Genomic DNA, 115343 nt, shown 5'->3' with positions numbered 1-115343 from the left:
AGAGCAAGCAGATCGAGGAAGACATCGGCCCGCGGCTGGTCAGCCTGGTGCGCAACGTGGAGGGGGCCATCGGGGTGTCAGGCTGACGTTCCGGCGCCCCGCCAGGCGGGGTGACTTGTCTTGGCCCCGGGCGGGCTGGCGACTATCCTGAGTCACAAACAAGGACGTCGGGAACCCGTCGCAGCCAGCCTCCTGGGGGTGTGCCATGCAGCAGATACGCCTGGCGGCAATCGTCGCCGTGCTGGTACTCGTCGCCGGCGTGGTGTCGCGCTCGCTGGCGCATGCGTCGACCGAGGCCGTGCCGGTCTGGCTCGGCAGCGGCGTCACGTTTGCCGCGCTGCTGGTCTGTGCGCGCTGGTCATGGCCAGCGGTGCTGGCCGGGGCCGGGCTGGCGCTGGCAGGGTGGGGCATGGCCACGCACGGCCTGCCGCTGCGCGGGGCGGTCGCCTTCGGCCTGATCGAGGTCATCAGCCTGGGCACCGCCGGCTGGATCGCCACCTATGGCCGGCGCGATCCGCAAAGCCCGCCGGGAGCCACGCTGCTGATCGCGGGGGCGCTGGTCGGCTCGGCGCTGGGCGCTTCGCTGGCGGTCGAGCTGTGGCGCTGGCAGCGGCCCGGTCTGGACCTGCCGGTCGAATGGCGCGCCTGGGCCTTTTCCACCGCGGCCGGGCTGCTGCTGGTGGGGCCGCTGGCGGTGGCGTTCCGCGGCTTCCGCGTGCGGCGCTCGGGCGGCATGCCGATGCAGCAGTTCGCGGCCGGCGGGCTGGCCTTCGTGGTCTTTATCGTGGCGGTGCTGGCGGTGTTCTCGGACAACGCCGCGCAGCGCTTCGGCGGCCTTGCGCCCACGCTGGCCTACGTGCCGATGCCGCTGCTGCTTGCCACCGCGCTGCTGTGGGGACCGCGCGGCGGTGCCATTGCCACGCTGCTGGGCTGCCTGCTGATCATCCACCGCACCGCGGCCGGCGCCGGCCCGTTCAACGTCATCGAAGGCTTTCCGGGCGAAGCGGTGGTCGAGGTGCAAGGCTTTGTCATTGTCTGGGCGCTGGTGATGCTGCTCGGCCGCGCATTGTCCGAGGGCCGCCGCACCGCGCTGGAGGAAGCGCGTGCCTGGCGCCTGCGCTATGCGCGCACGCTGCAGGCGGTGGGCGTGGCCAGCGTCGAGTATGACGCGGTCACCGGCCGCGCTACATGGAGCGAGGGCGCGGCGGCGTTGCTCGGCGACACGATCCGCGACGTCAACAGCGTCGACGAATGGCTGGACCATATCGACGCCACCGACCGCGGGCTGGTGCAGGCCACCTGGTCCGCCGTGGCGCGCGGCGATGCGCCCGACAGCGTGCAGGAATACGCCGTGACGCTGCCGGGCAGCGGCCGCCTGCGCGTGCACGAGCGGCTGGCCGGCATCCGCGGCGCGGACGGCAAGGTAGAGCAGGTGGCGGCACTGCTGCGCCGTGCCGGCGCGGAGCCCGCGCATGTCTGACCCGGGCGTGTTCCTGATCCACGGCCTGGGCGGCACGCAGTATGACCTGGGCTCGATGCACAAGCGCCTCAAGCGCGCCGGCTTTGTCACGCACTCCCTGACGCTGCCGGGACACGGCACGCAACCCGAAGACCTGTGCGGCGTGCGCGCCGAGGACTGGCTCGAGGCGGTGCGCGCCAAATACCGCGAGATCATCGACCAGCATGAAACGCTGCACGTGATGGGCATGTGCATGGGCGCGCTGCTGGCGGTGGAAACGGTCAAGCGCGAGCAGCACACCAGGGGCCGGCTGGTGGCGCTGGCGCCGCCGGTCTATATCGACGGCTGGGCCACGCCATGGTATCGCAGCCTGCGCCCGCTGCTGTACCGGATTCCAGGCGTTCCCAACCGGATGAAGGTGGAAGAGGAAGAGCCGTTCGGCATCAAGAACGAACAGCTGCGCGAGATCGTCAAGGCCAAGTTCGCGCGCGGCGAGAACTTCCACTACCAGTGGGTGCCGCTGGCGTGCATCCGCGAAGTCGATCGCTTGCGCGGCTACGTGCGCAAGGGGCTGCAGCGCATTGCCTGCCCCACGCTGGTGGTCCACGCGCGGCTGGACGAGCTGACCAGCCTGCGCTCCGCCAACTTCCTGGTCGAGCAGATCGGGCAGGGCAAGCGTGCCGGGCAGGCGCGCATGCTGGTGCTGGAAGACAGCTACCACATGGTCTGCGTCGACAATGACCGCGAGCTGGTGGCGCGCAACGTGCTGGAATTCTTCGAGGCCAGCGTGGGCACGTCGCTTGGCATGGCGGGTGCGGAGCGCGACGATGCGCGCATGACGCCGGACCAGATGACCGGGCTGCTGGCGGCGGCGCGCGCGGACCTGGAGCAGGGCGACCTGGCCGCGCTGTATGCGCGCGGCAAGGGCGATTTTGCGTGGTTCCAGCCGGGCGCCAACCGGACCAGCGGGGTCTATCGTGGCGATCGTGGCCTGGCGCGGCTGCGCGAGTGGGCGGATGCGGGGCTGGCGTTCACCGCGTTCGGCGCGCCGGTGCTCAACACCGGCATGGCCGTGGTGGCTGCGACCTTGCGCAGCGGCACGCTGGCCTCGCAGGGCGTGCTGGCGTTTGCGCTGCGCGACGGCAAGCTGCTGGAGGGACGGTGGTTCCCGGACGAAGTGGTGCTGGAAGATGCGTACTTCGGCGGCACGCCGGCGCTGCAAGGGCCAAGCCCGGCCGAAAAGGCCTTCGAGGCTGCCGCCGCGTTGTCGAAGACGCTGCGCCAGGCGCCCGACAACGACACCCTGCTGTCGCTCTATGCGCTCTACAAGCAGGGCAGCGTCGGCGACGTCAGCGGCGACCGCCCGGGCATGATGGACATGGTCGGGCGCGCCAAGTACGACGCCTGGGCCGCCCGGCGCGGCTTGCAGCGCGAGCAGGCCATGCGCGACTATGTGGCGCTGGTCAACCAGCTCAAGGCGGCGGAAACGCAATCCGCCTGAAGCCGGGTTGCGTAGCTGCCGCGATCAGTTTCCGCTGAACACCGGCGTGCGCTTGTCCAGGAAAGCCTGCACCGCCTCGCGGTGGTCCGCAGTCTGGTGCGACAGGGCCTGGAAGCCGGCCGACAATTCCAGCAGCGTGTCGAGGCGGGTGTGCATGGCCTCGCGCATCAGCCGCTTGGCCAGCCGCACCGCGTGCGGCGGGTTGGCAGCGATGCGGCCGGCCAGCTCGTATGCGGTCGGCAGCAGCGCCTCGGGCGCCACCACGCGCGACACCAGGTTCCATTCCAGCGCGGTCTGCGCGTCGATCGCCTGCCCGGTAAAGGTCATCTCGGCGGCACGCGACAGCCCGATCACGCGCGGCAGCAGCCAGGCGCCGCCATCGCCGGGGATGATGCCCAGCTTGACGAAGGATTCGGCGAACTGCGCGCGCTCCGAAGCGATGCGGATATCGCACATGCAGGTCAGGTCCAGGCCCGCGCCCATGGCGGCGCCGTTGACGGCGGCGATCACCGGCACTTCCAGGTTGAACAGCGCCAGCGGCAGGCGCTGGATGCCGCAGCGGTAGTCCTGCCGGATCTCCATGCCCGGCACCTGGCCCGAGGCCTGGCGTTCCATGTCCTTGATGTTGCCGCCCGACGAGAACGCCGTGCCGGCGCCGGTGATGACCACGGCGCGCACGCTGCGGTCGGCATGGATGCGCTCGATCGCGGCCAGGAACTCAGCCACCGCGGTGTTGCCGGTCAGCGGGTTGCGGCGCTCGGGCTCGTTCATCGTCAGCGTGACGATGTGGCCGTCCTGTGCGTAGAGGAGGAAGTTGCTCATGGTGGGTGTCTCCGGGGGGGCATCGGGTTCAGTTGCTGCCGCCAAGGCTAAGTCAGCCGGGGCGGCCGCGTCCAATATTCATTTGTTGGCGGGCGATAGCGGGCATGTATCGATTGCCGGGGCGATTCTCGGGACTTCAGTATGTTATGCAGGGCGATGAATTCTTTCGTGCAGCCGGTAGCAGGCCACGCATGACTTGCGCAATACCCCCAGAATCCGGAAAGTAGGGGGCAGCCTGCCCGCTGCCTTGTTAATCCTGGATCCCTGCCCATGACAGTCGTCGTACTCGCGATGGACGGATCGCCCGACAGCGTTGCCGCCGCCCGCCGCCTGGCCAGCCGCCCGCTGCTGGCCGGGCCCTTGTCCGTGCATGTTGCCCATGTCTCGCCGGTGCCGGGCAGCCCCGGCCTGTCCCGGGCCGCGCAGGCGCGCGCGCCGGCCCGGGCCTGAGGCGGCGCCCATGGAACTGCCGCTGCTGCTCGCGCTGCCGCTGCTGGCCGCCGGACTGACCTGGGTGATCGGCATGCGCGCACCGCGGCTGGTGGCGCCCGTCATCGTCGGCCTGCCGCTGGTCGCGCTGGTACTGCTGCTGCAGCTGCGCGGCGCGGTCTTCGACCAGCCAGAGGACGGCCTTGCCTGGCGCGTGGGCTGGCTGCCCGCGCTGGGACTCGACCTGTCGCTGCGCCTGGACGGCCTGGCCTACCTGTTTGCGCTGCTGGTGGTCGGCGTGGGCCTGCTGGTGATCCTGTACGCGCGCTACTATCTGGCGCGCAATGAATCGGCGGTGCGCTTCTTCTGCCTGCTGCTGCTGTTCATGGCGGCCATGCTGGGCGTGGTGCTGGCCGGCAACCTGCTGTTGCTGGTGGTGTTCTGGGAGCTGACCAGCATCCTGTCGTTCCTGCTGATCGGCTTCTGGTCGTGGCGCGGCGATGCCCGCCAGGGCGCCCGCATGGCGCTGGCCGTCACCGGCGGCGGCGGGCTGGCGCTGCTGGCCGCGGTGCTGCTGCTGGGCCATATCTGCGGCAGCTTCGAACTGTCGGTGGTGCTGGCGCAGGCCGGCAACGTGCAGCGCCACCCGCTCTACATGCCGATGCTGGTGCTGATCCTGCTGGCGGTCTTTACCAAGTCGGCGCAGTTCCCGTTCAGCTTCTGGCTGCCGCAGGCGATGGCCGCGCCCACGCCGGTATCCGCGTACCTGCACTCCGCCACCATGGTCAAGGCCGGCGTGTTCCTGCTGGCGCGGCTGTACCCGGTGCTGGACGGGACCAACGGCTGGTTCTACCTGGTCAGCATGACGGGGCTGGCCACACTGATCTTCGGCGCGGCGATGGCGCTGCTGCAGCGCGACCTCAAGGGGCTGCTGGCGTATTCCACCATCAGCCACCTGGGACTGATCACGCTGCTGTTCGGGCTCGATACCCAGCTGAGCACGGTGGCGGCGATCTTCCACATCATCAACCACGCGGTGTTCAAGGCGTCGCTGTTCATGGCCGCCGGCATCATCGACCACGAGACCGGCACGCGCGACCTGGAACGGCTGCACGGGCTGGCGCGCTACATGCCGCATACGGCGGTGCTGGCGATCGTGGCGTCGCTGTCAATGGCGGGCGTGCCGCTGTTCAACGGCTTCCTCAGCAAGGAAATGTTCTTTGGCGAGACGCTGGCGCAGGGCCTGCTGGGCGAATTCAACTGGGTCATCCCGGCGGCGGCGACCATGGCCGGCGCGCTGACGATGGCGTATTCGCTGCGCTTTATCTACGGCGTGTTCTTTGGCGGCAGGCAGCCCGACGTTCCCAACTATCCGCCGCACGAGCCGCCGCGCTTCATGAAGGTGCCGGTGGAGTTCCTGGTCGTGATCTGCCTGGTGGTGGGACTGGTGCCGGCCTACACGGTAGGCACCCTGCTGGCGGCGGCGTCGCTGGCCACGCTGCGCGCGCCGCTGCCGCCGTACAGCCTGAACCTGTGGCATGGCGTCAACCTGCCGCTGCTGATGAGCCTGCTGTCCATGACCGGCGGCGCGGCGCTGTTCTTCCTGCGCCGCGATGCGCTGCGCCGCTGGCAGCAGTCGCTCGAGCACCTGAACGCGCGCCGCTCGTTCGAGAGCGGCATGCGCGCGCTGGAGCGCATTGCCACCGCGATCACGCGCGCGCTGGAGAGCGGCTCGTTGCCGGGCTATATCGCCTGGATGCTGCTGGCGCTGCTGGCGATTCCGGCGTGGTTCCTGGCCGATCTCGACACGCTCGCCGGCACCGTCCCGGCCGGCGCGCTCGACCCGATGGGCGCCGCGGCGCTGGCGATACTGGCGGTGCTGGCGCTTGCCGTGGTGGCCGCGCGCGGGCAGCGGCTGGCGGCGCTGGTGCTGCTCAGCGGCTGCGGGCTGATGGTGTCGCTGGTGTTCCTGCGCTTCTCGGCGCCGGACCTGGCGCTGACGCAGCTGTCGGTGGAAGTGGTGACGGTCTTGCTGCTGGTGCTGGCGTTGTTCTATCTGCCGCGCGAGACGGCCGAGCAGGGCGGCCCTGCGCGCCGCATCCGCGACGTGATGCTGGCACTGGGCGGCGGCACGCTGCTGGCGGTGGCAGCCTACGCGGTGATGACGCGCCCGTTCGACCCGGTATCGGCCTTCTATGTCGAGCAGGCGGTGCCGGGCGGCGGCGGCCACAACGTGGTCAACGTGCTGCTGGTGGACTTCCGCGGCTTCGATACCATGGGCGAGATCTGCGTGCTGCTGATTGCCGGCCTGGCGGTGCAGGCGCTGCTCAAGGGCATGCGCCTGCCGACGCCGTCGGCCGCGCCGGACGGGCTGCCGTGGACCAGCCAGGCGCATCCGCTGCTGCTCGCCATGCTGGCGCGGCTGATGCTGCCGCTGACGCTGCTGGTGGCGGTCTTTATCCTGCTGCGCGGGCACAACCTGCCCGGCGGCGGCTTTATCGCGGCGCTGGCCACGTCGGTGGCGCTGCTGCTGCAATACGTGGCCAACGGCGTGCGCTGGACCGAAGCGCGCATCGCGCCGGACTACCGCGCCATTGCCGGCGCCGGCATCGTGCTGGCGGGGCTGACCGGCCTCGGCAGCCTGGCCTTCGGCTACCCGTTCCTGACGACGGCGTTCGGGCATTTCCACCTGCCGGGCATCGGCGAAATCGAACTGGCTACGGCCATGATCTTTGACCTTGGGGTGTTCTGCACCGTGACCGGGACCACGCTGGTCATCGTCTCGCACCTTGGGGTGCGCAACCTGCCGCCCGCGCGCGCTACGGAGGACGACTGATGGCCGCCCTCTATGCCGTGACGATCGGCATCCTGGCTGCCTGTGGCATCTACCTGCTGCTGCGCGAGCGCGTCTTCACCGTGGTGCTGGGCCTGACGCTGCTGTCGTATGCGGTCAGCCTGTTCCTGCTCGGCATGGGCCGGCTGTCCATCGGCCGTCCGCCGGTGATCGTGCCCGGCGCCAGCTACGCCGATCCGCTGCCGCAGGCGCTGGTGCTGACCGCCATCGTGATCGCGTTCGGCATGACGGCGTTTGCCGTGGTGCTGGCACTGCGTTCGCTGGGACTGACCGGCAGCGACCATGTCGATGCCGCCGGCGAGCCGGAAGGCGCCCCGGTGCACGACCCGGACGGCGACGATCAAACGCGGGGGCCACGCCCATGAACCACGCCGTGCTGCTCCCCATCCTGTTGCCGATGTTCGCCGGCGCGCTGCTGACGGCGATGCCGGCGCAGGCGCTGCGCGCGCAGCGCGCCGTGTGCGCGGTAGCGACACTGTTGCTGCTGCCGGTGGCCATCATGCTGATGCAGCACGCGGCAGGCGGCGCCATCGAGGTCTATGCGATGGGCAACTGGGCCGCGCCGTTCGGCATCGTGCTGCAGCTGGACCGCACCGGCGCCATGATGCTGGCGCTGACCGCGGTGCTGGCCGTCGCGGCGCTGGCCGCGGCAGGCGACGGCACCGCGCGCCAGGGCCGGCATTTCCACGCGCTGTTCCAGTTCCAGCTGATGGGCCTCAACGGCGCCTTCCTGACTGGCGACCTGTTCAACCTGTTCGTCTTCTTCGAGATCCTGCTGATCGCCTCCTACGCGCTGCTGGTGCACGGCGCCGGGCGCGCGCGCATCGGCGCCGGGTTCCATTACGTGATCCTGAACCTGGTGGCGTCGTCGTTCTTCCTGGTGGCGATCGGCGTGCTGTACGGGCTCGGCGGCACGCTCAACATGGCGCACCTGGGCTTGCGGCTGGCCGGCCTGCCGGCGCAGGACCTGCCGCTCGCGGTAGCCGCCGGCGTCATGCTGATGCTCGTGTTCGCGCTCAAGGCGGCGCTGTTCCCGCTGTACTTCTGGCTGCCGCGCGCCTACGCCAGCGCCACCGGCCCGGTCGCCGCGCTGTTCGCCATCATGACCAAGGTGGGCATCTACGCCATGCTGCGCTGTGCCGCGCTGCTGTTCGGCGGCGCGCAGGGCTTGCTGGGGCCATTCCTGGATGACTGGGTGTTTCCGCTGGCGCTGGTGACGCTGGCGATCGGCGGCATCGGCGCGGTGGCCGCCCGCACGCTGCGCGCGATGACGAGCTACCTGGTGGTAGCGTCGGTGGGCTTGCTGTCGGCGTGCGTGGCGATGCAGACGCAAGCCGGCTGGGCCGCCGCGCTGTACTACCTGCCCAGCACCACGCTGTGCACGGCGGGGCTGTTCCTGCTGGCCGATGCGCTGGAGCCGGATCCCGCGCACGACGGCGCGCCGCCGGTGGCCTCGCGGCTGGCCGGGGTGCTGTACCTGGTCGGCGTGCTCGCGGCGGTGGGCCTGCCGCCGCTGTCGGGTTTCCTGGGCAAGGCCATGATCCTGCGCGCGACCCCGGCGCCGTGGATGCCGGTGCTGTGGCCGGTGGTGCTGCTGTCGAGCCTGCTGCTGCTGATCGCGGTGTCGCGCACCGGCACGCGGCTGCTGTGGCGCCTGCCGCATGAGGCGGCGCAGGTGCCGGAAGGCGCCGAGCATCTCGACGAGGACCATCCCAGCGCCGCGCGCGCTCGCGTGCGGCCGGACCCGCGCAAGCTGGCCTGCTGCGCACTGCTGCTGGCGGGCAACGTCGCGCTGACCGTGTACGCGCGGCCGGCCACCGAATATATGGCGGACGCCGCCGCGCAGCTGCTGGACCGCGCGGCCTACATGCGGGCCGTGCTGCCCGCGCAGAAGGAGTAGGCCATGCTGCACCGCCTGCTGCCGCATCCCTGGCTCAGCCTGATCCTGCTGCTGATGTGGCTGATGCTGGCCAACAGCATCGCCCCCGGGCATTGGCTGCTGGGCGCGCTGCTCGGCTGGGCCATCGGCCGGCTGGCCGACCGCTGGCTGGTGCTAAGCGCGTTCCGGCTGTCGCGTCCCGACCTGATCCTGCGCCTGAGCATCCATGTGCTGATCGACATCGTCATGGCCAATATCGAAGTGGCGATCCTGGTGCTGGGCCGCACCGCGCGGTTGCGGCCGGCCTTTATCGTGGTGCCGCTGGACGTGGAGCACGAACTGGCCACCACCGCGCTGATCAGCATCGTCTCGCTGAGCCCCGGCACGCTGTGCGCCGAACTGAGCGACGACCGGCGCGCGCTGCTGGTCCATGTGCTCGACCTGGAAGAAGAAGCGGCGCTGGTCGAACGCATCAAGTCGCGCTATGAAGTCCCGCTGAAGGAGATCTTCCAATGCTTGCCATCGTGATACCGGTGTGCCTGGTCATCCTCGGGCTGGCCTTCCTGCTGACCTTTGCGCGGCTGCTGCGCGGGCCCAGCCTGCCGGACCGCATCGTGGCGCTCGATACGCTCAATATCAATGCCATCGCGCTGATCGTGCTGCTGGGCATCAGGCTCGATTCGGCGATGTTCTTCGAGGCGGCGCTGCTGATCGCGGTGATGGGCTTCGTCGGCACGGTGGCGCTGGCCAAGTACCTGCAGCGCGGCGACATCATCGAATACTGAGGAGCCATGCCCATGCTGCATCCCGTTGCGGAGTTCGTTGTCTGCGCGCTGCTTGTGACCGGCAGCGTATTCATGCTGGTGGGGGCGATCGGGCTGTTCCGCCTGCCGGATTTCTTCATGCGGCTGCACGGGCCCACCAAGTCGACCACGCTGGGCGTGGGCGGGGTGGTGCTGGCGTCGGTGGCGTATTTCAGCTTCCGCGGCAATGCCAGCCTGCATGAGCTGCTGGTGACCGCATTTCTGTTCCTGACCGCGCCGATCAGTGCGCACATGCTGTCCAAGGCCGCGCTGCAGCGCCAGCTGCCGGTGGACCCGCGCACGCGCGGCAGCGGCTGGATGCCGCGCATCCGCGACTGAGGGCCTTCAGGCGTTCTGCAGCAGGCGCATCAGGCGCTGCGCGTCGAACGGCGCCTTGACCTTCTTGTCATTGTCGAAATAGCAATAGACGTCGCGGTGCGCCGCCTTGCGCGGGCGCCTGGGCGAGATCCGCTGCGCATCGGCCGGTTCATGGCCGCTGGCCCATTTTTCCAGCCGCGCGGCCCAGCGGTGCAGCGCCTTGTCGGAGTAGCTGCCACCGTACAGCGTCTGGCTGCCGTGCAGCCGCAGGTAGAGGAAATTGCTGGTGATGTCTTCGGCGTAGGGCCAGTCGGCGACGGCGTCGGAGATCACCAGCGCCACGCGGTGGCGTCGCAGCAGCGCCGGGAATTCGGGCGTGCAGAAGCTGTCGTGCCGGATCTCCACCGCGTGCCGGATCCGGCGACGGCGCCGCGTCTCGCACCAGGGTTGTTTGACCCGGCTGTCATGCTCGCGCGCCAGTTCGCGCGCGCTTTGGGTGTCATGCGGCAGCAGGGCAAGGAAGCGCTCCATCCGCTCGGGATCGAAGGCAAAGCTGGGCGGAAACTGCCACAGCATCGGGCCCAGCTTTTCCTCCAGCGCCAGCACGCCGGACGCCAGAAAGTTGGCCATGGCCGGGCGCGCCTTGTCGTCGCGGACGCGCAGCATGTGCGTCAGGTAGCGCGATCCCTTGACGCTGAAGACAAAATCGTCGGGCGTGGCGTCGTACCACGCGCGATAGCTGCGCAACGTCTGCAGCGCGTAGTGCGAGCCGTTGATCTCGATGGAATCGACCGCGCGCGAGGCGAACTCCAGCTCGCGCCGTTGCGCCAGCCCCTTGGGATAGAACACGCCGCGCCACCCGTCGTAGCGCCAGCCCGAGATGCCGATCCGGATCATTGCCTTGCCTGCGAGTGCCCTGTATTTTTTCCAATATGCACGCCACGCACGGCGCGCAGGCCTTGCCAACGCCTACAGGAGGAAAGGTTCCATGACTGCCACGCAAGTTTCGCGCCTTGATGCCTGCGCCTACCTGCTGCACCTGCTGCTGCAGCGCGCCGAGGCCAGCCAGCCCGGCTTCCTGGAAGACCTGATCCGGGGCGTTGCCGCCGACCGCGCCGCCATGCCCGAGGTGCCGGACCGGGAACACGCGCTGCCGGTATTCGACGAAGTACTGCGCATGCTCGAATTCGCCAACGCACAGATGAAGGAAGCGCAGGCACTGGGACGGCCCTGACGACGTTGCGCCACGGCAGGCAGCGCCGTCTGGTTTACTTTCGCGGCCAGGTGTCCTACACACACTGAGGCGATCCCGGGCTTCCAGCGCGCCGGGCAAGGGGACTTCCAATGGCTTTGCCGAATGCCGACCACCCGGATTTCGACCACATTTTTGCGGGTGCGATCCCCGACGTATACGCGTCGATGATGGTGCCGATGATCTTTGCGCCCTATGCCGCCGACCTGGCCGAACGCATCGCCGCGCTGCAACCGCGCCGGGTGCTGGAACTGGCTGCCGGCACCGGCGTGCTCACGCGCGAACTGGCGCGCCGGCTCGCGCCCGACGCCATCATCGTCGCCACCGACCTCAATGCGCCGATGCTGGCGCGGGCCCAGGCCGAGGGCACGGAGCGCCCCGTGACCTGGCGGGAGGCCGATGCGATGGCGCTGCCGTTCGGCGATGCCAGCTTCGACCTGGTGGCTTGCCAGTTCGGCGTGATGTTCTTCCCGGACAAGGCCAAGGCCTTCGCCGAGGCGCGCCGCGTGCTGGTGCCGGGCGGGACGCTGGCGTTCAACGTTTGGGACCGGATCGAATTCAACGCCTTTGCCCGCGATGTCACGGCGGCGCTGGCGCGCCTGTTCCCCGAATCGCCGCCGGATTTCATGGTGCGCACGCCACACGGCTATCACAGCCAGGTGGCGATCGAGCAGGACTTGCGCCAGGGCGGCTTTACCGCGCCGCCGCTGTTCGAGACCGTCACCGCCACCAGCCGCGCCGATGACGCCCGCATCCCCGCGGTGGCGTACTGCCAGGGCACGCCGCTGCGCGCGGACCTGGAGCGGCGCGGTCCCGACGCGCTGGCGCGGGCGACCGAGGCGTGCGCACGGGCGTTGGTGGCGGCATATGGGGACGGTCCGGTCTCCGGCCCGATGCAGGCGCACGTGGTGATGGCCGGCGCCGGCGCGTGACGGATGTCCGGGCATGGCGCCTGCGGCAAGCGCGCCATCGGTCCGCCCGTCAGGCCACGCGCCAGGCCACGCGCCGGGCTGCCGGAAAACGGCTTATTCCCTACACTGGATTGATACGGATCACCGCCCGCAGCACGGAGCCTGGCACACCCGCATGGCGCGCCAGGGAGGGAGCCTCGGATGCAGCCGGACCAGCCAGACCACAAACCCGTGTCGCTTGCCCTGCAGGGCGGCGGCATGCACGGCGCCTTCACCTGGGGCGTGCTCGACCGCCTGCTGGAGGACGGCAGGCTGGTGATCGAAGGCGTCAGCGCCACCAGCGCCGGCGCCATGAACGGCGCGGTGCTGGCCTATGGGCTGCTGCAAGGCGGCAGCGCCGGCGCGCGCGAGGCCTTGCACTCGTTCTGGCTGGCGATCTCGAACTCGGCCCAGCGCTACAGCCCGTTCCGCTGGATGCCCTGGTTCAAGACCGGCCATACGCTGGGGCTGAACCATTCGCCCCTGTACGCCATGGCCGACATTGCGCTGCGCCTGCTATCGCCGTACCAGTTCAATCCCAACAACCTGAACCCGCTGCGCGAAGTGCTCGGCACACAGGTGGACTTCGCCGCGCTGCGCGAGCATTGCCCGATCCAGCTCTACCTGTGCGCGACCAATATCGAGACCGGCCGCATACGCATCTTCCCGCCGGAGGAACTGAGCATCGATGCCGTGCTGGCGTCGGCCTGCGTTCCCACGCTGTTCCAGGCGGTGTGCATCGATGGCCAGTACTACTGGGACGGCGGCTATGTCGGCAACCCGGCGATCTTTCCGCTGATCTACCACTGCCAGACCCGCGACGTGGTCATCGTCCATATCAACCCCATCGTGCGCCGCGGCGTGCCGACCTCGGCGGCGGATATCCTCAACCGCGTCAATGAACTCAGCTTCAACTCATCGCTGATGCGCGAGATGCGCGCCATTGCCTTTGTCACGTCGCTGATCCAGCAGGGCAAGGTGGACGGGCGCGAGATGAAGGAGATGTGGATCCACTCGATCCGCTCCGACGAAACCATGGCGGCGCTCGGCGTGTCGACCAAGTACAACGCCGACTGGGGCTTCCTGTGCGCACTGCGCGACCAGGGCAGGGCGCAGGCCACGGCCTGGCTGGCGCAGCACTACGACAGCGTCGGCCGGCGCTCCAGCATCGACATCAGCGGCGAATTCCTGTGACGCCGGGAGGGCCCGGCTGCGCCAGCCGCCACGCCAGGTTGCCGCGCGCGCGCGCCTCGCAGCGCGCGTGGAACAGCTCGGTGTGGAAGATGCGCGGGCTGTCCAGCAGCGCGCGCAGGAAGGCACGCTCGGCGGCGTCGTAGGCCTGGTCGTCGAGGTCGGTGCGCTCGGCGCGCAGGCAGGCGCCGTTATGGCGGAAGCGCCTCCGGCCGCAGCCCAGCGCGGCCAGGTCGATATCCGCGGTAAAGCGGCCCGCCGTGCTGGCAGGAATGCCGTCGTGGACGGTTTCCAGCACCAGTGCGGCGATCCGGCCGGCCGTGGCCATGCCGGTCCCCCATTGCCGGATCCAGCCGGCGCTGCGCGCCTCGTTGTCGGTCGCACCGGGCACATAGATCACGTCATGGCACCACAGCGCCAGTTCCACCGCATCGGCATCGGCCGTGTCGATGGTGCTGCGTGCCCAGTCCAGGTCGCGCAGGCAGCGGCGGATGTGGTCGAGGGTGTGGTAATGGCGGCCCGGCTCGCCATAGCGGCCGGCAAGGTCGGCATAGGCGTCGCGCGCATGCGCGCCGCCCGCGCGCGTCCACACGGCATGGAAGCGGTCCTCGAGCTGGCGGGCCTGGAGCGGAGTCATTGGCGCACAGGGGTTGTGGTGTCGCTGGCAGTGCCGGATACTTCGCCTTCCAGCTGCGCCAGCAACGCTGCGGCCTCCTGCTGGTCGGCGGTGTCGGCGCCTTCGGTCAGCGGGGCCAGGTACCGGGCCAGCGTCTCGCGCGCCATTTCGGCCTTGCCTTGCGCGCGCCACAGCCTGGCCAGGCTGCGCGCGGCGCGCAGCGCCAGCAGCCGGGCGCCTTGCTCGCCGGCGATGCCGAGCGCCCGGTGGAAGCAGGCTTCCGCTTCCTCGAGTCCGGGCGGCTGCATCCGGCACAGCATGTCGCCGCGCAGCCGCCACAGCGTGGCTTCGTCCAGCCGCTCGCCGGTCTTTTCCGCCAGCGCCAGCCCGCGCGCTATCGCTTCCTGCGCGGCTTCCGGCTGTCCGGCCTTGCAACAGGCATCGGCCAGCAGCGACAGCAGGTTGGGCGTGCCGAGCACGGCGCCGGTGCCCTCGTAGGAAGCCAGGCCATGGCGGATCCGGGCGATCCCCGCCTCGGCCTCGCCAAGTTCGGCCATCGCCCAGCCTTGCACGACGGTTCCCCACGCGAGGTAGATCGGGAAACCCTGTTCGCCCGAAATCGCGATTGCTGCCTCCGCATACTCGCGTGCCAGCTTCGCTTCGCGCCGGCACTGGTGCACTTCCGCGGCGAAGACCAGGCACAGCGCCAGGTTGTAGGCATCGGGCCGCGCGCGCGCCATCACCAGTGCTTCCTGGCACAGCGCGCGGGCATGGTCGGGACAGCCGAGGTACCACAGGATCCAGCCCAGCGTGCTGGTCGCGTGCACGGCCGGATCGCGCCCGTAGCCCATCAGGAAGTCGTAAGCCTGCGAATCGGGGTGGGGCAGGCCGATCACCGTCTCCATATGCGAGCGCGCGGCGTCGAGCTTGCCCAGCCGGAACAGCGTGGCGCCCAGCACGCGATGGCCTTCGGCCAGTTGCTTGGGCCGCTGCGACTGCAGCGCCAGGCCGAGCAGCCGCTTGCCCAGCGGCAGCGCCACCTGGTATTGCGCGCGCAGCTGGTAGAAGGCCCACAGGCCGAGCTGCGCGGAAAAGACGTAAGGGGTCTGACGGCCCTGTTCGCACAGCGCCAGCGCGCGCCGGTAGTTGGCCTCGACTTCCTGCGACGCCTGCCCGCGCGCGGCCATCAGCGCCGGCCCCAGCGTCAGCAGCAGCGTCAGTTCCTGGCGCGCGCGCTCGGCGGTATCGGGCTGGCGCTTGAGCAGCTCGATGGCGGCGCTCAGGTGCCGGATCGCCTCGGCCTGCGCCGAGCGCTGCAGCGCCTGCTGGCCGGCGCAGTGCAGGTATTCGACCGCCTTGGGCACATTGCCGCTGAGGCTGTAGTGGTGCGCCAGCTCGCTGCAATAGTCCTTGAGCCGGCCCTGGAACAAGTCTTCGATCGCGCGCGCCGTGGCTTCATGCAAGGCGCTGCGGCGTTCCGTCAGCAGCGAGTTGCCCGCGACTTCCTGGGTCAGCGCGTGCTTGAAGACGTACTCGACCTCCGGGAATGCCGGGCGTTCATGGATGAAGTCCGCGGCCTGCAGGTCGGCCAGCAGCGGATGCAGCCTGTCGTCCTCGAGCCCCGCCACGCGCAGCACCAGGCTTTGCGGGAATTCCTTGCCGATCACCGCCAGCGTCTGCAGCAGTTCTTTCTGCGCCAGCGGCAGCCGGTCGATACGCGCGGCCAGCACGCCCTGGACCGTGGTCGGGATATGGAGCAGCGCCGGCGCCTGCTCGATGCGGTAGCAGCCGGGCTGGCCCAGCAGCGCGCCTTCCTCGGACAGGGTCTGGACCACTTCCTCCATGAAGAACGGGTTGCCTTCGGTCTTGTCGAGGATCAGCCGCTTCAGCGGCACCAGGCTCTGGTCGTCGCCCAGCAAAGCGGTCAGCAGGCCCTGCGCCTCGGCCGGGCCCAGCGGCTGCAGCCGCAGCTGCGAGTAATGCGGCCCCGCGTCCCAGCGATGGGTGTATTCGGGCCGGTAGTTGACCAGCAGCACCATGCGCGCGGCGGGCACATGGTCGACCATCATGTTGAGGAAGGCTTCGGTCTCGCCATCGAGCCATTGCAGGTCTTCGAAGATCAGCATCAGCGGCTGGTTGACGCTCTCGCGCACCAGCAGCCGGGCGATCGCGTCAAAGGTGCGCTGGCGCCGGATCGACGGATCCATGGTCGGCAGCGGCGAACCCGGTTCGGTGGTGCCGAGCAGGTAGAGCAGGTAGGGCAGGTTATCTTCCAGCGAACGGTCGAGCGTCAGCAGCCGGCCCGTCACCTTCTCGCGGCAGGCGCGGTCGCCGTCCTGCGCGGTGATCTGGAAGTAGTTCTTCAGCAGTTCGATCAGCGGCAGGTAGGCAAAGGCCTTGCCGTGCGAGACCGAGAACGTCTCCAGCGCCAGGCAGCCCTGTTGCGAGCGGGTCTTGAACTCATGGAACAACCGCGACTTGCCGACGCCCGCTTCGCCGACCACGGCGACAATGCGCCCGCTGCCCGCCTTGGCGTGCTCCAGCGCCTCATTCAGATGCTCCAGTTCCTGCTGGCGCCCGACGAAGCGCGCCAGCCCGCGGTGCGCCGCCACCTGCAGCCGCGTGCGCAACGCGCCCAGGCCCACCACCTCGTACACCGCCAGCGGCTCGCGCACGCCCTTGACATGGGTGGTGCCCAGCGCCGTGAACTCGAAATAGCCCTCGGCGAGCTTGTGTGTGGATTCGCTGACCAGGATCGATGCCGGGGTGGCAATCCCTTCCATGCGCGAGGCAATGTGGATAGTGTGGCCGACCGGATCGTAATCGGTATGCAGGTCGTCCTTGCGGATCGATCGCACCACCACCTCGCCGGTATGGATGCCGATGCGGATCTGGAGCGGGATGCCTTGCTCCAGCCGGACCCGGTCGCTGTGGCGATGCATCGCGCCCTGCATCCGCAGCGCGGCGTACAACGCGCGCAGGGCATGGTCCTCGTGCGCGATCGGCGCGCCGAACAGCGCCAGGATGCCGTCGCCGAGGAACTTGGCGACATAGCCTTCGTAGTGGTGGACCGCCTCCATCATCAGCGTCACGACCGGGTCGATCAGGCGGCGCGAGTCTTCCGGGTCCATGTCCTGCGTCAGCGCGGTCGAGCCGGCCATGTCAGCGAACAGGGCGGTGATGGTCTTGCGCTCGCCGGCGGCCTCGCCGCGGGCTTCCATCGCGGCCTGTTCGGCCAGGATGCGCTCGGCGAGGTGGGGCGGGGTGTAGTGCACGGGGGCGGTCGCCGGCGGCCGGGGCGGCTGGGGCGGCTGGGGCGCGGGTTGGGGCGCAGGTCGCGGCGCGGCTGTATCGCCGAGGGAAACACCGCAGGCGCGGCAGAACTTGGCCGCTGGCGTGGCTTCAGCGCCACACTGTGGGCAAATGCGGGCAAGCCTTGCCCCGCACTCCTCGCAGAAGTTGGCGCCCGCAAGGTTCGCGAAGCCGCAATGCGTGCAGCGCATTTCGCCTCCTGACCGGACCGGGTCATGCCGACCCGCCTGTTCAGACTATTAGAGGCAGATTTGGGCGGCGTGGCAAGGTGAGGGCGGTGGTGGCGCGGTGGTGGCGATACAGGGCCGGCTTCGGCACAATGCAGGGCCAGCCATGTGCCGCGGGCACGGTATCCGCTTGAGGAGAACCGCCATGAAAAAGAGCGAAGCGCAGGACAGCAGCCAGGACAGCATTCCGGCTTCCGAGCTGATCGATGCCAGGATCCGCGAGCTCGGCGACTGGCGCGGCCAGATGCTCGGCCGGCTGCGCGCGCTGGTCAGGGAAGCCGACCCCGAAGTCGTCGAGGAATGGAAATGGCGCGGCGTCCCGGTCTGGTCGCACGACGGCATCATTTGCACCGGCGAGACCTACAAGAACGTTGTCAAGATGACCTTCGCCAAGGGTGCGGCGCTGGACGATCCTGCCGGCCTGTTCAACGCCAGCCTGGAGGGCAACACCCGGCGCGCCATCGATTTCCAGGAAGGCGACAAGATCGACGAGAAAGCGCTGAAGACACTGGTCCGCGCCGCCGTGGCGCTGAACCAGTCCACGCGCAGGCGCTAGCCTCAGGCAGCAAGGCGCCGCTGCTGCCGGCGCATGCCGTCGAAGATCGCATCGGCCAGGTCCAGGGGGAATTCCGGCGGCAGCGCGGAAGCGGCGGCGTCGATGGCCCGGCCGGTCTGCGACACGACCTCGTCGAGCATCGACCCGACGTCGTCGGGCGAGAAGCCGATGCGCTGTCCCTGGGCAAACCAGTGTCGCCGCTGGATCTCCTGGATGGCGTAGTGCGAATTCTTGCCGTGCAACGCCATCGCCAGCCGGGCCCGTTGCGGCGCCACCTGGTTCTTGCCCCTGCCGATGATCGGATGCGCCGACAGGATGTCGTACAGCGGCGTTGCTTCATAGCGGCTGCCCGGCAGATGGCTGATGCTGAAGTTCTTGCCATGGCCATCAGTGGCGGCAAGCAGCCAGAACACGATCTGCGCGAGGAAGAAGTTGCGGCGATCGGACAGCGCCGAGCGCGAGCCGGAGAGGATGTCGGCGATCTGCTGGATGCCGGGCCCGCCGTCCGACTCGTACTTCTGCAATGCCGACGTCCCGGTGGCCTGGCACATGTCTTCCTGCGGCAGGCGCAGCAGCCAGGAACCGTCGGCCGAAGGCTTGCGGTCGAAGCGTTCGACCACCAGTGCCTTGACATCCCCGAAGCGCGCGATCTCGCAGGCAGCGACCGGCAGGCCAAAGGCGGCGACGATCCTGGCGCAGAGCCATTCGTTTTCCACCGAGGTCCGCATGTCGGCGCGCATATTGCCCACCAGTCCCATCGGCAGCTTGAAGATATGCGTGGTAGGCGTACTGCCTTGCGGCAACAGCCAGTGCCCGCCCCAGCGCAGCAGCGCGGTCTTCTCCTGCGCGCCGGCGATGGACAGGCGCAGGTCATCGATGGGCTCGCGCAGCCCGAGCACGGGCTCGGCCGTGGCCTCATGCAGCAGGGTGGCGATCTCGGTCTCCGACAGCGGGCGGCCCTGGACGCGCTTCAACGCCGTCGGTGCCTCCTGCGGCGGCAGCATCTGGAGGGCGCCGGCACAGTCGCGGCCGAGCTTGGCCAGCAGCGCGAAGGCGTCGGTCCCGCCGGTCCGGTACCGGGCCGCGATGCGCCGCCTGATGGCATCGCTGTCGGGCAGCAGGTTGTCGAAATAGTTGGCGACGACGGGCCCGCGGTGGGGCTGGTTGCCCGGCGTAAAGGGTAATGACAGGGACAGCGGCCGGCCTTGCGGGTCGGCAATCCAGTCCTCGCGATAGGCCAGCCGGTCGCCGGCGGGCGTGGTTTCCCAGTGACCCACCGGCAACCCGTTCATCCACAGATCGAGACGCCTCGCCTGCGTGCCGCGCGCCATGGCTACCAATCCTCCCGCTGTGGCCTGGTGCTCTTGCGGGCGGCGCGGCTTGCCTTGCCGCCAGCGGGCTTTTTCGGCTGTTCCGTTGTTGCCTTGCGGGCAGCCTTGCTTGCCGGCAGGGAGGCGGGACTTGTCTCTTGCACAGGTTCCGGCTGCACCTGGGGCACCTGGGACACCTGGGTATCCGGGGCAGGGGACAGCACCATCTCCACGCCGAGCACGCGCAGTGCCTTGAACAGCCGCTCGACGCTGGCCGCGGCGGGGTTGGCTTCCAGCTCGGCGTAGGTCTGCTGCCGGACGCCCAGGTAAGCCGCCATCCTGGCCTGCGTCAGGCCCCTGGACTTCCTGAAGCCCTGCAGGATCGGCCGCAGCTGGGTGAGGGTATGGATGGGATATTGCATGGCGCCGCCTGCCGTCCCGGATGGCAGGCCATGAGTTGCTGATGATGTACAGGATATAGCCTGTTTTGATGTTTTACAAGCTGTAGCCTGTATCTTGAAAATACAGGATTTGACCTGTGTATTGTGAAAACAGGGAATCGCCTGTATGGCCCCAGGGGTAGAACCCACGTACGGCGTTATCGCCGGACAAAAAAAACGCCAACCCGTTATGGGTTGGCGTTTTGCCCGGGGTATGACTGGTATCAGAACTGGTTCATGGTGTTGTCTTTACCCGCCGCTTTCAGGGCCGCTTCGCCGCTGAAATACTCCTTGTGGTCGTCACCGATGTCCGAGCCGGACATGTTCTGGTGCTTGACGCAGGCGATGCCCTGACGGATTTCCTTGCGCTGCACGCCAGCCACATAACCCAGCATGCCCTGGTCGCCGAAGTATTCCTTGGCCAGGTTGTCGGTCGACAGTGCGGCGGTGTGGTAGGTCGGCAGCGTGATGAGGTGGTGGAAAATGCCGGCTTCGCGCGACGCGTCTGCCTGGAAGGTGCGGATCTTTTCGTCGGCGAGCTTCGCCAGTTCGCTGTCATCGTATTCCACGCTCATCAGCTGGCTGCGATCGTAGGCCGACACATCCTTGCCCGCGGCCTTCATCGCGTCATACGCCTGCTGGCGGAAGTTCAGGGTCCAGTTGAACGACGGGCTGTTGTTGTAAACCAGCTTGGCGTTCGGGATGACCTTGCGAATCTCGCTGACCATGCCGCCGATCTGGGCGATATGCGGCTTTTCGGTTTCGATCCACAGCAGGTCGGCGCCGTTCTGCAGGGCGGTGACGCAATCCAGCACGCAGCGCGCTTCGCCCGTGCCGGCGCGGAACTGGAACAGGTTGCTCGGCAGGCGCTTGGGGCGCAGCAGCTTGCCGTCGCGCTTGATGATGACATCACCGTTGCCCAGTTGGTCGGCCGACAGTTCGTCGCAATCGAGGAAGGAGTTGTATTGGTCGCCCAGGTCGCCCGGCGTGTGGGTCACGGCGATCTGCTTGGTCAGGCCGGCACCCAGCGAGTCGGTACGGGCCACGATGATGCCGTCGTCCACGCCCAGTTCCAGGAAGGCGTAGCGGATGGCGCGGATCTTGGCCAGGAAGTCTTCGTGCGGCACGGTGACTTTGCCATCCTGGTGGCCGCATTGCTTCTCGTCGGACACCTGGTTCTCGATCTGGATGCAGCATGCACCCGCTTCGATGAACTGCTTGGCCAGCAGGTAAGTGGCTTCGGCGTTGCCGAAACCCGCGTCGATGTCGGCGATGATGGGCACGACGTGGGTGACGTGATTGTCGATTTTCGCCTGGATGGCGGCCTTGGCAGCGCCTTGGGCAGCATCCAGCTCGCGGAACAGGCCGCCCAGTTCACGCGCGTCGGCCTGGCGCAGGAAGGTGTACAGCTCGCGGATCAGCGCGCTGACGGAGGTTTTTTCGTGCATCGACTGGTCCGGCAGCGGGCCGAACTCGGAGCGCAGCGCGGCCACCATCCAGCCGGACAGGTACAGGTAGCGGCGCTCGGTGCTGTTGAAGTGCTTCTTGATGGAGATCATCTTCTGCTGGCCGATGAAGCCGTGCCAGCAGCCCAGCGACTGGGTGTACTTGGACGAGTCAGCATCGTAGGCGGCCATGTCGGCGCGCATGATCTTGGCGGTGTACTTGGCGATGTCCAGGCCCGTCTTGAACTTGTTCTGGGCACGCATGCGGGCGGCATACTCGGGATTGATGGCATTCCACGCGCTGCCGTGGTTCTCTTTCAAAGCAGCAACTGCCTTGATGTCGTCTTGATACTGGGCCATGTGAATTTCCTAGGGGTAGGGAGCGTTTGAAAAAATGGTCGAGTGTGCCGCTACGGATGTCGAAGCAAGCAGCGTGGACTTATTGTAGGGCGTACTTGATGCGTTGCGGCAAGGTCTTATATAAGACATAAGAGTTAGTTTTTCTTTATTTTTCAATGAGATAGGAAGTAAATTTTGCGATGTGGAACGGGTTTTCAAGCAACGAAAAGCAATGCTGTGAAAAACTGGCGTGGATTCCATAATGTGAAATCAGCTTTCAGTTCACGCATTCGGGCAACAGTGGCACGCCGCCCAAGTGCGATCTCGCTAGGTCCAAGGTCCCGCCTGTACTTGATGGCATCGGAAAGCAGGTTGAGGAGGAGTTGCGATGTGCAGGAGCCCGGCCAAGGCCGGGTCGAGCGAATGAACGCCACGCTGCAGAACCGGCTGGTCAAGGTTTGCATCGCAGCAGCCCAGCATCGCCATCGGATGCCCGTTTCAGGCGATATTCGATTTCGTACCGCCCATGCAGAGTAGATGGCCGGAAGACATTGCTTAAAGCGCTTCTGCCAACGTTATCGTAACGATGCCACGCGCTTTATACGGCCCGCTCGATCCTCTCCCAACTCATCGCCCAGCCATACAACGCAATGCATCCGAACACCAGCATCGTTGGCCCGAATACAAACGACAGGAGCGGCATCATCAGCAGCGAACAGGTCACCATCAGATAGACGTGTAGCGCTAGCTGCATCGGCACTGCGATCACCACGAACAAAAGCGTGAGTAGCGTCAGGAATATCTTCTTCGGCCAGGAGAAGTCAAAGATGTAGTAGACCAGCGCATGCCCCCATGGCAACAGGAACAGGAAGCTCGCGCAGGTCTTGACGCCGTTGTCCACATACCTGCTGGCAGTGTACGGAAAACTCTGTGGCGCCACCGCGAAAAACAACAGTGCTGTGGCCTGGATGAACACAGCGAACAGCAGGAAGTACCGCAGTGGCAGGTACTTGTCGCGTATCCGGAGCGCCATCAGGCAGACAACCAGCGTGGCGACCAGCGATACACACCAGGTCAGCACGTCCGGCGCAGGGGCCACGACATCGGTGTAGGGCAGGTTGAAGTCGAACCACGCTACCCGCGTCAGTTGTTCGATGACGCTGCCTTCGATCCCGAGCTTGTCAACCCAGAAGCGCAGCACGGCAGCCCAGAGCCCGCTGATACGGTCGCGCAGCAGCCATTCGCCCAAATTGAATGCCACCGGCACCAGCAGGATAGCCGCAAGGGAGGTGACGGACAGCGTCAGATGGTCCAGCGAGCGATGCCTGGCCAGACAGAGAATGCTCAGGCCGAGGGCGTCGCTTTGGTCGTGTGTGGCTGCAGTGTGGCCGGTAGGTTGTGCCATGGCTAGAACTCCGCGAAGACACCGATTTCCGCTTGCTTGCGCGTGTAGGACGGGTTGTCGTAGTAAATGGCTCGAAGGTTGATGCCGTAGCGCTTGGTGAACCATTTGCGCCACGTCAGCGACACTTCATGACTGTTGAAGTCACTCAGCAGGGCCTGCTCGCCGGTGAGCTGGTAGGCTTCACTACCGCCGTCGTATTTCAGGGTGATGAACTGGTCCTTGTCGCGTCCGTAAGTTACCGCGACGATGCCGCGATTCGAGCGGACATTGCCAGGATCGCTGCGATTGAGCCGTGCGTTAAGCTGGATGATCCACGGCGCGTCAAAATAGTAGATCAGGCCGAGCAGCAAGGTCTTGTCGGTATAGACTTCCTTGGCGCGGTAGTAGGTAAAACCGGCGTTGACCACCAGGTTCTTCTTCTCGAGCAGCTTGCGGAAGATAAGGCCATCGACCCGAACCTCGGGCAGGAAGAAGCCGCCCGCGCTGGTGCCGGCGCTCAGGAAGCCGTACCAGTCCTCGTTGAAGGTGCGGGTATAGCCCAGACCGAAGAATGTACCCTGGTCGCCAAAGTGGCTCTGGTGGCTGATTTCGCCAGTCACGTAATCCTTCGGGGTCAGGTTGACTCCGCCTCGCAGGTACTGGTCGTTCCAGCTGGCATTGTCGCCAGTGAGGTTGGCGTGCCCAAGACCACCTTCGATGAAACCCGTGAGCAAGGGCACGAAGGTCCGGGGAGGGGTGGCTTCAGCCTGCGCGCGAACATCGGTGGTGGCAAGCAGTGCGAGCATGCCCATCAAGGGCAGGGCTTGGGCGCCGTGAATTCTTGTATCCGGGGGTTTCGCCATGGGAATCCTGTGGATTTTCTGATCGATGTCGCCCGGAGGGGCCTGACAGGACCCTCCGGCCCGCAAGCTGCAGACACACCATACACCGCCTCGCGGCGATCGGTCGATAAAGTCCGGCTCATTTTGTCGCCTTCTTGCATGTCTGGTCCGGGGTGAGTCATCGACACCGCAGGCCCGGGGCAGGCGGAGCGATCGCCTGCTCAGGGGTCAGGCGCGATTCGAATGCCAGGTATAGCGCCTCTTCCAACACATTCCAGTGCTTGCCATGGCGGAACTGGATGGAACGCAGGCGCCAGCAAGTGATGGCATCCTTGTCTCCCATCCGGTCAGCTACCAGGGCCACCAGTCCCCAGGGGAAATCAACCTCTGACATCTGCAACCAGGCCCAGCGGTTCTCTTTCATCCACGACTGGTAAGCGACGACATGGGATCGGCCGGCGGGATGGATATCGCCCAGGATGGGGAAGATCTGCGCGACGGCGTCGGGATAGAACTCGAACTGTTCGCGCGGCTGGGTGCTGACGAGGTAGCGGCTAGCGCGCCAGAACACGCGCAGGATGTCCTTGTCCAGCTGCTCGGCCTTGCGCTGCCAGGCAGCGGCGCCCACGGCGTCTCCATGGCGCTGCCGATAGAGGCTGGCCGCCTTGAAGGCGCTTGAGACTTCGACGTTGTCCATCAGCAGGGCCACCGGAAGCCTGGCGGAGATGTGGTAGACGCCGGAGCCCGGGTCGCGCAGCCTGTCCAGGTAGCGGCTGGCCTTGTCGAAGCTGGCCTGCCACGCCGGCGGCATGCCCTTGGGCGGCGCGCTGCGGACCAGCAGTTCCATCCAGGCGGCCATCAGCGCATCGTCGGCGTCGGCCTCCTGGCAGGAGACGAAGCGTTGGCCCCGCTCGCAATAGCGGTCGAAGCGGCCATCGGCTTGCTGGCGCGGCAATAGCCATGCAATCCAGCGGGTCGCAGCAATTCGGGTGGTCATGCCGGCGTCCTGCGCGGCCAGCAGTGCCTTGGCCGCGAAGTAGGGATCGACCGAGTCGCCGGCGAAATAGGTGGTGATCGCCCCGTCGGGACGCTGGTAGTCTGTCAGCGTGAGCTCGACCGCGTCCGCCGGCCGGTGGACGTATGTGGCAAGGGCCAGGAGCAGGACAAGGAGGGTTTTCATGGCAGGTGGGGAGGTTTCATGGGGTGGCCACATCGGCCAGGACTCGTCCTTTCTCCGGGGCGCATGCCGCCCCATAGACCACCGTACCGACCCGTACGCGGAGCACCGGCGCCACCACGGTGGTGCGCTTGTTCGCCGCCCCGATAACGCTGCGCGCCCCCACTTCAATCTCGCGCTCGGCAGCCACCGGCCCGGCGATGGCACACTCGCGGGCAATGGAAATGGCGCCCCCGGCAATCAGTGCGCCGTCAATGCGCACCCGCGGGCCTAGCCAGATGCGGCCGTTTGCCTTGACGCTGCCGATCACGCGCGCGCCGGAGCCGATCCACAAGTCGCCTTGCACGATAAGGTCACCGCGATACAAGGTGCCGGCGGGAAATGTCATATCGTGCGTTACCAGCCAGCGGCCGTCCGAGGGCTCGGAGGGGGGATTCAGCACTTCATGCGCCCAGTCTCCGCCGGGTGGGGCGGTGGCGTCCATGTCGGGCGGCGCGGCCAGGTGACGGCCGCCGAAACCGATTTCCGCCGCGCTGACAGACGTGAATTCGCAGTCCTCTTCGAGCCGCATGGCGTAGAGGGCGGAGAGCGGTCCGAGCAAGCGGCAGCGTGGCTCGACATGGACAGTGCGGGCGTGCGCCCAGCGTTGCACCTCGCTATCGCTGCGCACCAGGATCTCGCCTTCGGACAGCAGGACCTGCATGCGATTCCTTCGGCCCGTGGAGATGCCACGCCGGCCGTAGATGTCCCTTGAAAACGTATAGCCGTCAGGAAGCACCAGTGAGCCGCTGGTGACAATGGTTCGCGCACAAGTGCCGATGAGCGCCTCCGCCGCCGTGGGCATGAAGGTGCCTGTCACCTGCACCAGGGGCCGCAATGCGTTGGCTGAGTAAAGTCGGCCACGCAAGCCTTGCCTTGCCCCCCCCCGCCCGACCATCGCACGAAAGTCCGCGGCGACGGCCGCGACATCCAGCGTGTGTTCGCTATCGATTGCCAGCGGCCGTACATCGAGCCGGCGTCGCCATTCAAGCACTGCGGGTATCAGCGGCAATCCGAAGAGCAGCATGGTGAGGATGCCAAGCAGCAGGGCCCACATGTTCAGCTCCTTGGGCGATAACGCGTGGTCTTGTCCCACCGCAACTCGCGGCGGAGCACATAGTCGAAGGCGAGCTGACCAAGAATGGCGCGCGACACGGTCAGCATGCTGACGAGGAAGCCGAAGTAGTTCATCGGCAGCAGGCGGATGCGCTCGCGGCTGCCGTCCAGATACACGGCGGCGGCGATTTCGAAGAAGGCGGCAAAGTTGCCCAGCGTCCCGTACGACATCAACGCAAACAGGATTACCGCTTCACCGAACAGCGGCAGGCCACCAGCGTAGTACAGCAGGATGGCCAGCAGCCAGCCGAACAACATCAGCGGCGCCATCATGTAGATGCCAAGCAGCGCCACACCGTCGATCTTCTCGAACAAACCGTGGTTGCGGCAGACGGCCATCTTCCAGCCGTGCCGATAGAGCGCCTGGTTGTGGCCCTTGGTCCAGCGCATGATCTGGCGCACCCGCACTGGCCAGGTCTCGGGCACTTCTTCATAGCACTCCGACCAGTTCTGGTAGACAGTCTTCCAGTTGGCCAGCAGCAGCCGGTAAGTCAGGTCGGTGTCTTCGGCCAGTACATCGTCGTGCCAGCCGCCGACGCTGCGTAACGCCCGCATCCTGACGCCGCCGACGGTGCCACCATACTGGGGGACGAGGCTCAGGTTCATGCGGGCCTGCTGGTCGACCTGATAGCCGCCGGAGCGCTCCAGATCGAGCAGCCGCGTCAGCAGGTTGCTACCGAGGTTCAACGGTACGACGCGGCCCATGGTCGCGCCGACTTCGGGGTCGAAGAACGGCGCCACCAGTTGCTTGAGCATGCTTACCGGCGGAAGGTAGTCGGCGTCGAACACGACGATGATGTCGCTGGCCACGGCGTCGCTGGCATCCTTGAGCGCGGCTGCCTTGCCGGGCTTGCCGTCGGCACGGTGAAACGGTGTGATGCGTCCCGGGTACTGCTTCACGAGGTCATCGATGATTTCGCGCGTACAGTCGCTGGATCGGTCGTTGACGGGCATGATGGTAAGCCGGTCGGCCGGATAGTCCGCGTGCAAGAGGCATAGCAGCGAGCCGGCGATCACTGCCTCTTCGTTATGCGCGGCGACCAGCACGGTGAGGCTGGGCCAGTGCGCGACGTCGATGTCCAGGTAAGGATGGCGTTGCCTGCCGAACAAGCGGTTTAGCGTGAACATGTAGTGGCGCACGGCATAGAAGATCACCAGGCCGACGATCAGCAGGAGCATGGCCGTCAGCGGCGGCACGATGGCCTGCACGTCCGCGCGTTCCGGCGGCGGCTCGATCGACGTTGGCTTGGTCAGGGCCGGCGGGCGCAGTGCCGGCGCCGTACCGGCGCGCTCTTCCAACGTGTCGGGCGACGTCATTGCCAGGTCCACCGCTGCGCCGGACGGTGCGACTGCATCGTGCGCAACGAGCCTGGGCAGCGGTTTGGTGGCATCTTCCGGGGTTCCTGGACCCCGGGAGAAAATCTTCCCGTGCTTGGGAACTTCCGTGGCTGCTGCTGCCATGGCGGGCGTCGCAAAAAAGAGCAGCCCGCTCAGTGAAATCACTACGCGATACGTCGCACACATGTCGACGACCTCCTCCGTTGCCTTCTCATCGCAGGGTGTTTATGCCGCGCGCCCGTCCCGGGGGGCAGGCGCGGTGAGTCCCTGTGCCTTTACTGCTTGCCGGCGACAAAGGCCAGCGAGGTCCCTCCCAAGGAAGTGACAATCCAGTTGTTGGTGTCCCATGTCACCAGCGCTAGCCCCTGCGTCACGACAGGTTGTGTGTATGCCGAACGCGGCAGCACCCAGGCCATGTCGGTCATGTCCGTCGGGTGCGTCGCCTGGAAAGCCCATGAATTGCCGTTATCGGTGGCTTGCCAGGCGGTCTGCTGGCGCCGCTGCGCGAACTGCGCCAGCGTATCCATCGTGTACCAGCTGAACTTGCCGTTTGCCTTCACGTTGTCCGCCTTGTTGAAGATGACGTTGAGCGTCCTCGGGTACTGGATGGCGCCCGCCGGATGCATGTAGATCAGCCGGCTGGTGCGATTCTTCGCCACGAAATCGATGAGCTGCCGGTACCAGGTGTTGACGTCGGTCACAGGCACGTTGAATTCCTGGAACTCCTCGAACGTCGCGTTCGGCCCGAACGGCATCACCGGAAAGGCGCGGATCGTGTTGTTCGACAGTACGCCATCGCGATAACTGCGCGTCGGCGCCATCCCGGTGTGACCCAGAAAGTAGTAGCCGGTGTTGCCGTTGGCTTCGATCCAGTTGACCGACCACTGGGGCGTATTCCCTTGCGGCGCGGAGTACTCGACCGCGGCGCGTCCGGCCACGCTTTCCACGCTCTGCTTGTTCAGCATCAGGTACTGCTCGAAGGAGGACTGGTTGGACTCGCTCGCATTGGCACCCCAGTAGTCATGGATCCATCCGCCATGGCTGCCGATCTTGTGCCCCTTCGATTGCAGCGACAGCAATAGATTCTTTGCCGAAGTGTTCTGCGACAGGTTGACGCCCTTGCCGTCGCCGAAGTCGATGTGGTCAGGACCCGCAGTCACGGAAATGGAGAACGGGCTATTGCTATTGTCGAAGGTGCCCCAGGTATTCATTTCCACCGCGGGTGCGATCTGGTCGCCGGCGCAGAGGTGCCAGTTCAGCACAAGCCCGCCAAGCGCCTTGGGCTGCGCGGACAGCCGCGGCATCTTCATCAGGTTGGTGCCGAAATAGCGCAGGAAGCCGTGCATCAGCATGCCGTCGGTCTGGCCCTTAAGGTAAGAGAGCGGCGTGTTGACGAACAGCACCCGCCCCGAGCCGAAATCGCGCAGGCCCGCCACCAGTCCAAAGTTGGGCGACGTGATCAGGGCAGAGCCCGGATAGGTTCCCTGCGTCACGAAGCTCGGATAAATCAGGAAGCCATAGACATAGCCCGAGACGCCTTCAACCGGGTCCGTCGCGCCTGCGTCCCACAGCATCGACTTGCCCGGCGGCACCTGCAGGGTCCGCAGCGTGCTGCCCAAACCGGTGATCGGCCCCACGCCGATCATGTTGCCGAGCAACTGGTCATAGAGGACGTAGTCGACCCCTGCGAGATTGCTGAGCCGGCTTTTCGGGACGGCATAGAAACCTGTGGTGGTGAGCGCGCCGAAGTCGTACACCAGCATCAGGCTGCCGCCCTGCGTGGTGTAGGTTTCGAGGGCGGCGATCAGCGCATCGCTGGCGTTGACGTGCACCTGGTCTGGCAGGATCACGCCGGAAAATTGTGCTGGGGTCGTGCCCTGCTGGAACTGGGTGTCGTTGATAACGGTGATCTTGAGGCCTTCCTCCTGCGCGGCGTCTAGCCATGCCGACACGCGCGGATCGGGAAGGGCAAAGCCATCGGGCACCAGCAGCGCGATCTGGTTGGTCGCGGCGTGCGTCATGGCCGGCACGGTAAGCGCCAGCGCGAATACCATCAGCAGGGCCCGGAGCGCCAGGCAACTGCTTCGCCGCAGAAGCGAATTGGATTTGTTGAACACGGTCTTCTCCCAGCGCGATGTATGTTGATTTGCCTCGCCGTGCATTGCGGCCACCGTGGGGAAAGCCCTTCCGGGCGACCGTTCTGGAGCCGATATGTCGTCAGGCATCATGTGCATGCGTGCGTCAATCCGGCTCGGCACCCGGGGCCGGCGCAAGCGTGTACGTGCCCGACTTCACCTTCGGCCCGGACACGGCCTTCTTTGGCTTGATCGCCTTCAGCTTGTCCTTTTGCTCCTTGTTCTTGCCTTTCCCTTGCGCTTCGTAGGCAAAGTCAATCTGGAAGCTATGGTTGTAGCCCTTCAACCCACCCGGATCCGCCGGACTCGCCGGCAGGTAGAGCGGGGCCTTGGCCGCGGTCGCTGCCGCTTCTTCGGTCAACGCGGCATGCGCAGGCGTCCATGCCAGGGCGACGGCGGCTACCACAACGATGGCTGTAGCGGACGTGCCCGCCGCTGCGACAGTCGTTGCGGTATTCGTTGCAGTACGTAAGCGCTTCATTTGCCTTGCTCCTCCTGCTTGCGGTGGCCATTCGGCTTCGGGGGCGTGGCGCCCGGCCGCCGGCTTCGTTGATGCTTCGCTTGACTACTGGGTGGCGACGTTGACGTTGACCGCTTCATCACCACCTTGCCGGTACGGCTCAGGTGACGCCGCCTGCAGCGCACCGACGATGCGTTCGCTGGCGCGGCCGTCGCCGAACGGGTTGTGCGCGCGCGCCATGCAGGCGTACTCCGTCGGGTCGTTCAGCAAGTGCTCCGCGGCCGCGATGATGCGAGCAGGGTCGGTACCGACCAGCCGAGCGGTACCGGCGGCCACGGCTTCCGGCCGCTCGGTGGTTTCCCGCGTTACCAGCACCGGCTTGCCCAAGGCCGGCGCCTCTTCCTGGATGCCGCCGGAGTCGGTGACGATCAGATAGGCGCGCGACATCAGGAACACAAAGGGCAGGTAGTCCTGCGGATCGATCAGGTGGATGCTGGGGTGCCCGCTCAGGATCGCCTGCACCGGACCCTGCACGCGCGGGTTCAGATGCACCGGATAGACGATCTGGATATCCGGATTGCGGTCCGCCAGCATGCGCAGCGCGCTGAACAGCCGCTCGAATGGTGTACCGAAGTTTTCGCGCCGGTGTCCGGTCACCAGCACCATTCGGCGCGTCTCATCCAGGAATGGGTACCGGCTCGCCAGCCGGCCGCGCATTTCGGCATCGGCGTCCAACCTGGCCTTGACCTGCAGCAGCGCGTCGATGCCGGTGTTGCCGGTCAGGCTGATGCGCGCCGGGTCGACGCCTTCGCGCAGCAAGGCTTCCTGCGCCTGTTGCGTCGGCGCGAAATGCCAGGACGCCATCACGTCGGTCACGCGCCGATTCATTTCTTCCGGCCAAGGAGCGCTGAGATTGCCAGTGCGCAGTCCCGCTTCGACGTGGCCGATCGCGACGTTTCGATAGAAGGCTGCAAGCGTGGCGGCCAGCGTGGTGGTGGTGTCGCCGTGGACAAGCAGGGCCTCAGGCAGGAAACGGTCCAGGACCATGTGCACGCCTGACAGTACGCGTGTCGTGATGTCGGACAGGCTTTGCCCGTGGCTGATGACGTTGAGGTCATAGTCCGGCACGATTTCGAAGAGGCGAAGTACCTGGTCCAGCATCAGACGGTGCTGGCCCGTGACGCAGACCCGCAACTCGAAATGGCTGGATTCCCGAAGCCGGTGAATCAACGGCGCCATCTTGATGGCCTCGGGTCGAGTTCCGAATACAGCAAGGACCTTCATCGGCATGTGATGTCTCTGGGTTACTTCGCCGGTCGGTTGGCGGACGATTTGCCTGGTCAGTCGTCCCGCCCGGCGTTGAACGCAAGGCTGAGCCGCGATGCGTAGACCTGAATCACTTTTTTGTTATGTCGGGATATGCATGCCGCGACATAACCGAGCGATGGTTGTGCCAGTCATTCGTAGCCTGATGAATTCATTACGAATTCTTGGGAGCAACAAACCGTGCCGACGACCGGAGCCGTCTGCATGGTTGCATTTTTGTTACAAGGGAATATCTGGATAGGAATCTAAGACGTTTGCATTGCTGCACGGCAGAGCGGGGCCAAACGTCAAGAGGTGATATCAACGGCGCGAGCTTGCCGCGCATGCCATCACTCACGGGGCATGTCGGGTGTGGGTACCACTACCCAATGTGCCTCAGAATTGTTTCAGAATTCGACCTTTGCAAATCCCAAAGCAGGTCCGCATGGCGTGCCCAAAGGCTGAAAAAACAATGCATGAGCACTCAGGCTAAGGCAAAGCGTGAATAGCTAATGCTACTCGCGTGTGCAGGGATGTCCGCAATCATATCTTTGCGGAGCACAAATCGAGCCCGACGCGGGACGGTCAAGTAGTTTCAAGAATGAAATTTTATGCAAGTTAGTTTTAAAACCTATTAATAACGGACACCGCCCCGTGGATTGGTTGACGCACGCCGAGCAGTCGAAGAGTCTCGCCAGCGCGTTCGCGTACAGATCACACATATCCGACATACTTAGGCAGAGCGTGGCAGCCTAGATACCGCAGAGAGGGTGCTTTATGCGAGGCCCTCCGCCTAAGTGCCCTACCGTACTCTTGAAATCTGACTTACTGCTTCTATTTCCGGCTCAAGCAGTCGCGACGTCGCGCTGCGTTTCTGTTTGTTTCGGCCGGCAAGGCAGGCGAACGGGAGCGCGCAAGCCCCTTCGCCTCCTTGCGGTTTGAAGGAGATAAGACCATGAGTCACGTAGTTTTCGGTGCCGATCTCTTCAGTGAACTCGACCGCCTGCAAAGGCAGATGGCGGACGTGTTTGGCGGCTTCCCCTCCAGTATCCGCTCCGGGCGCTTCGGCGCTTTCCCGCCGGTGAATATCGGGTCGACGGACGACACCATCGAGATCGTTGCGTTCGCGCCCGGGCTGAAACGGGAAAACCTTGAGGTCTCTATCGACAAGGGGCTACTGACGATCAGTGGGGAGCGCGGTCCTTCCTGTACGGACGACTCGCCGGATAGCAAGCGCTATGCGCGTGAGCGCTTCGTTGGCTCATTCAGGCGCGTCATCGAGCTGCCGCAAAGCGCCGACCCTGACAAGGTTCAGGCCCGCTACGCGAACGGCTGCCTGTCGATTAGCGTGGGCAAGAGGGAAGCGTCCAAGGCGCGCGCGATTACCGTCCAGTGAACCGGGGAGAATGCCATGTCAGAGGTGAAACAAGTCGTTGCACAGCCTCAAGGTGCTGTCGCACAAGCCCAGGATGAAAAGGCGGCACCTGCCGTCACGTTGCTCCCGCCGGTCGATATCGTCGAGGATGCGGGCGGCGTTACCTTGTGGGCGGACCTGCCTGGTGTGACCCGCGACCAGCTGGAAGTCAGCGTCCATGACGGGAACCTTCATATCGAGGCGCAGGCAATCGTATCGATGCCCTCGGGCCTGCGGGTACAACACGCTGAAATCCGGCAGCCGCGTTTCGCGAGAGCGTTCTCGCTGAGCCCCGATCTCGATTCGACGAAGATCGAGGCGAATCTGCAGGACGGCGTGCTGAGGCTGACGATTCCACGCCGTGAGGCCGCGCGTCCGCGACGCATCGACGTCAGTGTTTCCTGAGTCCGGGCCGAGATAAGCCAGGGAGAACGCGCCATGCCGCGTAGCGGCTGGAACTAGCCGCCAGCGGCTTGAACTAGACCCGCACTTCTCCTAAGCTTTGGCGCCTGAAGCCGATGCAACGGTCCTCCGCTTGCCATCTTTGGCCCGAGACGGGCCAAGGGTTTTCCAGAGACCGATGCGAGGGATAGCCGAGACGACTTCCAGAAGGTGGTCGAAGCCCAGTACGAAACGAGCAAGCACAGTTTGCAGGAGATTTTCGACAGGCTCATGCAAAGTGCGCCGGCCGGCTCGAAAGGCGCGCTGGACGCATGGCAGGCGGCCATGCTTTCCGGCGCCACCTTCTGCGAATCCTTGCGGCAATCCACGCGGCAAGCCGTCGAACTGGCGGAAAACCAGGTGGCCAGTGCCGCCGCTGTTGCTGCCAAGGCCGCGCACAAGCCAAACATCCCATCTGCCCGCGCTGCCGCGAAGCGTTAAAGTCTGGTGGGCTTTGCGCCATCGTGACGGATGGGAGAAACATGCCAACGACCACCGATCGCTCGGAAGATGACGACATGCAAGATTGGCATCTTCTCCCTTAGTGTTGCGTTGCGATGACCAAGCCAGTCTCATCTCTGGTGGCGCAGCCACTCCGGCAGACGGTCGGCAACCAGACGAGAGCAAGACCGCGAACCAGGAGAAGGGTGGTGAAGGCGACAGTGATGCCGCGAGCCAGTAGCCATTGCACCGGCCGGCTGGTGCGCGTCGTTCCCTGCGGCGGCCGCTAGACGAGCGATGGTCGATGCCACGCAAGCTGCCGCATGGCCTGATGCGCGTCCTGCGGGACCGTTTTAGCGTGAGCAGGCTGAGGGCGGGGCAGGGGGAAGTCATCGACAGCATGCGGCGCCACCTGGCACACTGGGCGCTCTTGGCCCCGCCGCCTCCCATCCAAGACCTGCTGTGCTGGTCTGTGCGCCACTGGCAGGGCATCACGCCGTCATGCTCCGCGAGGTCGTCGAAACCTTATTGGCAGAGCATATCGTCTATGTGACGGACTGGATCGATGCGCGCTGTGTGCCCGTGGTGGACGGGCCGTTTCACCTGGATGACTATGTCACCGAACTGCAGGCTTTTATCCGTCAGATTGGCACGGAGGACCCGCTGCACGTGATTGCCATCTGCCAGGCTACCGTACCGGCCCTGGCAGCTGTTTCGCTGTTGGCCAGCGCGGACGAGCCGGCTCCCCGCAGCCTCGTCCTAATGGGCGGGCCGATCGATGCGCGTCGCAGCCCTACCGCGGTGGGAAGGTTCGCCGCAGACCACTCCCTCATGTGGTTCCAACGGAATTTGATCTATACCGTGCCCGGTCGCTATGCCGGTGCCGGTCGCAAGGTGTACCCGAACTTCCTGCAGCTTGCCGGTTTGATGGCGGCACAGCCAGGTTTGTTGGCGGCGTCGCATTGGGACTATTATTTGGAACGCGCCGCAGGTGACTACGAGCGTGCCGAGGCCCTCCGGCGCGTTTGCGATGGCTACCACGCGGTGCTCGACATGGCGGCAGAGTTCTACCTGGATACCATCCAGATCGTGTTCCAGGAATTCCGTCTGGCGCGCGACAATTGGTTCGTGCAAGGACAGCTCGTGCGTCCGCAGGACATCCGCGCCACCAGGCTCTTGACCATAGAAGGCGAACACGACGCCATTTCCGGCTGCGGACAGACGCACGTGGCGCATGCTCTGTGTCGCGGCATTGCGGCACGCGACAAGCGGCATATGACGGCGCGCCACTGCGGCCACTATGATCTTTTCTCAGGCACCCGCTGGCGCTCAGAAATCTACCCTGGTATCCGCGCGGTGACTCGACAAGATACCTAGCCGCGATGCCCGCCGACGATGCGGCGAGGCGGGTATGTGGTCTCTGCCCGGCGGGCGGCCGAACAAAGACGAGTGAAAGGGGCAGGGCTGCCACGTTGCGCTCCTTCAAGCCCGTACGTGGCGTAAGATTCTAGTGCGCGGAAGTGCTTTTGACCTCCCTCGGTCCAAGGAGCGGGCATGCGTCTAGCTGACTTTATCTTGCGGGATATGAAGCAGATTCTGGCAGAGTGGGAGGCATTTTCTGCGACCCAGCTACCTGCTGCAAGGAGCCGGGATTCTCTGGCCCTGCGCGACCACGCGCCGCAGATCCTGCAAGCCATCGCTAAGGATTTGTCGACCCCGCAAACGAGCGAGGCGCAACGCGAAAAATCGTTGGGGCGAGCGCCCAAGGTGCCTGGCGCGCCGGAGACTGCGGCACAAATACACGCCGTCATTCGGGCACGCGGGGGATTCAATATCAATCAGTTGGTCGCTGAGTACCGGGCCCTGCGCGCCAGCGTGCTGCGTTTGTGGACGGGCGAATTTGAGTTGATCGCCGCGGATCTGGATGATGTGATGCGATTCAACGAGGCGATCGATCAAGCGGTCGCCGAATCAGTGGAGTTTTTCAATGCGGAGGTAGAGCAGTCTCGCAATCTGTTGCTGGGGATGCTTGGGCACGATTTGCGCAGTCCCCTGCAGACCATCCAGATGACTGCCTCATATCTGGCCGCGCTGAACGCCGGGGAGAAGGTGTCGGAAGCAGCAGGCCGACTAATTCGGAGCGGTGCCAGCATGAATTCTCTTCTGGATGATCTGTGCGATTTCAACCGAACGAAACTTGGCTTGGGTATTGACGTCGCGCCCAATGACGTCGATCTGGCTAACGTGGTTGGCGATACCGTGGACCAGTTGCGCGCAGCGCATCCGGACCGTTGCATCGATGTTGAGTTGAAGGGGAGCGTACAGGGTGTTTGGGACGGTTTGCGCCTGCAGCAACTGCTTTCTAACCTCGTCCTGAATGCGATCAGGTACGGCGCGCCGAACAGTCCGGTCCGCATTGTAGTAACCGGTGATGAGGCGGAAGTCCATCTCGAGGTTGTGAACAGCGGCCCCGCCATTGACCAGTTGACGCTGGAGCGGATCTTCGACCCGCTGAGCCGAGGCCCAGACCAGGAATACAAACACGCGGACGGCCTCGGGCTCGGGTTGTATATCGCGAGCGAAATTGCCAAAGCCCATCACGGGTCAATCGACGCCCGGTCCGACCAGGCAGAGACAGCGTTTGAGGTGCGTCTGCCGCGTCGCGCATAGTGGACGTCGGCATCATCCGCCAGCGTGGCCGCGGTGCTGAAGGTAGCGAGCGAATGCGGCTGCTCATATCGGGTGCCCCTGGGCACTGCGGCGATTTTGGCGCGGTTGGTGTTGTTTCGGCGGTCACAACGAAGCCTCTCACGGTCACGGTTATGAAAAGCGTGACATAAGAAGGGAAAAATGGGGCTTACGGAATACCCGCCTTTGTTTCGGCTTGCCGTGGCGCTCGACATAGGCGCGCGTGGCCGTGAAATAGGCTTGCGTGGATTCCGATCTATTTGGCTCTGACACGCAATGTCCAGCGGGTTTTGAAAGGTCGTCGCTTCCGCTAAATTCAAATGTCGGTGCGGGCGTGCTTTTTGTGCGGGGTTGGAGGCTTTTGCGGGGTGGTGGTGGGGCGGTGGCGCTGGCCTGAAGTGACTGAGTTCAGCTCAGGGTTGAGCGGTGGATTCACCATGGGCAAAGTTAAAAGGTCCGCGTTCCGCTGCAGCGGGGCTGCCGCCAGCGCGCGCTCCAGATCGAGCCGGTTGATCAGCCGCTGGCGCTTGGTGCTCGGCGATGGCCGCTGGCGGCGCGGTGGCTCGCCCACCAGCGTGCGCGACGGTCCCGCCTGCTGGCGGCTGTCGCGCTGCGCCTGCACCTGCGCCGTGACGGCCAGCACGTGCCCCAGCCGCTTGTGCTCGACGATCGCGCCCTGGTCGATCTCGCCGAGCCGGTCGTAGGTGGTGTAGGGCAGGGCAGCGCCGTCGGCCCACAACTCGATGCGCCCGTCCGGGTACTCGGCGACCTCGACATAGCGGTGGATCAGGCGCCGGTGCTCGGGCCGGTCCTCGAGCAGGTACATCACCTTGTCGTACTGCAGTGTGAGGCTCCGGGACACCTTGCGCCACTCGCGCCAGCTGAAGATCCGCGCCAGGTCCTCGTCGCCGCGCAACGGCCGGTGCGCATCGAAGTCGCGCTTGGGCACCTTGGCAAAGCGCGCGTTGAAGTCGGCCATGAAATGCGGCGCAAAGGCGTTGGCGGCGTCCATGCTGGAGATCCCGCGCAGCCGCAGCTCCTTGACCAGCCGGTCCTGCAGCGTGCCGTTCATCCGCTCGACCCGGCCCTTGGCCGGGCTCGAATTGGCGCACAGGATGTCGATGTTGAGTTCGAACAGCGCGCGCCCGAACTGGGTGTAGCCGCGGCCTTCGGCGCTGTCTTTGGCGTTGACGCGGAAGATGCCGGCCTTGTCGCTGTAGAACGCCATCGGCTTGCCGTGACGCTCGACATAGGCGCGCGTGCCGGTGAAATACGCTTGCGTCGATTCCGTTGGCACGAACCGCAGTTGCATCAGCCGCCCGGTGGCGTCGTCGACATAGACCAGCAACGTGCACGCCGGCGCCCGGTCCTCGAACCAGGCGTGGTCGCTGCCGTCGATCTGGACCAGCTCGCCCAGGCACGCGCGGCGATTGCGCGGCTGGTGCACCTTGGGCGGGCGCAGCTTCCTCGGCACCCAGAAACCGGCGTCGATCATGATCCGGCGCACGCATGCCGGCGAGATCTCGATGCCATGGCGCTCGCGCAGCTTCTCGCACGCCAGGGTCGGGCCGAAGTCGGCGTAGCTGTCGCGGATCAGGCCGCGGGCACGGGATTCGAGGCCGGGCGGCAACTGATTGTGGCCTGGCTGTCCCCATTTACGGGAGACGAGGCCCTGGGGACCGTCCTGCCGGTACTGGTGCATCAGCCGCTCGACCTGGCGCTTCGAAATGCCGAGCCTCTCCGCGGCGCGCCAGACCATCAGACCGTCTTCGACGACGGCCTGGATGACCCTGCAGCGGTCCAGTTCCCGCATGCTCATGGTAATCGTGTCGGGTCGTCCCATGATCGCGCTCCAGGCTAGACGGCAAAGCCGCCAGCTTGGCACGCTCCGGGACGGGGTACGACATTTCTATTTGGCTCAACTACGACATTACTATTTGGGTCTAACAACACAAAAACGCATAATAATCGTTATGTTAAATCATAGTTGCGGTCCATCCCGGCACGAAGGTCGTCAGGGTTCGGACTGCCGGCCGGCAAGGTGGCAAACCGCCCTCACCATCACAATATAGCTGCCGGGGCGGCCTAACCGCGCCCTGCCGCCAGCCGTTTCAGCGCGGCATCGATGGCCTCCACGGACGCGTGCAGGCCGGCCGCATGTGCTTCATCCCTGAGCTGGCGCAGGTTTTCGCGAAGCGCCGGGGTGCCGCTACCTTCTTTTTCCTGTCCGGCGCTGACCAGCGCGCGGCCCCTGCGGATCAGGAAGTCGCCCCACGGAAACGGCTCGGGCCGCATGTAATCCTGTAGCGCCGCGAGGTAGCGATCCGCTTCCTGCCAGTGCCGCAACGACACGGAAACGTCGATCGCGGCTTCCAGCAGGTCGACGTGGCAATGGCTCACGCAGCCCTGCGCCAGGATCGCCTCGGCCTGCCGCAAGGCGTGGAGCTGCCGGCCGGGATCGCGCGTGGTGCGTGCCAGGAACCCCAGCACGGTAGGGCCGGAGTAGCGCAGCCCGCTGGCGTGGCTCAGTTGCAGCGCCTCGTCGAGCAATGCCTCGGCTTCCTGCATCTGGCCAAGCGCGCCGAGCGCCAGGCCAAGCCGCGCCAACACCTCGGCCTCGAAGCGCCGCGCGCCCAGCCGGCGCGTCAGCGCCAGGGCCAGCCGCGCGTGCGCTTCGGCGTGCGGCCAGTCGCCGGCCAGCTGCGCGGTCGAGGTCATCACGTCGTAGGCCAGCATCTCGCTGCGCGCATCGCCGATGCGCTGCGCCAGGCGCAGCCCTTCCTCGCAATGGGCCCGCGCCGCATCGAGCTGGTTGAGGAACAGCTCCACCGCGCCCACCATCGGCAGGTTGGCACATTCGATGCGGACAAAGCCGTGCGTTCGCGCCAGCTCGACGCAACGGACAAAATGCGGATGGGCGGTAATCATGCGGCCTTGCTGGTAGTAGGCATCGCCGAGGCCGCCCAGCGCACGCGCTTCGCCCAGCACCGATCCGGCCGCGCGCGCATGGCCGAGGGCGCGCTGGTGGGCGGCCAGGCACCGGTCCATGTCTCCCATCGGGAAATACAGGTTGCCGCGCAGCGATTCGATCTCGGCCAGCCGCTCCGACTGGCCCAGCTTGGCGGCGGCCTGTTCGGCCTCGCGCAGCGCTGACAGGGCCTCTTCATGGCGGTCGAGCAGGCGCAAGGCAGCCGCCGTGCCCTGCCATGCCCGGGCCTGCTGCGCCGGCACGCTGGCAAGTGGCTGGGCCTGCCGGAACGCCTGCAGGGATTGCGCGGCCAGACCCAGGTCCAGCGCCAGCTCGCCGTGCAGGCAGGCAAGCGCCTGCCTGCAGTCATCGTCGCTGGGCAGCCGCTGCGCGCGCTCGACCAGGCGCAGCGCGCGCTCGCCGCGGAAGTGCGCCGCCTCATGCCGTGCCGCGGCGGCATAGGCCTCGGGCGCGCCGGGATCGCCCGCGGCATCCAGGTGCTCGGCCATCAGTGCGGGGTCCCTGCCCTCGTACCAGGCGGCCGCGCGCCGGTGCAGGTTCTGGCGGCGCGACTTGAGCAGCGATGCGTAGACTGCCTCATGGATCAGCGCGTGCATGAACAGGTAGTCCTCGCCTTCCGGCCGTGTCATGGCGGCCATGACCAGGCGCTCGCACGCATAGGCGGGATCCTGGAGCAGGTGCCGCAGCGCGGCGGGGCTGAAGCGCTGGCCCAGCACGGCAGCGGCCTGCAGCGCCTGCCGGTCGGCGCTGGAGAATCGGTCCAGCCGCGCCAGCACGATGCTCTGCAGCGTCCCGGGCAGCTCTTCCGTGCCAGCTTCCGCGCCCGCCTCGACGCCGCGCAGCAGTTGGTCGAGGAACAGCGGATTCCCTTCGGCCCGGCGGATGCAGGAAGCGGCGACTGCCGGATCGACCTGCCGGTAGCAGGCGGCCAGTTCGTGCGCTTCGGCATCGTCGAGCGGGCCGAGGTCGATGGTGGTCAGCGGCGCGCCCTGGCTGGTCGCGCGCCAGGCCGCATCGATCGGGTCGTGCTCGGGGCGCACGGTCAGCACCAGGACCAGCGCATGGCCGCGCGTTGCGGCCGCCAGCTGCGCCAGGCAATCGAGCACCGTGCGCTCGGCCCAGTGCACGTCTTCGACCACGATCAGCAGCGCTCGCGCGGCGCTGCGGCGGGTGGCCAGCGTCACCATCAGCCGCTGCGCGCCGCGCTGCCTGCTGGCGGGATCCATCGCGGCCAGCGCGGCGGCGTGCTCGGGGGACTGCGGCAGCTCCAGCATGTCGCGCACGAACATCAGCTCTTGCTCGGCAAGTTGCCAGGCGGCGAGCGTGCCTTCGATGGCAGCCACGTTACTGCCTTTCACGTCGGGACCCGGCGCGGCGCCCGTCAGTCTGTGCGCGAGCATGCGCATGGGATCGCCGCCGCTGCCCGCGCCGAAGTCGAGCACCAGGATCCGGTGCGCCTCCAGGCCGCGTTCGCGCGCCAGCGCGACAAAGCGCCCGGCCAGCCGGCTCTTGCCGATGCCGGCCTCGCCGCGGATCAGTACGACGCGGCCATGGCCCGAGCGCAGGCAGCTGTCGGCCACCCCGGCCAGCTGCGCCAGTTCCGCGTGCCTGCCGACGAAGGCATGCTCGGCCGGCGCCTGCTCCACGCCAAGGAAACGCCGCACGCACCACAGCGGGATCGGCTCGGCTACGCCGGGCAGCACGGCGCGGGCCACGCAATCGGCTACCAGGCGCCCGGGCAGCGCCTGGTAGACCCGGTTGGACACCATCGTGCCGCCAGCCTCGGCGGCCTCCATTGCCTGCAGGGCCACGCCGACCGGGCCGCCGGTCAGCGTCATGTCGCTGTCGCCATAGGCCGCCAGCACCTGCCCGCTTGCCAGGCCGACGCGGGCCTGCAGCCGCGATTCGGCGGCCCCGGCCACCCCGGCAACTCGCGCCAACGCTGCATGCAGCGCCCCGGCGGTGTGCAGCGCGCGCTCGGCGTCGTTGCCGTGCGCCACCGGGACCCCGAACACGATGGTCAGCCGGGTGCCGATCTCATCGGTAATGTGTCCGCCACAGGCGCCCGCCAGGGCGCGGGCCTGCTGGCGCCAGCAGCTCAGCGCCTGGTGCAGTTGCTCGGGCTCCAGCGGGCCGCCGGCGCCCTCCTGCAGGCTTGCCACCAGTACCACCGCGTGGCGCAGTTGCGGCTCGGGTGTCAGCGTGGCCGCGGGTGAAATCGCATCCGGTCCCGCAATTTGCCCGCCGCCGTCGTCACCGCCCAGGCTGCCTGGCGCCGGCTCGCGCCGCGCGCGCAGGATGGCCTGGTACAGCGCATCGGTCTCGGGCTCCGGCGACACACCGAGCTCGCGTTGCAACGCTGCCCGGCACAGCCGGTATTGCTTGAGTGCCAGGGCCTGCCTGCCCTGCCGTTCATAGAGCCGGATCAGCGCCCGGTGCACGCCTTCCTGCAGCGGGTCGAGCGCGAGCAGGCGCGTGGCACTGGCAATCGCAAGGTCTGTCGCGCCGGCCTGTTCGTGGTGCCCAAGCAACTTCGCCAGGGCGCCCAGCGCCACGCCGCGCAGGCGCTCGCGCTCGATCGCCAGCCAGTGGTCGAAGGCCGGCGCCGCGGCATGAAAGCCTTCCAGCAAGTCGCCACGGTACAGGTCCGCCGCCCGTGCCAGAGAGGACGGCGTGGCTTCACGGGCACACTGCTCGAACTCGCACACGTCGACCGAAATCTCGCCCAGCATCACGCAGTCGCCTTCCGCCATGAGCACGTGCTGGCCCTGCGTGCCCGCCTCGTCGAGCGCGCGGCGTGCCGCGCTCAGCGCCTGTCGCAGGCTGCTGCGCGCCTGCTCTGCATTGCTTTCCGCCCAGCACAGCGCGGCAAGCTTGTCGCGCGGCTGGGCCCGGCCATGGGCCAGTGCGAGGTAGGCCAGCACGGCGCGCGCCTTGCGCGCCGTCAGCGGAATCGGCGTGCCGTCGGCGGAGCTGAGCTGGAAACCGCCGAACAGGTCTAGACGGGCGCGGGTCATGGGAAGGAACCTGGCAGGCCCATCCGTTATAGGCGACGGCAATGGACTACGCTGCGGCTCCACGCCGCAAAGACAGGTAGCCGTTACTTTTCGGCCCGCGGCAACTTTCACGCTTCTTTCACGCCGGACCGCCGGGCCCGTTCACGGCCCCTGCCTACTATCAGGACAACCCCCGGGGCCGCGCGGCACTACCGTAGCGCGCAATAGCGGCATCAGCGGGCTGATTATCGAGACAAGGGCTGTCTCCATCACACTGGAAGGATTGCGTCATGGCACATACGGATTCGCGGAGTGTTTCGGTTTCAAGCACCAACGCCAGCTCGATCGAGCGCTTCGAGGCAGCACTGGAACTGCTGCACGGTTACTACGGCGACCCGCTCACCGTGATCGATCACGCCCTGGCGGAGGACCCCGGCTTCGTGATGGGGCATGCGCTGCGGGCCGGGATGATGATCACCGCGGGCGACGGCACCGTAGCGCCGCTGCTGCGCGAAAGCGTGGAAGCAGGCGAAGCGCTGTCCGCCAGCGCGAACGAGCGCGAGCGCCGGCATATCGCCGCGGCGCGCGCCTGGCTGGATGGCCATTTCACACGCTCGATCCAGCTCTACGGCGACATCGTGATCGACTACCCGCGCGACAGCCTGGCGCTGCAGGTAGCCCATATCGGGGACTTCCTGCTCGGGCAGTCCACCCTGCTGCGCGACCGCATCGCCCAGGTGCTGCCCCACTGGAACACCCGTGTGCCGGGCTTCGGCTATGTGCTCGGCATGCATGCCTTCGGCCTCGAGGAAACGCACCGGTACGAGCAGGCCGAGGAACGCGGCCGCTTCGCGCTGGAACTGAACCCGCGCGATCCTTGGGCGATCCACGCCGTGGCCCACGTGATGGAAATGCAGGGCCGCCAGGACGAAGGCATCGACTGGCTGAGCGGGCGTGCCGGCGACTGGTCGCAGGACAACATGATGGCCGTGCACAACTGGTGGCACCTGGCGCTGTTCCATCTGGAGCTCGGCCACGCCAGGCAGGTGCTGGACATCTACGACGCGCACATCCGCGAGAACCAGTCTTCGGTCGCGCTGGAACTGATCGATGGCTGCGCCATGCTGTGGCGCCTGCACCTGCGCGGCATCGACGTGGGCTCGCGCTGGGACGAGCTGGCCGATACCTGGCAGGCCCGCGGCGCGCAAGGGTACTACGCCTTCAACGACACCCATGCGGCGATGGCCTTCCTGTGCGCCGGGCGCGATGACGCGCTCGCCGCCCTGCTCGCCGGCATGCGCGCCGCGGCGGCCGGAAGCGGCTGCAACGCGATGATGACGCGCGATGTCGGCCTGCCGGTGACCGAGGCCCTGGTCGCCTTCTCGCGGCGCGACTACGATCGCAGCATCGAGCTGCTGATGCCGGTGCGCCAGATCGCGCATCGCTTCGGCGGCAGCCATGCCCAGCGCGACCTGATCAACCTGACCCTGATCGAGTCGGCGCTGCGCGGCGAACGCGCCAACCTGGCCTGCGCGCTGGCGGCCGAACGCATGGAGCTGAAGCCGATGAACCCCAGCCTCAGCAAGCTGGCGCAGCGCGCCTCCGCGCTGCAGCGCGAAGCGGCGGACGGCACGCGGGACGCGGCAGCGGTGAAGGCGGCATAAGGTTGGGACGACGGGTGCGTGGCTCGGCGACAACCGCTATGTTGCCTCGTAAGCCACCATGGCCAAGGCGCGTGCGCCCGCGGCCACCCCCACCGTCTGCGAGGGCGGCTGCGGCTTGAGCAGCGCGCTGCTGGTCAGCACATTGGCGGCACTGACGGTATAGCTGCCAGGAGCCAGGTTGGACAGCGTGGTCGGCTGGGTCACGGTCTGGCGGAACTCGCCGGGCCCCAGTACCGTGATGGCCGCCGACGTCCCGGACGGCAGGCCGGAGATGGAGATCATCAGCGTGCCGGTGCCGCCGTCATTGCCCTCTTCGTCGCCGCCCCCTCCGCAGGCTGCGATGCCAAGGCAGCAGGCGACGAAGAATTGGCAAAGCGAAGATCGAAGTGCTACGGACATGACACGCTCCCTTCCAGGCCCGGGCACAGGCGGTCATCCCATCGCGTTCTGGCGCGATGGGCGTGGAACCTTTTAATTACAGGGCGTGCCAGGTAGCGGCGTCCCGTAACTGGTGATCCCATGACAGGTATCGCCTTGCTTGAGGGGGCCGTCCGCGCTCGCTTCCGGGTCCATGGGAAATTTACCGACCTTGGTGCAGCAGAATCGGAATTCCGTCGCAGGCGCCGGAGAATTCACCACTGCGGGAGAAGCCATGGCGGATCGCTCAGCCGGCATGGCGTGCTCAGGGGCGGGAACGCTTTTCGTCACTTGCGCAGCCTTGGGAGGTGGCGCAGGCGCCGGAACATTTTTCGTTGCCGGGAAGGCCCGGGTGGGTTGCTCAGCTTTGGGGATGCTTTTTGGAGCCGCGGGGACCTTGATGCCTGGATCGACGCTCCGCTCCTGTGCCCCGGGAGAGACGCACTGACTGTTCTCGCAGATTCGCTCCCCTTTGCACTGCATGTCGTATTGGCATCCAGCGGCTCCGGCGTAAGGCGCAACCCCAGCCGCCATGGATATGCCGAGAAGCACGCCTAGCGCTTTCATATCTAGCTCTGGCTCCTTAGCCGTTTTTGGGCGCCCTTCATGCTTGCTCGGAGCCGGCGCTCTTGCGCCAGCCTGAGCCCCCTGGTCCTCAGGGCACCGCTTCTAGTATGGGATGCGCGCGCGCTGAGCGCCACCCTGGCCGGCCGGTCTTGCTGCGCGCCCTTGTGCCAGGCAGGGCTTTGACGAAGAGGACGATCCGCCTATACCAGTATGTACGCTTTTCGCACAGTCCCCCTTGCATCCGGAGTCGGATACGGAAGCACGCCGGGCTGGCGTCAACGGCGCGATCTTCGACCCCTTCGACTTCTCACGCTGCCCTAAACCGGGGAAGCAACATGCCAGACGTAACCTCAGACGGTGTTCGTATCCACTACGAGATCAAGGGCCAGGGTTCAACCGTTCTCTTGTTGGCCGGGCTTGCGGGAGTGGGTGCATCCTGGGGACCGCAGATTGATCTGTTCGCCTCGCATCACCAGGTGATCATCCCGGACCACCGGGGAACCGGTGCATCTGAGCACACCGCCCGCGACATGACGATTCCTCAGCACGCGCGAGACATGGCGCGGATTGTCGAGGCCGTCGGATGCGGACCAGTCCATGTCGTCGGTTCTTCAACCGGCGGCGCCATCGCGCAGCTACTGGCGATCCGTCACCGCGAGTTATTGCGCAGCGCAACCATTGTCTCCTCGATTGCTCGCGCGGATGCGTTCTACCGTCGCCAGTTCGCCATGCGGCAACGCATGCTGAACGATTCCGGCCTGCGCGCCTCGACGGAGGCCAACGCGCTGTTCCTGTTCGATGCGCGATTCATGCGCGAGCACCCGCAGCAGGTGCAGGCATGGGTGGACGCGACAGCGGCCGGCACATTTGAACCAGAGATCGGCTTTGCCCGCATCGAGATGATCGTCGGTCATGACGCCTTCGAGGACCTTCCTTCTATCTCGACACCGACGCTGGTAGTGGTGGGTGAGCGCGACTTCTGCGCCCCGCCCTACTTCTCCGCGGAGATTGCCGCGCGAATCCCCGGCGCCGAGCTTGTCATGCTGGACGGCGGCCACTTCATCTTCCTGGAGCAGCCGCACCTGCTGTACGACACCGTTGCGGGCTTTATCGCCAGGCACGAATGATCGTCGTGCGCACAGGCCACACTGATCCGCTCGGCGCTGGCAGCCCTTGCAAAGGAACGCCCCATGTGGATGAACTGGCTTCTCGTATTCGTGCCGATCGCGATTGCCCTGGAATTCCTCGCGGCCGACCAGCATCTGCTCATTTTCCTGACTTCTGCCGTGGCCATCCTGCCCCTTGCGGGACGGATGGGCCATGCCACCGAGCAGTTGGCAGAGCGGCTGGGCGAGGCCATCGGTGGCTTGCTCAATGCGACATTCGGCAATGCGGCGGAGCTGATCATTGCACTGGTTGCCTTGCGTGCAGGCCTTCATCAGGTCGTGGAAGCCTCCATCGTCGGTTCCATTGTCGGCAACCTGCTGCTGGTGTTTGGCGCCGCGATGCTCGCGGGGGGCATTCGCTATCCCGAGCAACGGTTCAACCCGCGCGGTGCGCGTTCGCAGGCGACCATGCTCATACTGTCGGCGATCGCGCTGGTCCTCCCTGCCAGCTTCGAAGCCGTAGCGGACAGATCAGACGTGCTGTACCGGCTCAGCGTCTGTATTTCCATTGCGCTGCTTGTCATCTACGCGCTGTATCTGTTGTTTTCGTTGGTCACTCATCCTGCGCTGTTCCGCAGTGCACACGAAGCCGGGATGGCGGCGACAGAACGCGAGAAAGACAAGCCACCTGCCAACGCCCCCCGCGCGCTAGCGATACTGGCGGCAGCCACCGTCGGGACGGCGTGGATGAGCGAGATCATGGTGGGCGCTATTGGCCCCATGATGCACGCCTACGCCCTCAGCGAAATTTTTGTCGGCGCGTTCGTCGTGGCAATCCTGGGCAATGCAGCCGAACATGCATCGGCCATTACCGCAGCCATCAGAAATCGCATGGACCTTTCGTTTTCCATTGCGGTGGGATCCAGCGTCCAGGTGGCACTTTTCGTCGCGCCAGTCCTGGTGCTCGTCAGCCATTTTCTCGGTCCGGCTCCGATGGACCTGGCCTTTCGTCCAGCCCTGGTACTCATTGTGGTCCTGTCAGTGCTGGTCACGGCGCAAATGGCAAGCGACGGACGCGCCGACTGGTTCAAGGGCACGCAACTCCTGATGGTCTATTTCGCGCTTGCCCTCACCTTCTTCTTCCTGCCGCGCTAACTCATGGCCGCCCACGGCTGAAGCGCAAGTGACAAGCTCGACAGTTAGCTCGCGAGTCGTCAAGGCATCTGGAGTCTGATTGATCTGCATCAGATCCCCATGGTGACGGATGCCTATGGTGTCATCAGGATCTTGCAATTCCGATATGGATGCGGACTCAAGATCCACTCGACCTCCCGGGAGGGGCACCATGAATAACCAACTTGCCGCCTGGCATACCGACCATATCAACTTCGCCAGCCTGCTCGACCTGTTGGAGAGAGAGGTGAGCGCCTTTTACCAGGAGGAGCAGCCAAACTACGGTTTGATGGAGCTGATCATCGAGTACATGCGCAAGTATGGCGATTGCGTTCACCATCCTCGGGAGGATGTTGCATACGCGCTGCTCGTCGAGCGAGACCCAGGCATGCGCATTGTGATCAGCCGGCTTCTGCAAGAGCATCGTGTGATTGCAGCGGTAGGCGAGGATTTGCTCAACCGGCTTCATGAAGCGGAACGAGATGTCATAACGTCGCGAACGGCGCTGGAAGCCGCTGCCGCCATGTACCTTGCCTACTATCGCAATCATCTCTCCACCGAGGAGAAACAGGTCATGCCCCGTGCCGCACACTTGCTAACCGAAGAAGATTGGGCAGCGGTCGCGGCCATTGAGCCGGCCAGCGTCGATCCATTATTTGGAGAAGATGTACACCAGCGTTTCGCAGCCTTGCGGAGACTGATTGACGGCGAAGCAAGTGTGTATATCCCCTCCCCTGATCATCACGAGCTGGCTTGAAACCACGACCCCGATGCTGCATCCAAGGCCTCGCAAAGGAGATTGTGCGGTATCCGTCCCTTCCCCCACCCAAGCGCACTGCACCGGCCCCCAACTAACCCTAACTGTCCCGAACAGCAAAATTTTTGTCCCGCCACGTCAAATGGAGGCGCGGCGATTTCACATACTGATAGCAGCGCTTCCCCTCCATCCACCGATTCGGCAAGACAGCACAAGCGAAAGGGAGTGAGAGCGACACGCCGTCCCGCGCGACGCCACTGTAGATCCCCCTTGCGAGTTTCCGTCATGTTCGCCATTGCCTGTTGGTTGATTTTCTCCGTTCTGGTCGGCTTCTTTGCCAACGGGCTGGGGCGCTCCGGCGCGGCCTGGACGACTTTCTCGATGATCTTCAGCCCGTCCCTTGGCTTGCTTCTTGTGGCCATCCTTGACGAGAAGCCGGTGCAGTCTCGCTTCGCAAGAGGCCTGGCTCTGATGCGGCTGCTGGCGGTCCGACCCCAATAGACTCCCTCCCTGCCCAGCATTGCCCGCACGCCCGAGCCATGGGTTATATGACATGGCTACCGGCGGAGGCTGCTGGAGTCCTGCGTGGAACGCACTCGCGAGTTCTACCGCCTGCTCGGCGTCAACGCTTGCCCGCGCTTCATTTCCGAAGAACTCCGTCTGGTCGAAGCGTAGCAGGCGTCCGCACAGCTGACGTGAAGGGGCATGCAGATTGCCGTAGATATGCCGAAGGATATTGTGCGACTGGATAAAGCTGCCGTTATTGATATACGGCGGCTGGTTGGTGCCTAACGGCGAATCCTCGGCATTGTCGGTGATGATCGAATGGCCAGCCGGCACGCTGTCGTCAAAGAAGATGTTGTCAACGTGATATACCGGTTGCCGTAAGGCGGTGGCTGGCGAAGTCGGACTGGCCGAAAGTAAAGTCGATATAGTTGTATCCCTGATATCGAGGTCAATACCGGATACTGGGTGGCACAGACGCTTGCGGCACAGGCGGCGCCGGCGGATCAGGTGGCAGAAGCATAGTCGCTGGCCTGGCGGCCGCTGCGCCATTCTAGGCGTGACCGCCAAAGCAAAAACCCCTCGCAGCACACGCTGTCGAGGGGTTTTGCACAATAAGAGCCTGGCGATGACCTACTTTCACACGGGTAATCCGCACTATCATCGGCGCGGAGCTGTTTCACGGTCCTGTTCGGGATGGGAAGGGGTGGTTCCAGCTCGCTATGGTCACCAGGCATGAGGGGTTGTGGCGCTGGGGTTCAAGCCAGCGTCACGAATCGGGATGTAGTTGGGGTTGTGCGTATCTGGCACAGACACGATCACACACACCAGGTGAAACACACTGGTTATAGGATCAAGCCTTACGGGCAATTAGTACTGGTTAGCTTAACGCATTACTGCGCTTCCACACCCAGCCTATCAACGTCCTGGTCTCGAACGACCCTTCAAGGAGGTCAAGCCTCCAGGGAATCCTCATCTTCAGGCGAGTTTCCCGCTTAGATGCTTTCAGCGGTTATCTCTTCCGTACATAGCTACCCTGCGATGCCTCTGGCGAGACAACAGGTACACCAGCGGTACGTCCACTCCGGTCCTCTCGTACTAGGAGCAGCCCCCGTCAAGATTCCAACGCCCACGGCAGATAGGGACCAAACTGTCTCACGACGTTTTAAACCCAGCTCACGTACCTCTTTAAATGGCGAACAGCCATACCCTTGGGACCGGCTACAGCCCCAGGATGAGATGAGCCGACATCGAGGTGCCAAACACCGCCGTCGATATGAACTCTTGGGCGGTATCAGCCTGTTATCCCCAGAGTACCTTTTATCCGTTGAGCGATGGCCCTTCCATTCAGAACCACCGGATCACTATGTCCTGCTTTCGCACCTGCTCGACTTGTCGGTCTCGCAGTTAAGCACGCTTTTGCCATTGCACTTTAGGTACGATGTCCGACCGTACCAAGCGTACCTTCGAACTCCTCCGTTACACTTTGGGAGGAGACCGCCCCAGTCAAACTGCCTACCATGCACTGTCCCCGACCCGGATTCACGGGCCAAGGTTAGAACCTCAAACAAACCAGGGTGGTATTTCAAGGACGGCTCCACGTGAACTGGCGTCCACGCTTCAAAGCCTCCCACCTATCCTACACAGATCGGTTCAAAGTCCAATGCAAAGCTACAGTAAAGGTTCATGGGGTCTTTCCGTCTAGCCGCGGGGAGATTGCATCATCACAAACACTTCAACTTCGCTGAGTCTCGGGAGGAGACAGTGTGGCCATCGTTACGCCATTCGTGCAGGTCGGAACTTACCCGACAAGGAATTTCGCTACCTTAGGACCGTTATAGTTACGGCCGCCGTTTACCGGGACTTCAATCAAGAGCTTGCACCCCATCATTTAATCTTCCGGCACCGGGCAGGCGTCACACCCTATACGTCCACTTTCGTGTTTGCAGAGTGCTGTGTTTTTATTAAACAGTCGCAGCCACCATTTTATTGCAACCCCTTCACCCTTCTGGCGCAGGCCAGTCAAGCTACCAGGGCGTACCTTATCCCGAAGTTACGGTACCAATTTGCCGAGTTCCTTCTCCCGAGTTCTCTCAAGCGCCTTAGAATACTCATCTCGCCCACCTGTGTCGGTTTGCGGTACGGTCTCGTATGACTGAAGCTTAGAGGCTTTTCTTGGAACCACTTCCAATTGCTTCGCAGCACTAGGCCGCTCGCCCCACATCCTTGAATCCCGCGCCCGGATTTGCCTGAGCGCCTTCTCCAATGCAGGGACCGGGACTTCCAACACCCGGACAACCTTCCGCGATCCGTCCCCCCATCGCATCATACGACGGTGCAGGAATATTAACCTGCTTCCCATCAGCTACGCATCTCTGCCTCGCCTTAGGGGCCGACTCACCCTACGCCGATGAACGTTGCGTAGGAAACCTTGGGCTTACGGCGAGGGGGCCTTTCACCCCCTTTATCGCTACTCATGTCAGCATTCGCACTTCTGATACCTCCAGCATCCTTTACAAGACACCTTCACAGGCTTACAGAACGCTCTCCTACCACGCGTGCGCTCCTTTAAATCCACTAGCATTGGCCACCACGATCATTGTGGGTGGCTTTGTCGATGCTGCGCATCGACAAGCTTGGTGCACTTAAAGGAACGCACGCGTCCGCAGCTTCGGTATATAGCTTAGCCCCGTTACATCTTCCGCGCAGGACGACTCGATCAGTGAGCTATTACGCTTTCTTTAAAGGGTGGCTGCTTCTAAGCCAACCTCCTGACTGTTTTAGCCTTCCCACTTCGTTTCCCACTTAGCTATATTTGGGGACCTTAGCTGGCGGTCTGGGTTGTTTCCCTCTTGACACCGGACGTTAGCACCCGATGTCTGTCTCCCGTGATTGCACTCTTCGGTATTCGGAGTTTGCTATGGCGGGGTAATCAGCAATAGACCCCCCAACCATGACAGTGCTCTACCCCCGAAGGTGAGACACGAGGCACTACCTAAATAGTTTTCGGAGAGAACCAGCTATTTCCAGATTTGTTTAGCCTTTCACCCCTATCCACAGCTCATCCCCTAACTTTTCAACGTTAGTGGGTTCGGTCCTCCAGTACGTGTTACCGCACCTTCAACCTGGCCATGGATAGATCATCTGGTTTCGGGTCTACACCCAGCGACTCAACGCCCTGTTCGGACTCGCTTTCGCTACGCCTGCCCTAATCGGTTAAGCTTGCCACTGAATGTAAGTCGCTGACCCATTATACAAAAGGTACGCCGTCACCCCGCTTTAAGCGCTCTCGCGCTTAAACCGCTTTGCGCGCCAGTGCTGCTATTTCACACTGAGGTCTTTTGGCGATCCTCACTGCGTGAGGTTCGCCGAAAGCGCTTAAAGCGGGGCTCCGACTGTTTGTATGCATGCGGTTTCAGGATCTATTTCACTCCCCTCCCGGGGTTCTTTTCGCCTTTCCCTCACGGTACTGGTTCACTATCGGTCGATCACGAGTATTTAGCCTTGGAGGATGGTCCCCCCATCTTCAGACAGGATTTCACGTGTCCCGCCCTACTTGTCGTACACCTAGTTCCACAACGCTGTTTTCGCATACAGGGCTATCACCTGCTAGGGCCGGGCTTTCCATCCCGTTCTGCTAACAACACTGCTAAAGAGTACAAGGCTCTTCCCATTTCGTTCGCCACTACTTTGGGAATCTCGGTTGATTTCTGTTCCTGCAGCTACTTAGATGTTTCAGTTCGCCGCGTTCGCTTCCCACACCTATGGATTCAGTGTGGGATGACCCATACGGGCCGGGTTTCCCCATTCGGACATCTCCGGATCAAAGCTCGTTTGCCAGCTCCCCGAAGCTTTTCGCAGGCTACCGCGTCCTTCATCGCCTGTGATCGCCAAGGCATCCACCACATGCACTTGTTCGCTTGACCCTATAACAAGTGTGTCTCAAGCTTGCGCTCATGACACCGCTCACTACAGGTTGAGTTCTCGCATTTGTGCCGTATTCCAAGTCATCTTTCGATCACTTAAATACTTTGGTTGATACAATCACAACCCGGTATCGCGTGTTGTACTGCAGCGTCTCATCAACGCTCGCGCGACACCTTTACTACATCCCATATTGTTAAAGAGCAGCCGATCATTCGATCGCTTGGCAATGCCAAATGAAAACACTCAGCAACGAGTGCTTTCATTTGGCCACCTGGCCTTCACCAACAAACTACCGATAAGTGTGGACGCTCAACGTAGGATGCACGCTCTGAAAGGAGGTGATCCAGCCGCACCTTCCGATACGGCTACCTTGTTACGACTTCACCCCAGTCATGAACCCTGCCGTGGTAATCGCCCTCCTTGCGGTTAGGCTAACTACTTCTGGCAAAACCCACTCCCATGGTGTGACGGGCGGTGTGTACAAGACCCGGGAACGTATTCACCGCGGCATGCTGATCCGCGATTACTAGCGATTCCAGCTTCACGTAGTCGAGTTGCAGACTACGATCCGGACTACGATGCGTTTTCTGGGATTAGCTCCCCCTCGCGGGTTGGCAACCCTCTGTACGCACCATTGTATGACGTGTGAAGCCCTACCCATAAGGGCCATGAGGACTTGACGTCATCCCCACCTTCCTCCGGTTTGTCACCGGCAGTCTCTCTAGAGTGCTCTTGCGTAGCAACTAGAGACAAGGGTTGCGCTCGTTGCGGGACTTAACCCAACATCTCACGACACGAGCTGACGACAGCCATGCAGCACCTGTGTCCACTTTCCCTTTCGGGCACCTAAGGCATCTCTGCTTCGTTAGTGGCATGTCAAGGGTAGGTAAGGTTTTTCGCGTTGCATCGAATTAATCCACATCATCCACCGCTTGTGCGGGTCCCCGTCAATTCCTTTGAGTTTTAATCTTGCGACCGTACTCCCCAGGCGGTCAACTTCACGCGTTAGCTACGTTACTGAAGAAATGAATCCCCAACAACTAGTTGACATCGTTTAGGGCGTGGACTACCAGGGTATCTAATCCTGTTTGCTCCCCACGCTTTCGTGCATGAGCGTCAGTGACGTCCCAGGGGGCTGCCTTCGCCATCGGTATTCCTCCACATCTCTACGCATTTCACTGCTACACGTGGAATTCTACCCCCCTCTGACATACTCTAGCCTGACAGTCACAAGCGCCATTCCCAAGTTAAGCTCGGGGATTTCACGCCTGTCTTATCAAACCGCCTGCGCACGCTTTACGCCCAGTAATTCCGATTAACGCTCGCACCCTACGTATTACCGCGGCTGCTGGCACGTAGTTAGCCGGTGCTTATTCTTCCGGTACCGTCATCCACGCCAGGTATTAACCAGCGCGATTTCTTTCCGGACAAAAGTGCTTTACAACCCGAAGGCCTTCTTCACACACGCGGCATTGCTGGATCAGGGTTGCCCCCATTGTCCAAAATTCCCCACTGCTGCCTCCCGTAGGAGTCTGGGCCGTGTCTCAGTCCCAGTGTGGCTGATCGTCCTCTCAGACCAGCTACTGATCGTCGCCTTGGTAGGCTCTTACCCCACCAACTAGCTAATCAGACATCGGCCGCTCCTGTAGCGCGAGGCCGTTACCGGTCCCCCGCTTTCACCCTCAGGTCGTATGCGGTATTAGCTAATCTTTCGACTAGTTATCCCCCACTACAGGGCACGTTCCGATGTATTACTCACCCGTTCGCCACTCGCCACCAGGCCGAAGCCCGTGCTGCCGTTCGACTTGCATGTGTAAGGCATGCCGCCAGCGTTCAATCTGAGCCAGGATCAAACTCTTCAGTTCAATCTCTGTGTGGGTCCGAAGACCCTCGCTCTTTCGAGCGGTCGCTCACTCTCAGAAAACTGACTGACCAGATCCGAAGACCCGGTCACGTTTTGCTGTGCGAGCACTGTATAACTTGTAAGCTAAAAGACCGAAGTCTTTCGCATCCGTTATCAAGCGCCCACACTTATCGGTGTTTGTTTGTTAAAGAACTTGCGCGATTCGCTTTGCTTGTCGCGTCGCTGCTTTGTCAGCAGCGAAGGAGCGAGACTATAAAGAAATTTCGTCGATCAATCAATCATTTTCGAGAAATTTTTTAATTCTGCAAGGCGTGCTCTTTTGAGCGAAGCCTCGCAGGTCTTTTTCCTCCCCCGTTGCGCGGTGCCTTGCGAACGGGGGGCGAATATTAATGGCCCCGTACCCTGGCTGGCAAGCTTTTTCGAAAATAATCTGAGAGAGCATTACTCGGCACTTGCAAGTTGCCGGTCCATACGACTGGCTAACTTCGGGAGGTCAGCCAAAGCGCACGGGGTCGTAAGGCGAGGCGTCGACCCACGGCTGCTCGCCGTCCATCAACTCGGCCAGCAGCCGGGCCGTGACGGGGCCCAGCGTAAAACCCTGATGCCCATGCCCGAAGTTGAACCACAGGCCGGGATGGCGCGGCGCCTGCCCGACGATCGGCCGCATGTCGGCGACGCAAGGCCGGGCGCCCAGCCAGGGCGTGTCCTCGACCGGCGCGCCCATCCGTACGAGTTCACGCGCGTGGCGCTCGGCATTGCGCAGCTGCACCGGCGTCGGCGCCGCATCGTGATGGGCAAACTCGGCGCCGGTGGTCAGGCGCAGCCCACGCTTCATCGGCGCCAGGAGGAACCCGTTCTCGACATCCAGCAGCGGCAGGCTCGGCATGGATTCGACCGCATAGTGGCGGTGGTAGCCACGCTTGACGAACAGCGGGAAGCGGTAGCCGAGCGGCCGGATCAGCGCCGAGGCCCACGGCCCCAGGGTAACGACAGCGTGGGCGGCGTTGACCGGGCCCTCGTCCGTCGTCACGGTCCAGCCGCTTCCCGCCTGCCTTAGCGTCATCGCGTCGCCGCGGCGCACGATGCCACCGGCCTGCGAGTACAGCGTGGCATAGCGGCTGACCAGCTCGCCGGGATCCGCAATGGTCCAGGGATCGCGCCAGTGGATCGCGCCGGCCAACGGCCCGCACCACGCCGGGTCGGTTGCGGTAATGCCGGCCCGGTCCAGGATCCGGTAGTCAAGCCCGTGCTGCTGCCCGACTTCCGTCGCGGCACGCGCGGCGTCGTCGAAGGCTGCGGCGCTGCGATAGCCCTGCAGCCATCCTGACTTGCGCACGAGGTCCTCGGCGCCGGCCAGCGCAATGAGGCGTTCGTGCTCGGTCAGGCAATGGCGGATCAGCGCGCTGTAGGCCGCGATGGTGCCGGCATAGCGGTCGGGTGCCGATTCGCGCCAGTAGCGCGCCAGCGGGGGCAGCAGGCTGGCGAGCGCGCCTGGGTGGTAGTGGACATCGTTACCCTGCCGGGCCACCACGCGCAGCACGGCCGCCCACTCGCGCGGAAAGGCGTAGGGCTGCACTGCTTCACGCTGGATGATGCCGGCGTTGCCATAAGACGTTTCCCTGCCCGGCTCGCGCCGATCGACCAGCACGACTGCATGGCCGCGCTGGAGCAGCGCCAGTGCCGTGCAGACGCCGACCATGCCGGCGCCGAGTACTACGATGTCCTTTGTCATGATGTCCGATGCGGTGCCTGGGGCACGGCAGGTTTTGTGATCCGGGTATCCAAAGCCCGATTCTGCATTGGGCGCGGACGCTGCGGAATATCGGCCGCAGGCAATTATTGGAATCCTTGGTTGCCGATCCGGCAATCAAGCGCTGGACATGCGCGCGATCGCCTCGGCCAGGTGCTGCACGAAGGCGCGCCCCGCCGGCGGCAGGTTGCGGCGGGCTAGCGTCTGGATCTCGATATAGCGCTCGTTCATTTCGCGGTCGCGCAACGGTACCGCGGCAATGCTGCCTTGCGCCAGCCGTTGCCGGACCGATAGCTCGCCATAGAAAGCAACGACGCCACCACCCGCCGTCGTAAAGCCGACCAGCGAATCCAGGTTGTTGCTGGAAAAGACGGTCTGGTAGCTCAACCCCTGCCGGCTGCAACTGGTGTCGAGCAGCTGCCGCAGCGAGCTTTCCTTCGGCGGCAGCGCCAGCGGATAGCCGATGACCTGGGACAGCGATACCTGGCGCTGGCCGGCAAGCGGATGGTCCGGCGCCATGATGGCGAGCACCGGCGCCGGATGGCGCAGCTCCACTTCGATATCGAGCTCGGGCAACCCGCTCAGCGTGATGCCGATGTCCGCCTCGCCGTCCCGGATGCGGCGGGCGATGTCGCCCTGAGGGCAGACGTGGAGGTCGAAGCGGATCCCACCATACTTTTCGCGGAAGCTGGCGGCCAGTTCCGGGATGAAGTCGTGCGCAATACCCTCCACACTTGCCAGGCGCACCTGGCCGACGCGCAGGCCGCGCAGCGCCTGGATATCGGCGGTGACGCGATCGATCTCCTGCTGGGCGCGCTTGGCGTGTGCGGCGAGCAGCTCTCCCGCAGCGTTGGGGACGAGGCCGCGGGCGCGCCGGTCGAACAGCAGCGTATCCATTTCGCTTTCCAGCTTGGCGATCTGCCGGCTCACCGCCGACGGCGCCACGTTGAGCTTGAGCGCGGCGTCCTTGACCGAGCCGGTGCGCACGACTTCAAGGAAGTAGCGGACAGCTGTTTCTTGCAGGATGCGGTAGGACATGAGCGGATATTGCGGGGGGCGATCGGCATCCGCCGACCAGGGTCCATTCTATGGATTGCCGTTTTGGCAATCAAGCTTTCGAAACATTGCCACGATTCCGAGTCGGATCGGTCGTACGATGGGTTCAACGCGGTCACAGCCCTTCCACCGCACTGCATCGAGTCCTACCTGCCGGAGCCTCTTCATGCGATCCACCGCTCACCGCCCGCACTTGTTCCTGTCCGCCTGCAGCCTGGCTGCCGCAGCCGTGCTGGCGCCCGCTCCGGCTGGGGCCCAGGGCGGGTATCCGTCGAAGCCGATCCAGCTTGTCCTGCCCTTCCCGCCCGGTGGTGCCACCGACCTCGTCGGGCGCACGATCGCGCGCAAGCTTGGCGAACGGCTGGGCCAGACCGTGGTGGTCGAGAACCGGCCTGGCGCCGGCACCGTGGTCGCGGCGAGCTATGTGGCCAAGTCGGCACCGGACGGCTACACGCTGATGGCCACCTCGGGTACCACATTCACCGTCAACCCCTCGGTCTACGCCAGGCTGCCGTATGACCCGCAAAAGAACTTCGAGCCGATCGGCCTGATCGGCTCGACTGGCCTGGTGCTGCTGGCCAACCGCGACGTGCCGGTCAACAACCTCAAGGAGTTCGTCAGCGCAGTCAAGGCGCAGCCCGGCAAGTACTCGTACGGCTCGTTCGGCGCCGGCACCACCGCGCACTTCGCCGGCGAGGAACTGCTGAACCTCATCGGCACGAAGCTGCTGCATGTCCCGTACAAGGGCAGCGCGCCGGCGATGACCGACCTGATCGGGGGCCAGATCCCATTCAGCGTCGATACCGTCGCGGCGGCGATCCCGCAACTGAAGTCCGGCAAGATCAAGGCCATCGCGGTCACGACGGCGAAGCGCTCGACGCTGCTGCCCAATGTGCCGACCGTGGCGGAAAGCGGCTACCCCGGCATGGATACCAGTACCTGGATCGCGTTGGTCGGGCCGCGCGGCCTGCCGGAAGACGTCCGGGCGAAGCTGGAGAAGGCGCTGGCCGACACCATCGCCGATCCGGCCACACGCAGCCAACTGGCGGACAGCGGCATCGAGCCGTCGTTCGCACCCGGCAAGCAGGTCGCCGCCATGATCGACAAGGAGATCCCGCAGATGCGCGCGATCGCGCAGCGGGCCAACATCAGGCTCGACTGACCTTTCCTGGCACCGCGCCACAGTAGCCACATTCCACCGTCAAGCCACCGTCAAGCAACCGATGCAAACATCGCTGACCTCACTGACCGCGGTCGAACTGCGCCGCCTGATCGGTACCAGGGAAATCTCGCCGGTCGAACTGCTCGAAGCGTGCATCGCGCGCATCGAGGCCTACAACCCTCTGATCAACGCCATCACCGCCACCTGCTTCGAGCGCGCCCGCCAGGAAGCGCGCAACGCCGAACAGGCGGTGCTGCGCAAAGAACCGCTCGGCCTGCTGCATGGGCTGCCGCTCGGGGTCAAGGACCTGGAGGCGACGCAGGGGCTGCTGACCACCTATGGCTCGCCGCTGTTCCGCAACCATGTCCCGGCCGAGGACAACGTGCTGGTGGCGCGCCTGCGTGCGGCCGGCGCCATCGTGGTGGGCAAGACCAACATCCCGGAGATGGGCGCCGGCGCGAATTCGCGCAACGCGGTCTGGGGCGCGACCGGCAATCCGTTCAACCCGAACCTCAATGCCGGCGGATCGTCGGGCGGCTCAGCGGCGGCGCTGGCTGCGGACCTGCTGCCGGTCTGCACCGGCTCCGACACCGGCGGCTCGCTGCGCATTCCCGCGGCCAAGTGCGGCGTGGTCGGATTCCGCCCTTCGCCCGGCATCGTACCCAACTCACGCAAGCTGCTGGGCTGGACGCCGATCTCGGTGGTAGGACCGATGGGACGCACCGTCGCCGACACCTGCCTGCAGCTGGCGGCCTCCGCCGGGGTGTCGGTGACCGATCCGCTGAGCTACGCGGTGGACGCCGATGCATACCTGTCGCCGCCACCGGTCGACCTGTCGACGTTGCGTGTGGGCTGGACTGAAGACTTCGGCAGCTGCGCGGTCGATGACGGCATCCGTCGCGTGTTCCGCACGAAGATCGCGGCGATGCGCCACCTGTTCGCGCGCTGCGATGAAGTCAGTTTCGACCTTGGCGATGTGCACCGCTGCTTCGACGTGCTGCGTGCCGAGAGCTTCGTCGCCGGCCTGCACGACGCTTACCAGCGCGACCCCGCGGCGCTCGGGCCTAACACCCGCGCCAACTATGAAATGGGCGCAAAGATGTCGCTGGCCGACAGTGCGTGGGCGCAGGCCGAGCAGAACCGCATCCTGCAGCGCTTCCAGCGGGCCTACCAGGAATACGACCTGATCCTGTCGCCGACCACACCCGTGTCGCCGTTCGCCTGGACTAACCTGTATGCCGACACCATCAACGGCGAGAAGCAGGTGAACTATTACCGTTGGCTGGCGCTGACCTATGTCGTGACCCTGACCACGCACCCGGCAATCGCGCTGCCCTGCGGCACCGACGACGCCGGCATGCCGTTCGGCCTGCAGGTCACCGGCCGCTTCCACGGCGACCTGCAAACGTTGTCGGCAGCGCGGGCCATGGAAGCGGCGTTCGCGACGTCGCCCGCGTTGCGCCGTCCGGTGCCGGATCTGGCATCGCTGAAACCCGCCCAGCCGGCGCTGCGCTCGATTGTCACGGCGCCGCCGTCGGCTGGAGCCGCGAAGCAAGGCGGCGGCGTCTCTGCGGTTTGAGCCAGGCGAACGATATGGAGCAAAGCCGGCCTGTCTTATTGGCAGGCCCGGGGCGCCACTATCGAATCCGCTTCAGTTCATCGATGCGCAGGTGATAGCTGCGTAGCAGGCAAGCCTTATCGCTACACTTGTTGCGAGAATTACGCAGCCATGCGCGTTGATCCTCCCGTAAGCGCCTCTTGTCAGCCGATGCTTTCAGCTTCCGGTCATAGATTCCTGCCAAGGTCTTATCGACCCGGGTAAGTTCTGTATCCCCGCAAATAAGTTGCGCTTGAACGGATATGAGCTTGCTGCAATCAAGGCTGTGCATCAGCGCAGCCTTCGTATCGTATCGAGCTTCGAGCAGGCCAGGCCTGCACAGACCTTCCAATGACTTGCAAGCGACGTCGCGCCCGACCCATGCCATGTCTCTCGCACCATAATGCCTGACGAAGCGATTGATGGCTGCGTGGCTGACTCCCCTTTGCATTGCGTTTGCCGCGATGATTTCGTTGCAAAGCGAGTCCGCGGCGTAGCTGTGGCCACCGCCGCGCCGGTAGCAACTGTGAAAGCCGAGCAGCCCGGTGCCAACGACACTTCGGCGCTCGCCTGAAGCGAACAGGATCGAGGCACAAGCGGACGCGCACCTGGCGTTGTCTGGAACTGTTGTATAGACGCCAACCTTATCCATTGCGTCGACAACCCGGAAAGCGGCCTCGACATTTCCGCCCGGACTATTCAGAACAAGGATGACAAGTCCCTCCTTATCGCGGTCGGCCATACGGGCGACCGCCTGGAACTTCCTTGCATCACCGTCCTGAATGGTTCCCTCCCCGATCACCATTCTCAGATTGATTTGCGGCTGGTGGTAGATCTTGAAGTCCATGCCCAGCACCACGCCGGGAAACATGAGCACAGTGAAACCAAACCATAACAGCGCCTGTTGTCTCAGGCTTCGCGGCGCCGCGCATCTGGCTGCGGGGTGCTCAGTGCTGCGCATGCATGTCTCCTCAGGATGTAAGGAGCATAGCTTCGAACCTGCGCATGGAGGATACGGCGTCTGCGGGGATCACCATTGGCCGGACAGGCGCCGTCGAGGCAGTGAAGCTCGAACGGCGCCAACGGGTCGATAGTCCGCCCGGCGTGGCGAAGACCTTGCAATCAGAATGCGGTTGGGGACAGATCCAGGCCGCCACTCGAATCGATGGAAATGCGATAGCGGACCGTCGAAGCCGGAGTGAGCCTTACCTCCCTCTCCTTCAAGCCACCGAGACACATTGCCGAAGTCTGGGCGCCAAGAATGATCGGCCCCGGTTTGGCGTAGAACCGGGCGACCTCACCGGATTTGAGTCGGCCCACTTCCTTCCCGTCAACCGAGAGGACGGCATCGCACGCGCTGCCGTAGAACCCCTCATCGCGGGTCACGACCAGCGTGGCAAACTCGCCGGGTGGCGGCGTTTGCAATCCGCTAAGTCTTTCTGAAGGTGCTGGCGCTGCCTTACTCGCCGGTATGGGCGTGGTCGAGCATGCGGAAACCAGCATGGTCACCACGCAGGCAGAAAGGATGGTTCTTTGGATTAACACGTGGCCCTCCGGAATGTTTCAGCGCGAGTGCAGGAACAAGGCGATGATTGCGAGGCGGCTCAGAATTTGTGCCGGACTCCCAAGGCAATGCCAAACATGTTGCTCTGCCCGTTGCCCAGGACATAGCTGTTACCCAGCGACAGACTGTTGGCAAAGACGGTCGCCAGTGAATCGAGCATCAGCCCGGCGTTCTTGGCATAGGCAGTGGTCACGTAGACATCGGTACGCTTGGACAACGAGTAGTCGGCCACGAAGGAGACCTGCCACGGATTGGCCACGCTCGTGTTGCCGTAAAGGTTCTTGAGATCGTCGTAGTTGTACTCGAGCGTGAGCGCGAGCGCCGGCGTGACCTGGTAGTTGGCGCCGATCCAGTAGAAGTCATCGCGCTGGATCAGGGCATCGGCCGCATTCCTGTTCTGGCCCCAACGGTAGCCGCCCATGATCTTGGCCGGGCCTAAGGCATAGCTGGCGCCTACCACCGCCTTCTTGACGGTGCCGGTGCCGGTGCCGATGGTGGGATTCCACTGGTCATAGCCGGCTGTCGCTGCGAACGGGCCGAACGTGTAAGCCAGCGCCCCGCCATAGGCGGTGTCGCGTCGGAACTGCCCCGGGACTTCCCCATTGCCGCCGATCGGAATGGGAAATCCTACCGAGGCGGGCAAGGCGACCCCGACGCCGAAGGACCAATGCGCCAGCGCCGTCAGTCCCCCGAACTTGCCGGAGTACTTGACGGTGTTGTCCGCGCGGTAGTTGGGGCCGGACTGCATGACGACCGGCTCATACTGCGTGGCATAGGCGGTCGGAGAGAAGTTGGCCAGGGCCTCGAACATCGAGGTGTATTGCCGGCCAAGGCTGATCTGGCCGAAACGGTTGCTTTGGACGCCGACGTACGCCTGGCGGCCGAACAGACGGCCGCTTTGCTGCGACAAGCCGTTGTCGATGCCGAAGCCGCTTTCCAGCACAAAAATGGCCTTGATACCGCCACCCAGGTCCTCGTTGCCACGCAGGCCCCAGCGGGAGCCGGAAAGCCCTCCCGAAGTCAGTCGGTAAGCATCGTTGCCCGGTCCCGGATTAAATCCGTTGGCGGCTGTCGGCACGACGCCCGCGTGGTTGACGTATTCCACGTTGGCGTCGATCACGCCGTACAGCGTGACGCTTGACTGCGCAAGGGTTGCCAGCGGCCATCCCAGCAGTGACGCCAGGGCTATTCTTTTCAGTGCCATGCCCGCTCTCCTCTCGTTCTTTTCTCTTGGTGGTTCAACCACGGCTTCGTTCGTTGCATGGCTGACCTTGCAGCATGTCTGCCAGGCAATCTGTTCGAGCATAGGAGCGCAGTTCGTTCTCCGCCAACATCCGATGACTGGTTACGCTCGAAACGGAAAAACAGTGTCGGCCGATTGCAACAGTCGCGAGCAAAGCGCTCTCCGTGCGGAGCGCCTAGAATGCTGGTGAGCCAAGGCTCACCGGAGTTTGATCAGAAGTCGTTTTGGTGTCTTAAATCCAAACACATAACGTATCGAGGAGAGCGACATGTCCGTATGCAAATTTCCCGCATTTGGTTTCGCAGTCCTGATGGCACTGACTTCGATAGGAGCGGCCGCCCAGCCGGCCTCGGGATCCCAACCGGCGGCGGCGCCATCCGAAGTTCCGGCAGCGCCTCCGACTACGGCCCAGGCCAAGGCCTTGATTGCCGAGCGCTTCAAGGCGGCCGATGCCAACCATAATGGCAAGCTGACTCGTGACGAAGCTCAGGCGGGTATGCCAAAGGTCTACGAAAACTTCGACAAGATCGACGTAAAAAAACAGGGTTATGTCACTGAGCGCCAGATCGGTGCCTACTGGATGAAAAAAACCAAGGACCAGATGCAGAAGGAAGATCCGATCTGGAACTGAAAGCGCTACAGCTTCTTTTTAGGCGCATAGGATGACGGAGCGGGAGAATTCGGGCCGTATCTCCCGCCCACAGTGGTCCCGCATGACCGGATCGATACTAAGATAAAAAGCGCATCGGACCCGCAAGGCAACCGCAACCGCTGAGGGAGACCGCAATGGCGAGATCGCTCATCCGAATCGCAGTGACTGCTGCGACACTTATGACGTTGTCCCTGGCCACCGGCTCCCGCGCCGATGAAGTGCCGCTGATCACCGGCAAGCAGTGGACGGATTCCTCCGAACAGACAAAAAAGGCCTACCTCGTAGGCATTGCCAACCTGGTGCAGGTGGATATCGCTTATCACGAGGGCAAGCCGCCGCCTGACTCCGCGAGCATTGTTCCGCGCTTTGCGAAAGGGCTCAGAGGCCATTCGCTCGACTCAGTGCGCCAGGGCCTGGATCGCTGGTACGCGGCACATCCCGACCAGTTGCAGCGGCCGGTCATTGAAACGATCTGGTTCGAAATGGTTGTTCCCGGCCTGCAGGGCAAGAAGTAAGGTGACACCATGAAAAGACTCAATCTGATTGGCGTTGCATTGGTCGTTGCCGGCGCTGCCGGATGCACGAATATGACACCGCAGCAGCAAGGCACCGTGAGCGGTGCTGCCCTCGGCGCCGCGGCCGGTGCAGGCATCGCGGCCATCGCGGGAGGAAGCGGCTGGACTGGCGCGGCGATCGGCGCCGTGGCCGGCGGCGTAGCGGGCAACATCAAAGGAGGCAAGCAGCAGCAGTGATAGTGCCCTGCCGCCTGCTGCATAACTGCTGACACGCCCGGTTCACGAAACGCAAGGTACAGCGCGAGGGAATTCGCCAGCCAGAACAACGCCTTCGCGCGCTGCCGTCGAACCATTACTGCCTCAAGCTCGTGGAAGCGAAATGACCTCAGCCGCCCCCGGCTGTTGTTGTCCGCGGTTGTCCGCGCTGGTCATGCCGCTCCTTTCTGTCTCCATTATGCGAATGGCACTTGGCATGCCGTCGATCCAATGCTTGGCGCGCTCCTGGCGTGCCTGGCACTAGTTCGATAAACCGATCGCAACTGGTAAGCGGCGATCCGCCGGCCGTGCCAACGTCTCCCGCCGACGCCTGACCGCCCGCGTGGTATCGCGTGCTGTGCCCCCGCTGCCTGCAGCGCACGACGTGGAGCCGAAGCGCCAGTTGCCGCGATGGATGGGCAATCTTTCAGGTCACCCCTTGACCTGCTTTCTCCCAGCCTTTATAAATTAACCATCCATATGGATGGTATACGGATGGTGCTCGGATGGTTCGCTAGCTTTTGTGCCGCAAATGACACATATTCCGGCGCCTATAGGCAACAACAAACCCGATGAACAAACCAAAGCCCGGTGACACGGAAAAAATCACGATCAATCTCGGCCCGGTGGACCTGGGGCAGATCGACCTGCTGGTCGAAGAAGGCTTTTATTCGAATCGCACTGACCTGATCCGGACCGCCATTCGCAACCAATTGGCGACGCACGCTCAGGCCATACAGGAAACGGTGACGCGCCGGGCCCTTGTCCTCGGGCTCCAGCATTTCACCCGCCGCGACCTGGAGGCGGCGCGCGCGGCCAACGAGAAGCTCGACATCCATGTCCTTGGCCTGGCGAGCATTGCCTCGGATGTCAGTCCGGAACTGGCGCTGGCAACGATTGAGTCGGTCGTGGTGCTCGGCGCCTTTCATGCCCCCGCGGCAGTCAAGGCCGCGCTCGCCGGGCGAATACGGTAGTACTGCGCGGTAGCACCGCGGCAATGTCGCCGCCCTGGCTCGCCAGGTTTGCCTGGAAACAAGTATGAAAATGAATGACGCCTTCCTCGCTTCGATGCGAGAAGCCATGCACTTGCTGCAGACGGCGGGTCCGCTTGAGGCCACCGAGGCTATCCAGCGTGCACTGCGCGAGCAAGCGTCGATGGGCGCGGCGGTCGCTCCGGCCTCCCCCTCCGCTCCCATGCCCGCACAGGTGGTCGAACGCCTGCTCACCGATGCCCGCGCGCAGGCCCGCCCGGCCGATGTCGCCGGCAGCGCCGCCAACGCAGCGCCCCCGGCATCTGCGCGCGGCACCCACTCGCTACGCCCCGACGGCAAACAAGCGTCCCCGCAGGATGTCAGCCATTTCAGCCAGCGCACGTTCGTGAACCGGGCGGGATCCCGCGCGTACAAGCTTTATGTTCCCGCTGGCCGTCGTGTCGAGCCGATGCCGCTGGTCGTGATGCTGCACGGTTGCACGCAGGATGCCGACGATTTCGCGGCCGGCACCCAGATGAACGCCCTTGCCGACATGCTCGGCTTTGTGGTGCTGTATCCGATCCAGGCCGCCGGGGACAATCCGTCGAAATGCTGGAACTGGTTCCGGCCCGGCGACCAGCAGGCCGGCAAGGGAGAGCCGTCGATCATTGCTGGCATGGCGCGCGAGGTGATCGCCAGCCACGGCATCGACGCAAGGCGCGTCTACGTTGCCGGCCTGTCCGCCGGCGGCGCGATGGCCGCGGTGCTGATCCAGCGCTATCCGGAATTGTTTGCAGCGGCCGGCGTGCATTCCGGCCTGCCCGCCGGGTCCGCGCACGACTTGCCTTCGGCGCTGGGCGCGATGAAGGGTGGCAAAGGGCTCGGCCGGTCCAGGTCAGGCGCGGTGCCGCCCGCCTCCACCGGGCGGCCCATCATTGTGTTCCACGGCGATGCGGACCATACGGTGCATCCGTCCAACGGCGACCGTCTTGTTGCGCCGTTCAAGAGCGATCACGCGCGCCAGCTGACGGAACGCAGGAACGTCGCCGGGGGCCATGACTACACGCGGCACAGAATCACCACGCCCGCTGGCGTCAATGTTGAATACTGGATCATCCATGGCGCCGGGCACGCCTGGGCGGGCGGAAGCCCCCAGGGCAGCTATACCGATCCGAAGGGTCCGGATGCCAGTGCGGAAATGCTGCGGTTCTTTCTCGCAAATCCGCTGCCGGGCTGAGCCGGCGCAGTCCCGCGCAAGCCTGAGCGAATCACGGTTGCAACACCAAGAACAGCGGGGCCAGTCGCTCGTGTAGCTTTACTGCGCGGGGCATGGACGGCTGAGCCGCTGTCAACGAGCTGCCGGCATAAGCGGTACGGAACCTGCTTGGTCAGGGACGACATCGAGGAGCATGAACAATGACATATTGCCTGCATGCGCGAGGCCTTTGCCGCGCGCGGAGGTCCTGACATGGCCGGTTCGAGCTTGCTGGTACTGATCGACGACATCGCAACCATCCTTGACGATGTCGCCGCGATGAGCAAAGTGGCGGCGAAAAAGACCGCAGGGGTGCTGGGCGACGACCTGGCGCTCAATGCGCAGCAGGTCAGCGGCGTCAAGGCGGATCGGGAATTGCCGGTGGTCTGGGCCGTCGCGCTGGGGTCGCTTCGCAACAAAGTGATCCTGGTCCCCGCGGCGCTGGCCATCAGCACCTGGTTGCCGTGGGCCGTCGTGCCGCTGCTGATGGTGGGCGGCGCGTTTCTTTGCTATGAAGGCTTTGAAAAACTGGCACACCGGTTCTTGCATAGCGATGCGGAGGACGCGGCACATCACGCCCGTGAAGTTCATGTCATGTCGAATCCCGCGGTCGACGTGGTGGCATTCGAGAAAGAGAAAATCAAGGGTGCGATCCGCACGGACTTCATACTTTCGGCCGAAATCATCGTCATTTCGCTAGGCACCGTCGCCGACGCACCTTTCGGCCAGCGGCTGGCGGTGTTGTGCGCGATCGCGGCCATCATGACGGTCGGCGTCTATGGCCTGGTGGCCGGCATCGTGAAGCTCGATGACGCGGGCCTGTACCTGAGCCGGCGCCCGTCGGCCGGCTTCCGCTGGCTGGGCCGAGGTTTGCTGCGGCTTGCACCCTGGCTGATGAAAGCCTTGTCGCTGGCCGGAACGGCGGCGATGTTCCTGGTGGGCGGCGGCATCCTGATGCACGGCATCCCGGCGATGCACCACGTGCTGGACGCGGCGGCACAGGTGGCGGCAGGCGTGCCGGCGATCGGCGGTGTCCTGTCGGTGCTGGCCCCGTTGGTGCTGGACGGCGTTGCCGGCATCGTCGCCGGTGCGCTGGTGCTGGCGGCGGTGACCGTGGTGAAGGCCGGGATGCGAGCATTGCGCCCGTCGGGACGCTAGGCGGGTACGGCGGATACTTCTGGCCACTGCCCCCGGCGCATCTCTTCAGGCCGCCCGTCGTCGGTGCCGGCACACTGGCGTCCCGAAACGGCTAACGTTCGCCTAGACGCGCTGGACGCTGACCCCGCCGGCAAGCACGCCGAACATGCGCTTGAATGTGCGCGTAGAAATGGTCACAAGGTCTACACTGTGGTCAACTATGGCCCGGCCCCCGCATCAATCTTGCTCGCGCAAGAGCATCGCCACATTACGCTCCGCGAGCGCAGCGATGGTGCGCGAAGGGTTCAGGCCGAGCGGGCGCGGGACGATCGCACCGTCCATGACATAGAGTCCCTTGTAGCCAAAGACCCGGCCCGCTGCATCGACGACACCGTCCGCGGCGGAGGTACCCATATTGCAGCCGCCCAGCGGGTGCGGTGTGATCAGGTTATGCCACCGCCGCCAGGTGAGCGGCACCCAGGGGTCTCCGCCGGTCGCTTCCGAGAGCCGCTTATGCGCTGCAATCATGGCCTCGATGACGGCCACCGATGACTGATAGGACCAGTCGAGACGCAGCACCCGGCGCCACGGCGCGTACCACCTGCGGCCCAGCCTCAGCTGGCCATCGCCAGGGTCCACGCCTTGCCCGAACCAGGGCATCATCCGCTCGACCGGATCGCCGTCGTCAAACAGTCCGCCGACGTCCCTCCACACCGCGCGCAGCTTGCGGGAACGGGTTCGCTTCATATGGCGTCGGATAAAATTGCGTGCGAGGTTCGGGACGCCGCCATCCTCGACGAAGAGCGCCTGTCCGTTCGGGCCGCTGTGGTCCAGCAGGTCGATCGCGGCGGAGATGGTTACGCCATGAGCAGGAGAAATCTTCCTGTTGCCATAGAAGGCTGGCGTCACGAAGTCGCCATTGTGGGCCCAGCCATATCCCAACCGCGGTGAAAGCCCGGGCAGCGTGCGATGTTCATCCCGGCAGCGCAACAGTAGTTCGGTGCTGCCGATGGAACCGGCGGCCAGTATTACCCTGGCGGCCGTGACTTCGCCAGGGCTCGTCGTCTGTCCTTCCGGGTCGATTTTCCTGAAGCGCACCCGCCAGCCCTGCTGCAGCGGCTCCAGCCTGTCGATCAGGTGCAAGGGACGAATCTCGGCACCGTTGTCTTCAGCCACTGCCAGGTAATTCAGGTCCAGCGTATTCCTGGCAGATACCTGGCACCCGACGTCGCAGTTGCCGCAATGCACGCAAGTGCCCTGCCACCTGCCGTGCTGGTTCAGGAATTTCACCGAATGCCGGTCATCGCGGGCGTCTTGCCGTGTGGGGTCCCAATGCTCGGAAAACGTCACGGCCAGCGGCAGCTTGCGAAAGCGCCCGCCCCATCCGCATGCTTGCGCCCCCTCGCGCAGCAGCCTGGTTCGCTCGCTCTCCTGCATGTCCGGAACTTCGCTCACGGCGAGCATGCGTCCTACCTCCGCATAGTGGGCCTGCAGGCCGGCATAGGTCACCTCTTTCGGCCAGCCGTGCTCGAACGCTTCCGGCCTGGCTTCCACCGAGACGTTGGCGTAGATCAGCGAGCCGCCACCGACTCCGGCCCCGGCGATGACCCATACGTCGGAGAATGTCCGGATATCAGCCCAGCCATTGAAGCGGTGCGCGCGTTCCTGGTTCCACAACCAGGCATCATTTTCGTCGCGCGGGAAAGTCGCCGGGCTCCAGCGCCTTCCGCGCTCCAGCACCAGAACCTTGCGGCCGGCCTGCGCCAGCCTGCAGGCCGAGACCGCGCCACCGAAGCCGCTGCCGATGACGACGACATCGTAGGCAAGCGTATTGCTCATCATGACGCCCCCTGTCGTTGGGATGCTTACCGCTGGATGATGATTGCCTTCTCCTCAATCATCCGCACCGCTTCCGTCGGCGATACCTGGCCGTCAGCCGGCACGAAGCGGGGACCGGTTGCGCCGGGCTGGGCGCGTACGCGCCAGCTGCCGCGGACCTTCGTCATCTGGCGGACGCCCTCGCCCAGCTTCCAGTCTCTGCACACCTTCTCCAGCTTGAGCGGGTAGATCGTCAATTGCCCATGCTCGAACCGCATCCGCAGGAAGCACTTGTAGTCGGCGATGCGCTGCGATGAGAACACCTCCTCGGGATGCAGGCGCCACAGCGCGTTGCCCATCACCATCCACACGCCAAACAGCAGGCCGCCGAGGACACCGCCCAGCAGCATGGCCTCGACGAGGAACAGCAGGATCGGCGTCGCATTGTGCGCGCCAAAGCCATGGACGTTGAAACGCGTGATGAGCCATAGCACGGCGACAGCCAGCGCCAGGTGCAGCAGGCCGTGGCAGGCGCCGACAACCCAGGCCAGCCCGACGCCGCGCCTGACATCCCGGGTCGACAGCGCACCACAACAAAAGACAATGCCCGCGGCGAACACCACTGACGCCGGACTGTGCGCCATGATCCGGAACAGTTCGTGATACACCTCGCACATATTCCCGAATGTCACTTCGAGGTCGGCCAGCCCCTGGATGAAGTTGCGATGCTCGCGCCCGGGCACTGGTACCAGGCTCGCGCTTTGGACGATCCAGTCGAACAGCAGGTACAGGATCGCCACCAGCGCACAGAACGAGAGATTGCGCGCAGGAAGTTGCCACGCGCGATTGCGCAATTGCCGGGACGTCGCCTTTTCCGGATATGCGGACTTCAGCTCGTAGTGCTGCCTGGCCGGACCCACGACGATAGGCCGCGGCGGATCCGGCAGCAGATGCGTGCCGTGAAGAAACGCGCCGCCGCCTCCACAGGTGATCCGATGCGGCCCCGCCGTGCCTGCTCGCGGCACGTAGTGCGCGTAATGGTGCGAGTTGCCGGCCAGCACCAGTGCGAGCCGGTCGCCCAGCACGCCCTCGATCTCGCTCAGGCTTCTAAAGCGCGGCGTCTTGGTTTCGATCGACGGCACGGCGCGCTTTTCCCCGCGGCGCACGCGGTCCATCTCGTCAACCCAGCTCGCCTCGGGCGCGCACAATACCACGCGGTCGCCGGGCTGCAGCTGCGTGTACAACTTCTGGAAATACTCGCGCTGCGGCCGGTCGATTTCGGACTCCAGTTGCAGGTCCAGGCCCCAGATCCACCAGCCGCCGGGCAACTGCAAGGCGTAATAGCCGGTGCGCTGGCGTGTCTCCCAGCCGCCCACGGGCTTGCCACTGCAGAACAGGCGGGCGAAGCCACGCAGGCCGTCGTACCAGTCGTGATTGCCAGGCGTGGCAATCATCCACGGCGCATCCGGCAACTTGACCGGCTGGTCGCTGTATGCGGGGCGCGTGGCCTCGACCGGCGCCGGGAACGCAGCACGAAAGGGATCGACGAAGCGGCTCCGATAGCCGTCATGGGCAGGCGTCGGATACACCTGGTCGCCACCCAGCAACAGCACCTTTGAGCGCGGCAGCGTCACGCCCTGGTCGCGCAGCGTCACCGCGTGGCTGACGCACAATGCCATGGAGTAGGTCGAGTCCCAGCCGTCGCCCGTGTCTGCCATATAGTCGACCCAGACACCGCCCTGTTCGTCAGCCGGTACCGGCAGCGGCGGATTCGGATTCAGCGTGGAGAGCGCGGCCTGCACCATGCGCTGGTCCGCAAAGGCGCCGACAGCCATCGCCACGGCAACGCGCATGGCGGTGAACGGAAGCTGCAGCGGGCTCAGCCAGTTCACCATGGTTCGTTGCGTGTAGAGCTCCACGCGCCCGGTCGCCGCGGCCCCCGAATCCTTCATTGCCTTCCCCCTGAGACTTCAAAGCTCGCCTGATGGCCGGGGCGCGCGCGTCGGTGCCCTCACCCCGTCAGCATCCCCACCGCTTCCGCAATCGCCCGCCTGATCCGCGTATACGTGCCGCACCGGCAGATCACGCAGCTCATCTGGTCGACAATCTCCGTCTCCTTCGGATTCCGCGTGCGCTTGAGCAGCGCGCTCGCCGCCATCAGTTGCGCGCTCTGGCAGTAGCCACACTGCACGACCTCGTGCTTCTGCCAGGCCGCCCGCAGGGCATTCGGCTCGGGGCCGTCAAGTCCTTCGATGGTGACGATCTTCTTGCCCTCCATCTCGCTCACCTGGTGCTGGCACGACAACAGCATCTTGCCGTCGACATGCACCGCGCAGGCGCCGCACACGCCCACGCCGCACCCGAACTTGGTGCCCGTCAGCTTGAGCTCGCAGCGAAGCACCCACAACAGCGGCGTGCATCCGTCGGCGTGGATTTCGACGTTTTTACCGTTGACACTGAGCTGACGGTCTGACATCGCAGGCTCCGGAAGGCGGCAGGGTCTTCAGCAGCGGCAGGTCGCGCAAGCGCTCGCCGGTGGCATTGAACAAGGCGTTCGCCACCGCCGGCGCGATCGGCGGCGTGGTGGACTCGCCCACGCCCTGTGGCGTTGCCGTCGATGGCATCACGTGTACCTGGATCTCGGGGCAGTCCCGCAGGCGCATGGCAGGAAAGGCGGTGTAGTAGTCCTCCTTGACCTTGCCTTGCTCCAGCGTGATCTTCTGCCACAGCGCCGCCGACAGCCCGAACACAATGCCGCCCTCGACCTGCTGCTCGATCAGGGTCGGGTTGACCGGCATGCCGCAATCGATGGCGCAAAAAACGCGCTCCACGCGCACCTGCCCCGCGTTGTCCACCGACACCTCGGCGACCTGCGCCACCACGCTGCCGAACGATTCGTGCAACGCCACCCCGCGCCCCACCTTTGCCACGCCAGGCTTCTTGCGCAAAGGCTGGCCCCAGCCAGACATCTTTCCTGCCTGCTCCAGCACCGCGCGCTGCCGATCATCCTTGAGCAGGCTCATGCGGTAGTCGAGCGGGTCCTTGCTGACCGCCACCGCCAGCTCGTCGACAAAACTCTCCATAAAGAAGGCGTGGTGCGAGTGTCCCACCGAGCGCCAGTAGCCCACCGGGATGGGGAGATCCACGGTCCGGTGCCCCACCCACACCTCCGGCCAGTCATAGGCCTGGTCGAAAGCGCCCTCCACGGTGGACTTGTCCAGCCGTGACACGAAGATATCGGGCAGGCCGAAGTTGCGTTTCGCGGTGCTCTCCAGCACTGACTGGCTGGCCGACATATTGCGCACGGCGATGACCTTGCGGTCCCCGTCGAGCCAGGCCTCGAAGCGCGACACGCTGGCCGGACGGTAGAAGTCATGCCGCATGTCCTCGGGGCGCGACCAGATCGTCTGCACCGGCACGCCCTTGCGCTTCGCCGCGATGGCGGCCGCCTGGCAGATGAAATCGACTTCGAGCCGGCGCCCGAATGCGCCCCCGATGGATTGCTCGTGCAGTTCTACCTTGTCCGTGTCCAGACCCAGTGTCCTTGCCACGCAGCGGCGGGCCAGCCCGGGCATCTGCGTAGCGGCCCACACGATGGCGTGGTCCTCCTGTACCAGGACCGTGCAGTTGACCGGCTCCAGCGCGGCATGAGCGAGATAGGGCGCCGAGTACACGACCTGGATGGCGGGCTTGCCCTGCTTCATGGCGCGCCCGTCGCCATGCTCGTACCAGACGCGCGGGTTGGAGCTATCGAGCGCCTTCACCAGCGTGTCGCGGATGCCGGCGCTTGACAGGTTCCCCGCCTCGCCCGCGTCCCACTTGCACTGGACCTTTTCCACCGCCTCCATGGCGATCCACGCATCGCTGGCAATCACTGCCACGCCGCCGCTGCCGCCGGGGAACGGCGGCAGCTCGACGAGATCGAGCACCCCGGGCAGCTTTTTCACGTCATCGGGCGGGGATCCCTGCAGCTTGCCGCCCAGCGTCGGACACATCTGCACGCTGGCGTAGACCATCTTGTCCGCCACCACGTCGATGCCGAAGCGCGCGGTGCCGTTGATCTTGGCAGCGGCATCAAGGCGTGCCGTGCGGGTGCCGATGAGCCTGTAGCTGCCTGGCTCCTTCAACTCGACCTTTCGTGGCACATCCTCACGCGCGGCTGCCGCGGCCAGCTCACCGAACGTGGCACTGCGTCCCGACGGATGCACCACCTTGCCGGCCTGCGCGCGGCACTCTTCGACCTTGACGTTCCACTGCTTCGCCGCTGCCGCGCACAGCATCATGCGGGCGGCGGCGCCGGCCTCGCGCATCGGATTCCACAGGTCCCGGATGCTGGTCGAGCCGCCGGTGAACATCATGCCCACCTCGCGCACGCCCTTGCGCGTAAACCATGCCGCGGCGCGCCTGGGCCAGCCATTGTTGTCGGGGCGGAACGGCAGGTTGGCGACCACGCCCTCGATGTTGTTGTACAGGTTGTCGATGGGCGACGGCCCGACGCGGATCTGCGACCAGTCTGCCTCCATCTCCTCGGCCAGCAGCATCGCCGCGCCGGTATGCACGCCCTGCCCCATCTCGGCCTTGTTCATCACCACCGTGACGGTGTTGTCGGACGCCACCTTGACCCAGCCGTTCAGCGCGAACTGCCCGTCGCGCACCGCCAGCGGCTCGCCACCCACCACGCGCTGGCGCGGCGGCAGCAAGGCCCATCCGATCACCAGCGCACCGGCAGCGCCTGCCCCCCCGAGCAGGAAAGCTCTGCGCGTCAACATGGCAAGACTGGCGGATCGATCATCATCGGTAAGCCCCCCGTACCGCCGATGGCATGGCCTATATTAGGTCGGGAAGTGCTTCAGTGCGAATACGAACACGTGGGTGGCGCTAGCGCGCAACACCTGCCCTTCTGTCCGGTGGCGCCGCCGCGGGGCCGGCACCGGGTCTGGTCCGATGTGATATGTCGCGCGACTTTGTTGTATCAAATCACTTCCGAGTGAATGAGAATGCACGCAATGGCTTCTTTGGCTCTGAGACTTAGCTCACTTGGGGGATGGCGCCATGAATCCCTTTCGTGCATAGTCCTCCGTTTTCGGGGTACTTGCTCACGGAGAGTCGCGAAGGGGCGGCTATGGTTGTGGCGAGGTGCCATGACGTGAGAAGCGAGAATGATAAGAAATGCCAGACTCCGTGCTGCGAATGCAGAGGACCTGGAGGCAGTTGGACAAGTGCTGGCAGCGTGTGGACTGCCGCTTCCAGAGCCGAGGGATGCGACTCCGCTTTACCATGTCGCAATCGTCGAGGACAGTATTGTCGGCTGCGCCTGTGGCGAGCAGCGCTCTCAAACCATCGTCGTTCACACGGTTGCAGTGTTGCCCGGCTATCGCGGGCACCGACTCGCCACCCATCTCGTGAGCGTGCTCCTGACGAGAGCGCGGGCCAATGGCTGTACGAAGGCCACCGTTTTAACCAACGAGAATCCAGGCTTCTTCGCTCGATACGGCTTCTCGCTGACCCCTACCGACACCGTTGTTCGGGAGATGCAGTTGTCAATGGATTTTCTCCGTCGATTCGGCGCCCGCTCGCACTATATGTGCCGACAACTTTAGGCTCTGTTGCGCGGCCGCCTGCCGGCTGCGGCTTGCGCCGAGGTGATAATGCAGATATGCCCGACATTGCCGTCATGGCCAGCAGCGGGCGCCATTCCAGTTCGGCGCCAAATCCTGCGGTCGAGGTAATCGTGCGGTCCCGGCAGCCAAGCCGAAGTGTCATCAAGTCATCAATGCCGCAAACCCCTGCAGCAGGCGCTCGATGTCGTGTGCGTGAATATCTCCCATCGTGGAGATCCGGAACAGTTCATCCGACAGCTGCCCTTGCCCTGCATAGATCACGAAGCCGAGCGCTTTCAGGCCGTCGTGCAGCTGCGTGTACGACAAGCTTGCCGGCAAACGGTAGGCGCGCAGGACGACGGAGGACTGGTCCGCCGGCAACGCACTCGCGATGCCGCGCAATGCAAGTCCCGCGCGCACTTGCTCGGCCAGGGCCGCATAGCGCGCGTGCCTGGCGTGCTGGCCGCCGCTGTCGTCGAGTTCGCGCAGCGCTTCCACGAGCGCGTAGTAGGCGTGCACGGACGGCGTGAAAGGGGTGTTGCGCTGATCCTGCAGGCGTGCCAGCCGGCCAAGATCCAGGTAGTAGGTCCGGCTTGCCGCCTGGGCCAGCGCGTCACGCCGCGCGATCACGAAGGCGGCCCCCGGCACGCCGTGCAGGCACTTGTTGGCAGTGGCGGCCACGGCGGCAATGCTGCCGCTGAAGTCGATGGTCTCGGCCCCGAAGCTGCTGACGGCGTCGACCAGCAGGTGAGCGCCGCGCTGGCGGCAAACGGCGTCGAGCGCGTGCAGGTCGTTCAAGCGCCCGGTGGTCGTTTCATGGTGGATCACCGCCACATGGCCGATGGTCCGGTCCGCGTCGAGCATGGCGGCTAGCCGGTCAAGGTCGGGCGCCTGCATCCAGTCATGCTTGATCACCTCGTGGTCGATGTGGTATTGACTCGCAATCTGCGTAATGCGCTCGCCGTACACGCCGTTTTCGACAATGAGCAGCTTGCCGCGCGCGGGCACCAGCGCGGCAATCATGCTTTCTACTGCTGCCGTGCCTGACCCGGTCATCAAGATCGCGGCCCACTCGGTGGGGTCCAGCCGGTAGACGCCGAGCAGCCGCGTGCGCGCCTCGTCCTGCAAATCGAAGAATTCGCTTTCGCGATGGCACAGGTCGGGCTGCAGCAGGCTGCGGCGGACGCGCTCGGACAAGGTCACCGGGCCGGGGTTGAGCAATAGCATCAGTTCTCTCCGTGATCAGCGCCGATGTGGCGCGCGAGGCGGGACTTCACTTCCGCGGGGGTGATGGTGGGCCGGGGCAGGCCGTCCGGCGTGCCGGCGCGTATCACCAGCCGCACGAAGCGCGATCCGGGAGCGGCGCCCGGCTCGCCCGGCACAGCCGCCGCGAGCACCTCGTCAAGCAGTTCGAGGCAGTCGCCTTCGGCCGCCGAGGCATAGCCGCAAGCCGCCGCCACGCCGGCGAATGACACATTGGGCGACACCGTGGCCTGTGCGCCGGTCGAGTCGTGTGCGCCGTTGTCGAGCAGCACGTGCGTGAGGTTCGACGGACCGTACGCGCCCAGCGTGGCGAAGTTTCCCATGCGCATCAGGGCAGCGCCGTCGCCATCGATGGCGACCACATGCAGGTCCGGGCGCACCAGCGCGAGGCCAAGCGCCAACGGCGCCACGCAACCCATCGAGCCCACCATATAGAGCTGGTTTGGCCGGTCATCGAGCGCATACAATTCGCGGCCGCAGAAACCGGTCGATGCCAGCACCACCGTCGCAGCGGCCGGCGTATGTGCAATCACGCGCTGCAAGGCCTCGCGCCGCGAAGGCAGCGCATCCGGCGCCCCTCCCCGCCATTGCGTGCGCACCGCGCATCGCGCACGCGGCGCGGATCGATCCTGCGGCTTAAGCGCATAGGGCGCGACAATGCCCTTTTGCATGACCAAAGCGTAAGGGCGTCCGGTCGCGTCCATATGCGCCAGCGCGCGATCGAGCGCCGGGCCGATGGCGGCCGCGTCAGTCGGGAACAGCTCCCACGGTATCTCCATGGTGTCGAGCATCGCAGGCGTGACCGGGCCCATCAACGCGTGCTGCGGCTCGTCCGCGGTGCCCGGTTGCCCTCGCCACGTCACGATCAGCAATTGCGGCAGGCGGAACGTCCAGGTCAGCGAAGTGAGCGGGCTTACCGCATTGCCAAGGCCGGAGTTCTGCATCATCGTGATGCCGCGCTGGCCCCCTCTGGCCCCGAGCGTCACGCCCGCGATCAGCGCTACCGCGTCACCCTCGTTCGCCGACGAGACGTAGTGCAACGAAGGATCCTGCAGCACGCAATTGATAAACGGGGTGAGATACGAGCACGGTACCCCCGCATACCAGGAGAAGCCACGCGCCAGCGCCGCCTCGATAAACTGAGCCGCTTCGATCATCGGCGTTTCTCGGTGCCGGGTGTGCCGGGTGTGCCGGGTGCGCCCTGGGCAAACGGCAGCCGGGCATGCGCGAACTCGCCCGCGCGCTGGTAGTCCTCCAGGTCGTTCACGCTGCGCCAGTGGCCATGCACATACTTCACGTCGATCTCCTCGCCAGCCCCGATCAGGGCGTTGAGCAGGTCAGGCATGTCCAGCGTGTCGAAGTCCGCCCGCGCACGCAGGCCGGCAAGTGCCTGCTGCAGGGCCTCACGCCCGGCGCCGCGCACGCACAGCAGGCCGATCCAGCGTCCCTGCGGCGCCTGCCCGCCGGTGACGGCCGCTTCCTTCCCCTGGTTCGAAACATGCCGCAGCAGGACCTTCTGGCCGAACAGGGCGCGGTCGTCGGGCGCGGAGCAGTAGGCGAAATCGCGTACGCTCTGGTTCGACGGTTGCGTCTGCGACGAGTCGACCACCACGCTGAAGCGAGACTCGCTCTCGAACAGGTCGCGCAGGAAGTAGCTGCGAAAGAGCAGATCACCGTAGGCGATCACGGTATCCGTATGCAGGCCGTCGGCCGCGCACGCCAGCGACGCCAGTTCGCCGGTACTCGCGTAGCGCTCGTTGCGCACGAGCTTGATACCCGTGCTCTGGATCGCATCGGCGCGATAGCCGCCGACCACGGTGATGTCGTGGATGCCCTGCATCTTGAAGGCGTCCACCAGCCAGCGCAGCAGCGGCTTGCCCGCGACCGGCAGCATGACCTTGGGGCGCTCGGCGGTCAGGGCGTCAAGCCCTTCGCCGCGGCTCGCCGCCAGCACAACCGCCGCGCCGGGCGCCTCGGCGCCAGACAGGTACAGCCGTTCGGCGGCGGCATACTCGTCGGCATCCTGCAGGCGGAAGATCTCGCTCATCGGCGCGATGCGGTCCTCCACATGAACCAGCGTCTGGGTGTCATGGATCTCCCTGGCCACCGCCTGCATCGACGATGCCGCCGCGCGGATCAGATGGTTGGCCCAGATCACGAGGCTGATGCCGGCCTGGCGGAATACGTCGGTGGGAGTGCTGTAGTACTTGGTCGGCACGATCACCAGCGGAGCGCGGCCGGCCCACTCGCGTGCGAACTCGAGGATCTCGTCCGGCCGCGACAGCTTGCTGTGGATGAGGATCGCGTCGGCACCGGCCTGCCGATAGGCTTCGGCCCGGCGCAAGGCCTCGTCCATGCCCCAGCCCGCGATCAGTGCTTCTACGCGCGCGACAATCGAGAAATCGGCATCCGTCTGCGTATCCTTGCCGGCCTTGATCTTGCCGCAGAATTCGTCGATCGTGGCCAGCGGCTGGCGTTCGCCGTCGATAAAGCTGTTGGTCTTGGGGAACTGCTTGTCCTCGATGCACAAACCCGCGATGCCGCGCTGTTCGAGCTTCCTCACCAGGCGCCGCACATTGTTGAAGTTGCCGTAGCCGGTATCGCCGTCGACCAGGATCGGCAAGCCGCTGGAGTCTGCCATGAATTCGAGCGTGTCGACCACCTGTGTCCAGCTTGCCTCGTTGTTGTCGCGCACGCCGAATTGCGCCGAGATCGCCAGGCCGGAGGCCCAGATAGCCTTGAAGCCTGCTTCGCGCACAATCCGGGCCGAGAGCCCGTTGTGGGCTTCCATCATGAATTCAAGTTCGCTGCCCACCAGCAACTGGCGCAGCGCGGCGCTGCGCGACGCAGCGGGCAAAGCCGGATCACGTGCGTTCATGGCGTGACTCCCGAGGCAACTCCCGAGGTAACACCGCGTCGGAGTTGCGGCAACACTTCATCGCGGGCGCGCACGACGTCGCCCGGGAAGTCGATCTCGAGCCAGGGCGCACCGGTGACGTCTGCGATCTCGAATGCATGGCCGCCCTCCAGCAGCAGGTCGCGCACGGCTTCCTCGTGCGGCATCTTCTCCTGATTGCGCTCGACATACCCCGCGACGATCTGCGCCAGGCGGCGTGCGGTCTGCTCGCTGAAGCGGAAGAACCCGACCGACTCGCCAATCGTGTCATATGCCAGGCCCACCGCCACCTGCTTGCGCAGCTCGACTGGAACGCCGTCCCGCAGGCAAAGCTTGACTGGCTCGTCGCCGGTTTCGAAGTCGCGGTCGATCAGCAGGCGGTTGGCGCTGTCGCCGGCAACCAGCGCGGCGAGAATGCGCTCGTCGTAGAGCACGTCGGCGTCCATCAGCAGTACGTCGCCGCCGCGCGTGAGCGCGTCGGCGACGGTGTGCACGGTCAGGACGCTGCCGAGTTCGTAGCGCGGGTTCAGAACGATTTCGGGATGGGGCGAACGTCCGAGCCGGTCGAGTTCGGCCTTGACCTGTTCCGGCTGGAAACCGAGGGCAAGCACGACCTCCGTGACGCCCGCCGCGTCCAGCATGCGTAGATGCCGTTCCAGCAGGGTGATGCCATCGAAGCGCAACAGGCACTTCGGGAATTGTGCTTCGGGCGGTTGCTGCAAACGCAGGCCAAGGCCTGCGGCAAGAATAATCGCTCGCATATTTTTCTCCGCTCTCATGCAACCGCCATCAATCGGTAGCCGGCACACCCCCCATGCTTCGCCGCCGGTGTCTTCGTTCACTCCAGTACAAATACAGAAGGCCGGGCGCGCCAAGCACGATTTCCCGCGCGCGCTTGATCAGCGACAGCGCCAGCGCCGCGTCGGCAGGCAGTCCCACCAATGGCGCGAGCAGCAGGTAGCCAGCCTCCTGCACACCCAGCGAGCCGGGAATCGCAAACGCGGCGCCGCGGATCGCCTGCCCGGCGCTCTCCAGCAGCAAGGCGTCGAGCCAGCTGACGGGATGGCCGAGAAACCGCAGGGCCAGCCACACCTCCCCGGTGCCGACCAGCCAGCCCGCCAGGCTCAGCGCGAAGGTCGCGGCGACCTTGCCGGGCGCGCGATAGATCCGCCGTACGGCTGCGTCCACCGCATCGGCACGCATCGTCAGCGCCGCCCAGTCGCGCTTTCCCCGCAATTTCGACAGCAAGCGCAGCACGCGCCCAAACAGGCCGCGCCGCTGCGCCACATAGAACCCGAACAGGCACAGCGCCAGCAGCGCGGTGACGGCAATGACCGGCAAGCGCACATCCTCGCCCGCCTCGCTCGCCGTTGACGCGCCGAACAGCACGAGTCCGAGCACCGCGAACACCAGCTGCGCGATCGCTTGCATCGTCGTGCTGACGGTGATCGCTGCGGCAGCGTCGCGCATGCGTGCACCGCGTTGCGCGAGATGGCGCACCATCAGCACCGGTCCACCCAGCTGTCCGGCGGGCAGCAGGCTGTTCACGGACTCGCCCACCCAGCGCGCAAACAGCGCGTCGCGCATGGCGCGATGGCTGGCGTGGCGATCGAACAGCACGAAAATGGCACCAGCATCCAGCGCCAGCGGCAGCAGGTGAAACATCACCACCAACAGGCTCAACCAGCCCGCCGACATCAGCGTCGACGCCACCGAGCCGAAGCCGGTAAAGGCAATCAGGGCGACAAAGAGCGCCGCACCGACCGACAGCGAAACCATCGCCGCACGCGTCATGCCCGGGGCTGCTGGCCCTTGGCCAGCCGTTTGAATACTTGCCGGAAGCCGAAATAAGCGAGGGCGTCCTTCATGTTGGAGACGAAACGCAGCCAGGGCCGCATGCCCGGGTCGGTGACGTATTCGAAAGTCAGCGACACCCGTATCTGGTTCGCCCCGAGTGGCGTGATGCGGTGGCGCAGCTTGTCGCCATCGAAGAAAACGAGGCCACCGGGGGGAATCTGTACCGAGCCCGCTTGCACAGGCACATCGGGCTCGCGCGTGTGCAATTCGTAGTCGAGACGGCACGACGAATCGTCGATCACGCCGAACAGCAAGGTATAGCGCCTGCCGTTGTAGTAAGAGGTGTCGTAATGCCAGCCGATATGATCGCCCTCGCGCGTGTAGTAATAGAGCGCGTAGGCATGCGGATCCTGCTCGGGCGAAGGCAGCAGCTGCTCGCCGCAGATCTGTTCGAGCCAGCCGATCAGCGCCTTGGACCGATAGAGTTGCGCGATAAAAGGCGCGTGCTGGTCGATCGTATGGCGGCTGACGCTGCCGCCCTGCTTGTGGCCCGGGAGATAATTGCGATTAATTTGGTCTTGCAAGGCCAGGGCGCTGGCAACCAGGCCTTCCGTGACTTCATCCGGCAAAAACTCGCCCACATGCAGGAACGCTCCCTGGCGCTCGAATTCCGCGCGCAGGGCGCTGTGCCCCAAAGCGCCAACACGTGCGGCCACACCTGCATCGGGACCGGCACGCGCGCCCGCGGGGTCGGCGAACGGCTGCTGCCGCTCGCCAGGCAGGGTGAGAAGATCCCGGTCCGCTTCGGCTGATTCGCTCATCGGCGCCTCATGGTCTGGTAGCCGCTGTAACGGGGCGAGCGCGCCGCACGGCGCGCCAGTAGTCGAAGACCACCCATGCCGCGAACAAGGGCGCGCCGATCGACGCCGCCGTCAGGAACGGGCTGATGGCACTGCTCAGGGTCACAAGCGGCAGGAGGTAGAGCACATCCTCCGTCTCGAAGCCACCGACCGAGGCCTGTTTCGTGGCGGTCTTGCCAGCGAGCGCTTCGATGCGCATGCGCAAGAAGAAGATCAGCGCCACGGCCACGCCCGCCACGCTGCCGCGCACGACTGCTGGCACCGCAGTATCCTGAAACTGGCCCGAGACGCCGATCCCCATGCTGACGAAGAGCAGGATAGTGACCAGCGAGTCGCTGAAAAGATCGTAGAAATGGCCTAACTTGCTGGATTTCCCGCTGATCCTCGCCAGTTCTCCGTCAGTATGGTCAATAAAATTGGAAAACACGACCAGCAGCGCACCGCCATTCGCCCAGCCGAAGCCGCCCTGCGCGAGGCACGCCGCGCCGGCCAGGCCGGTCAAAAGCCGGATCGTGGTCAGATGGTTGGGCGTAACCCGGGAATCCTTGAGCGGCTCGACAAGCCGCCGCGCCAGGCGTGCGTCCCATGTGCGCGGAGATGGCGGCGGCGCAGGCGGGTCCATTGGATTGCTGCTCATCTTGCAAATACCCCCGCGGCAGGAAATGCGACATGGCCAGGACTGCAGGGCAAGTTCGCGTGCTTTGCTTGGCAGTATTTCAATCTGAAGGACCAAGGCCGGCCGCGCGCCGGATTCCGCGCCGCAGTCGCGTCCAGGCACTGAGACCGCACGCCCGGGCAGCTACCGTCCCTTGCGTGCGCAAGACAACTGCACTCAGGCACTCAGGCCTTCATTGGCGTCAATAATAGACGTGATTCCGACGAGCTGTCGAGGCAGCAACCCCTGGGCGTTGCCGGTAGCAGGCCGGTAATGGCGGGCGCGGCGGATCGAAACACCGCGCCGCTTCCAGCTCTTTCCATCGTCAGCCCATAGTCGGCCATCCGGTCCAGAATCCAGCGGATCGCCTTCGCCCGCTCATTCTTGGCTGTCGTTACAGTCGTTGCCGTCGTTGCCGTCATCCGGATTCAGGGTTGTAGTTGGCGCACCCTGCTTTTTGTCCTGCTGTCCGGTCTGTGCTTGTTTCTTGGCTGGCCCGGGCCGTTGGCCTTGCGCCGCCGCCCGCCGCCACCAGCTCGGCGCTGGCGAGCCGATCGGCGAGCGCGGCGGCCTGGGCTTCGAGCCGGGCCCGCGCTTCGCGCCTGCGCCACCATCGCGTGCCTCGTTGCGCGCCGCCACCAGTTCCCCGCGCAACGCTCCGGCCGTGCGCTCGTTCTGCTGGCGCGCGGTGCGTTCCTCGTCAAATATTACTACGTAATACGTATCAAAACTTGATATCATCGAATTACTTTAGACATAACTGCGCTTATGTTTATAATGTTGACGTGAAGTGTGATTCTTTCGACTCGCGCATGGACCTACTGCCCCTCAAACCGCTTGGGAGTCTTACCGACTCACTTCCCACACCGCTGGAGCGGTTGAAACTGTCATCGCCGCTGTCCGGCGCCGCCGGTACTAATCGCGCGCCCGCCACCGGCGCTCGTATTGCCGCGGCCGATGACCTGGCCGCCGTGACCGCCTGGCTGGCCCGCTATGCCGACAGTGCGGCGACCATCGCCACCTACCGCCGCGAGGTGGAGAGGCTGATCCTGTGGGCCGTGCTCCAGTTGGGCAAACCTTTGTCCTCGCTGACGCACGAAGACCTGCTAGCCTATGAGCGCTTCCTCGCCGATCCGCAACCGGCCGCGCGCTGGGTGCTGGCCGGCAACAAGAAGCTCGCGCGCAGCCATCCGGACTGGCGCCCGTTTGCCGGGCCGCTGTCGCCCGGCAGCGTGCGCCAGGCCATGGTGATCCTGAACGCGCTGTTCGCCTGGCTGACCGAGGCCGGCTACCTGGCCGGCAATCCGCTCGCCCTCGCCCGCCGTCGGCGCGCTCCCAGCAAGGCGCGCATCACCCGTTATCTGAGCCACGACCTGTGGGCGATCGTCAAGGAGACGGTCGAAGCGATGCCGACCGAGACCGTGCGGGAACGGCTGCATGCGGCACGCTGCCGCTGGGTGCTGAGCGTGCTCTATCTGGGCGGCTTGCGGGCGTCGGAGCTGACAGCGACCACGATGGGCGCGTTCTTCTGCCGGCGCGATGCCCAGGGCACTGAGCGCTGGTGGCTGGAGGTGACCGGCAAAGGCAGCAAGACCCGGCTGGTGCCGGCGACCGACGAGCTGATTGCAGAACTGGCGCGCTACCGTCGCGCCCACGCACTGCCGCCGACTCCGCAGTTCGGTGAGACGCGTCCCCTGGTGCTGCCGGTGATCGGAAAAGCGGACAGCGAGAAACCGCTGTCACGCGGCGCGCTGCACCTGATCCTGAAAGAGGTGTTTGGCATGGCCGCGGCGCGCCTGCGGGCGCGCGGGCCGGAATGGGAAGCGCAAGCCGCGGTGCTGGCCAGCGCCTCGGCGCACTGGCTGCGCCACACCGCTGGTTCGCACATGACCGACCAGCAGGTCGACCTGCGCTTTGTGCGCGACAATTTCGGGCACAGCTCGCTGTCGACGACGAGCGGCTATCTGCACAGTGAAGAGGATGCGCGCCATGAAGCCACGCAGGCGCGGCATCGGATCGGCTGGGACGCGGAGAAGTAGCGGGACGGCGATACTCCACTAGGCTAGCGGTTCAGCGGACGCATCAAGCCGCTATTCTGAGCGCTTACCTCATCGAGAAAATCGGCCGATTCGGGCCGACTCTGGCGATGCAGATCAGGATTTGGACGTGCGCTACCATGCGCCATCGCTCGCTGACCTTCGCCCTATGCTGCTGTGCGAGCGGAAGACCATCCGCGCGGATATCGGGATGGAGAGCGCTCGCGCGATTGGATAAGGATCAAGCGTCCCGGCGCCGTGCCTCCAGAAAGGTTTCGTCGCTGACACTTGGTTCTGTTTGGCACCCCATACGGTGTTTGCGACACATACCGTAAGCTGGATCAAGCGTGGTGGGCCTTTCCCCCCTTCCCCAGGGTCACTGCGCTTTGCCCCGCCGCGTTTCAGCGGCTCCGCGGCGGGGCCTTTCTAGAATGGCGCCAGACGAAGCTATCGCGAAACTTTGGCGTTCTGCCCGAGAGCCTTCGAAAGCGTTTCTCCTTGCGACACACCCGCCGCGTCGACAATCCCGCTATCGCCCCTGGCTTGCTCGGCTTCAGGGCTTACCGGACCTTGGTTGCCGGCGGGACGCCACTCCGAATCGCCTTGGGTGCAGCGCCTTTTCTTTTGGTTCTTTGACTGGTCCAGGGGCAGTCCAGCGTGAGCCCGTTCATTCTGTCGGCCTACTTAAGCCGGCTGTCAAAGCAACCGGCAGCGTCTCCGCAAGGCGGGGAGCAGGCCTGTGTCTGCCCCCAACCTTCGAGTTGCAATCTAGTCCGGAGCGCGCTCGGGGACCGGCATTTGCACCCATTCCTTATAGAATGCCTCGATGTCTGGCTCGAAGTCGTGGATCACTGGATACCATGGTGTTGGCGCCTCGACGTCGTGCATAGTGCCGCATGCCGGGCAGTAGTACTCTCGATACACCTGCCACTGGGTATCGGGGGCCATCAGCTTGGGATACACCTCGGCCATCGCTTCCTCTGTGTCGCGCACATAGATGGATGCATGCAGTTTCCAGTTCTCGCGGTAATCGCAGAACTCGTGGCCGCAATCGCACTTGACCACCCACTTCTTATTATTGGTCGATTGCACAATATGCATGTGCGGGCCGAGCGGAAGCACAATGCGGTCCGGGAAGCTGACCTTGGCCTGCAGAGCGGCCAAATACTGAGCAAAGCGGCTGTCATCTTTGGGCATCGACAGCATGCGGAAAGTTGTTTCCCAGTCCAGGGAGCCCTCAACGAGGTGGGCAACCTGTTCATTCGTGTACTTGGACATGACTCAACTCCTCGATTCTGTGATTACTCTTCGACCTGGACGACGGTGGTAACGTCGGGCAGCAGGGAAAGGTCCATGCGGTGCCTGGCGCCGTAGGACGGCACGCCCAGTTCATCCTCAAGCAGCTGCCACTCGGCGGGGAGGCTCCAGAATGCCTTGAACTCCCGCGTGAACTTTTCCGACAGGGCGAAGCTGGTAGCGAACATGTGTTGCACCTGGACGGACGCGTGCTTGTTGAGGATGCGATCGCGTTCTTCCTTCATCCATTCGCGGGTTGGCAGGGAACGTGCCAGGCGTTCCTTGCGGATCTCGGCACGGCGGGCCTGGGTTTTCTCTACATCCACCGTGAACACGCCCTTGGCGTCCTGGGTGAAGACGGCACCGTAGACTTTCTGCGCATATTCCGGCAGAAGGAATTTCTGGTTGAGGTCCGCCTCGACGGCCTTCGGATCGCGGTCGATCGGGTCGCCAAAGCCCGGCCCCCCGCGCAAGTAGTTGAGGTACAGGTCATGGTTGGCGTAGCAGTCCTCGGTAGTGATGCACTGCTTGTCACGCTTGACCACCGCAGTTGCATCGATGTGGCGCTCGTAGTCTGGCTTGCCGGGATCGATGTCGCCACCCAGAGGCAGGGAATCGCCAATGGCGATGCGCTTGTCCAGCCCGGTCTTGTGTGCCTCAAACCGGTATCCGGTCGCCGAGGGATAGCCACCCATCATGCCCCAGTCGCTGTTCATGAACCCATTGCCCATGAAGAACATGGTCCAATCCTGGGCGTTCCACACCATGCGCAGCGTCTCGAAGCCGCAACCGCCGCGGTACTTGCCATACCCGCCGGAGTTGGCCTTGACGTTTCTGCCAAGATAGAGCAACGGTTCGGCCATCTCCCAGATTTCGATGTCGCCCATGTCCCCTTCCGGGTTCCAGATGGCGGCTGCGTGGTTGAGGCCATCCTTGACGGCGCAGGCGCCCGTTCCGCAGGAACTGGCCTCGAAACTGTTAACCGCATGGATCTCGCCATCCTGATTGATGCCACCACCTTGCAGCCAGTTTGAAGTGTTGGCGTTACCGGCGTTCACCTCCTCCAGATACCCCCGGCTAAAATAGGACTGGGATAGGCCGCGCCACAGGGCCGCCCAGCCGGAGACCAGGAAGTGCCAGGCATAAGCGTGACCGGTGCGGCGGTCGTCGGGATTGCACCAAGTGCCCTTTGGCAGGCGGAACTCGGTGGCGAAGTAGGCGCCATCATTGATGCGCTGGGTTGGCACCAGGGTCTGGCACATCATCACCCAGATTCCTGAAGTAAATGCCACCTGATGGGCGTTGAAGGTGTGCCAGCCCCAGCGGCTCGCTCCTTCGAAGTCCAGGCGCCACTTTCCGTCCGGCTTGATGGTCATCTCCACCGGCGAATGCATGATGGAGTCGAGCTTGGCGAAGGCGTTGGATACCTGCACGTCGTCATGCTTGTAGGGCACATCGACAAAGGAGACTTTGCGATACTTGCCCGGCAGGGTCATGGCCCTGATACGGCTCTGCAGTCCGCGGCGGCCTTCTTCGATGACCTCGTAGGTAAATTTCTCATAGGCCTCGATGCCATCAGCCCGAATCACTTCCTCAACCAGGTCGCGAATCATGTGGCAGCCGGCGATGCGGGTCTTTTCGTCAAGGATCCAGTACTTGGGCGTGCGCACTGAACGCTGGGACTCGTGCAGCCAGTCGCGCAACGGCACGTCATTCACCCCCGTCTTGCGGCAGGTAATCATGTAGCCATCGCCGAAGCGCTGGGTCTGGCCGGTGGACATCGAACCCGGCGTCACTGAGCCGGTGTCGATGACGTGCGTGACGCCACCGACCCAACCGATAAGCCGGCCTTGCCAGAAGATCGGGACGATAGTCGCGATGTCACAGGGATGCACGTTGCCGATAGAGCAATCGTTGTTGGTAAACATGTCCCCCGGATTAATGCCGGGGTTGGCCTCCCAGTTATTCTCGATCATGTATTTGATTGCCGCCCCCATGGTCCCGACGTGGATGATGATCCCGGTCGAGGTCAGCACGCAGTCGCCCACAGCGTTGTAAAGCGTGAAGCAAAGCTCGCCTTCTTGCTCGACGATAGGGCTCGCGGCAATCTTCTTGGCCGTTTCACGAGCATGCACGAGGCCGCCACGCAGCTTGGAGAACAGCTTTTCGTAGCCAATCGGATCGCTGTCCCGGAATTCCAGCTTCCCGAGGCCGTTGTAATGGCCCGTAGCATTGGTGCGCTCAATGATGCCGTCACGGTGCTGCTTGAGCGTCTGGCCGTTTTGCAGCAGGTCGGCGAAGCCGACTTCTTTATTGCTCATCATGTTCATGGCATGTCTCCTTACTTCACTTCTTTGAGATGGAACAGGCGGTGCTTGTCAATCGTCGTTTCGAAGCCGTCGGGCACCACGAACGTGGTGGCATCGGATTCGATGATGGCGGGACCGACGATGTGATTGCCGGCCTTGAGGGATTCCATCTTCCAGAGCGCGGCATCGACCCACTTCTTGTGGCGATAGAAGGGTCGGGTACCGAGATAGGCCGACTTTGGCGGCGTGGGCCCGGCGTCCGGGTCCTCCGGCAGCACGGGTTTCTGGGTTACAACCATCCCGCGAAGAATGGCGCCAGTAATGGAAAAGCCCAGTTCCGGCGAGCGGGCAGAACTCGCGTAGACGCGTCCATAGGTATTTTCGAATGCGTCGACGATTTTGTCCCAATCGGCGGCAGTCGCGGCACGGGTCACCGGCGACACAATCTCGAGATCGTTCAGTTGGCCCATGTACTGCATCTTGTAGCCGGGAATCAGCATCACGTCTTCGGGCTTGTACCCGTTGAGGACGAACTCGTCGATGACCTTCACCGCCAGTTCCGACCAGGCTTCCTGCAAGATTCCGCATGCAACCGCCTTGGCATCGTCCGGCGCGAGCTGGGCAACACCAAGGTCCACTGACTTGTCGTAGCGGTACTCAAAGTCGGCGCAAGCGCAACCGAAGGCCGAGAATCCCGCCGCCCACGCAGGCACGACGACGTCCTTGAAGCCGACGCCGCCGGTGTAGCCGTAGGTGTGCACCGGGCCGGCGCCGCCGTAAGAAAAGCAGGTGAATTCCGCCGGGTTATAGCCTTTGGCACTGATGTTGGCGCGCAGGTACTCGGAAAGGGTAAGGTCAAGCAGCTCGATGACGCCTGCCGCGGCGTCTTCGACTGACAGGCCGAGCGGGTCGGCGATCTGCGCCTTGATGTGGTCGCGGGCGCGTTGCACGTCGAGCTTGATGGCACCGCCCAGGAAATTGTCCGGGTTCAGATAGCCCAGAACGACGTGGCAATCGGAAACGGACACCGTGTCGAGACCGCTTTCCGGCCAGCAGGTGCCCACGCGGTAGCCTGCGCTGTCGGGGCCGAGCTTGATCGACTTGCTGTAGGGGTCGAGGCGCACAAAGCTGCCGGCGCCGGCGCCAACCGAGTCCATTGCCACCAGGGGCAAGGAGAGGACCAGACGGGCCATGTCGGGGTCGGACTTGATGGCGAAATTGCCCTTGGTGATCAGGGCCACGTCGAAGCTGGTGCCGCCGATGTCGGAACAGGCGATGTTCTCGTCGCCCAGATACTCGCCCAGCAGCCTGGACCCAATGACGCCGCCGATCGGGCCAGAAACAATCGTGCGCGCGAGTTCCTTGGCCTTCCAGCTGATGGTGCCGCCGTGGGTGGCCATCACCCGCAGATCGAATTTGGCGCCGTGCTTCTTGAACCGGTCACTCACCTTCTTCAAGGTCTGGCGCGAAGGCTCTGCACCGTAAGCCTCCAGGATGGTGGTATTCATCCTGTGACTCTCCTTGCGCGACGGGTAGTAGTCCACCGAGGCGAACACCGGTATATCGGCCTTTAGTTTTTTGAGCTCCTCGCGCACGACGTCTCGGGCGCGCTGCTCGCTTGATTCGTTCTTGTGGGATTGCAGCAGGCAAATGACGATGGCTTGCGAGCCAGCCTCCACCAGTTCTCGGGTAGCCTGACGGACCTCATCTTCACGCAGTGGGATAACCAGCTTCCCCTGCACGTCGGTACGTTCGGTGACGCCGCGCGTGCGCGAGACGGGCACAAGAGGCTCGTCGTAGCGGTGGGTGTTCAGGTGGATGCGGTCCTCCAGTGCATAGCCCAGGTAGCTCTGCAGTGCTCGGCCCATCGAATGGATCTGCTCGAAACCGCGATTGCAGATGAGACCAACGTCGAGGCCTTTGCGCATGAGGATGCGGTTGAGCATCGCCGTACCTGAGTAGACGCAAGTCACCAGTTCGGGGTAAACGTCATCCACTGTCCGGTCCCAGTGAGCAAGGGCGTCCTCGGAAGAGTTGTAGATGGCGAGCGATTCGTCGCCGGGATTGCTCTGCGCCTTGCCTACGACGAAGCGGCCATCGGAGCGCACAAAGAATGTGTCGGTCATCGTGCCGCCAGCATCGATGCCCATCACCTGTACGGTGGACTGCGATTGCATACTGCCTCCTGTCATTGATGTAGTCATGGTGGGATCCCCCCACGACCCATCTATGGCAAAGCTTGTGCCAGAGCCGGCTGGCATCGGAAACAGCCCCTGCAGGCTATTGAATTCAATGGGTTGGCACTGTTGTTCGGCTATTTCGTTGATGGCGGCATGCCTTTGGTCAGTGTCCGGATTCTCGACGTCCTGTGCAGCGGTGTCCGGGAATCGGACGCTTTCTGACCAGGAAGGATGGGATTGGCCCGTGCGAGTCCGGGCGGCATGTAGCAGTTGTAGGGCCGCCCAACAATTGCCGCAGGCGTGGCGGCATCGAAGTCTGGCGGTCGATGCCGAGAGGGACGCCAGCTACCTTGAAACTCCAAGGCGGCGTCCATGCGAAGCGCTTGTGGCGCTGGCACGCGCTATGCACTGAATTCAAGCGAAATGACAGCGACGTATGGTGAAGTCCATGAAGTACTCAACGTCAAGCCACCCGGTTTTTGAATCAGTTGCCGATATGGACCTGGCGATCGGAACCCATCTCGTCACCGACCGGCTTTGGTATACGCATCATGGCCTCTACGCGGGGGCCGGCAAGGTCGTGCACTACTCGGGTCTGTCACGATCACTGCGTCGCGGCCCGGTGCACGAGGTCACGCTCGCGGAATTCGCGCATGGGCATCCGATCAGAGTTCGCCAAAGTCCTGGCGCCAGGTTTGATGGTGTGGAGGCCGTCCAGCGCGCCTACTCACGCATCGGTGAGGATCGATATCGCCTGATTTCCAACAACTGCGAGCACTTCTGCATGTGGTGCCTGTATGGCGAGAGCCGCAGCGAGCAGATCGATGTCTGGAGGTTCTGGGCTGGGTCCGCTGCCTGGTTTAAACCTGCGACGTTGCCCACAGTCGCAACCTTGCTGGGCGGGTCGGTATTGCGAGCAATTTCCCGGTTCGGACCTGAGGACAGGACATTCGCAAGCACAACGCAATCGGCTTCCTGAACCTGCGTAGGGTGCATTGACAGAAAACTAGATACTTGGCGCAGGCCCTCGTGTACGCCGTTGCCGCCTTGTCGCTGCCGACGCTGTCCGGTTTCCGGACACTGATTGCTGCGATGGCCGGAAATCGGACACCTTGGGATTTTCATGCTGCAAAGCACAAATATTTGATTTGAAAAGAGATTATTGACTTGGCGGTGTCTCGCGGATACGGTTATCCCAGTCAATTGAGAGCGACCGTCCTATGCCGTTTTCTCGTTGCGGCACCCTGATCCCACGTATCGGCGACGAGCCCGTCGTGGCTTCCGCCTGGGAGCGTTTTGTGCAGGATCAGTCCCTGGAAGGGGCGGGTGTGCGCAGCGTCGTCCTCGCCTCATGGCAGCGGTGTCGTTCGGAGGCCGTCGACCCTGCTCGGCACTCCGCACCGGGGGCAGCGGCCGAACGAGTGCGCCAGTTGCAGCGACAGAACCGGGAGCTCTGTGACGCTGCGCTGCCGGCGCTTGAGAGCCTGCGGGATATCCTACGGGAATGCGGCACGCTCATCATGCTTTGCGACCCGAGCGGAACGGTTCTCCATCTCAAGGGCGAAACCAGGGCTCGCAGCGTTGGCGAGGGAATCAACCTGGCCACCGGTGGCTGCTGGAATGAGGAAGTCATTGGCACCAATGCCATCGGAACCGCGATCGCCACGGCGGCTCCTGTCCAGATCCATGCCGACGAGCATTTTTGTCTGGACGTCAAGCGTTGGACCTGCGCTGCGGCTCCCATTCTTGACCCCTTCAGTCGCACCCTGTTAGGGGTCGTGGATGTTTCCGGCGTCAAGGAAACCTTCCATGGCCACACCTTGGGCCTGGTGATGACTGCTGCCAGCCAGATCGTCAGCGAACTAGCCCGCCGAGACGTTGCTCTTCACGAGCGGCTGCTGACTCGAGCCATTGATTATTTCATCCGTTACGCCAGCGACTACGTTGTGCTTGTCGACAGCCGTGGGCGCATTGTTCGTACGAATGGAAATGCGCAGGTGGCGCGCGAGAGCTATGACGTGCGGCTGCCCTCTGAAGTTGGCAGCCAGGTGCCAGGACTGAACCTCGCACTGTCGGATGTCGACCGGTACTGCCAACGTCCGGAATGGCTGCGTCCTGAATGGCTGCACCCTGTGAAGGATCATGCCGGCATGCTCGGTACGGTGCTGGTGCTTCCCCTCGTGACTCGCCAGAATCGAGCCGCTATATTGCCCGGGGCCCCAGTCGGGACAACGACAGCAGGAAACGATGTGTTTGGCGACATCGTAGGCGAAAGCGAGGTGCTGAAGGCGACCAAGGCGCGCGCGCGCCGGATCGCGCCGCTCGATCTGCCGGTACTGCTTCTTGGCGAAACTGGCGCGGGGAAAGAACTCTTTGCCCGAGCACTGCATCGGGCTGGCAACCATCCCGACGGCCCTTTCATTGCTGTCAATTGCGGCGCATTTACGCGTGAGCTCTTGGCCAGCGAACTTTTTGGCTATTCCGATGGCGCTTTCACAGGTGCCCGTCGAGGTGGCCTTCCCGGGAAGTTTGAGCAAGCTGACGGGGGCACACTCTTCCTGGACGAGGTCGGCGAGTTGCCACTTGATATGCAGCCTCACCTGTTGCGCGTGCTGCAGGATGGCGTTGTGGTTCGCTTGGGTGACACCCGCGAGCGGCGCGTTTCGGTCCGCATAGTTGCCGCTACGAACCGTGATCTGCAAAAGGAGATTACCGCCGGCCGCTTCCGCGAAGACTTGTTCCACCGTCTCTGCGTAGTGAGCCTGGCTCTCCCCCCGCTGCGCGATAGGCCCGGGGATATCGATGCAATCATCAAGCATCTCAACGTCAAACTCGCGCACAAGTATGGCTGTGCGCCCAAGCAGCTTGAACCGGCCGTGCGCCAGGCGCTACTTGGTCATCGCTGGCCGGGTAACATACGCGAATTGCAGAACGTCTTCGAGATGATGTTCGCGCTCAGCGACGACGACGTCATCGATGCCTCTCTGCTTCCCCCGAACATCCAGCAAACGACAAACGCCTCCCTTTCCGTACCTGCCCCGTCGTCAAAGCCGGTTTCATTCCGCCGACTTGAGGAAGTCGAAAGACAAGCGATACTCGACGCGCTCGCGAACGCCCACGGAAACATCTCTATGGCAGCGCGGACACTGGGCATTTCCCGAAGTACTTTGTATGTCAAGCTAGCCGAGATTCGGGCTCAGTCCGGCAGTTCAGGTTGATCTTGGAGCTTAGCTCAAGCTCTCTGACGGGGAACCGGGTCTTCGCTACAGGCCGGTCGGCTCGATGAACCAGCCCTTCTCCATCCCCGGGCCCTGTGCCACACGCCCCCCAACGGCCGGAACGAGCCCGAGGCGGCGCGCCGCGTCGAAGCTTTCCTGGGCCTTCTCAAACTGGGCCCTGGTCGTCATCGGGATCACGCTTACACGCTCGGCGACCTCGGACTACTGCAGCCTGCAAGGTTTCTCGATCAGCGGGCGCTATCCTGAATCAGGATGTCCAGAAATCGGTCCATAATCAGATTTTTTCTTCGGCCCTTCCGCGTCGCGACGCCAAGCGTCACTTCAAAGTGCATCTCTTTGGTCACCAGAGGTATGAGCATGCCCTTTTCCACCCAAGTCGCCGCGAAATGGTCTGGCAGAAAGCCAATGTACTCGCCGGTGAGAATCAGGAAAGCTATACCTTCGCGGTCCGTCGCCGTCGCCGCGCAACTCAACTTCTGGTGCAATTGCATGGCCTCAGCACTGATACGGTAGCTCGGCGCCACGGCAGCTACCTCTCGCAGGTCAGCCACCGACAACTTCTTCCCAGACGGAAACAATCGATGATTTCGGCTGCAATAGAGCTGTGAGCGTTCTTCGTACAGCGGAATGTAGTCCAGTGTCGAGAGCGTAGTGAGCATCGGCAACGCGCCGATGTGGAGACGGCCATCCAGCAAGCCCCGCTCGATCTCGCCAGGCGTACTCATGCTGATGTTGATGCGCACGCCCTCGCTCTGGCGCCGAATTCCTTTCAAGGCGTCGGTGATCCGCATCTTCGGCTGCGTCACCAGGTTGTTCATCAGCCCGATATTGAGTTCACCCCTGAGGCTTTGGTGGAGCTGATTCACCTCTGTACGGAAGCCTTCGATGGCAGAAAGCACCGCCTCCCCCGCCCGAAGTACTTCGCGTCCTTCGTCCGTTAGCGCGAATCCCGCTCGCCCCCGCTGGCACAACCTGACACCCAGCCGCTTCTCCAGGTCACTCATGTGAAGGCTAATCGCGGATCTCGTGATTCCGAGAGCACTTTCAGCCGCAGTAAAGCTTCCTACTTCTGCAACGGTGCGGAAGACCCGAAGCAGGCGCAGGTCGAAGTCCGTGACCTGTGAGAGCGGCAGCCTTTTCATAGGTGAGTAATTCAATATGTAATCGTGAGAATAATTGTATTTTACTCACCCAAATAACGTACCACACTACGAGGCCGTAGACCCTCTCCAAAGGAAGCCGCCTTGAACCCCTCCGCCGCCTACGCCCTCAAGAACAAGAACGAGCTCAATCTCAGCGCTCACTGGATGCCGTTCAGCGCGAACCGCAATTTCCGTCAGGACCCGCGTCTGATTGTCGCGGCTGAGGGGCGCTATCTGATTGACGCCGATGGGCGCAAGGTCTTCGACGGATTGTCGGGTCTATGGACATGTGGTGCCGGCCATAGCCGGAAGGAGATCCAGGAAGCGGTGGCAAGCCAGTTGGGAACTCTGGACTACGCGCCTGCGTTCCAGTTTGGCCACCCGCTGTCGTTCACGCTGGCCGAGCGCATCGTTGACATGATGCCTGGCAACCTGAAGCACGTCTTCTACACCAACTCCGGCTCGGAATGTGCGGATACGGCTGTAAAAATGGCCCGCGCATACTGGAGGCTCAAAGGCCAACCGGCAAAGACCAAGCTCATTGGCCGTGCCCGCGGCTATCACGGTGTGAACGTCGCCGGCACGAGCCTGGGCGGCATCGGTGGAAACCGCAAGACGTTTGGCCAACTGATGGACGTGGACCACCTCCCGCACACGCTGCAGCCCGATTGCACGTTCACCAAAGGCCAGGCCGAGACCGGCGGCGTGGCGCTCGCCAATGAACTGCTGAAACTCATCGAACTGCACGACGCGTCGAACATCGCAGCGGTTATTGTCGAGCCGATGTCGGGTTCGGCCGGCGTCATTGTTCCGCCCCTGGGATACCTCCAGCGCCTGCGCGAAATCTGCGACCAGCACGGCATCCTGTTGATCTTCGATGAAGTGATCACGGGCTTCGGCCGCATGGGTGAACCGACTGGCGCCGAATTCTTCGGCGTCACCCCCGACCTGATGAATGTCGCAAAGCAGCTGACCAATGGAGCAATTCCCATGGGCGCGGTCATCGCGTCGAGCGAAATCTACGAGACGTTCATGAACCAGGCGGCGCCGCAACATGCCGTCGAGTTCGCGCACGGCTACACGTACTCAGCCCACCCAGTAGCATGCGCCGCCGGCCTGGCGACGCTGGATGTGCTGAAACGTGAAAACCTGATTCAGCAAGCCGCCGAGCTGGCTCCCCATTTCGAGCAGGCCATCCACGGCATACGGGGCACAAAGCATGTCGTGGACATCCGCAACTGTGGCCTGGCCGGAGCCATCCAACTGGCCCCGCGCGACGGTGACGCAACCATACGCCCGTTCGAGGCTGGTCTTGCGCTGTGGAAGAAGGGATTCTACGTACGCTTCGGCGGCGACACGCTCCAGTTCGGACCGGCTTTCAACACCACCACCAGCGAGCTTGACACCATGTTCGACGCCGTTGGCGTTGTCATCGGGACGCTCGCTTAAGGCCGTTCGGCCACCTGCCCTTCCAGCAACTACCCTTGTTTTCCTGGATTCAGTATGAACACCATCCCGCATTTCATTAATGGCGAGCGTGTCGTAGGCGAAGGCCGCCCCTCGCCGGTCTACAACCCCTCCACCGGCGAAGTCACCGGCCAGCTTGTCCTGGCGGATTCCGCTACCGTGAGACACGCCATCCTGACTGCCAAGGCTGCATTCCCGGCATGGCGCAATACGCCCCCGGCCAAGCGGGCGCAGGTGCTGTTCCGCTTCAAACAGTTGCTGGAGGAACATGAAAGGGCCATCGTCGAACTCATCAGCAAGGAACACGGCAAGACCATCGAAGATGCCGCCGGCGAACTGAAGCGCGGCATCGAGAACGTGGAATACGCGTGCGCCGCTCCCGAACTACTGAAGGGCGAGTACACCCGCAACGTAGGTCCGAACATCGACGCCTGGAGCGAATTCCAGCCGCTGGGCGTAGTCGCCGGCGTCACGCCGTTCAACTTCCCGGCGATGGTGCCGCTGTGGATGTACCCGCTCGCCATCGCCTGCGGTAACACCTTTGTCCTGAAGCCGTCGGAGCGTGACCCCAGCTCGACGCTCATGATTGCCGAACTGTTCTATCAAGCCGGCTTGCCCAAAGGTGTCCTTAATGTGGTTAACGGAGACAAGGAAGCTGTCGATGCGTTGATCGAACATCCCGACGTGAAAGCGCTGAGCTTTGTCGGGTCCACGCCAATTGCGGAGTACATCTATGCGGAAGGCACGAAGCGCGGCAAGCGTGTACAGGCCCTGGGCGGCGCAAAGAACCATGCGGTCTTTATGCCAGACGCTGACCTGGACAGCGCCGTCAACGCCTTGATGGGCGCTGCATACGGCTCTTGCGGCGAACGCTGCATGGCCATTTCGGTTGCCGTATGTGTTGGCGACAAGATTGCCGACGCTCTCATCGAGAAGGTTGTTCCCGCAATCCAGGCCTTGAAAATTGGCCCGGGTACCTCGTGTGGACTGGATATGGGGCCGCTAGTCACGTCCGCAGCGCTCGAGCGCGTGACCGGATACATTGCGGCGGGTGAAGCCGCCGGCGCCAAGCTGCTGGTCGATGGTCGCGGCTTCACGGTAGCTGGCCACGAGGACGGCTACTTCGTGGGCGGCACGCTGTTCGACAACGTCAGCACAGACATGACCATCTACAAGGATGAAATCTTTGGGCCGGTACTGTGCATCGTGCGTGTCAAAAGCCTGAAGGATGCGATGCAGCTCATCAACGCTCACGAATATGGCAATGGCACGTGCATCTTTACGCGCGATGGCGAATCGGCTCGCACCTTCTGCGACGAAATCGAAGTTGGCATGGTTGGTGTCAATGTACCGCTGCCGGTGCCCGTGGCCTACCACAGCTTCGGTGGCTGGAAGCGTTCACTGTTTGGCGACCTGCATGCCTACGGTCCGGATGGTGTGCGCTTCTACACCCGTCGCAAGGCAATCACCCAGCGCTGGCCAAAGCGCGAGGCCACCGAGAAGGCGCAGTTCGCTTTTCCGAGCAACGGCTAGGCTCGGAGGAGGCGGAGCCGGGGCCGGAAAGCCAAGGTTTCGCCTTCACCATCGAACTCCGGGTCTCGTTCAGGCTGCGTTTTCGGCCAGCGTGGGGTAGTCGGTCAGCCCTTGCGCACCGCCACCGAAGAGCGTGCCGCGGTCATGCTGCGCGAGCGGCGCGCCAACGCGCAGGCGCTCGGGCAGGTCCGGGTTCGCGACGAACGGACGGCCGAAGGCGACCAGGTCGGCCCAGCCCGCCGCGATCGCTTCGCGCGCGCGTTCCGCGGTGTACTTGCCGGCATAGATCAGCACGCCGGGGAACGCTTCACGCAGCTTGCACTTGAATGCCGCCGGCATCAGCGGCGCATCGTCCCAGTCCGCTTCCGCAATGTGGAGGTAGCCGACACCGAGATCACCAAGCAGCCTGGCCGCGGCAAGGTATGTCGTTTCCGGATCGTCGTCGACGCAGCCGTTCAGCGTGGTCAGCGGCGCGAGGCGGATACCGACGCGCGACGCGTCGCCCGTGCCTTCGACCAGCGCCTGCGCGACTTCGCCAAGGAAACGCAAGCGGTTCTCCAGCGACCCGCCGTAGGCGTCGGTGCGCGTGTTGGCATTCGAGTCGATGAACTGGTTCACCAGGTAACCGTTCGCGCCATGCAGCTCGACGCCGTCAAAACCCGCCTCGATGGCGTTGCGCGCGGCGGCGCGGTACTGGTCCACGACTTCGCGGATCTCGTCGACGGTCAGCGCGCGCGGCGCGGAGGCCTGGACGAAGCCGGGCGTGCTGCCGTCCTCGCCGGCGATGAACACGTTTACGCCCTGCGCCTGGATCGGCGACGACGACACGGGCTGTTGCCCGCCAAGCAGGCTCGCGTGGCTCAGCCGGCCCACATGCCAGAGCTGCGCGAAGATGTGGCCGCCGGCGGCGTGCACGGCATCGGTCACCTTGCGCCATCCGGCCACCTGCGCGGGCGTGTGGATGCCGGGCGTCCATGCATAGCCCTTGCCGAGCGGCGCGATGTAGGTGCCTTCGCTGACGATCAGGCCGGCGCCCGCGCGCTGCGCGTAGTACGCGGCCATCAGCGCATTGGCCTCGTCGCCGGGCTGGCTGGCGCGCGAGCGCGTCATCGGCGGCATCACGATGCGGTTCGGCAGCGTCAGCCCGCCGAGTTGAAGCGATTGAAACAGCGGATCCTGGGTCATGGTGCGTGTGCTATCGGATCCGCGGCCTGCGGGCCGCGGAGGGATCGAGGAAAGACGGGACGAAGAAGGACGGAACGAAAAACGGTCGCTGCGCGTTCAGTCCCATTGGGGCGCGAGGCCGTCGGGACTGACTTCGCGGCCGTTGCGCTCGAGCGCGGCGATCTGCGCCATGTCGTCGTCGCTCAGGTGCAGCGTCTGCGCGAGCAGGTTGCTGGCGAGGTTCTCGCGCCTGGTGGACGACGGGATCACCGAGTAGCCGAGCTGCAGCGCCCAGGCCAGCACGACCTGGGCCGGCGTCGCCTGGTGCCGCTGCGCGATCGCGCCGATCACCGGGTCGCCAAGCACCTTGCCGTACGCCAGCGTCATGTATGACGTGACGTGGATACCCTCTTGCTGCAGGAAGTCCACCAGCTTGCGGCCCTGCAGATAGGGGCTCAGCTCGATCTGGTTGGTCGCGATCGCGTCCTTGCCGACCGCGGCGATCGCCTGCTTTGTCAGTTCGATGTTGAAGTTCGAGATGCCGATCTGCCGCGTCAGGCCTTTTTCCTTCGCCTCGGCGAGCGCGGTCATGTAGGCCTCGAGCGGCACGCCGTTGCCGGGCGCCGGCCAGTGGATCAGGGTCAGGTCGACGTAGTCCGTGCGCAGCTTCGCCAGGCTTTCCTCGAGGCTGGGCACGAGCTTGTCCTGTGCGTAGTTGTCGACCCAGATCTTCGTCGTCAGGAACAGGTCGTCGCGGCGCACGCCGGAGGCGGCGATCGCCTCGCCCACGTCCGCTTCGTTGCCATAGATCTGGGCGGTGTCGATTGCGCGGTAGCCGAGTTCGAGGCCGTTGCGGACCGAGTCGATGACAACCTGGCCTTGCAGGCGGAACGTGCCGAGGCCGAAAGCGGGAATATTGCGCATGGTGTGCTCCTTGGAAGGGACCGGTTTGATCTGGAGGAGATTCTGCCGGTGGAAACTGATGAAATAAACGCCGTTACTGGACAAAAATATTTGATTTCAAATCAAGTATTGATGCCGCCCGTATTGATGCCGCCCGGAACGGATTCGAATCCGGTCAAGGGCGCCGTTCAGAGGGCGCGCAGGCTGCCTTCGAGCCGGTAGAAGTCCAGCGACGGCGCGGTAAAGAACGAACGCGAAGTACTGCTCGGCAGCGGGAGCCCCGCGCGAGGGACGCCGAACTGGACGGAGCAATGACCTTGCCGAATTTCAGGATTGCCGCGCGGCCCACGGCCTAAGCCACCACAAAGCGCGGATCCAGCCGGGCCAGCGCGAAGGCGCGCGTGTGGGTGACGAACGCCTTGAGCAATATCGACGGCGACCGCTGCGCCGAAAACAGCACGGAAAAGTCCGTCGTCAGCAACGGTTCGAACATCCGGAAGCAGACGCCGGCGCCCTTGTACTCGTGCGCGGTGATCGGATCGATCAGCGCCACGCCCAGCCCCTCCTCCACGAATGCGCAGATGCTCCAGGACACCTGCGTTTCCACCTGCACCTTGCACTCGATGCCGTAGGAAGCGAACAGCGCATCGATCTGCAGCCGGGAATCCAGCACGCGCGGATGGGAGACAAAGCTCTCCCCCGCCAGGTCCTGGGGCCGGATCACTTCCTTGCCGGCCAGCGGGTGCCCGGCCGGCGCAGGCGCTGTTCGACGAGGTGCAGCGCTCGCTGGTGGGGATCGACCGGATTGCGCAGACGGCACTGGAGATCTGCGACATGCAGCGCGGCTCGCTGCAGATCGCCACCGCGCCGGCGCTGGCGTTGTCATTCCTGCCGCGGGCAATCCAACGACAAGCGATTCTTCGGGCTGGCCGCGCCGAACCGGCGCAGCAGCAAGGGCGAGGACAGCGCGCCAGCCTGGATTGACAGCGTGAGCTGCATCAGGTCCTGCCAATGTCGTTCGATGAGATCCCAGTTGACCGTTTCGGTGAACAGCGTGTCGATGTGCTGGTACTTCGTCTCGGAATCCACTCGGTATAGCTTGAGATCCTGCCAGTTCCGGATGCGCGGCATCAGCTTGATGCCCAGCAGGTGGGTGAAGGCAAACACCGCCGCCGACTGGCCCTGGGTGTCGGCGTGGACGGTATCCGCCTCGACGCTCAGGCCTGCCTTGAGAAGTCCCTCGATGACGTAGATCGCCTCCCAGATGCCTGGCGGGATGAAATGCCGGAAGACCGCAATGTAATTGTCCGCTACGTGCCGGTAGGCCACCGCGCCCATCTTGCGGTACCGGTGGTGGTAGCCAGGCCAGCAGATTGTTGTCGTAGAAATCGTACTGGGTGCCATCGGCCGCCACCGTCTTGCAATCGCCCCAGTGCTTGGGCAGGTCCAGTCGTAGATAGAGCTCGATCAGCTCCCGCTGTGCGGTCTCCAGCCGCTCGAGGCTCAAGTGCCGCCGGTTGACGAACGACATCATGTGTGGCGTGACTTTGTCGCCCATATGGCGCGCCGCCTGGGTCGGCCCGAGATTACAGCCCATCGCGAAGATGGTCAGCAAGTAGCGCTCGGCAGCGTTACGAATCTTGGGGTCGCTACCACTGAGCGGGCCGAAATGCCGCGTGAAATGTGTCCAGTGTTCGATATTGGCCAGCACGTCCAGCAGGTTGCGCACCGGCATGCGCTTCATCAGCGCTTTCTGCAGCGCGACTGCGCTTTCCGGGACGATGGTGGCCGCGGTGCGGCGCACCACCAGCTCGCCCGCTTTGTTGATGATCACATGCTCGGACTTCTCGGGGAACCGCTCATCCAGTTGACGAGCCGTGTCCGCAAGCCTCTGACGCAGCTGGGCCACGAAGCCGGCGCTGCTGGCGGGCATGCCGAACTTCTCGCAGTAGCTCGGCAAGCGGTGTTCGCACTCGCGCCATGGCAGCAGGTGATCGCGGTAGTCCGCAAATGCGTCGGAGCCGGTCACGCACAGATCGCCGCTGCGCAATTCCTTGGCCATATAGGACAGGACGCAGAGCTCGAGATAGCGACGATTGGTCGGGGCGCCCAGTTCGATCGGACGGCGCACCAGCTTGCGCCAGCGTTCCGAGGAAAAGCTGAGGTCAACGTCGACGGCAACCCACTCCCGGTGCAGCGACTCGTTCTCGAACACTCGTTTCAAACGCCGTCAGCAAGGTCTGCGATTGCGTGGTCGATCCCCATGCCAGGGCGTGCGCCAGGCGCAGCAGGACGGCCCGGTGCGCCTTGAAATGCCGCCACAGCAACGGCAGGTGGTTCTTGCCGCTGTAGGCTCGCACCTCCGCACAACTCTCGCGCAAGGGCTCGAGACTGCCTGTCGGCGCCAGATACTGGCGTACCCGGGCGCCCAGTGTGGCATCTTCCTTGTGATCGTCCACAATGTTGACCACGCCGTCGAGCAGATCCACGAGGCTTTCCATCTGCTCGCGCTGCCGCGCCTGGATCAGCGCAAGCTCTTCCTTGGCCCGTTTGTGGATCGCCCCCATACGACGGATGAACATCTCGGCCAGATCGTCGCGGGCCCGTACGCGCATTTGATGCAGCAGTGCCACGAACAGGGTATAGCGACGCTCGGGCAGGATTTCCTTCAGGTTGGCCGCGTCCAGGCTCATCGCTTGCGATGACAGGGAGCGCAGCTTCGTGGTCGGCACTTCTTCCAGCGCGCGGGCGTAGCCCCCAAAGCCTTCGAGCCAGGTGAGATGTTCGATCAGCAAGGAGATGTGCTTGCGCGACGGCCGCAATGCGTAGCGCTTGATGGTGTTGTATGCCGTCTGGCGCTGATTGAATTCCCGATTGAGCAGGCGGTCCAGCTGGGCCTTGTCATCATCCGTCAGGCGTCGCGCGACGCGCCGGAACAGAGCTGTTTGCGTGCGCGCATGGACTTGCTCCGAATCCAGCGTCGAGAACGACGGCAATTCGACCTGCTGCTGGATCAGGGTGTCGATGGTGGCATTGATGATGTCCACCGGCTGATCCACGACCTCGGCCGCCTCCCGTGCCGCACGCACGGCGACTTCATTGGCGTCGGTGCCGTAGTAGGACTGGATGCCAAGAAACTCGCGAATGGTGGCGTAGCGCCGAAACAATGCAGGAGATCTGGCTCTGTCGTAGCCAAAGTCGACCTCCGTGCCGATGCCTGCGCTAACCCGGACGTGCTCGATGATGGCCGTGGGAATGGAATCAAGATTGGGGAAGTGGTGCATCCCAAACCTTCAGCAGCACCAGTAGGCCGAGTCGCGTGGACTCCCCCCGCGCATTGCGTCGCCCCCACACCAGTTCCTCGACGTCCGGCGTATAGCAGGCCTGCAATTCCGCTGTCGAAAAGACCTTGGGAAAGCGCGGATAGGCGGTGCGTTCTACGTTGGCCATGCCGGACTGAGATCTCCAATGGGCCGGCCACTGTAGCGGAAGAGTCGCTCGAGAGACGGCGCCGTTTCTTTTAACAATTGGATATTTGGACGTGGCCCCCGCGTACGCTCCGCGCAAGGCGTCGAATCAGCCTGCAGAGCGATAGCGCTGCATCAACTCCGGCATCGTCGAGGGTTCGGTACCCGGGAGGCCAGCGGCCTGGTGGAGGCGGAAAGCTTGCGTCACATCGCACTCGACGGGAAACACCGGGACACCTTGCGCCAGCATCCAGATCAGGTGGTGGGCGCCCTTGTCGACCACGGCAAACCGATAGGTCTGCGCCCCTTGCAGATCCTGTGGGCGCCGTCGCAGGCGCCGAACATCCTGCACGCGCTCTGCCATATGGCGCAGGCATTGAACCTGCGGAAGTGGGACCGGCATCCGTGCAGAGTCACGGCATTGCGCGGCGGCTTCTGTGAGTTTTGGGTCGGCGAGCCAAGTAAATGGAGGCTCTTCCAGGAATTGCCGATACTGGAATCCCGGCTCTTGTTGCCAAAGCGTCATGAACCGAGAAGCCTCGACGAACACGACGGCGCGGGCGGCATCCTGGGAAGGGGCTTGGCCCCGCCAGCCGCAGAACAATTTCGCCCGCGCTCGTGCTAGGCAGGCGGAACAAGAGGGCCGGCACGGCGCTACTCGTATCCGTCCCGATGTCCAGCGAGGCTTGTGGGCCGCCAAGGGGCTGGGCTTGTACGGTCGCGTCCGGCAACCGGTGGGGAACTGCCGGAGCCGATACCGTGCTTCTTGCACGACCGCTTCGTCTTTCGAGAACAGGTTCTTGCATGATAGTTGCGCGGAGGGATGACACAGGCAATTACAGCGTGATGACGTTCATCGAGGAAGCCGTCTCTGGGGCTACCTGATGAATCACCTTTCCCGCCAGCGCGGTCTGTTTCAGATCGGCCACCACCTCAGCAGCACCGCCATAGGGCGCGATCAAGTCGATCAGGATCACCTTGTCGCCCGATTTCCAGTCGCCGGGGGCGAGGTGGAATGGCGGCCTGACAAATCGCTCTACCACTGTCTCGGACAGGTAAGCCCATGTCACGAACGCGGTAGGCATGTCGCCCTTCATGTAGAGCTTGGCCTGCTCCAGCACGAGCGGCGGCATGACACGCCATTCCAGGTCGGCGAAGAAGGCATGCCGAGTCGATGGATTGTTCATCATCAGCCAGGAGACAGGCCCCAGCAGGGGGATCTTCTTGATGACGCGCTGAGCCTGCTCGGCGGCGAACTTTGCCAGTTGCTCGGTGTTCGTAGGGGTTGTCATTGGGTTCTCACTTGCGGTGATTGGGTGGCGTTCGATGCGGCTGGCATGGCCGGCACCGCGGGTGTGGTTTGACTGGCATCCTCGGTCAGCAAGGCATTGACGGCAATGACGTCGCCTTCTGCCAGCGTGCCAGCGGCCGATTTCAGGCGTAGCCCCTGCAGGATGGTGTCGTAGCGCGCCTTGGCCAGGTCGCGCTGTGCGGCGAAAAGCTGCTGCTCGGCATTGAGCACGTCGATATTGACGCGCGTGCCGATTCGGTAGCCGATCTTGTTGGCATTCACTGCATCCAGGCTCGAGGTGACCGCCGAGGTCAGCGCCGCCAACTGCGACAGGCCGCTGGTAACGCCGCCGAAGGCCTGCCGCGCCAGCGTGGCCGCCTGGCGCCGCGCCGCCTCCAGTTCCGCGCGGCTCTTGTATTGGTTGGCAATGGCTTCCGACACCCGGGAATTGACCGCGCCGCCCTGGTAGATGGGAATGGTCAGCTGCAGGCCGATGGTGCCGGATTTGACCCGATTCTCGATGTCGGCCGGCGAGGTCATGGACCCCGACGTGTAGTTCCGGCCATAGCCGGCGGTGAAATCGAGCGTCGGCAGGTGGGCCGCCCGGTTCTTTGACACTTCCTTCTCGGCCACTTCCACCGCAGCCAACTGCGTGCGCACCGCAGGGTTGTTCTCGCGCGCGTTGCCCATCCACGCGCCAACGTCTGCCGGCTCGGGTGCGGGCAGGCTTACATTGGCCCGGAGGCCAGCCAGCGGGTCGGGCAGTGCCCCAATCAGCTTTTCCAGTTCTGCCTGCCGGGATTCCTGATCGTTCAGCGCCTGCACCAGTTGAGACCGGCCAAGATCATGCCGGGACTGCGCCTCGTACACGTCGGTGATGGTTGCCTCGCCCACGTCGTAGCGGCGCTTGGCCAGCACACGCTGCTGCTCCACCGCACGCAGCTGCGCCTTGGCGACCGTTACGCTGTCGCGTGCGGTCAGCACGTCAAAGTACGCCTGAGCCGTGCGCAGGAGCAGGTCGCTCTCGGCCTGCGCGAACTGGGCCTCGGCCTGTTCGACCTGCGCGCCAGCTTGCGCGACGCCGATCCAGCTGGCGACGCGCACGACTGGCTGCGACAGCTGCAGGTTCCACGCCCAGCTATTGACGTTCCGGTCTTGATAGGGGCTGCCGGCAAAACTCGCTTGCCCGTTCTGGCGGCCGCCGTTGCCATTCAGGTTGACGGTCGGCAGCACGCCGGCCCGAGCCTGCGGCAGCTTCTCGCGCCCAGCTTCCAACGCATAGCGGGCCGCCTCAAAAGTCGGATCGCCACTTTGGGCAAGGCGGTAAGCCGCCACCAGATCGATGGCGTGGCCATGCGGCATGGCCATGCCCGCCAGCACGGCCATGGCGGCGCTGGCAATGTGGGAAATTCGTACCATTACCGCTCCCGCAGGGCCTCGTCCTTGTAGCGCAGCAGCGGCGACAGGAAGTAGGAGATCATGCGGCGCTCATCGACCCGGATGTCCGCCGTTACGCTCATGCCGGGCGTGAGCGTGCCCTTGCGGCCGTTGACCGAATTTGGCGTGGCCTGTTCCGCCAGCCGGATGCGCACCGGGTAGATGGGCCCGAGCTTCTGGTCGTTGACGGCATCGGTGCCGACCCACTGCACCTGGCCCTCGATGTAGCCGAAGCGGGTGAAATCGAACGTTTCAACCTTGGTGATAACCCGCTGCCCGGGCTTCACGTAGCCGATGTCCTTATTTTGGACCTGGGCATCGACCTCCAGAGCTGTATTCTCGGGCACCACGGTGGCGACCGGCTGCGCCTGGGTGACCACGCCGCCGACGGTCGTGACCGCCAGCTGCTGGACCACGCCATCAATGGGCGCCCGAAGGATCTGCAGGTCCCGGCGCTGCCGGGCCTTGACCAGTTCCAGCTCGGCGGTCGCCGCCTTGCGGCTTTGTTCCGCCAGCTCGGCAGAATGGCGGGCCGTGAACTCGGCCACTGCCTGCGCCCGCTGTTGATGGGCCGCGTTCAGACCTGCACCGGCTTCCGCCAACCGGTTGGTCTGCAGGGCCAGCTCCTTCTTGAGATTGATCAGTTCGAGCCGCGTCTCGATCAGGCCCGTCTCGGCAATATGACCGGTCTTGACCAGCTCCTCGCGCATGTCATTCTTCTTCGTGACCAGCGGCAGGCTTTCCCGGATCTGCTCGAGGCTGGCGGCGGCGCCGTCGCGGTCGGCACGTTTGCGCGCGATCTCAGCATCAAGCGCCGCCATCTTGGCGCGGTGCTCGGCCAGGGCGCTGGTGAGCAGCGCCCGCTGCGTGCGGGCGATATCGTCCGGCAGCCCCTCTATTGGCCGCATGGTGGCCTTGCCATCCAGCAGCGCTGTCAGCCGCTGCACCTCCGCCTCAGCTTCCCAGTGGTCGCGCTGCAGGCGATCTCGGTCAGCCGCAGTCGTGGTCGGGTCCAGTTCGATCAGGACATCGCCGGCCTTGACCTTCTGGCCATCGCGCACATAGATCTGGCGCACGACGCCGGCTTCGAGTGGCTGTACCACCTTGGACTTGCCCGAGGGGATGATCTTGCCTTGTGCGGACACGACCACGTCCATCCTGGCGAACACGGCGTAGGCCAGCGCGATGGCGGCCATGCCGCAAACCATCAGGGAAATCTTGCCGGCCTTTCCCGCCGGACGGCGGTTACGCACGCCGCTGGCGGCGCGCTCGAAATCGTCCAGCACCGGGTTCGGTGCGAGCTGGTTGTCAGACATGGAACTCTCCGGCGTCGGGCAACGCCTGCGCGGCTTTGTGGTTGAGGGAAGGGGATGGCTTGCTGAGCGCTTCCAGCGCCCGCGACGCTTCAAAGAGCGAGCGGTAGCGCCCAGGCTTGTCGATCAGGGTTGTGTGATGGCCGGATTCGACCAGCTTGCCGTTCTCCAGCACCAGGATGCGGTCGGCCATGCGCAGCGTCGTCAGGCGGTGAGCCGCAATGAACACGGTGCGGCCCTTGCAAATCTGGCGCAGGTTGTTGTGAATCACCTGTTCGGATTCGTAATCGAGGCTGGCAGTGGCCTCGTCCAGCAGCAGGATGCGCGGATCGGTGGCAAGCGCCCGCGCAATGGCAATGCGGGAGCGCTGGCCGCCCGACAGCAGGCAGCCGCGCTCGCCGATCACCGTGCCGTAGCCTTGCGGCAGCAAGTTGATGAATTCGTGTGCCCCGGCCAACTGCGCAACGGCCATCACTTCTTCGAAAGTCAGGCTGGGCTGGCCAAGCGCAATGTTCTCTTGCGCCGTCAGGTTGAAGAGCGCCGCGTCCTGCGCCACCACGCCAACCTGCGAGCGCAGCCAGTGCGGGTCAGCCGAGGCCAGATCGATGCCATCCACCAGCACCCGCCCGGACTGCGGCGTATAGAGACGCTGGAGCAGACGCATGAGGGTGGTCTTGCCCGCCCCGGATATGCCCACCACGCCAATGATCTCGCCGGCTTTTACCCTGAAGCTCACATCGGACAGGACGGTTGGACCGTTCTCGTGATACTGGAAGCTCACGTTGTCAAACGTGACTTCGCCAACGATGGGCGCACGCCTGTCACCGCCTGCAGTGGCGGCTTCGGGCTGCGCATCCATGATCTCCGCCAGGCGCTTGACCGAGACACGCATCTGCGTGAACTCCTGCCACAAGGACGACAGCTTGAGAATCGGCGCGTTGACCCGGCCCGACAGCATGTTGAAGGCGATCAGCCCCCCGACGGTCAGGTTGCCGTCGATGACCTGCATGGCGCCGACGCCAAGCAGAATGACGGTCAGCAGCTTGCTGGCAGTCTGGATCACAAGGTTGGTCCAGTTGGCGGTATGCCCCGACTCGAAGGCCGAGGTCACATAGCGGGCCAGGCGCTTTTCCCAGAGGCGTCGCCAGCTTGACTCGACGGCCTGGCCCTTGAGGGTTTCCATGGCGCCCAGGGTTTCGGCCAGGAAGCTCTGGTTCTCCGCACCGAGGGCGAACTTGTCTTCCAGCTTCTTGCGCAGCAGCGGGCTGACCAGATACGACGCGCCAAAGAAGATCGGCAGGAACGCCAGTACGATGAAGGTCAGCAGCGGGCTGTAGTAGAACATCACCGCCAGGTAGACCACGGCGAACAGCAGGTCCAGCCACGCGGTCAGCGCCTGCCCGGTCAGGAAGTTGCGCGCCGACTCGAGCTCGCGTACGCGGGCGATGATCTCGCCCGAATTTCGGCTGTTGAAGAACGACATCGGCAGGCGCATCAGGTGCGCGAAGAGCCGTGCCCCCAGTTCCACGTCCACCCGGTTGGTCGTATGCGAGAACAGGTATTGCCGCGCGCCAGACAGCACCATCTCGAAGACGGCCACGCCGGCCAGCGCGATCAGCATGACGACGAGCGTGGCCTGGCTGCGATGGGTGAGTACCTTGTCGATCACCACCTGAAAGGCCAGCGGCGTCATCAGTGCGAAAATCTGCACGAAGAAGGTCGCCAGCAGTACCTGCGCCATCTCGGCCTTGTACTTCGACAGGGCATGCCAGAACCAGGCGAAGCCAAATTTATGGCTTGTCGGATCAATCCTGGCCACCACCGCTTCGGTGCTGAGGATGCCGCTGACCCAGGTGCCGGAGAACTCGCGGGCAAAGTCCCCCATCTTGACCAGATCGGGCTTGTCATCCCCCGCACGCTGGATCATCAGGTGGTCCCCTTGCGCATTGCCCACCACCACGGCGAGGCCGGACCGGTCCAGAGCGATCACCGGCAGCGTCGTCTTCGCCAGTTGCGCGACCGTACCACGATGTGTGTGGGTCTCGAATTGCAATTCGCGCAGCGCATGATCGATGGATTGGGCGGCGCCTTCGACGCCCTCGCCAAACTCACGCCATTGCTGCTCGATCCGGGCACCTGCGGCCACCTCTTGCAGTCTTGCGAAGAAGGCGACGGCCCGCGTGTTGCGCGCTGGCGTTGAGGCGGACTGAGGGGCCGCAGAGGAGGAAACGGTATTGTTGGACAAAAAAGCGCTCCCTGCGGCATAGGCGCGATGCGCCATGCCGGCCTGGTTGATGCAATGAGAATGAAGCGGGATCAGCTCTGGTAGCTGGCCCCCATAGAGAGGTCGTTCAAGCCCGCTTGAGCGGCGCTGGCAATGATTTCCTCCGGCGTGGGCTCGTGCGGCGGTACATAGCCGAACTGCTGCCCCTCGCGCGGCGGTGCGGTATTGCTCCCTTGCGTGAACAGCAGTAGCGCCCGGCACAAGGCAGCCTCGCTGGCCCAACCCGGTGGCGGCGATGCCTCGGAATCTGGTTGCACGAGGGGCGTCTCAGCCAGCGCGGCTTGCGCCACCACGTCGGCAGTGAACGCCGCGTCATCTGTCTGCGCCTCCGGCACGATGCCTGCATGGATCTCCTCCAGGTACAGCGCGAAGCTGGGCAGCGGCACGTCCTTGCCCGCGAACATGACGTCGGCAGCTTCGCTCTTGCTGCCGTCGGTGTGCGTCACATCGACGGTGCCGAATACCACGTTGCCGTGGTCGAGGTGCGCTTCGCCCTTGCGATCCAGGCCAATCGAGGCAATGCCGGCCTCGTCCAGAGATTTGTGCTCGGCCTGGGTGAAGTCACCATTGCCGTCCGCGTCCACCACCACCTTGAACTGGCTCCAGGCGGCGTCCTCGTTGGTGATCCTGCCGTCGTGGTTGCTGTCGAAGGCAGCCAGCGCCTCCACATCGGTCTTGGCGCCAGGTGCGAAATTGGTCAGCCGGGTCTCCTCGACGGAAATCCTGCCGTCGCCGTCGGCATCGAAGCCCAGCACGCCATCGGTCGCCGCAGCCCAGCCGATCTGCTCGGTCTGGCCATCGTGGTTGACGTCCGCCTTGACGTTGGACTGGTCGGCTGCGATCAACTCTGTCCCGTTGCCATTCAGATCCAGCACGATCGGGGTGAAACCGCCGCTGGCGTTGGTGCCCTTGTGCGTGGCGTTGACAACCACATCGGTGACGGCTCCCTGGGCATCCTGGATGCGGATGGTGAAATTGTCCGCGCCGTTGTAGGGGTCACCGCGATGGCTGAGGTATTGCCAATAGTTGGGGCTGTCGATCAGATGCTGGGCCAGCCAGGGGTGGCCTTGATAGTCAGGCGTAAAGGTGTCGACGTATGCATTGCCGTACGCATGCCCATGCTGCGGTCCTTGAGCAATCGATATGACGATGGCTGCCGAATTGCCGTCCGGGTCATAGGCGACGATGCGGCCCATCTGCCGCGCGGGGTCATCGGCAGGCCCAACATAGACCGGCATGTCGACCCCGCCGGAATTCAGTTGCATGACGCTGTCGACCTGACTCAGTTCGAGCGGCTTGAGCATGCCATTCTGGTACTGGGCCGGCGTGTAGCGCGCCCCGCCGGCGTCGTACAACTGGCCTTGCGCGGACAGGGACCTGGCCAGCCCCTCATCGTAGAGCGGCTGGAAGTAGTTCGTGGCCCGCTCGTGGTTTTCATCGTAGGCAGCCCAGATTGGCCCGCCGCCGTCGACGGGGGCTTCTGTGCCAATTTGCGGCGCCGGGCCGTAGTAATAGCCGAAAACCGGCCGGCCGTACTCGATGGCCTCGATCACAGGGGCATCGTTGACCGACGCCACATTCAGGTAAGCCGTCGCCCAGGTCTGGCCGCCGTACGGGTCGGTGACCAGGTACTGGAACGACGCCTGCCCATAGAAATCGGTGTTCGGGGTGAAGCGTACCTGGCCGTCGGACTGGATCTCGACCGTACCGTGCTGGGCGTTGGCCACTTGCGTGACCGTCAGTGCATCACCATCCGGGTCCGAGTCATTGCTGAGGAACTGTGCGGTGTTGATGATGAACGGCGTGTCTTCGTAGCCCGAGAAGCCATCATCCACGGCGACCGGCGTGGTGTTGATTTTCTCCAGGTTGACCGTTGTGGTCGCCGTGGCGAAGCCGCCGGCGCCGTCGGCAATCGTGTAGGTGAAGTGGCCCTGCGCGCCGGGATAGCCGCCATAGCCTGGCTCGGGCAGGAACGTGACCGAACCGTCCGCGTTCAGGCGTACCGTGCCGTGTTCGGCATCGGACACGCCCACGATACGCAGGTCCGCGTGCGGGTTATCGATGTCGAAGTCATCGGCCAGCAGCGCCGCCGCCGTCATGGTGATGGCCACGCCCTTGCGGCCGTCGACAATGTTGTCGTTGGCAATCGGGGCGTCGTTGACCGGCACCACGTGGATGGTAGCGGTCGCGGTCGAAGTCGCTCCGGCGGCATCGCTCACCTCATAGGTGAAGGTCGCATCGCCAAAGAAATCTTGGTCCGGCACGAAGCGGATGGTGCCGTCCGAATTCAGCGATACCGTGCCATGCGTGGCACCGTTGACACGGGTGATCGTCAGCGCCTCGTGTGGATCGTCCACGTCCGAATCGTTGGCCAGCAGTGCCGCCGCCTCGATGGTCAGCGCCATGTCCTCCGTGCCGGCGATCACGTCGTCGCGCAGGCGCGGCGCGTCGTTGACCGGCGCCAGGTCGATATCGACGCGCGCGGTGGTGGTGGCGCCGTGGGGGTCCGAGACGGTGTACTTGAAGCTGGCCGGCCCGAAGTAGTCGGCTTCCGGGATGAAGCTGACCGAGCCGTCCGCATTCAGCCGCACCTCGCCGTGCTGGGCGTTGCCGACCGCCACCAGCGTGAGGGAGGGTTGCGCATCGTCCACGTCGCGGTCATTGGCCAGCAGGCTGGCCGCCGTGAAGGTGGGCGCCTCGTCTTCGTTGCCGCTGAACTGTTCGCCGGTCACAATGGGCGCGTCGTTGACCGGCGCCAGGTCGACCGTCGCCATGGCCTCGTTGTAACCACCCGCGCCGTCGTAGACCGTGTAGAAGAAGGTGGCCGTGCCGTAGAAGTCCTGCTCGGGGACGAAGCGTATTTGCCCGTCCGGCATCAGCTCGACCGTGCCGTGCTGGCCATTGCGCACTGAGAAGACCGTCAGGTCCGAGTGCGGGTTGTCCACGTCGGTCTCGTTTGCCAGCAGCGTTGCCTGCTCGATCAGCAGGACTGTGTCCTCGTCGGTGGCAATGGTCTCGCCGGCGACCACCGGGGCGTCATTGACCGGGCGAATCTCCAGGTTGACAGTGGCCGGCGTCAGGCCGCCATTGCCGTCGGAGACCCAATAGACGAAGCTGGCCGGGCCGAAGTAGTCGCGGTCTGGCAGGAAGCGCACATTGCCATCGGCATCGAGCCTGACCAGCCCATGCTGGGCATGCGAGACGCGCAGGATGCTCAGCACATCGCCGACCGTCGGCGTATCCACATCGAAATCATTGGCCAGCAGTTGTGCGGACGAGAGCAGAATGCCTACGTCCTCGTCCATCGCCACGTTCTCGCCCGCCGTGACCGGCACATCATTGACCGGGGCAACGTCCAGATAGACGCGGCCCAGCGATTGCAGGCCGTACTGGTCCTCGACCACGTAACGGAACAGCGTCGGTCCCCAGTAGTCGGAGTCGGGCGTGAACACCACGCGCTGGCTGCCGTCTGCCTGGATCACGATGGCGACCTTGCCATGCTCGGCGCCGAATACCTCGACCAGGCGCAGCGGCTGGGTGGTGGCATTCCGGGTGGTGTCGTTCGCCAGCAGTACCAAGGCGTCGAAGGCATAGCGGGTGTCCTCGACCCCGCCCACGCGCTCATCCAACACGTCGGGCGGGGCCAGACGCACGTCCTCGCCGTTGGGGCCGGCTATGATCCGCTCCGGCAGCGGACTGGTGCTCGCCGTACCGGACTTGGCCCCGTCCTGAGTGTCGTCGTGCGCCACCGTCTCGATCCGGCTCGGCGCCACTTCCACCGTCAGGACTTCAGCCGGGCCGGAACTGGCGGGGCGGCGGCTCGGTGGCAGTGAATCCACCGGCGGCGCCACGAACAGGGGCGGCGTGGCCGGGGCCGGCGATGCATCCGTTGCATCGGTCGTGCCGGGCACGCGGCTGACAGTGTTGTTGCCGCTCGCATCGACGGCCAGCGGAGCGCCCGGCTCAGCGCCGCCCGCAGCCTCGGCTCCCGTGACGCCGGCCACCATGCCGATGCCCACGCCGACCAGTGCGCCGGCGCCAGCGAACGGGCTGTCCGCGCTCTTGATCCACTCGTCCCGAATCGCGGCATAGGCATCCGTCGGGTTCGTCGGCGCCGCGCTGGTGACGCGGCCATCGTTCGGCCGGACGGACTCGGTGCGTTGCGGTGGCTTGCCGTTGTTGGCATCGCCCTTGGAGGTCAGGCGGCCATCGGCGGCGTCGACGTTCGTGGCCTTGGTCTCGCCTGACGTGAGCCCCTCGCCATCGGTCACGCGAATGTCGTCGGCGGCAATGACCGCCTCGGCCAGGGTCTGCTCATGCTGCTTGTCGCTGGCGCTGCGGATCGTGGTGTCGCCTGCCTCGACGCGCATTTGGCCGCTGGCGTCCGCGGCTGCCTCGCCACCGTGGGTATGGCCGGCTTCGCCAGTGTAGTCGTGCGTGACGACGGCATTCAGGACCGTCTCGCCGCCTTCCTTCGCGTGCAGCATGCCGGCAAAAGCGTCCAGGTCGCCGTCGCCATCCGTGTCCGCGAACGCCGCCTGATAGGCGTCGCCGCGCACGTCTGCCGTCAGGTGCTGCTCGGTGACCGTCATGACACTGCCGTCTGCGGCGCGCAGCACCGGTGGCGTGCTGGTGAAATCCAGGCTGGCGATCCCGCGGTCAAGGAACGAGGCGAACTCGCCCTTGTCCGTCTGGCCATTGCGGTTCACGTCCAGCCAGATACCGAGCGCGGCAAAGGCCGGGTCGGAGGCGTCCAGCCTGCCGTCGTGGTTGATGTCCAGCTGTTGCGGGCATGGGCGGCCGCCGCATCGGGGTCATTGGTCAGAATCTCATTCTGGCCGATAACCCCGTCGCCATTCGCATCGATGGAGAGAATGCCCTGGTTGGCGTTGATCCAGTCGGTTTGCTCGATGTAGCCATCCAGATCGACGTTCTTGCCGATCCGGCTAGCGCTTACGCTCGCGGGCAGTTCCGGCTTCAGATCGACCGTCAGCGCCGTGAAATGCTGGCGGATGCCGTCGGCGTCCTGCTCGGGCATGCCCGCCGCGGCGTCGGGACTCTGCCAATCCTGATTGTGCAACTGTTGCGCGACACGCGCCCGGTTCTCGTCAATGCCGCCCGTGCCCGGCGGCGTCAGCGGCCCGTGTTCGTTCATGGCGGCGAGCACCGTCTCGGCCTCCCAGGCCGGCACCACGGCTTCGAACGCATGGGCCAGGAACTCCTGCATCAGCGTTGCCTGGCCTTCCTGACCACGGCTACCGGAGCCATCGAAGTAGCGCGTCTGCGCCTGACCGCTTTCGTCAATCCATTTCAGGTACAGGTGGCCGGGTGCGCCACCGCCATCGCTGGCGATATTGCCCAGGTAGCTATCCGGATCGTAGGCGTAGCCAATCGTCGGCAGGCGCTGCGGAATGATGGCGTAGAGCGGGTTGCCATTGGCGTCGACCTGTGTGGCAAGCGACTGCTGCAGGGCATCCACCAGGCTTTGCAGCATCTTGGTCGGCGTATCCCCGCCTTGCTCGGTATCGACGGTGGTCAGCACATGGATGCTGCCATCCGGGTTCCACACGGCCGTCGCCTCGCCCTCGAGCGTCGGGATATCGTCGTCGGTAAAAGCCGCGCCAATCATCGCTACCGCCATTGCGGCGAAAGCCAGCGGTGGAGCGTAGGACGAGTATGCTGCGTACCCCATGTATCCCGCCATGGCGCTCGCTGCCGCAGCAGTGCTGAGCGTGGCGCTGGCAATCTGATAACCGTTGCCACCCTCGATTGCCATCACCAGCGACACG

Annotated in this window: 86 protein-coding genes, 3 rRNA genes and 4 pseudogenes (2 of these 93 running past the window's edge); 39 read left to right on the top strand and 54 right to left on the bottom strand. The window is 64.3% G+C overall.

Annotated elements, in window-relative coordinates; genetic code table 11:
* From E0W60_RS19155 to E0W60_RS19145, 3 genes are all read left to right on the top strand, one after another.
* Positions 1-86: the end of an IclR family transcriptional regulator gene (locus E0W60_RS19155; RefSeq protein ID WP_135705270.1), read on the top strand. The gene continues 730 nt to the left of window position 1, outside the view; the window shows 86 of its 816 coding nt (coding positions 731-816); its start codon lies beyond the left edge, outside the window; its stop codon occupies positions 84-86.
* A gap of 119 nt (positions 87-205) precedes the next feature.
* Positions 206-1480, top strand: a complete 1275-nt coding sequence (locus E0W60_RS19150; protein WP_135705269.1) for an MASE1 domain-containing protein — start codon at positions 206-208, stop codon at positions 1478-1480.
* Complete coding sequence (locus E0W60_RS19145; protein WP_135705268.1) at positions 1473-2960, top strand: acyl-CoA-binding protein; 1488 nt, start codon at positions 1473-1475, stop codon at positions 2958-2960. Before E0W60_RS19150 ends, E0W60_RS19145 begins: the two co-directional genes overlap by 8 nt.
* 24 nt (positions 2961-2984) lie before the next feature.
* Here the strand turns inward: E0W60_RS19145 and E0W60_RS19140 are convergent, their stop codons facing one another.
* Positions 2985-3782, bottom strand: coding sequence for a crotonase/enoyl-CoA hydratase family protein (locus E0W60_RS19140; RefSeq protein ID WP_135705267.1), 798 nt, complete (start codon positions 3780-3782; stop codon positions 2985-2987).
* A gap of 270 nt (positions 3783-4052) precedes the next feature.
* Between E0W60_RS19140 and E0W60_RS19135 the strand changes: the two genes are divergently transcribed.
* From E0W60_RS19135 to E0W60_RS19105, 7 genes are read left to right on the top strand one after another with little or no spacing between them, the layout of a single operon-like run.
* Positions 4053-4232, top strand: a complete 180-nt coding sequence (locus E0W60_RS19135; RefSeq protein ID WP_135705266.1) for a hypothetical protein — start codon at positions 4053-4055, stop codon at positions 4230-4232.
* Positions 4233-4242: 10 nt separating this feature from the next.
* On the top strand, positions 4243-7047 hold the full coding sequence (locus E0W60_RS19130; RefSeq protein WP_135705265.1) for a monovalent cation/H+ antiporter subunit A: 2805 nt from the start codon (positions 4243-4245) through the stop codon (positions 7045-7047).
* The gene (locus E0W60_RS19125) at positions 7047-7430 is read left to right on the top strand and encodes a Na+/H+ antiporter subunit C (RefSeq protein WP_135705264.1); all 384 of its coding nucleotides are present in this window, start codon (positions 7047-7049) and stop codon (positions 7428-7430) included. The genes E0W60_RS19130 and E0W60_RS19125 overlap by 1 nt, the downstream gene beginning before the upstream one ends.
* Positions 7427-8965 carry a monovalent cation/H+ antiporter subunit D gene (locus E0W60_RS19120; protein WP_135705263.1) on the top strand — a complete coding sequence of 513 codons (1539 nt, stop codon included), beginning with the start codon at positions 7427-7429 and terminating at the stop codon, positions 8963-8965. The genes E0W60_RS19125 and E0W60_RS19120 overlap by 4 nt, the downstream gene beginning before the upstream one ends.
* A gap of 3 nt (positions 8966-8968) precedes the next feature.
* Positions 8969-9472, top strand: coding sequence for a Na+/H+ antiporter subunit E (locus E0W60_RS19115; protein ID WP_135705262.1), 504 nt, complete (start codon positions 8969-8971; stop codon positions 9470-9472).
* Positions 9457-9729 (top strand): K+/H+ antiporter subunit F, encoded by a 273-nt coding sequence (locus E0W60_RS19110; protein WP_135705261.1) that lies wholly within the window; start codon positions 9457-9459, stop codon positions 9727-9729. The genes E0W60_RS19115 and E0W60_RS19110 overlap by 16 nt, the downstream gene beginning before the upstream one ends.
* Before the next feature lie 12 nt (positions 9730-9741).
* Positions 9742-10086 (top strand): Na+/H+ antiporter subunit G, encoded by a 345-nt coding sequence (locus E0W60_RS19105; RefSeq protein WP_133096156.1) that lies wholly within the window; start codon positions 9742-9744, stop codon positions 10084-10086.
* 6 nt (positions 10087-10092) lie between these two features.
* Here E0W60_RS19105 and E0W60_RS19100 read toward each other — a convergent pair whose 3' ends face one another.
* Positions 10093-10962, bottom strand: a complete 870-nt coding sequence (locus E0W60_RS19100) for a DUF72 domain-containing protein (RefSeq protein ID WP_135705260.1) — start codon at positions 10960-10962, stop codon at positions 10093-10095.
* 91 nt (positions 10963-11053) lie between these two features.
* Between E0W60_RS19100 and E0W60_RS19095 the strand changes: the two genes are divergently transcribed.
* From E0W60_RS19095 to E0W60_RS19085, 3 genes are all read left to right on the top strand, one after another.
* Complete coding sequence (locus E0W60_RS19095; protein WP_135705259.1) at positions 11054-11299, top strand: hypothetical protein; 246 nt, start codon at positions 11054-11056, stop codon at positions 11297-11299.
* 110 nt (positions 11300-11409) lie between these two features.
* A complete protein-coding gene (locus E0W60_RS19090) occupies positions 11410-12249 on the top strand; it encodes a class I SAM-dependent methyltransferase (protein WP_135705258.1) in 840 nt (279 codons plus the stop codon).
* Between the two features lie 180 nt (positions 12250-12429).
* On the top strand, positions 12430-13461 hold the full coding sequence (locus E0W60_RS19085; protein WP_133096152.1) for a patatin-like phospholipase family protein: 1032 nt from the start codon (positions 12430-12432) through the stop codon (positions 13459-13461).
* On the opposite strand, the gene E0W60_RS19080 is transcribed toward E0W60_RS19085, so the two are convergent.
* Positions 13442-14095 (bottom strand): HD domain-containing protein, encoded by a 654-nt coding sequence (locus tag E0W60_RS19080; RefSeq protein WP_135705257.1) that lies wholly within the window; start codon positions 14093-14095, stop codon positions 13442-13444. The two genes, E0W60_RS19085 and E0W60_RS19080, sit on opposite strands and share 20 nt — an antisense overlap.
* Positions 14092-17577, bottom strand: coding sequence for an adenylate/guanylate cyclase domain-containing protein (locus E0W60_RS19075; protein WP_135705256.1), 3486 nt, complete (start codon positions 17575-17577; stop codon positions 14092-14094). The genes E0W60_RS19080 and E0W60_RS19075 overlap by 4 nt, the downstream gene beginning before the upstream one ends.
* Before the next feature lie 181 nt (positions 17578-17758).
* Here E0W60_RS19075 and E0W60_RS19070 point away from each other — a divergent pair, with 181 nt between their 5' ends.
* The gene (locus E0W60_RS19070) at positions 17759-18169 is read left to right on the top strand and encodes a DUF1801 domain-containing protein (protein WP_135705255.1); all 411 of its coding nucleotides are present in this window, start codon (positions 17759-17761) and stop codon (positions 18167-18169) included.
* A gap of 2 nt (positions 18170-18171) precedes the next feature.
* Here E0W60_RS19070 and E0W60_RS19065 read toward each other — a convergent pair whose 3' ends face one another.
* The 11 genes from E0W60_RS19065 to wecB all read right to left on the bottom strand — a co-directional run bounded on the left by E0W60_RS19065 (position 18172) and on the right by wecB (position 31484).
* Complete coding sequence (locus E0W60_RS19065; protein WP_135705254.1) at positions 18172-19500, bottom strand: type II toxin-antitoxin system HipA family toxin; 1329 nt, start codon at positions 19498-19500, stop codon at positions 18172-18174.
* Between the two features lie 2 nt (positions 19501-19502).
* Positions 19503-19901 carry a helix-turn-helix domain-containing protein gene (locus tag E0W60_RS19060; RefSeq protein ID WP_135705253.1) on the bottom strand — a complete coding sequence of 133 codons (399 nt, stop codon included), beginning with the start codon at positions 19899-19901 and terminating at the stop codon, positions 19503-19505.
* A gap of 242 nt (positions 19902-20143) precedes the next feature.
* Positions 20144-21724, bottom strand: coding sequence for an isocitrate lyase (locus E0W60_RS19055; RefSeq protein WP_135705252.1), 1581 nt, complete (start codon positions 21722-21724; stop codon positions 20144-20146).
* 577 nt (positions 21725-22301) lie between these two features.
* Positions 22302-23108, bottom strand: a complete 807-nt coding sequence (locus E0W60_RS19050) for a hypothetical protein (RefSeq protein WP_135705251.1) — start codon at positions 23106-23108, stop codon at positions 22302-22304.
* A gap of 2 nt (positions 23109-23110) precedes the next feature.
* A complete protein-coding gene (locus E0W60_RS19045) occupies positions 23111-23950 on the bottom strand; it encodes a YaiO family outer membrane beta-barrel protein (protein WP_135705250.1) in 840 nt (279 codons plus the stop codon).
* A gap of 157 nt (positions 23951-24107) precedes the next feature.
* Positions 24108-25109 carry a hypothetical protein gene (locus E0W60_RS19040; RefSeq protein ID WP_240745971.1) on the bottom strand — a complete coding sequence of 334 codons (1002 nt, stop codon included), beginning with the start codon at positions 25107-25109 and terminating at the stop codon, positions 24108-24110.
* A 16-nt stretch (positions 25110-25125) separates the two neighbouring features.
* Positions 25126-26202, bottom strand: coding sequence for a hypothetical protein (locus E0W60_RS19035; protein ID WP_135705248.1), 1077 nt, complete (start codon positions 26200-26202; stop codon positions 25126-25128).
* Positions 26203-26204: 2 nt separating this feature from the next.
* Positions 26205-27578 (bottom strand): glycosyltransferase, encoded by a 1374-nt coding sequence (locus tag E0W60_RS19030; RefSeq protein WP_167884587.1) that lies wholly within the window; start codon positions 27576-27578, stop codon positions 26205-26207.
* 296 nt (positions 27579-27874) lie between these two features.
* On the bottom strand, positions 27875-29653 hold the full coding sequence (locus E0W60_RS19025; protein ID WP_218959515.1) for a hypothetical protein: 1779 nt from the start codon (positions 29651-29653) through the stop codon (positions 27875-27877).
* 187 nt (positions 29654-29840) lie between these two features.
* Positions 29841-30215, bottom strand: a complete 375-nt coding sequence (locus tag E0W60_RS19020) for a hypothetical protein (protein WP_135705245.1) — start codon at positions 30213-30215, stop codon at positions 29841-29843.
* A gap of 84 nt (positions 30216-30299) precedes the next feature.
* The gene (gene wecB / locus E0W60_RS19015) at positions 30300-31484 is read right to left on the bottom strand and encodes a non-hydrolyzing UDP-N-acetylglucosamine 2-epimerase (protein ID WP_135705244.1); all 1185 of its coding nucleotides are present in this window, start codon (positions 31482-31484) and stop codon (positions 30300-30302) included.
* Between the two features lie 970 nt (positions 31485-32454).
* Between wecB and E0W60_RS19010 the strand changes: the two genes are divergently transcribed.
* The 5 genes and pseudogenes from E0W60_RS19010 (at position 32455) to E0W60_RS18990 (ending at position 36465) form a co-directional block, all read left to right on the top strand.
* A complete protein-coding gene (locus E0W60_RS19010; RefSeq protein ID WP_135705243.1) occupies positions 32455-32895 on the top strand; it encodes an Hsp20/alpha crystallin family protein in 441 nt (146 codons plus the stop codon).
* Positions 32896-32910: 15 nt separating this feature from the next.
* Positions 32911-33318 (top strand): Hsp20/alpha crystallin family protein, encoded by a 408-nt coding sequence (locus E0W60_RS19005; protein ID WP_135705242.1) that lies wholly within the window; start codon positions 32911-32913, stop codon positions 33316-33318.
* Positions 33319-33525: 207 nt separating this feature from the next.
* The gene (locus tag E0W60_RS19000) at positions 33526-33795 is read left to right on the top strand and encodes a hypothetical protein (RefSeq protein ID WP_205751655.1); all 270 of its coding nucleotides are present in this window, start codon (positions 33526-33528) and stop codon (positions 33793-33795) included.
* Between the two features lie 447 nt (positions 33796-34242).
* Positions 34243-35172, top strand: a pseudogene (phaZ, locus tag E0W60_RS18995) (polyhydroxyalkanoate depolymerase); the annotation flags it as partial.
* A 177-nt stretch (positions 35173-35349) separates the two neighbouring features.
* Positions 35350-36465 carry a sensor histidine kinase gene (locus E0W60_RS18990; protein ID WP_135705241.1) on the top strand — a complete coding sequence of 372 codons (1116 nt, stop codon included), beginning with the start codon at positions 35350-35352 and terminating at the stop codon, positions 36463-36465.
* 334 nt (positions 36466-36799) lie between these two features.
* On the opposite strand, the gene E0W60_RS18985 is transcribed toward E0W60_RS18990, so the two are convergent.
* Both E0W60_RS18985 and E0W60_RS18980 read right to left on the bottom strand, forming a co-directional pair.
* Positions 36800-38302 (bottom strand): ISNCY family transposase, encoded by a 1503-nt coding sequence (locus tag E0W60_RS18985; protein ID WP_431189912.1) that lies wholly within the window; start codon positions 38300-38302, stop codon positions 36800-36802.
* A 266-nt stretch (positions 38303-38568) separates the two neighbouring features.
* Positions 38569-42489: a BTAD domain-containing putative transcriptional regulator gene (locus tag E0W60_RS18980; protein WP_135705239.1), complete on the bottom strand. Its 3921-nt coding sequence runs from the start codon at positions 42487-42489 to the stop codon at positions 38569-38571.
* 269 nt (positions 42490-42758) lie between these two features.
* Here E0W60_RS18980 and E0W60_RS18975 point away from each other — a divergent pair, with 269 nt between their 5' ends.
* Positions 42759-44132: a tetratricopeptide repeat protein gene (locus E0W60_RS18975; RefSeq protein ID WP_133096143.1), complete on the top strand. Its 1374-nt coding sequence runs from the start codon at positions 42759-42761 to the stop codon at positions 44130-44132.
* 36 nt (positions 44133-44168) lie between these two features.
* Here the strand turns inward: E0W60_RS18975 and E0W60_RS18970 are convergent, their stop codons facing one another.
* Positions 44169-44531, bottom strand: a complete 363-nt coding sequence (locus E0W60_RS18970; RefSeq protein WP_195432032.1) for a hypothetical protein — start codon at positions 44529-44531, stop codon at positions 44169-44171.
* Positions 44532-45451: 920 nt separating this feature from the next.
* Here E0W60_RS18970 and E0W60_RS18960 point away from each other — a divergent pair.
* The 4 genes from E0W60_RS18960 to E0W60_RS18945 all read left to right on the top strand — a co-directional run bounded on the left by E0W60_RS18960 (position 45452) and on the right by E0W60_RS18945 (position 48653).
* Positions 45452-46243, top strand: a complete 792-nt coding sequence (locus E0W60_RS18960) for an alpha/beta fold hydrolase (RefSeq protein ID WP_135705237.1) — start codon at positions 45452-45454, stop codon at positions 46241-46243.
* Between the two features lie 63 nt (positions 46244-46306).
* Complete coding sequence (gene cax, locus E0W60_RS18955) at positions 46307-47377, top strand: calcium/proton exchanger (RefSeq protein ID WP_135705236.1); 1071 nt, start codon at positions 46307-46309, stop codon at positions 47375-47377.
* Between the two features lie 190 nt (positions 47378-47567).
* Complete coding sequence (locus E0W60_RS18950; RefSeq protein ID WP_135705235.1) at positions 47568-48152, top strand: hemerythrin domain-containing protein; 585 nt, start codon at positions 47568-47570, stop codon at positions 48150-48152.
* A gap of 285 nt (positions 48153-48437) precedes the next feature.
* Positions 48438-48653: a hypothetical protein gene (locus E0W60_RS18945; protein WP_195432033.1), complete on the top strand. Its 216-nt coding sequence runs from the start codon at positions 48438-48440 to the stop codon at positions 48651-48653.
* A 623-nt stretch (positions 48654-49276) separates the two neighbouring features.
* Here the strand turns inward: E0W60_RS18945 and rrf are convergent.
* From rrf to E0W60_RS18915, 5 genes are all read right to left on the bottom strand, one after another.
* Positions 49277-49390 (bottom strand): 5S ribosomal RNA (gene rrf / locus E0W60_RS18935).
* A gap of 115 nt (positions 49391-49505) precedes the next feature.
* Positions 49506-52582 (bottom strand): 23S ribosomal RNA (locus tag E0W60_RS18930).
* Between the two features lie 332 nt (positions 52583-52914).
* Positions 52915-54448, bottom strand: a 16S ribosomal RNA gene (locus E0W60_RS18925).
* Together the 16S, 23S and 5S rRNA genes form the textbook arrangement of a ribosomal RNA operon.
* 492 nt (positions 54449-54940) lie before the next feature.
* Entirely contained in the window at positions 54941-56179 is a 1239-nt protein-coding gene (locus E0W60_RS18920; RefSeq protein ID WP_135705233.1) for an NAD(P)/FAD-dependent oxidoreductase, read from the bottom strand.
* A gap of 135 nt (positions 56180-56314) precedes the next feature.
* A complete protein-coding gene (locus E0W60_RS18915) occupies positions 56315-57235 on the bottom strand; it encodes a LysR substrate-binding domain-containing protein (RefSeq protein ID WP_135705232.1) in 921 nt (306 codons plus the stop codon).
* Between the two features lie 184 nt (positions 57236-57419).
* On the opposite strand from E0W60_RS18915, the gene E0W60_RS18910 reads away from it, so the two are divergent.
* Both E0W60_RS18910 and E0W60_RS18905 read left to right on the top strand, forming a co-directional pair.
* Positions 57420-58415: a Bug family tripartite tricarboxylate transporter substrate binding protein gene (locus E0W60_RS18910; RefSeq protein ID WP_133097285.1), complete on the top strand. Its 996-nt coding sequence runs from the start codon at positions 57420-57422 to the stop codon at positions 58413-58415.
* Between the two features lie 61 nt (positions 58416-58476).
* Positions 58477-59994, top strand: a complete 1518-nt coding sequence (locus tag E0W60_RS18905; RefSeq protein WP_135705231.1) for an amidase — start codon at positions 58477-58479, stop codon at positions 59992-59994.
* A gap of 58 nt (positions 59995-60052) precedes the next feature.
* Here E0W60_RS18905 and E0W60_RS18900 read toward each other — a convergent pair whose 3' ends face one another.
* The 3 genes from E0W60_RS18900 to E0W60_RS18890 all read right to left on the bottom strand — a co-directional run bounded on the left by E0W60_RS18900 (position 60053) and on the right by E0W60_RS18890 (position 62780).
* The gene (locus tag E0W60_RS18900) at positions 60053-60973 is read right to left on the bottom strand and encodes a lysozyme inhibitor LprI family protein (RefSeq protein WP_240745970.1); all 921 of its coding nucleotides are present in this window, start codon (positions 60971-60973) and stop codon (positions 60053-60055) included.
* A 161-nt stretch (positions 60974-61134) separates the two neighbouring features.
* Positions 61135-61437 carry a hypothetical protein gene (locus E0W60_RS18895; protein ID WP_135705230.1) on the bottom strand — a complete coding sequence of 101 codons (303 nt, stop codon included), beginning with the start codon at positions 61435-61437 and terminating at the stop codon, positions 61135-61137.
* Between the two features lie 179 nt (positions 61438-61616).
* Positions 61617-62780 (bottom strand): porin, encoded by a 1164-nt coding sequence (locus E0W60_RS18890; protein ID WP_133097318.1) that lies wholly within the window; start codon positions 62778-62780, stop codon positions 61617-61619.
* A 307-nt stretch (positions 62781-63087) separates the two neighbouring features.
* On the opposite strand from E0W60_RS18890, the gene E0W60_RS18880 reads away from it, so the two are divergent.
* From E0W60_RS18880 to E0W60_RS18855, 6 genes are all read left to right on the top strand, one after another.
* On the top strand, positions 63088-63450 hold the full coding sequence (locus E0W60_RS18880; RefSeq protein ID WP_135705229.1) for an EF-hand domain-containing protein: 363 nt from the start codon (positions 63088-63090) through the stop codon (positions 63448-63450).
* A 155-nt stretch (positions 63451-63605) separates the two neighbouring features.
* Entirely contained in the window at positions 63606-63986 is a 381-nt protein-coding gene (locus E0W60_RS18875; protein ID WP_195432312.1) for a hypothetical protein, read from the top strand.
* A 9-nt stretch (positions 63987-63995) separates the two neighbouring features.
* The gene (locus E0W60_RS18870; protein WP_133097290.1) at positions 63996-64223 is read left to right on the top strand and encodes a YMGG-like glycine zipper-containing protein; all 228 of its coding nucleotides are present in this window, start codon (positions 63996-63998) and stop codon (positions 64221-64223) included.
* Between the two features lie 590 nt (positions 64224-64813).
* Positions 64814-65215, top strand: coding sequence for a CopG family transcriptional regulator (locus E0W60_RS18865; protein ID WP_133097291.1), 402 nt, complete (start codon positions 64814-64816; stop codon positions 65213-65215).
* Between the two features lie 64 nt (positions 65216-65279).
* Positions 65280-66449, top strand: coding sequence for an extracellular catalytic domain type 1 short-chain-length polyhydroxyalkanoate depolymerase (locus E0W60_RS18860; RefSeq protein WP_135705228.1), 1170 nt, complete (start codon positions 65280-65282; stop codon positions 66447-66449).
* 231 nt (positions 66450-66680) lie between these two features.
* Positions 66681-67625 (top strand): DUF808 domain-containing protein, encoded by a 945-nt coding sequence (locus E0W60_RS18855; RefSeq protein WP_135705227.1) that lies wholly within the window; start codon positions 66681-66683, stop codon positions 67623-67625.
* 216 nt (positions 67626-67841) lie between these two features.
* Here E0W60_RS18855 and E0W60_RS18850 read toward each other — a convergent pair whose 3' ends face one another.
* Genes E0W60_RS18850 through E0W60_RS18835 form a run of 4 tightly spaced genes read right to left on the bottom strand, consistent with a single transcriptional unit; the run spans position 67842 to position 74191 of the window.
* On the bottom strand, positions 67842-69446 hold the full coding sequence (locus tag E0W60_RS18850; protein WP_135705226.1) for a GMC oxidoreductase: 1605 nt from the start codon (positions 69444-69446) through the stop codon (positions 67842-67844).
* 23 nt (positions 69447-69469) lie between these two features.
* A complete protein-coding gene (locus tag E0W60_RS18845; protein ID WP_240745969.1) occupies positions 69470-71374 on the bottom strand; it encodes a preprotein translocase subunit YajC in 1905 nt (634 codons plus the stop codon).
* A gap of 59 nt (positions 71375-71433) precedes the next feature.
* Positions 71434-71898: a (2Fe-2S)-binding protein gene (locus E0W60_RS18840; protein WP_135705225.1), complete on the bottom strand. Its 465-nt coding sequence runs from the start codon at positions 71896-71898 to the stop codon at positions 71434-71436.
* Positions 71867-74191: a xanthine dehydrogenase family protein molybdopterin-binding subunit gene (locus E0W60_RS18835; protein WP_135705224.1), complete on the bottom strand. Its 2325-nt coding sequence runs from the start codon at positions 74189-74191 to the stop codon at positions 71867-71869. Before E0W60_RS18835 ends, E0W60_RS18840 begins: the two co-directional genes overlap by 32 nt.
* 390 nt (positions 74192-74581) lie before the next feature.
* Here E0W60_RS18835 and E0W60_RS18830 point away from each other — a divergent pair, with 390 nt between their 5' ends.
* Positions 74582-75022, top strand: a complete 441-nt coding sequence (locus E0W60_RS18830) for a GNAT family N-acetyltransferase (protein ID WP_133097299.1) — start codon at positions 74582-74584, stop codon at positions 75020-75022.
* A 162-nt stretch (positions 75023-75184) separates the two neighbouring features.
* On the opposite strand, the gene E0W60_RS18825 is transcribed toward E0W60_RS18830, so the two are convergent.
* The 8 genes from E0W60_RS18825 to E0W60_RS37365 all read right to left on the bottom strand — a co-directional run bounded on the left by E0W60_RS18825 (position 75185) and on the right by E0W60_RS37365 (position 83234).
* A complete protein-coding gene (locus tag E0W60_RS18825) occupies positions 75185-76249 on the bottom strand; it encodes a 2-aminoethylphosphonate aminotransferase (RefSeq protein ID WP_135705223.1) in 1065 nt (354 codons plus the stop codon).
* Positions 76249-77442: a phosphonopyruvate decarboxylase gene (aepY, locus tag E0W60_RS18820; RefSeq protein ID WP_135705222.1), complete on the bottom strand. Its 1194-nt coding sequence runs from the start codon at positions 77440-77442 to the stop codon at positions 76249-76251. Before aepY ends, E0W60_RS18825 begins: the two co-directional genes overlap by 1 nt.
* On the bottom strand, positions 77439-79163 hold the full coding sequence (aepX, locus tag E0W60_RS18815; RefSeq protein ID WP_135705221.1) for a phosphoenolpyruvate mutase: 1725 nt from the start codon (positions 79161-79163) through the stop codon (positions 77439-77441). Before aepX ends, aepY begins: the two co-directional genes overlap by 4 nt.
* Positions 79160-79942 carry an NTP transferase domain-containing protein gene (locus E0W60_RS18810; protein ID WP_135705220.1) on the bottom strand — a complete coding sequence of 261 codons (783 nt, stop codon included), beginning with the start codon at positions 79940-79942 and terminating at the stop codon, positions 79160-79162. The genes aepX and E0W60_RS18810 overlap by 4 nt, the downstream gene beginning before the upstream one ends.
* A 28-nt stretch (positions 79943-79970) precedes the next feature.
* The gene (locus E0W60_RS18805) at positions 79971-80975 is read right to left on the bottom strand and encodes a flippase-like domain-containing protein (protein ID WP_135705219.1); all 1005 of its coding nucleotides are present in this window, start codon (positions 80973-80975) and stop codon (positions 79971-79973) included.
* Entirely contained in the window at positions 80972-81799 is an 828-nt protein-coding gene (locus E0W60_RS18800; protein ID WP_240745968.1) for a HalD/BesD family halogenase, read from the bottom strand. Before E0W60_RS18800 ends, E0W60_RS18805 begins: the two co-directional genes overlap by 4 nt.
* 7 nt (positions 81800-81806) lie before the next feature.
* A complete protein-coding gene (locus E0W60_RS18795) occupies positions 81807-82475 on the bottom strand; it encodes a CDP-alcohol phosphatidyltransferase family protein (protein ID WP_135705218.1) in 669 nt (222 codons plus the stop codon).
* A gap of 396 nt (positions 82476-82871) precedes the next feature.
* Positions 82872-83234 carry a hypothetical protein gene (locus E0W60_RS37365; protein WP_205751654.1) on the bottom strand — a complete coding sequence of 121 codons (363 nt, stop codon included), beginning with the start codon at positions 83232-83234 and terminating at the stop codon, positions 82872-82874.
* A gap of 71 nt (positions 83235-83305) precedes the next feature.
* On the opposite strand from E0W60_RS37365, the gene E0W60_RS18780 reads away from it, so the two are divergent.
* Positions 83306-84532, top strand: coding sequence for a tyrosine-type recombinase/integrase (locus tag E0W60_RS18780; RefSeq protein WP_135705217.1), 1227 nt, complete (start codon positions 83306-83308; stop codon positions 84530-84532).
* Between the two features lie 765 nt (positions 84533-85297).
* On the opposite strand, the gene E0W60_RS18775 is transcribed toward E0W60_RS18780, so the two are convergent.
* The 3 genes from E0W60_RS18775 to E0W60_RS18765 are packed head-to-tail and all read right to left on the bottom strand — an operon-like array spanning position 85298 to position 90311.
* Entirely contained in the window at positions 85298-85807 is a 510-nt protein-coding gene (locus tag E0W60_RS18775; RefSeq protein WP_133097306.1) for an acetone carboxylase subunit gamma, read from the bottom strand.
* A gap of 23 nt (positions 85808-85830) precedes the next feature.
* Positions 85831-88155, bottom strand: coding sequence for a hydantoinase B/oxoprolinase family protein (locus E0W60_RS18770; protein WP_135705216.1), 2325 nt, complete (start codon positions 88153-88155; stop codon positions 85831-85833).
* Between the two features lie 11 nt (positions 88156-88166).
* Positions 88167-90311 carry a hydantoinase/oxoprolinase family protein gene (locus tag E0W60_RS18765; RefSeq protein WP_135705215.1) on the bottom strand — a complete coding sequence of 715 codons (2145 nt, stop codon included), beginning with the start codon at positions 90309-90311 and terminating at the stop codon, positions 88167-88169.
* Positions 90312-90762: 451 nt separating this feature from the next.
* Between E0W60_RS18765 and E0W60_RS18760 the strand changes: the two genes are divergently transcribed.
* From E0W60_RS18760 to E0W60_RS18755, 3 genes are all read left to right on the top strand, one after another.
* Positions 90763-91293 (top strand): lecithin retinol acyltransferase family protein, encoded by a 531-nt coding sequence (locus E0W60_RS18760; RefSeq protein WP_205751653.1) that lies wholly within the window; start codon positions 90763-90765, stop codon positions 91291-91293.
* Positions 91294-91328: 35 nt separating this feature from the next.
* Positions 91329-91466 carry a hypothetical protein gene (locus E0W60_RS37035; RefSeq protein ID WP_167884585.1) on the top strand — a complete coding sequence of 46 codons (138 nt, stop codon included), beginning with the start codon at positions 91329-91331 and terminating at the stop codon, positions 91464-91466.
* 269 nt (positions 91467-91735) lie between these two features.
* Positions 91736-93532: a sigma-54-dependent Fis family transcriptional regulator gene (locus E0W60_RS18755; protein ID WP_240745995.1), complete on the top strand. Its 1797-nt coding sequence runs from the start codon at positions 91736-91738 to the stop codon at positions 93530-93532.
* 248 nt (positions 93533-93780) lie between these two features.
* Here the strand turns inward: E0W60_RS18755 and E0W60_RS18750 are convergent, their stop codons facing one another.
* Positions 93781-94695 carry a LysR family transcriptional regulator gene (locus E0W60_RS18750; protein ID WP_135705212.1) on the bottom strand — a complete coding sequence of 305 codons (915 nt, stop codon included), beginning with the start codon at positions 94693-94695 and terminating at the stop codon, positions 93781-93783.
* 165 nt (positions 94696-94860) lie between these two features.
* Between E0W60_RS18750 and E0W60_RS18745 the strand changes: the two genes are divergently transcribed.
* Positions 94861-96144, top strand: a complete 1284-nt coding sequence (locus E0W60_RS18745) for an aspartate aminotransferase family protein (RefSeq protein ID WP_135706270.1) — start codon at positions 94861-94863, stop codon at positions 96142-96144.
* A 54-nt stretch (positions 96145-96198) separates the two neighbouring features.
* Entirely contained in the window at positions 96199-97695 is a 1497-nt protein-coding gene (locus E0W60_RS18740) for a CoA-acylating methylmalonate-semialdehyde dehydrogenase (RefSeq protein ID WP_135705211.1), read from the top strand.
* 69 nt (positions 97696-97764) lie between these two features.
* On the opposite strand, the gene E0W60_RS18735 is transcribed toward E0W60_RS18740, so the two are convergent.
* From E0W60_RS18735 to E0W60_RS18675, 12 genes and pseudogenes are all read right to left on the bottom strand, one after another.
* A complete protein-coding gene (locus E0W60_RS18735) occupies positions 97765-98880 on the bottom strand; it encodes an alkene reductase (RefSeq protein ID WP_135705210.1) in 1116 nt (371 codons plus the stop codon).
* A gap of 96 nt (positions 98881-98976) precedes the next feature.
* The gene (dkgB, locus tag E0W60_RS18730; RefSeq protein WP_135705209.1) at positions 98977-99783 is read right to left on the bottom strand and encodes a 2,5-didehydrogluconate reductase DkgB; all 807 of its coding nucleotides are present in this window, start codon (positions 99781-99783) and stop codon (positions 98977-98979) included.
* A gap of 167 nt (positions 99784-99950) precedes the next feature.
* Positions 99951-100028 (bottom strand): annotated as a pseudogene (locus tag E0W60_RS38200) (MoaF-related domain-containing protein); the annotation flags it as partial.
* Between the two features lie 86 nt (positions 100029-100114).
* Positions 100115-100459: pseudogene (locus tag E0W60_RS38195) on the bottom strand (LysR substrate-binding domain-containing protein); the annotation flags it as partial.
* 206 nt (positions 100460-100665) lie between these two features.
* A pseudogene (locus E0W60_RS38190) lies at positions 100666-103212 on the bottom strand (Tn3 family transposase); the annotation flags it as partial.
* Between the two features lie 126 nt (positions 103213-103338).
* Entirely contained in the window at positions 103339-103779 is a 441-nt protein-coding gene (locus tag E0W60_RS18705) for a plasmid fertility inhibition factor family protein (protein WP_431189910.1), read from the bottom strand.
* A gap of 286 nt (positions 103780-104065) precedes the next feature.
* Positions 104066-104521, bottom strand: a complete 456-nt coding sequence (locus E0W60_RS18700; protein ID WP_135705207.1) for a toxin-activating lysine-acyltransferase — start codon at positions 104519-104521, stop codon at positions 104066-104068.
* Complete coding sequence (locus E0W60_RS18695; protein WP_135705206.1) at positions 104518-105939, bottom strand: TolC family outer membrane protein; 1422 nt, start codon at positions 105937-105939, stop codon at positions 104518-104520. The genes E0W60_RS18700 and E0W60_RS18695 overlap by 4 nt, the downstream gene beginning before the upstream one ends.
* Positions 105939-107273 carry an HlyD family type I secretion periplasmic adaptor subunit gene (locus E0W60_RS18690; RefSeq protein WP_135705205.1) on the bottom strand — a complete coding sequence of 445 codons (1335 nt, stop codon included), beginning with the start codon at positions 107271-107273 and terminating at the stop codon, positions 105939-105941. The genes E0W60_RS18695 and E0W60_RS18690 overlap by 1 nt, the downstream gene beginning before the upstream one ends.
* Positions 107266-109551 (bottom strand): peptidase domain-containing ABC transporter, encoded by a 2286-nt coding sequence (locus E0W60_RS18685; protein WP_135706269.1) that lies wholly within the window; start codon positions 109549-109551, stop codon positions 107266-107268. The genes E0W60_RS18690 and E0W60_RS18685 overlap by 8 nt, the downstream gene beginning before the upstream one ends.
* 35 nt (positions 109552-109586) lie before the next feature.
* The gene (locus E0W60_RS18680; RefSeq protein WP_135705204.1) at positions 109587-114263 is read right to left on the bottom strand and encodes a tandem-95 repeat protein; all 4677 of its coding nucleotides are present in this window, start codon (positions 114261-114263) and stop codon (positions 109587-109589) included.
* Positions 114260-115343, bottom strand: partial view of a hypothetical protein gene (locus tag E0W60_RS18675; RefSeq protein WP_135705203.1) — the final stretch only. 1424 nt of this gene lie beyond the right edge of the window; only the last 1084 of its 2508 coding nucleotides appear in the window; the start codon falls outside the window, past its right edge — the gene reads right to left on this strand; it ends in the stop codon at positions 114260-114262. The genes E0W60_RS18680 and E0W60_RS18675 overlap by 4 nt, the downstream gene beginning before the upstream one ends.

It is taken from the genome of Cupriavidus oxalaticus (genome assembly GCF_004768545.1).
Lineage (GTDB): Bacteria > Pseudomonadota > Gammaproteobacteria > Burkholderiales > Burkholderiaceae > Cupriavidus > Cupriavidus oxalaticus_A.
Note: the sequence above shows the minus strand (reverse complement) of the source record. Positions and strands in the feature narration are given on the sequence as shown.

Excerpts from the sequence above, each read along its gene's own strand:
- E0W60_RS19085 (WP_133096152.1), top strand. The coding sequence starts at position 12,430 with ATGCAGCCGGACCAGCCAGACCACAAACCCGTGTCGCTTGCCCTGCAG.
- E0W60_RS18950 (WP_135705235.1), top strand. The coding sequence starts at position 47,568 with ATGAATAACCAACTTGCCGCCTGGCATACCGACCATATCAACTTCGCC.
- E0W60_RS19065 (WP_135705254.1), bottom strand. The coding sequence starts at position 19,500 with ATGGCGCGCGGCACGCAGGCGAGGCGTCTCGATCTGTGGATGAACGGG.
- E0W60_RS18810 (WP_135705220.1), bottom strand. The coding sequence starts at position 79,942 with ATGCGAGCGATTATTCTTGCCGCAGGCCTTGGCCTGCGTTTGCAGCAA.
- E0W60_RS18795 (WP_135705218.1), bottom strand. The coding sequence starts at position 82,475 with ATGAGCAGCAATCCAATGGACCCGCCTGCGCCGCCGCCATCTCCGCGC.
- E0W60_RS19030 (WP_167884587.1), bottom strand. The coding sequence starts at position 27,578 with ATGACGTCGCCCGACACGTTGGAAGAGCGCGCCGGTACGGCGCCGGCA.
- E0W60_RS18775 (WP_133097306.1), bottom strand. The coding sequence starts at position 85,807 with ATGTCCAAGTACACGAATGAACAGGTTGCCCACCTCGTTGAGGGCTCC.
- E0W60_RS19005 (WP_135705242.1), top strand. The coding sequence starts at position 32,911 with ATGTCAGAGGTGAAACAAGTCGTTGCACAGCCTCAAGGTGCTGTCGCA.
- E0W60_RS19025 (WP_218959515.1), bottom strand. The coding sequence starts at position 29,653 with ATGGTATTCGCGCTGGCGCTTACCGTGCCGGCCATGACGCACGCCGCG.
- E0W60_RS18750 (WP_135705212.1), bottom strand. The coding sequence starts at position 94,695 with ATGAAAAGGCTGCCGCTCTCACAGGTCACGGACTTCGACCTGCGCCTG.
- E0W60_RS18740 (WP_135705211.1), top strand. The coding sequence starts at position 96,199 with ATGAACACCATCCCGCATTTCATTAATGGCGAGCGTGTCGTAGGCGAA.
- E0W60_RS19040 (WP_240745971.1), bottom strand. The coding sequence starts at position 25,109 with ATGAAAACCCTCCTTGTCCTGCTCCTGGCCCTTGCCACATACGTCCAC.
- E0W60_RS18910 (WP_133097285.1), top strand. The coding sequence starts at position 57,420 with ATGCGATCCACCGCTCACCGCCCGCACTTGTTCCTGTCCGCCTGCAGC.
- E0W60_RS37365 (WP_205751654.1), bottom strand. The coding sequence starts at position 83,234 with ATGATATCAAGTTTTGATACGTATTACGTAGTAATATTTGACGAGGAA.
- E0W60_RS18690 (WP_135705205.1), bottom strand. The coding sequence starts at position 107,273 with ATGTCTGACAACCAGCTCGCACCGAACCCGGTGCTGGACGATTTCGAG.
- E0W60_RS18970 (WP_195432032.1), bottom strand. The coding sequence starts at position 44,531 with ATGTCCGTAGCACTTCGATCTTCGCTTTGCCAATTCTTCGTCGCCTGC.
- E0W60_RS18975 (WP_133096143.1), top strand. The coding sequence starts at position 42,759 with ATGGCACATACGGATTCGCGGAGTGTTTCGGTTTCAAGCACCAACGCC.
- dkgB (WP_135705209.1), bottom strand. The coding sequence starts at position 99,783 with ATGCGCAATATTCCCGCTTTCGGCCTCGGCACGTTCCGCCTGCAAGGC.
- E0W60_RS18685 (WP_135706269.1), bottom strand. The coding sequence starts at position 109,551 with ATGGCGCATCGCGCCTATGCCGCAGGGAGCGCTTTTTTGTCCAACAAT.
- E0W60_RS19010 (WP_135705243.1), top strand. The coding sequence starts at position 32,455 with ATGAGTCACGTAGTTTTCGGTGCCGATCTCTTCAGTGAACTCGACCGC.
- E0W60_RS19020 (WP_135705245.1), bottom strand. The coding sequence starts at position 30,215 with ATGAAGCGCTTACGTACTGCAACGAATACCGCAACGACTGTCGCAGCG.
- E0W60_RS19130 (WP_135705265.1), top strand. The coding sequence starts at position 4,243 with ATGGAACTGCCGCTGCTGCTCGCGCTGCCGCTGCTGGCCGCCGGACTG.
- E0W60_RS18985 (WP_431189912.1), bottom strand. The coding sequence starts at position 38,302 with ATGAGCATGCGGGAACTGGACCGCTGCAGGGTCATCCAGGCCGTCGTC.
- E0W60_RS19125 (WP_135705264.1), top strand. The coding sequence starts at position 7,047 with ATGGCCGCCCTCTATGCCGTGACGATCGGCATCCTGGCTGCCTGTGGC.
- E0W60_RS19135 (WP_135705266.1), top strand. The coding sequence starts at position 4,053 with ATGACAGTCGTCGTACTCGCGATGGACGGATCGCCCGACAGCGTTGCC.
- E0W60_RS19110 (WP_135705261.1), top strand. The coding sequence starts at position 9,457 with ATGCTTGCCATCGTGATACCGGTGTGCCTGGTCATCCTCGGGCTGGCC.
- E0W60_RS18825 (WP_135705223.1), bottom strand. The coding sequence starts at position 76,249 with ATGCTATTGCTCAACCCCGGCCCGGTGACCTTGTCCGAGCGCGTCCGC.
- E0W60_RS18915 (WP_135705232.1), bottom strand. The coding sequence starts at position 57,235 with ATGTCCTACCGCATCCTGCAAGAAACAGCTGTCCGCTACTTCCTTGAA.
- E0W60_RS18845 (WP_240745969.1), bottom strand. The coding sequence starts at position 71,374 with ATGAAGGATTCGGGGGCCGCGGCGACCGGGCGCGTGGAGCTCTACACG.
- wecB (WP_135705244.1), bottom strand. The coding sequence starts at position 31,484 with ATGCCGATGAAGGTCCTTGCTGTATTCGGAACTCGACCCGAGGCCATC.
- E0W60_RS18805 (WP_135705219.1), bottom strand. The coding sequence starts at position 80,975 with ATGACGCGTGCGGCGATGGTTTCGCTGTCGGTCGGTGCGGCGCTCTTT.
- cax (WP_135705236.1), top strand. The coding sequence starts at position 46,307 with ATGTGGATGAACTGGCTTCTCGTATTCGTGCCGATCGCGATTGCCCTG.
- E0W60_RS19035 (WP_135705248.1), bottom strand. The coding sequence starts at position 26,202 with ATGTGGGCCCTGCTGCTTGGCATCCTCACCATGCTGCTCTTCGGATTG.
- E0W60_RS18770 (WP_135705216.1), bottom strand. The coding sequence starts at position 88,155 with ATGAACATGATGAGCAATAAAGAAGTCGGCTTCGCCGACCTGCTGCAA.
- E0W60_RS18980 (WP_135705239.1), bottom strand. The coding sequence starts at position 42,489 with ATGACCCGCGCCCGTCTAGACCTGTTCGGCGGTTTCCAGCTCAGCTCC.
- E0W60_RS19145 (WP_135705268.1), top strand. The coding sequence starts at position 1,473 with ATGTCTGACCCGGGCGTGTTCCTGATCCACGGCCTGGGCGGCACGCAG.
- E0W60_RS19095 (WP_135705259.1), top strand. The coding sequence starts at position 11,054 with ATGACTGCCACGCAAGTTTCGCGCCTTGATGCCTGCGCCTACCTGCTG.
- aepY (WP_135705222.1), bottom strand. The coding sequence starts at position 77,442 with ATGATCGAAGCGGCTCAGTTTATCGAGGCGGCGCTGGCGCGTGGCTTC.
- E0W60_RS18780 (WP_135705217.1), top strand. The coding sequence starts at position 83,306 with ATGGACCTACTGCCCCTCAAACCGCTTGGGAGTCTTACCGACTCACTT.
- E0W60_RS18855 (WP_135705227.1), top strand. The coding sequence starts at position 66,681 with ATGGCCGGTTCGAGCTTGCTGGTACTGATCGACGACATCGCAACCATC.
- E0W60_RS18860 (WP_135705228.1), top strand. The coding sequence starts at position 65,280 with ATGAAAATGAATGACGCCTTCCTCGCTTCGATGCGAGAAGCCATGCAC.
- E0W60_RS19055 (WP_135705252.1), bottom strand. The coding sequence starts at position 21,724 with ATGGCCCAGTATCAAGACGACATCAAGGCAGTTGCTGCTTTGAAAGAG.
- E0W60_RS19150 (WP_135705269.1), top strand. The coding sequence starts at position 206 with ATGCAGCAGATACGCCTGGCGGCAATCGTCGCCGTGCTGGTACTCGTC.
- E0W60_RS19050 (WP_135705251.1), bottom strand. The coding sequence starts at position 23,108 with ATGGCACAACCTACCGGCCACACTGCAGCCACACACGACCAAAGCGAC.
- E0W60_RS19105 (WP_133096156.1), top strand. The coding sequence starts at position 9,742 with ATGCTGCATCCCGTTGCGGAGTTCGTTGTCTGCGCGCTGCTTGTGACC.
- E0W60_RS18840 (WP_135705225.1), bottom strand. The coding sequence starts at position 71,898 with ATGTCAGACCGTCAGCTCAGTGTCAACGGTAAAAACGTCGAAATCCAC.
- E0W60_RS18760 (WP_205751653.1), top strand. The coding sequence starts at position 90,763 with ATGAAGTACTCAACGTCAAGCCACCCGGTTTTTGAATCAGTTGCCGAT.
- E0W60_RS19060 (WP_135705253.1), bottom strand. The coding sequence starts at position 19,901 with ATGCAATATCCCATCCATACCCTCACCCAGCTGCGGCCGATCCTGCAG.
- E0W60_RS18945 (WP_195432033.1), top strand. The coding sequence starts at position 48,438 with ATGTTCGCCATTGCCTGTTGGTTGATTTTCTCCGTTCTGGTCGGCTTC.
- E0W60_RS18865 (WP_133097291.1), top strand. The coding sequence starts at position 64,814 with ATGAACAAACCAAAGCCCGGTGACACGGAAAAAATCACGATCAATCTC.
- E0W60_RS19045 (WP_135705250.1), bottom strand. The coding sequence starts at position 23,950 with ATGGCGAAACCCCCGGATACAAGAATTCACGGCGCCCAAGCCCTGCCC.
- E0W60_RS18700 (WP_135705207.1), bottom strand. The coding sequence starts at position 104,521 with ATGACAACCCCTACGAACACCGAGCAACTGGCAAAGTTCGCCGCCGAG.
- E0W60_RS18990 (WP_135705241.1), top strand. The coding sequence starts at position 35,350 with ATGCGTCTAGCTGACTTTATCTTGCGGGATATGAAGCAGATTCTGGCA.
- E0W60_RS19080 (WP_135705257.1), bottom strand. The coding sequence starts at position 14,095 with ATGACTCCGCTCCAGGCCCGCCAGCTCGAGGACCGCTTCCATGCCGTG.
- E0W60_RS18920 (WP_135705233.1), bottom strand. The coding sequence starts at position 56,179 with ATGACAAAGGACATCGTAGTACTCGGCGCCGGCATGGTCGGCGTCTGC.
- E0W60_RS18890 (WP_133097318.1), bottom strand. The coding sequence starts at position 62,780 with ATGGCACTGAAAAGAATAGCCCTGGCGTCACTGCTGGGATGGCCGCTG.
- E0W60_RS18735 (WP_135705210.1), bottom strand. The coding sequence starts at position 98,880 with ATGACCCAGGATCCGCTGTTTCAATCGCTTCAACTCGGCGGGCTGACG.
- E0W60_RS18695 (WP_135705206.1), bottom strand. The coding sequence starts at position 105,939 with ATGGTACGAATTTCCCACATTGCCAGCGCCGCCATGGCCGTGCTGGCG.
- E0W60_RS19100 (WP_135705260.1), bottom strand. The coding sequence starts at position 10,962 with ATGATCCGGATCGGCATCTCGGGCTGGCGCTACGACGGGTGGCGCGGC.
- E0W60_RS19070 (WP_135705255.1), top strand. The coding sequence starts at position 17,759 with ATGAAAAAGAGCGAAGCGCAGGACAGCAGCCAGGACAGCATTCCGGCT.
- E0W60_RS18875 (WP_195432312.1), top strand. The coding sequence starts at position 63,606 with ATGGCGAGATCGCTCATCCGAATCGCAGTGACTGCTGCGACACTTATG.
- E0W60_RS19120 (WP_135705263.1), top strand. The coding sequence starts at position 7,427 with ATGAACCACGCCGTGCTGCTCCCCATCCTGTTGCCGATGTTCGCCGGC.
- E0W60_RS19140 (WP_135705267.1), bottom strand. The coding sequence starts at position 3,782 with ATGAGCAACTTCCTCCTCTACGCACAGGACGGCCACATCGTCACGCTG.
- E0W60_RS18835 (WP_135705224.1), bottom strand. The coding sequence starts at position 74,191 with ATGTTGACGCGCAGAGCTTTCCTGCTCGGGGGGGCAGGCGCTGCCGGT.
- E0W60_RS18830 (WP_133097299.1), top strand. The coding sequence starts at position 74,582 with ATGATAAGAAATGCCAGACTCCGTGCTGCGAATGCAGAGGACCTGGAG.
- aepX (WP_135705221.1), bottom strand. The coding sequence starts at position 79,163 with ATGAACGCACGTGATCCGGCTTTGCCCGCTGCGTCGCGCAGCGCCGCG.
- E0W60_RS18880 (WP_135705229.1), top strand. The coding sequence starts at position 63,088 with ATGTCCGTATGCAAATTTCCCGCATTTGGTTTCGCAGTCCTGATGGCA.
- E0W60_RS18870 (WP_133097290.1), top strand. The coding sequence starts at position 63,996 with ATGAAAAGACTCAATCTGATTGGCGTTGCATTGGTCGTTGCCGGCGCT.
- E0W60_RS18850 (WP_135705226.1), bottom strand. The coding sequence starts at position 69,446 with ATGATGAGCAATACGCTTGCCTACGATGTCGTCGTCATCGGCAGCGGC.
- E0W60_RS18900 (WP_240745970.1), bottom strand. The coding sequence starts at position 60,973 with ATGCGCAGCACTGAGCACCCCGCAGCCAGATGCGCGGCGCCGCGAAGC.
- E0W60_RS18745 (WP_135706270.1), top strand. The coding sequence starts at position 94,861 with ATGCCGTTCAGCGCGAACCGCAATTTCCGTCAGGACCCGCGTCTGATT.
- E0W60_RS18905 (WP_135705231.1), top strand. The coding sequence starts at position 58,477 with ATGCAAACATCGCTGACCTCACTGACCGCGGTCGAACTGCGCCGCCTG.
- E0W60_RS18960 (WP_135705237.1), top strand. The coding sequence starts at position 45,452 with ATGCCAGACGTAACCTCAGACGGTGTTCGTATCCACTACGAGATCAAG.
- E0W60_RS18800 (WP_240745968.1), bottom strand. The coding sequence starts at position 81,799 with ATGAGCGAATCAGCCGAAGCGGACCGGGATCTTCTCACCCTGCCTGGC.
- E0W60_RS19075 (WP_135705256.1), bottom strand. The coding sequence starts at position 17,577 with ATGCGCTGCACGCATTGCGGCTTCGCGAACCTTGCGGGCGCCAACTTC.
- E0W60_RS19090 (WP_135705258.1), top strand. The coding sequence starts at position 11,410 with ATGGCTTTGCCGAATGCCGACCACCCGGATTTCGACCACATTTTTGCG.
- E0W60_RS18765 (WP_135705215.1), bottom strand. The coding sequence starts at position 90,311 with ATGCAATCGCAGTCCACCGTACAGGTGATGGGCATCGATGCTGGCGGC.
- E0W60_RS19115 (WP_135705262.1), top strand. The coding sequence starts at position 8,969 with ATGCTGCACCGCCTGCTGCCGCATCCCTGGCTCAGCCTGATCCTGCTG.